At 57.9% G+C, this 111,736-nt stretch carries 112 protein-coding genes and 7 pseudogenes (2 of these 119 only partly in view); 63 read left to right on the top strand and 56 right to left on the bottom strand.

Annotation, left to right across the window (positions count from 1 at the left end; genetic code table 11):
- The 13 genes and pseudogenes from fdxB to ACZ9IU_RS31285 all read left to right on the top strand — a co-directional run.
- A protein-coding gene (gene fdxB / locus ACZ9IU_RS31345) for a ferredoxin III, nif-specific (protein ID WP_080719415.1) crosses the window boundary here: on the top strand, positions 1-40 show its 3' end. 290 nt of this gene lie to the left of the window's left edge; only the last 40 of its 330 coding nucleotides appear in the window; the start codon falls outside the window, past its left edge; the stop codon is at positions 38-40.
- A gap of 287 nt (positions 41-327) precedes the next feature.
- Complete coding sequence (locus tag ACZ9IU_RS31340; protein ID WP_040125990.1) at positions 328-1,215, top strand: electron transfer flavoprotein subunit beta/FixA family protein; 888 nt, start codon at positions 328-330, stop codon at positions 1,213-1,215.
- Between the two features lie 67 nt (positions 1,216-1,282).
- Positions 1,283-2,362: an electron transfer flavoprotein subunit alpha/FixB family protein gene (locus ACZ9IU_RS31335; protein ID WP_046636076.1), complete on the top strand. Its 1,080-nt coding sequence runs from the start codon at positions 1,283-1,285 to the stop codon at positions 2,360-2,362.
- The gene (locus ACZ9IU_RS31330; protein WP_040125991.1) at positions 2,355-3,662 is read left to right on the top strand and encodes an NAD(P)-binding protein; all 1,308 of its coding nucleotides are present in this window, start codon (positions 2,355-2,357) and stop codon (positions 3,660-3,662) included. Before ACZ9IU_RS31335 ends, ACZ9IU_RS31330 begins: the two co-directional genes overlap by 8 nt.
- Positions 3,663-3,674: 12 nt before the next feature.
- Positions 3,675-3,971: a ferredoxin family protein gene (locus tag ACZ9IU_RS31325; protein ID WP_040125992.1), complete on the top strand. Its 297-nt coding sequence runs from the start codon at positions 3,675-3,677 to the stop codon at positions 3,969-3,971.
- 157 nt (positions 3,972-4,128) lie between these two features.
- Positions 4,129-5,754 carry a nif-specific transcriptional activator NifA gene (gene nifA / locus ACZ9IU_RS31320; protein ID WP_040125993.1) on the top strand — a complete coding sequence of 542 codons (1,626 nt, stop codon included), beginning with the start codon at positions 4,129-4,131 and terminating at the stop codon, positions 5,752-5,754.
- A gap of 166 nt (positions 5,755-5,920) precedes the next feature.
- Positions 5,921-6,166 carry a thioredoxin family protein gene (locus ACZ9IU_RS31315; RefSeq protein ID WP_157885372.1) on the top strand — a complete coding sequence of 82 codons (246 nt, stop codon included), beginning with the start codon at positions 5,921-5,923 and terminating at the stop codon, positions 6,164-6,166.
- Between the two features lie 191 nt (positions 6,167-6,357).
- A complete protein-coding gene (gene nifB, locus ACZ9IU_RS31310; protein ID WP_080719416.1) occupies positions 6,358-7,881 on the top strand; it encodes a nitrogenase cofactor biosynthesis protein NifB in 1,524 nt (507 codons plus the stop codon).
- Positions 7,863-8,054 carry a 4Fe-4S dicluster domain-containing protein gene (locus ACZ9IU_RS31305; RefSeq protein WP_080719417.1) on the top strand — a complete coding sequence of 64 codons (192 nt, stop codon included), beginning with the start codon at positions 7,863-7,865 and terminating at the stop codon, positions 8,052-8,054. Before nifB ends, ACZ9IU_RS31305 begins: the two co-directional genes overlap by 19 nt.
- 285 nt (positions 8,055-8,339) lie before the next feature.
- On the top strand, positions 8,340-8,576 hold the full coding sequence (gene nifT, locus ACZ9IU_RS31300; protein ID WP_040125995.1) for a putative nitrogen fixation protein NifT: 237 nt from the start codon (positions 8,340-8,342) through the stop codon (positions 8,574-8,576).
- Between the two features lie 297 nt (positions 8,577-8,873).
- Complete coding sequence (locus ACZ9IU_RS31295; RefSeq protein WP_040125996.1) at positions 8,874-10,073, top strand: IS256 family transposase; 1,200 nt, start codon at positions 8,874-8,876, stop codon at positions 10,071-10,073.
- Positions 10,074-11,135: 1,062 nt separating this feature from the next.
- Positions 11,136-12,848, top strand: coding sequence for a nodulation protein NodU (gene nodU, locus ACZ9IU_RS31290; protein WP_040125997.1), 1,713 nt, complete (start codon positions 11,136-11,138; stop codon positions 12,846-12,848).
- Between the two features lie 73 nt (positions 12,849-12,921).
- Positions 12,922-13,703: pseudogene (locus ACZ9IU_RS31285) on the top strand (IS5 family transposase).
- A 61-nt stretch (positions 13,704-13,764) separates the two neighbouring features.
- Here the strand turns inward: ACZ9IU_RS31285 and ACZ9IU_RS31280 are convergent.
- Positions 13,765-14,126, bottom strand: a pseudogene (locus ACZ9IU_RS31280) (transposase); the annotation flags it as partial.
- 48 nt (positions 14,127-14,174) lie between these two features.
- Positions 14,175-14,798, bottom strand: a complete 624-nt coding sequence (locus tag ACZ9IU_RS31275; RefSeq protein ID WP_244447637.1) for a reverse transcriptase domain-containing protein — start codon at positions 14,796-14,798, stop codon at positions 14,175-14,177.
- Between the two features lies 1 nt (position 14,799).
- Here ACZ9IU_RS31275 and ACZ9IU_RS31270 point away from each other — a divergent pair.
- Positions 14,800-15,222 (top strand): annotated as a pseudogene (locus ACZ9IU_RS31270) (IS66 family transposase); the annotation flags it as partial.
- A gap of 76 nt (positions 15,223-15,298) precedes the next feature.
- Here ACZ9IU_RS31270 and ACZ9IU_RS31265 read toward each other — a convergent pair.
- The 9 genes and pseudogenes from ACZ9IU_RS31265 to ACZ9IU_RS31225 all read right to left on the bottom strand — a co-directional run.
- A pseudogene (locus ACZ9IU_RS31265) lies at positions 15,299-15,499 on the bottom strand (IS5/IS1182 family transposase); the annotation flags it as partial.
- Positions 15,500-15,656: 157 nt separating this feature from the next.
- Positions 15,657-16,655: a hypothetical protein gene (locus ACZ9IU_RS31260; protein WP_080719425.1), complete on the bottom strand. Its 999-nt coding sequence runs from the start codon at positions 16,653-16,655 to the stop codon at positions 15,657-15,659.
- A 153-nt stretch (positions 16,656-16,808) separates the two neighbouring features.
- Positions 16,809-17,789, bottom strand: coding sequence for a LysR family transcriptional regulator (locus ACZ9IU_RS31255; protein ID WP_046635028.1), 981 nt, complete (start codon positions 17,787-17,789; stop codon positions 16,809-16,811).
- A gap of 530 nt (positions 17,790-18,319) precedes the next feature.
- The gene (locus ACZ9IU_RS31250; RefSeq protein WP_040126001.1) at positions 18,320-18,802 is read right to left on the bottom strand and encodes a MaoC family dehydratase; all 483 of its coding nucleotides are present in this window, start codon (positions 18,800-18,802) and stop codon (positions 18,320-18,322) included.
- Positions 18,803-19,786: 984 nt separating this feature from the next.
- A complete protein-coding gene (locus ACZ9IU_RS31245) occupies positions 19,787-21,097 on the bottom strand; it encodes an HlyD family type I secretion periplasmic adaptor subunit (protein ID WP_040126081.1) in 1,311 nt (436 codons plus the stop codon).
- Between the two features lie 35 nt (positions 21,098-21,132).
- Positions 21,133-22,834: pseudogene (locus tag ACZ9IU_RS31240) on the bottom strand (type I secretion system permease/ATPase).
- A 293-nt stretch (positions 22,835-23,127) separates the two neighbouring features.
- On the bottom strand, positions 23,128-23,934 hold the full coding sequence (locus tag ACZ9IU_RS31235) for a calcium-binding protein (protein ID WP_040126002.1): 807 nt from the start codon (positions 23,932-23,934) through the stop codon (positions 23,128-23,130).
- Positions 23,935-24,287: 353 nt separating this feature from the next.
- Entirely contained in the window at positions 24,288-25,592 is a 1,305-nt protein-coding gene (locus tag ACZ9IU_RS31230) for a dicarboxylate/amino acid:cation symporter (RefSeq protein ID WP_040126003.1), read from the bottom strand.
- Positions 25,589-26,206, bottom strand: a complete 618-nt coding sequence (locus ACZ9IU_RS31225) for a nitrogen fixation protein NifQ (protein ID WP_080719419.1) — start codon at positions 26,204-26,206, stop codon at positions 25,589-25,591. Before ACZ9IU_RS31225 ends, ACZ9IU_RS31230 begins: the two co-directional genes overlap by 4 nt.
- A 678-nt stretch (positions 26,207-26,884) precedes the next feature.
- On the opposite strand from ACZ9IU_RS31225, the gene ACZ9IU_RS31220 reads away from it, so the two are divergent.
- The 4 genes from ACZ9IU_RS31220 (at position 26,885) to ACZ9IU_RS31205 (ending at position 30,392) form a co-directional block, all read left to right on the top strand.
- Complete coding sequence (locus tag ACZ9IU_RS31220; protein ID WP_244447638.1) at positions 26,885-27,154, top strand: hypothetical protein; 270 nt, start codon at positions 26,885-26,887, stop codon at positions 27,152-27,154.
- Between the two features lie 145 nt (positions 27,155-27,299).
- Complete coding sequence (locus ACZ9IU_RS31215; protein ID WP_080955890.1) at positions 27,300-27,536, top strand: IS3 family transposase; 237 nt, start codon at positions 27,300-27,302, stop codon at positions 27,534-27,536.
- A complete protein-coding gene (locus tag ACZ9IU_RS31210) occupies positions 27,445-27,762 on the top strand; it encodes a DDE-type integrase/transposase/recombinase (protein ID WP_370650472.1) in 318 nt (105 codons plus the stop codon). The genes ACZ9IU_RS31215 and ACZ9IU_RS31210 overlap by 92 nt, the downstream gene beginning before the upstream one ends.
- 710 nt (positions 27,763-28,472) lie before the next feature.
- Positions 28,473-30,392 carry an acyltransferase family protein gene (locus ACZ9IU_RS31205; protein ID WP_040126004.1) on the top strand — a complete coding sequence of 640 codons (1,920 nt, stop codon included), beginning with the start codon at positions 28,473-28,475 and terminating at the stop codon, positions 30,390-30,392.
- Positions 30,393-30,700: 308 nt separating this feature from the next.
- Here ACZ9IU_RS31205 and ACZ9IU_RS31200 read toward each other — a convergent pair.
- A pseudogene (locus tag ACZ9IU_RS31200) lies at positions 30,701-31,017 on the bottom strand (IS91 family transposase); the annotation flags it as partial.
- Positions 31,018-31,084: 67 nt separating this feature from the next.
- Here ACZ9IU_RS31200 and ACZ9IU_RS31195 point away from each other — a divergent pair.
- Both ACZ9IU_RS31195 and ACZ9IU_RS31190 read left to right on the top strand, forming a co-directional pair.
- A pseudogene (locus ACZ9IU_RS31195) lies at positions 31,085-31,417 on the top strand (transposase); the annotation flags it as partial.
- Between the two features lie 799 nt (positions 31,418-32,216).
- Positions 32,217-32,768 (top strand): hypothetical protein, encoded by a 552-nt coding sequence (locus ACZ9IU_RS31190; RefSeq protein WP_040126007.1) that lies wholly within the window; start codon positions 32,217-32,219, stop codon positions 32,766-32,768.
- 10 nt (positions 32,769-32,778) lie between these two features.
- Here the strand turns inward: ACZ9IU_RS31190 and ACZ9IU_RS31185 are convergent, their stop codons facing one another.
- On the bottom strand, positions 32,779-33,129 hold the full coding sequence (locus ACZ9IU_RS31185) for a EutQ-related cupin domain-containing protein (protein WP_040126008.1): 351 nt from the start codon (positions 33,127-33,129) through the stop codon (positions 32,779-32,781).
- A 279-nt stretch (positions 33,130-33,408) separates the two neighbouring features.
- On the opposite strand from ACZ9IU_RS31185, the gene ACZ9IU_RS31180 reads away from it, so the two are divergent.
- Positions 33,409-33,921: a YidB family protein gene (locus tag ACZ9IU_RS31180; protein WP_051900761.1), complete on the top strand. Its 513-nt coding sequence runs from the start codon at positions 33,409-33,411 to the stop codon at positions 33,919-33,921.
- Between the two features lie 66 nt (positions 33,922-33,987).
- Here the strand turns inward: ACZ9IU_RS31180 and ACZ9IU_RS31175 are convergent, their stop codons facing one another.
- Positions 33,988-35,202: an MFS transporter gene (locus ACZ9IU_RS31175; RefSeq protein WP_051900763.1), complete on the bottom strand. Its 1,215-nt coding sequence runs from the start codon at positions 35,200-35,202 to the stop codon at positions 33,988-33,990.
- A 101-nt stretch (positions 35,203-35,303) separates the two neighbouring features.
- Between ACZ9IU_RS31175 and ACZ9IU_RS31170 the strand changes: the two genes are divergently transcribed.
- The 4 genes from ACZ9IU_RS31170 (at position 35,304) to ACZ9IU_RS31155 (ending at position 39,531) form a co-directional block, all read left to right on the top strand.
- Positions 35,304-35,771, top strand: a complete 468-nt coding sequence (locus ACZ9IU_RS31170; RefSeq protein ID WP_040126010.1) for a winged helix-turn-helix transcriptional regulator — start codon at positions 35,304-35,306, stop codon at positions 35,769-35,771.
- A 637-nt stretch (positions 35,772-36,408) separates the two neighbouring features.
- A complete protein-coding gene (locus ACZ9IU_RS31165; protein ID WP_051900766.1) occupies positions 36,409-37,683 on the top strand; it encodes an aminotransferase class I/II-fold pyridoxal phosphate-dependent enzyme in 1,275 nt (424 codons plus the stop codon).
- Positions 37,677-39,020, top strand: coding sequence for an aspartate aminotransferase family protein (locus ACZ9IU_RS31160; protein ID WP_051900768.1), 1,344 nt, complete (start codon positions 37,677-37,679; stop codon positions 39,018-39,020). Before ACZ9IU_RS31165 ends, ACZ9IU_RS31160 begins: the two co-directional genes overlap by 7 nt.
- Positions 39,010-39,531, top strand: a complete 522-nt coding sequence (locus tag ACZ9IU_RS31155) for a GNAT family N-acetyltransferase (protein ID WP_040126011.1) — start codon at positions 39,010-39,012, stop codon at positions 39,529-39,531. The genes ACZ9IU_RS31160 and ACZ9IU_RS31155 overlap by 11 nt, the downstream gene beginning before the upstream one ends.
- 615 nt (positions 39,532-40,146) lie before the next feature.
- Here the strand turns inward: ACZ9IU_RS31155 and ACZ9IU_RS31150 are convergent.
- The 8 genes from ACZ9IU_RS31150 to ACZ9IU_RS31115 all read right to left on the bottom strand — a co-directional run bounded on the left by ACZ9IU_RS31150 (position 40,147) and on the right by ACZ9IU_RS31115 (position 50,909).
- Positions 40,147-40,545 carry a Rap1a family protein gene (locus tag ACZ9IU_RS31150; RefSeq protein ID WP_157885376.1) on the bottom strand — a complete coding sequence of 133 codons (399 nt, stop codon included), beginning with the start codon at positions 40,543-40,545 and terminating at the stop codon, positions 40,147-40,149.
- A 1,394-nt stretch (positions 40,546-41,939) separates the two neighbouring features.
- The gene (locus tag ACZ9IU_RS31145; protein WP_040126013.1) at positions 41,940-42,617 is read right to left on the bottom strand and encodes a hypothetical protein; all 678 of its coding nucleotides are present in this window, start codon (positions 42,615-42,617) and stop codon (positions 41,940-41,942) included.
- Position 42,618: 1 nt separating this feature from the next.
- Positions 42,619-44,178: a hypothetical protein gene (locus ACZ9IU_RS31140; RefSeq protein ID WP_157885377.1), complete on the bottom strand. Its 1,560-nt coding sequence runs from the start codon at positions 44,176-44,178 to the stop codon at positions 42,619-42,621.
- 1,187 nt (positions 44,179-45,365) lie between these two features.
- Positions 45,366-46,877, bottom strand: a complete 1,512-nt coding sequence (locus ACZ9IU_RS31135) for a M81 family metallopeptidase (protein ID WP_040126015.1) — start codon at positions 46,875-46,877, stop codon at positions 45,366-45,368.
- Between the two features lie 34 nt (positions 46,878-46,911).
- Complete coding sequence (locus tag ACZ9IU_RS31130) at positions 46,912-47,982, bottom strand: ABC transporter substrate-binding protein (RefSeq protein ID WP_498957862.1); 1,071 nt, start codon at positions 47,980-47,982, stop codon at positions 46,912-46,914.
- A 17-nt stretch (positions 47,983-47,999) separates the two neighbouring features.
- Complete coding sequence (locus ACZ9IU_RS31125) at positions 48,000-48,800, bottom strand: ABC transporter permease (RefSeq protein ID WP_051900788.1); 801 nt, start codon at positions 48,798-48,800, stop codon at positions 48,000-48,002.
- A 76-nt stretch (positions 48,801-48,876) separates the two neighbouring features.
- The gene (locus tag ACZ9IU_RS31120) at positions 48,877-49,785 is read right to left on the bottom strand and encodes an ABC transporter permease (RefSeq protein WP_051900771.1); all 909 of its coding nucleotides are present in this window, start codon (positions 49,783-49,785) and stop codon (positions 48,877-48,879) included.
- Positions 49,782-50,909: an ABC transporter ATP-binding protein gene (locus ACZ9IU_RS31115; protein WP_498957865.1), complete on the bottom strand. Its 1,128-nt coding sequence runs from the start codon at positions 50,907-50,909 to the stop codon at positions 49,782-49,784. Before ACZ9IU_RS31115 ends, ACZ9IU_RS31120 begins: the two co-directional genes overlap by 4 nt.
- A gap of 94 nt (positions 50,910-51,003) precedes the next feature.
- Between ACZ9IU_RS31115 and ACZ9IU_RS31110 the strand changes: the two genes are divergently transcribed.
- The 4 genes from ACZ9IU_RS31110 (at position 51,004) to fabG (ending at position 55,772) form a co-directional block, all read left to right on the top strand.
- Positions 51,004-51,861, top strand: coding sequence for a GntR family transcriptional regulator (locus ACZ9IU_RS31110; protein WP_498957861.1), 858 nt, complete (start codon positions 51,004-51,006; stop codon positions 51,859-51,861).
- 89 nt (positions 51,862-51,950) lie between these two features.
- Positions 51,951-53,285, top strand: coding sequence for an aspartate aminotransferase family protein (locus ACZ9IU_RS31105; RefSeq protein WP_498957860.1), 1,335 nt, complete (start codon positions 51,951-51,953; stop codon positions 53,283-53,285).
- On the top strand, positions 53,275-54,981 hold the full coding sequence (locus tag ACZ9IU_RS31100) for an acetolactate synthase catalytic subunit (RefSeq protein WP_040126018.1): 1,707 nt from the start codon (positions 53,275-53,277) through the stop codon (positions 54,979-54,981). Before ACZ9IU_RS31105 ends, ACZ9IU_RS31100 begins: the two co-directional genes overlap by 11 nt.
- Positions 54,981-55,772, top strand: a complete 792-nt coding sequence (gene fabG, locus ACZ9IU_RS31095; protein ID WP_040126019.1) for a 3-oxoacyl-ACP reductase FabG — start codon at positions 54,981-54,983, stop codon at positions 55,770-55,772. The genes ACZ9IU_RS31100 and fabG overlap by 1 nt, the downstream gene beginning before the upstream one ends.
- A gap of 3 nt (positions 55,773-55,775) precedes the next feature.
- Here fabG and ACZ9IU_RS31090 read toward each other — a convergent pair whose 3' ends face one another.
- Both ACZ9IU_RS31090 and ACZ9IU_RS31085 read right to left on the bottom strand, forming a co-directional pair.
- Positions 55,776-56,483 (bottom strand): GntR family transcriptional regulator, encoded by a 708-nt coding sequence (locus ACZ9IU_RS31090; RefSeq protein ID WP_040126020.1) that lies wholly within the window; start codon positions 56,481-56,483, stop codon positions 55,776-55,778.
- A 478-nt stretch (positions 56,484-56,961) separates the two neighbouring features.
- Entirely contained in the window at positions 56,962-57,138 is a 177-nt protein-coding gene (locus ACZ9IU_RS31085) for a hypothetical protein (RefSeq protein WP_173426787.1), read from the bottom strand.
- 450 nt (positions 57,139-57,588) lie between these two features.
- On the opposite strand from ACZ9IU_RS31085, the gene ACZ9IU_RS31080 reads away from it, so the two are divergent.
- From ACZ9IU_RS31080 to ACZ9IU_RS31065, 4 genes are all read left to right on the top strand, one after another.
- The gene (locus ACZ9IU_RS31080; RefSeq protein WP_040126021.1) at positions 57,589-57,900 is read left to right on the top strand and encodes a DUF736 domain-containing protein; all 312 of its coding nucleotides are present in this window, start codon (positions 57,589-57,591) and stop codon (positions 57,898-57,900) included.
- A 379-nt stretch (positions 57,901-58,279) separates the two neighbouring features.
- Entirely contained in the window at positions 58,280-58,516 is a 237-nt protein-coding gene (locus ACZ9IU_RS31075) for a hypothetical protein (protein ID WP_040126090.1), read from the top strand.
- Between the two features lie 86 nt (positions 58,517-58,602).
- Positions 58,603-58,971, top strand: a complete 369-nt coding sequence (locus ACZ9IU_RS31070) for a hypothetical protein (RefSeq protein WP_040126022.1) — start codon at positions 58,603-58,605, stop codon at positions 58,969-58,971.
- 306 nt (positions 58,972-59,277) lie between these two features.
- A complete protein-coding gene (locus tag ACZ9IU_RS31065) occupies positions 59,278-59,556 on the top strand; it encodes a hypothetical protein (protein WP_040126023.1) in 279 nt (92 codons plus the stop codon).
- Between the two features lie 86 nt (positions 59,557-59,642).
- On the opposite strand, the gene ACZ9IU_RS31060 is transcribed toward ACZ9IU_RS31065, so the two are convergent.
- Complete coding sequence (locus tag ACZ9IU_RS31060) at positions 59,643-59,873, bottom strand: hypothetical protein (RefSeq protein ID WP_157885379.1); 231 nt, start codon at positions 59,871-59,873, stop codon at positions 59,643-59,645.
- Positions 59,874-60,623: 750 nt separating this feature from the next.
- Between ACZ9IU_RS31060 and ACZ9IU_RS31055 the strand changes: the two genes are divergently transcribed.
- From ACZ9IU_RS31055 to ACZ9IU_RS31040, 4 genes are all read left to right on the top strand, one after another.
- Positions 60,624-61,109 carry a hypothetical protein gene (locus tag ACZ9IU_RS31055; protein ID WP_040126025.1) on the top strand — a complete coding sequence of 162 codons (486 nt, stop codon included), beginning with the start codon at positions 60,624-60,626 and terminating at the stop codon, positions 61,107-61,109.
- Between the two features lie 268 nt (positions 61,110-61,377).
- Complete coding sequence (locus ACZ9IU_RS31050; protein WP_040126026.1) at positions 61,378-61,590, top strand: hypothetical protein; 213 nt, start codon at positions 61,378-61,380, stop codon at positions 61,588-61,590.
- Between the two features lie 147 nt (positions 61,591-61,737).
- Entirely contained in the window at positions 61,738-61,938 is a 201-nt protein-coding gene (locus ACZ9IU_RS31045; RefSeq protein WP_040126027.1) for a hypothetical protein, read from the top strand.
- A gap of 12 nt (positions 61,939-61,950) precedes the next feature.
- Complete coding sequence (locus ACZ9IU_RS31040) at positions 61,951-62,625, top strand: SOS response-associated peptidase (RefSeq protein ID WP_040126028.1); 675 nt, start codon at positions 61,951-61,953, stop codon at positions 62,623-62,625.
- A 758-nt stretch (positions 62,626-63,383) separates the two neighbouring features.
- Here ACZ9IU_RS31040 and ACZ9IU_RS31035 read toward each other — a convergent pair.
- A complete protein-coding gene (locus ACZ9IU_RS31035) occupies positions 63,384-63,638 on the bottom strand; it encodes a Y4lK-related protein (RefSeq protein WP_040126029.1) in 255 nt (84 codons plus the stop codon).
- Positions 63,639-63,767: 129 nt separating this feature from the next.
- On the opposite strand from ACZ9IU_RS31035, the gene ACZ9IU_RS31030 reads away from it, so the two are divergent.
- Genes ACZ9IU_RS31030 through ACZ9IU_RS31020 form a run of 3 tightly spaced genes read left to right on the top strand, consistent with a single transcriptional unit; the run spans position 63,768 to position 64,494 of the window.
- The gene (locus tag ACZ9IU_RS31030) at positions 63,768-63,986 is read left to right on the top strand and encodes a hypothetical protein (protein WP_080719422.1); all 219 of its coding nucleotides are present in this window, start codon (positions 63,768-63,770) and stop codon (positions 63,984-63,986) included.
- Positions 63,983-64,180, top strand: a complete 198-nt coding sequence (locus ACZ9IU_RS31025; protein ID WP_040126030.1) for a hypothetical protein — start codon at positions 63,983-63,985, stop codon at positions 64,178-64,180. Before ACZ9IU_RS31030 ends, ACZ9IU_RS31025 begins: the two co-directional genes overlap by 4 nt.
- A complete protein-coding gene (locus ACZ9IU_RS31020) occupies positions 64,177-64,494 on the top strand; it encodes a hypothetical protein (RefSeq protein WP_040126031.1) in 318 nt (105 codons plus the stop codon). Before ACZ9IU_RS31025 ends, ACZ9IU_RS31020 begins: the two co-directional genes overlap by 4 nt.
- A gap of 626 nt (positions 64,495-65,120) precedes the next feature.
- Here the strand turns inward: ACZ9IU_RS31020 and ACZ9IU_RS31015 are convergent.
- Positions 65,121-65,567: a hypothetical protein gene (locus ACZ9IU_RS31015; protein ID WP_040126032.1), complete on the bottom strand. Its 447-nt coding sequence runs from the start codon at positions 65,565-65,567 to the stop codon at positions 65,121-65,123.
- Between the two features lie 221 nt (positions 65,568-65,788).
- Between ACZ9IU_RS31015 and ACZ9IU_RS31010 the strand changes: the two genes are divergently transcribed.
- The gene (locus tag ACZ9IU_RS31010) at positions 65,789-66,100 is read left to right on the top strand and encodes a hypothetical protein (RefSeq protein ID WP_040126033.1); all 312 of its coding nucleotides are present in this window, start codon (positions 65,789-65,791) and stop codon (positions 66,098-66,100) included.
- Positions 66,101-66,288: 188 nt separating this feature from the next.
- On the top strand, positions 66,289-66,495 hold the full coding sequence (locus ACZ9IU_RS31005) for a hypothetical protein (protein WP_040126034.1): 207 nt from the start codon (positions 66,289-66,291) through the stop codon (positions 66,493-66,495).
- 1,435 nt (positions 66,496-67,930) lie between these two features.
- Here the strand turns inward: ACZ9IU_RS31005 and ACZ9IU_RS31000 are convergent.
- Entirely contained in the window at positions 67,931-68,227 is a 297-nt protein-coding gene (locus ACZ9IU_RS31000) for a WGR domain-containing protein (RefSeq protein WP_040126036.1), read from the bottom strand.
- Positions 68,228-68,900: 673 nt separating this feature from the next.
- Between ACZ9IU_RS31000 and ACZ9IU_RS30995 the strand changes: the two genes are divergently transcribed.
- The 3 genes from ACZ9IU_RS30995 (at position 68,901) to ACZ9IU_RS30985 (ending at position 70,417) form a co-directional block, all read left to right on the top strand.
- Positions 68,901-69,749 carry a DUF932 domain-containing protein gene (locus tag ACZ9IU_RS30995; protein WP_040126037.1) on the top strand — a complete coding sequence of 283 codons (849 nt, stop codon included), beginning with the start codon at positions 68,901-68,903 and terminating at the stop codon, positions 69,747-69,749.
- Positions 69,750-69,819: 70 nt separating this feature from the next.
- Entirely contained in the window at positions 69,820-70,119 is a 300-nt protein-coding gene (locus tag ACZ9IU_RS30990; protein ID WP_040126038.1) for a hypothetical protein, read from the top strand.
- Positions 70,120-70,156: 37 nt separating this feature from the next.
- The gene (locus ACZ9IU_RS30985) at positions 70,157-70,417 is read left to right on the top strand and encodes a hypothetical protein (RefSeq protein ID WP_051900781.1); all 261 of its coding nucleotides are present in this window, start codon (positions 70,157-70,159) and stop codon (positions 70,415-70,417) included.
- A 472-nt stretch (positions 70,418-70,889) separates the two neighbouring features.
- On the opposite strand, the gene ACZ9IU_RS30980 is transcribed toward ACZ9IU_RS30985, so the two are convergent.
- The 3 genes from ACZ9IU_RS30980 to ACZ9IU_RS30970 are packed head-to-tail and all read right to left on the bottom strand — an operon-like array spanning position 70,890 to position 72,231.
- Positions 70,890-71,513, bottom strand: a complete 624-nt coding sequence (locus ACZ9IU_RS30980) for an ATP-dependent Clp protease proteolytic subunit (protein ID WP_040126040.1) — start codon at positions 71,511-71,513, stop codon at positions 70,890-70,892.
- Between the two features lie 47 nt (positions 71,514-71,560).
- A complete protein-coding gene (locus tag ACZ9IU_RS30975) occupies positions 71,561-71,920 on the bottom strand; it encodes an SRPBCC family protein (protein ID WP_040126041.1) in 360 nt (119 codons plus the stop codon).
- Positions 71,917-72,231 carry an ArsR/SmtB family transcription factor gene (locus ACZ9IU_RS30970; RefSeq protein ID WP_040126042.1) on the bottom strand — a complete coding sequence of 105 codons (315 nt, stop codon included), beginning with the start codon at positions 72,229-72,231 and terminating at the stop codon, positions 71,917-71,919. Before ACZ9IU_RS30970 ends, ACZ9IU_RS30975 begins: the two co-directional genes overlap by 4 nt.
- A 289-nt stretch (positions 72,232-72,520) precedes the next feature.
- Between ACZ9IU_RS30970 and ACZ9IU_RS30965 the strand changes: the two genes are divergently transcribed.
- Positions 72,521-72,808: a hypothetical protein gene (locus tag ACZ9IU_RS30965; RefSeq protein ID WP_157885381.1), complete on the top strand. Its 288-nt coding sequence runs from the start codon at positions 72,521-72,523 to the stop codon at positions 72,806-72,808.
- A 302-nt stretch (positions 72,809-73,110) separates the two neighbouring features.
- Here the strand turns inward: ACZ9IU_RS30965 and traG are convergent, their stop codons facing one another.
- From traG to traC, 3 genes are read right to left on the bottom strand one after another with little or no spacing between them, the layout of a single operon-like run.
- On the bottom strand, positions 73,111-75,081 hold the full coding sequence (traG, locus tag ACZ9IU_RS30960) for a Ti-type conjugative transfer system protein TraG (RefSeq protein WP_040126044.1): 1,971 nt from the start codon (positions 75,079-75,081) through the stop codon (positions 73,111-73,113).
- Positions 75,068-75,283 (bottom strand): type IV conjugative transfer system coupling protein TraD, encoded by a 216-nt coding sequence (traD, locus tag ACZ9IU_RS30955; RefSeq protein WP_040126045.1) that lies wholly within the window; start codon positions 75,281-75,283, stop codon positions 75,068-75,070. The genes traG and traD overlap by 14 nt, the downstream gene beginning before the upstream one ends.
- A 4-nt stretch (positions 75,284-75,287) precedes the next feature.
- Positions 75,288-75,581 carry a conjugal transfer protein TraC gene (gene traC / locus ACZ9IU_RS30950; RefSeq protein ID WP_040126046.1) on the bottom strand — a complete coding sequence of 98 codons (294 nt, stop codon included), beginning with the start codon at positions 75,579-75,581 and terminating at the stop codon, positions 75,288-75,290.
- Between the two features lie 252 nt (positions 75,582-75,833).
- On the opposite strand from traC, the gene traA reads away from it, so the two are divergent.
- From traA to ACZ9IU_RS30930, 4 genes are read left to right on the top strand one after another with little or no spacing between them, the layout of a single operon-like run.
- Entirely contained in the window at positions 75,834-79,160 is a 3,327-nt protein-coding gene (gene traA / locus ACZ9IU_RS30945) for a Ti-type conjugative transfer relaxase TraA (RefSeq protein ID WP_040126092.1), read from the top strand.
- On the top strand, positions 79,157-79,720 hold the full coding sequence (traF, locus tag ACZ9IU_RS30940; protein ID WP_051900784.1) for a conjugative transfer signal peptidase TraF: 564 nt from the start codon (positions 79,157-79,159) through the stop codon (positions 79,718-79,720). The genes traA and traF overlap by 4 nt, the downstream gene beginning before the upstream one ends.
- Positions 79,710-80,876, top strand: coding sequence for a conjugal transfer protein TraB (locus tag ACZ9IU_RS30935; protein WP_040126047.1), 1,167 nt, complete (start codon positions 79,710-79,712; stop codon positions 80,874-80,876). Before traF ends, ACZ9IU_RS30935 begins: the two co-directional genes overlap by 11 nt.
- Positions 80,877-80,892: 16 nt before the next feature.
- Positions 80,893-81,513: a TraH family protein gene (locus ACZ9IU_RS30930; protein ID WP_040126048.1), complete on the top strand. Its 621-nt coding sequence runs from the start codon at positions 80,893-80,895 to the stop codon at positions 81,511-81,513.
- Positions 81,514-81,586: 73 nt separating this feature from the next.
- Here the strand turns inward: ACZ9IU_RS30930 and ACZ9IU_RS30925 are convergent, their stop codons facing one another.
- The 4 genes from ACZ9IU_RS30925 to ACZ9IU_RS30910 all read right to left on the bottom strand — a co-directional run bounded on the left by ACZ9IU_RS30925 (position 81,587) and on the right by ACZ9IU_RS30910 (position 83,744).
- The gene (locus ACZ9IU_RS30925) at positions 81,587-81,961 is read right to left on the bottom strand and encodes a DUF4087 domain-containing protein (RefSeq protein ID WP_040126049.1); all 375 of its coding nucleotides are present in this window, start codon (positions 81,959-81,961) and stop codon (positions 81,587-81,589) included.
- A 412-nt stretch (positions 81,962-82,373) separates the two neighbouring features.
- Complete coding sequence (locus tag ACZ9IU_RS30920; protein ID WP_040126050.1) at positions 82,374-82,748, bottom strand: DUF5615 family PIN-like protein; 375 nt, start codon at positions 82,746-82,748, stop codon at positions 82,374-82,376.
- The gene (locus ACZ9IU_RS30915; RefSeq protein WP_040126051.1) at positions 82,745-83,377 is read right to left on the bottom strand and encodes a DUF433 domain-containing protein; all 633 of its coding nucleotides are present in this window, start codon (positions 83,375-83,377) and stop codon (positions 82,745-82,747) included. The genes ACZ9IU_RS30920 and ACZ9IU_RS30915 overlap by 4 nt, the downstream gene beginning before the upstream one ends.
- 118 nt (positions 83,378-83,495) lie before the next feature.
- Positions 83,496-83,744 carry a helix-turn-helix domain-containing protein gene (locus ACZ9IU_RS30910; protein WP_040126052.1) on the bottom strand — a complete coding sequence of 83 codons (249 nt, stop codon included), beginning with the start codon at positions 83,742-83,744 and terminating at the stop codon, positions 83,496-83,498.
- Positions 83,745-84,002: 258 nt separating this feature from the next.
- Here ACZ9IU_RS30910 and ACZ9IU_RS30905 point away from each other — a divergent pair, with 258 nt between their 5' ends.
- Positions 84,003-84,293 (top strand): transcriptional repressor TraM, encoded by a 291-nt coding sequence (locus ACZ9IU_RS30905; RefSeq protein WP_040126053.1) that lies wholly within the window; start codon positions 84,003-84,005, stop codon positions 84,291-84,293.
- A 3-nt stretch (positions 84,294-84,296) separates the two neighbouring features.
- On the opposite strand, the gene ACZ9IU_RS30900 is transcribed toward ACZ9IU_RS30905, so the two are convergent.
- The 13 genes from ACZ9IU_RS30900 to traI all read right to left on the bottom strand — a co-directional run bounded on the left by ACZ9IU_RS30900 (position 84,297) and on the right by traI (position 95,337).
- Entirely contained in the window at positions 84,297-85,001 is a 705-nt protein-coding gene (locus ACZ9IU_RS30900; RefSeq protein WP_040126094.1) for an autoinducer binding domain-containing protein, read from the bottom strand.
- Between the two features lie 184 nt (positions 85,002-85,185).
- Positions 85,186-86,484, bottom strand: coding sequence for an IncP-type conjugal transfer protein TrbI (trbI, locus tag ACZ9IU_RS30895; protein ID WP_040126054.1), 1,299 nt, complete (start codon positions 86,482-86,484; stop codon positions 85,186-85,188).
- 11 nt (positions 86,485-86,495) lie between these two features.
- The gene (gene trbH, locus ACZ9IU_RS30890; protein ID WP_040126055.1) at positions 86,496-86,936 is read right to left on the bottom strand and encodes a conjugal transfer protein TrbH; all 441 of its coding nucleotides are present in this window, start codon (positions 86,934-86,936) and stop codon (positions 86,496-86,498) included.
- 3 nt (positions 86,937-86,939) lie between these two features.
- Positions 86,940-87,755: a P-type conjugative transfer protein TrbG gene (trbG, locus tag ACZ9IU_RS30885; RefSeq protein WP_040126056.1), complete on the bottom strand. Its 816-nt coding sequence runs from the start codon at positions 87,753-87,755 to the stop codon at positions 86,940-86,942.
- A gap of 15 nt (positions 87,756-87,770) precedes the next feature.
- Complete coding sequence (locus ACZ9IU_RS30880) at positions 87,771-88,433, bottom strand: conjugal transfer protein TrbF (protein WP_040126057.1); 663 nt, start codon at positions 88,431-88,433, stop codon at positions 87,771-87,773.
- Between the two features lie 20 nt (positions 88,434-88,453).
- Complete coding sequence (gene trbL / locus ACZ9IU_RS30875; RefSeq protein WP_040126058.1) at positions 88,454-89,641, bottom strand: P-type conjugative transfer protein TrbL; 1,188 nt, start codon at positions 89,639-89,641, stop codon at positions 88,454-88,456.
- Between the two features lie 4 nt (positions 89,642-89,645).
- Positions 89,646-89,822, bottom strand: a complete 177-nt coding sequence (gene trbK / locus ACZ9IU_RS30870) for an entry exclusion protein TrbK (protein ID WP_040126059.1) — start codon at positions 89,820-89,822, stop codon at positions 89,646-89,648.
- Positions 89,816-90,622: a P-type conjugative transfer protein TrbJ gene (gene trbJ, locus ACZ9IU_RS30865; RefSeq protein WP_040126060.1), complete on the bottom strand. Its 807-nt coding sequence runs from the start codon at positions 90,620-90,622 to the stop codon at positions 89,816-89,818. Before trbJ ends, trbK begins: the two co-directional genes overlap by 7 nt.
- Positions 90,600-93,050, bottom strand: coding sequence for a conjugal transfer protein TrbE (locus ACZ9IU_RS30860; protein WP_040126061.1), 2,451 nt, complete (start codon positions 93,048-93,050; stop codon positions 90,600-90,602). Before ACZ9IU_RS30860 ends, trbJ begins: the two co-directional genes overlap by 23 nt.
- A gap of 10 nt (positions 93,051-93,060) precedes the next feature.
- Positions 93,061-93,360: a conjugal transfer protein TrbD gene (locus tag ACZ9IU_RS30855; protein WP_040126062.1), complete on the bottom strand. Its 300-nt coding sequence runs from the start codon at positions 93,358-93,360 to the stop codon at positions 93,061-93,063.
- The gene (locus tag ACZ9IU_RS30850) at positions 93,353-93,736 is read right to left on the bottom strand and encodes a TrbC/VirB2 family protein (RefSeq protein ID WP_040126063.1); all 384 of its coding nucleotides are present in this window, start codon (positions 93,734-93,736) and stop codon (positions 93,353-93,355) included. Before ACZ9IU_RS30850 ends, ACZ9IU_RS30855 begins: the two co-directional genes overlap by 8 nt.
- Positions 93,726-94,703, bottom strand: a complete 978-nt coding sequence (gene trbB / locus ACZ9IU_RS30845) for a P-type conjugative transfer ATPase TrbB (RefSeq protein ID WP_040126064.1) — start codon at positions 94,701-94,703, stop codon at positions 93,726-93,728. The genes ACZ9IU_RS30850 and trbB overlap by 11 nt, the downstream gene beginning before the upstream one ends.
- A gap of 10 nt (positions 94,704-94,713) precedes the next feature.
- Positions 94,714-95,337, bottom strand: a complete 624-nt coding sequence (gene traI, locus ACZ9IU_RS30840) for an acyl-homoserine-lactone synthase (RefSeq protein ID WP_040126065.1) — start codon at positions 95,335-95,337, stop codon at positions 94,714-94,716.
- Positions 95,338-95,713: 376 nt separating this feature from the next.
- Here traI and repA point away from each other — a divergent pair, with 376 nt between their 5' ends.
- The 3 genes from repA to repC all read left to right on the top strand — a co-directional run bounded on the left by repA (position 95,714) and on the right by repC (position 99,373).
- Positions 95,714-96,937: a plasmid partitioning protein RepA gene (gene repA / locus ACZ9IU_RS30835; protein WP_040126066.1), complete on the top strand. Its 1,224-nt coding sequence runs from the start codon at positions 95,714-95,716 to the stop codon at positions 96,935-96,937.
- The gene (gene repB, locus ACZ9IU_RS30830; protein WP_040125934.1) at positions 96,934-97,968 is read left to right on the top strand and encodes a plasmid partitioning protein RepB; all 1,035 of its coding nucleotides are present in this window, start codon (positions 96,934-96,936) and stop codon (positions 97,966-97,968) included. The genes repA and repB overlap by 4 nt, the downstream gene beginning before the upstream one ends.
- A 190-nt stretch (positions 97,969-98,158) precedes the next feature.
- A complete protein-coding gene (repC, locus tag ACZ9IU_RS30825; RefSeq protein WP_040125935.1) occupies positions 98,159-99,373 on the top strand; it encodes a plasmid replication protein RepC in 1,215 nt (404 codons plus the stop codon).
- A gap of 286 nt (positions 99,374-99,659) precedes the next feature.
- Here the strand turns inward: repC and ACZ9IU_RS30820 are convergent, their stop codons facing one another.
- Positions 99,660-100,019 carry an HIT domain-containing protein gene (locus ACZ9IU_RS30820; protein WP_065814827.1) on the bottom strand — a complete coding sequence of 120 codons (360 nt, stop codon included), beginning with the start codon at positions 100,017-100,019 and terminating at the stop codon, positions 99,660-99,662.
- A gap of 41 nt (positions 100,020-100,060) precedes the next feature.
- Here ACZ9IU_RS30820 and ACZ9IU_RS30815 point away from each other — a divergent pair, with 41 nt between their 5' ends.
- Positions 100,061-100,867 carry a sulfite exporter TauE/SafE family protein gene (locus ACZ9IU_RS30815; RefSeq protein WP_040125936.1) on the top strand — a complete coding sequence of 269 codons (807 nt, stop codon included), beginning with the start codon at positions 100,061-100,063 and terminating at the stop codon, positions 100,865-100,867.
- A gap of 19 nt (positions 100,868-100,886) precedes the next feature.
- Here the strand turns inward: ACZ9IU_RS30815 and ACZ9IU_RS30810 are convergent, their stop codons facing one another.
- Positions 100,887-101,804, bottom strand: coding sequence for a recombinase family protein (locus ACZ9IU_RS30810; RefSeq protein ID WP_040125937.1), 918 nt, complete (start codon positions 101,802-101,804; stop codon positions 100,887-100,889).
- A gap of 151 nt (positions 101,805-101,955) precedes the next feature.
- Between ACZ9IU_RS30810 and ACZ9IU_RS30805 the strand changes: the two genes are divergently transcribed.
- Together ACZ9IU_RS30805 and ACZ9IU_RS30800 are read left to right on the top strand one after the other, a co-directional pair.
- On the top strand, positions 101,956-102,198 hold the full coding sequence (locus ACZ9IU_RS30805; RefSeq protein ID WP_040126068.1) for a type II toxin-antitoxin system Phd/YefM family antitoxin: 243 nt from the start codon (positions 101,956-101,958) through the stop codon (positions 102,196-102,198).
- Positions 102,198-102,632 carry a type II toxin-antitoxin system VapC family toxin gene (locus tag ACZ9IU_RS30800; protein WP_040125938.1) on the top strand — a complete coding sequence of 145 codons (435 nt, stop codon included), beginning with the start codon at positions 102,198-102,200 and terminating at the stop codon, positions 102,630-102,632. Before ACZ9IU_RS30805 ends, ACZ9IU_RS30800 begins: the two co-directional genes overlap by 1 nt.
- 88 nt (positions 102,633-102,720) lie before the next feature.
- Here ACZ9IU_RS30800 and ACZ9IU_RS30795 read toward each other — a convergent pair whose 3' ends face one another.
- Entirely contained in the window at positions 102,721-103,869 is a 1,149-nt protein-coding gene (locus ACZ9IU_RS30795; RefSeq protein ID WP_040125939.1) for a site-specific integrase, read from the bottom strand.
- A gap of 188 nt (positions 103,870-104,057) precedes the next feature.
- On the opposite strand from ACZ9IU_RS30795, the gene ACZ9IU_RS30790 reads away from it, so the two are divergent.
- Positions 104,058-105,188, top strand: coding sequence for an RHE_PE00001 family protein (locus ACZ9IU_RS30790; RefSeq protein ID WP_040125940.1), 1,131 nt, complete (start codon positions 104,058-104,060; stop codon positions 105,186-105,188).
- A gap of 146 nt (positions 105,189-105,334) precedes the next feature.
- Here ACZ9IU_RS30790 and ACZ9IU_RS30785 read toward each other — a convergent pair whose 3' ends face one another.
- Together ACZ9IU_RS30785 and ACZ9IU_RS30780 are read right to left on the bottom strand one after the other, a co-directional pair.
- On the bottom strand, positions 105,335-106,483 hold the full coding sequence (locus ACZ9IU_RS30785; protein ID WP_051900752.1) for an ImmA/IrrE family metallo-endopeptidase: 1,149 nt from the start codon (positions 106,481-106,483) through the stop codon (positions 105,335-105,337).
- Positions 106,480-106,776, bottom strand: coding sequence for a hypothetical protein (locus ACZ9IU_RS30780; RefSeq protein ID WP_040125941.1), 297 nt, complete (start codon positions 106,774-106,776; stop codon positions 106,480-106,482). The genes ACZ9IU_RS30785 and ACZ9IU_RS30780 overlap by 4 nt, the downstream gene beginning before the upstream one ends.
- 267 nt (positions 106,777-107,043) lie before the next feature.
- Between ACZ9IU_RS30780 and ACZ9IU_RS30775 the strand changes: the two genes are divergently transcribed.
- The 5 genes from ACZ9IU_RS30775 to ACZ9IU_RS30755 all read left to right on the top strand — a co-directional run.
- Positions 107,044-107,724, top strand: coding sequence for a multiubiquitin domain-containing protein (locus ACZ9IU_RS30775; RefSeq protein ID WP_498957859.1), 681 nt, complete (start codon positions 107,044-107,046; stop codon positions 107,722-107,724).
- Entirely contained in the window at positions 107,699-108,907 is a 1,209-nt protein-coding gene (locus ACZ9IU_RS30770) for a ThiF family adenylyltransferase (protein WP_040125942.1), read from the top strand. The genes ACZ9IU_RS30775 and ACZ9IU_RS30770 overlap by 26 nt, the downstream gene beginning before the upstream one ends.
- Positions 108,897-109,295: a ubiquitination-like system serine protease family protein gene (locus ACZ9IU_RS30765; RefSeq protein WP_040125943.1), complete on the top strand. Its 399-nt coding sequence runs from the start codon at positions 108,897-108,899 to the stop codon at positions 109,293-109,295. Before ACZ9IU_RS30770 ends, ACZ9IU_RS30765 begins: the two co-directional genes overlap by 11 nt.
- Before the next feature lie 316 nt (positions 109,296-109,611).
- Positions 109,612-110,700: an AAA family ATPase gene (locus ACZ9IU_RS30760; protein WP_051900754.1), complete on the top strand. Its 1,089-nt coding sequence runs from the start codon at positions 109,612-109,614 to the stop codon at positions 110,698-110,700.
- Positions 110,588-111,736, top strand: partial view of a S8 family peptidase gene (locus tag ACZ9IU_RS30755; protein WP_498957858.1) — the 5' portion only. Its footprint extends 1,383 nt past the window's final position; 1,149 of the gene's 2,532 nt are visible here — the first part of the coding sequence; the start codon lies at positions 110,588-110,590; its stop codon lies beyond the right edge, outside the window. The genes ACZ9IU_RS30760 and ACZ9IU_RS30755 overlap by 113 nt, the downstream gene beginning before the upstream one ends.

Genomic DNA, 111,736 nt, shown 5'->3' with positions numbered 1-111,736 from the left:
TGTGAGGGCTGACCTATTGCCGAGTGAACCTCATAAATAATCCTCTCTGCGGGTATTTCATATTCGTTGCACCGATCACTTCAAAGATCTTCTGTGGAACATCTCTTACGAAGGACGTGCAAAGCGAGGGCGCCCATGCTCTTCGATGTGAGTTCAGACAGAGATGTCGCGACGCCCGCGCCGTGCGCAACCCGACAACGAATGCCATCCGCATAACTGAGGGCAGTGGGGGCCATAATGACACCTGTAAAACGTGCATTTGTGGGACGCTGCATCTAGAAGGTGTGCCCAGAAGACCCGCCGTGACGGAGCTTGGAGAAGCCTATCATGCACATCGTAGTCTGTATCAAGCAGGTGCCGGACTCTAGCCAGATCCGCGTCCACCCGGTGACGAATACAATCATGCGCCAAGGCGTGCCAACCATAATTAACCCGTACGACCTCTTTGCACTTGAGGAGGCGCTCAGGTTGCGCGACCGCTTTGCACTTGAGGAGAAGCGCTGGTTGCGCAACCCCAGTCGTGGAAAGGTAACCGTCGTCACCATGGGGCCGCCGATGGCAGCGCAAGCGCTGCGCAAAGCGCTTACATATGGGGCAGACCGGGCGGTACTTGTAACAGATCGCCGTTTCGCAGGTTCCGATACGCTAGCAACCTCATTTGCTCTTGCCTGCGCTATCGCAAAGATCGGCGAACGCTTCGGTCCTCCCGATATTATCTTCACGGGCAAACAAACGATCGACGGCGATACCGCCCAAGTCGGACCGGGAATTGCCAAGCGCCTGAATATCCAGCAACTGACCTATATCAAAAAGGTCACCCGTATCGATCATTTGCGGCGCTCAGTTGACGTAGAGAGATGTTTGGAGGGCGGGACACAGTTTATCGAGAGTAAGATGCCGTGCCTCGTTACCATGGCCGACGGCCTCAACACCATTCGCCGCGGCTCTATCGAGGACTCCTTGCGTGCCGCACGTTGTTCAATCCTGACGTGGGGTGTAGCAGATCTCGGCGTTAGGGAAGTGGATAAATTCGGCTTGAAAGGATCGCCGACTGTCGTGAAGCGGGTATTTGCTCCTACGCCGAGGGCGCAAAAATCCGTGCAACTCGAGACTGCTAGCAAGACCGTAGGTCATGTCGCTGACGAGCTTGTCGCCTGGATATCCAGCCATCAACCGAAGTTGGCAGATATGCCATTATCCAAATCAGGTGCGTAAGCAGAAAGGGCCAATTGTGGTCACTCAAGATAAGGGGACGCTGTCTCCCGCTGCCAGCCGTGGTGGGATGATGATGAAGTTGCCAACACAGTTCCAGGATCATCGGCATGTCTGGGTTTACATTGAACTGGAGGAAAGCCAGGTCAATCCCGTCTCCATCGAATTACTCGGCGAAGGCCGCAAACTCGCTGACAAACTAGGTGCTCAACTCGCCGGTGTCGTCATGGGTCCGCCGAAAGGCGGAGGCGGTGGCCCTGCCCTCGAAGAGGCCTTTGCCTATGGCGCCGATCTTGTCTACCTGGTTGAGTCCCAATTGCTGACCAATTATAGAAACGAGCCCTATACCAAGGCGCTGACAGACCTCGTCACCATACATAAACCCGAAATTCTACTTCTCGGCGCAACCACGCTTGGCCGCGACCTCGCAGGTTCGGTGGCAACAAGCTTGAAAACGGGCCTCACTGCCGATTGCACTGAACTGAACATCGATTCCGACGGGTCTCTCGCCGCGACGCGCCCAACCTTCGGCGGTTCGCTATTGTGTACGATCTACACGCTCAACTCTCGCCCACAGATGGCAACCGTGCGTCCTCGAGTGATGTCAATGCCTGAGCGACAAACCAAGCCAGTCGGGCGTATTATTCGGCATGAGCTTACGATGGTCGAGGAGGAGATTGCTACCAAAGTCATCGGTTTCCTCGCCGATAATCGATCCGACCGTCCGGATCTCGCCAAAGCTGACGTCGTGGTTGGATGTGGACTGGGGATCGGCGCGGCAATCAACCTGAAGCATGTGGGCGCCCTCGCAAGAACAATCGGTGGGGAGATGGGTTGTACACGTCCATTGGTCCAAAAGGGTTGGGCGTCGTCGTTTAGGCAGATTGGCCAAACGGGTGTGACGATCCGACCGAAACTGTACATAGCCGCCGGAATATCAGGCGCGGTCCAGCACCGTGTCGGCGCCGAGGGCGCCGATTTGATCATCGCGATTAACAATGATCCGCACGCGCCGATCTTTGATTTCGCCCATGTTGGGGTGGTGGCTGATGCACATCGGCTTTTGCCGGCACTGACAAAGGCGTTCTCTAGGCTAATGCCCTTCCGAGAGCGTCAACTTTGTGAACTGAGGGTGAAGGCCTATGAGTAGGGAGCGTTTTGATGCCATCGTCGTAGGAGCCGGCATGTCCGGTAACGCGGCTGCTTACACAATGGCTAGCCGGGGTTTGAAGGTGCTACAGTTGGAGCGAGGAGAGTATCCAGGTTCCAAGAACGTCCAAGGGGCCATATTGTACGCCAACATGCTGGAGGGGATCGTTCCGAATTTTCGCGATGACGCGCCTCTTGAACGACATCTGGTCGAGCAGCGACTGTGGATTATGGACGACACCTCGCACAGTGGGATGCACTATCGGTCACATGACTTCAATGAGCAAAGAGCAAACCGCTACACCATCGTCCGCGTTCAGTTCGACAAGTGGTTCGCGGGCAAAGTGCGTGAGGCCGGCGGAACAATCCTATGTGAGACAACAGCAACGAAACTTGCTCGCGATGGCAGTGGCAACGTCATCGGCGTCCACACTGATAGGGCGGGGCGGCCAATTCTTGCGGATGTCGTGGTTCTCGCTGAAGGCGTGAATGGGGTGCTTGGAACGCGGATGGGTTTGCGCGACGTGCCGAAGTCGCAAAACGTGGCTCTTGCCGTCAAGGAAATGCACTTCTTGCCGGAGCACGTGATCGCGGAGCGCTTCGGGCTGACGGGAGACCAGGGCTGCGTCATCGAAGCACTTGGAACAATCTCGCGGGGCGTGGCCGGCCTAGGCTTCCTTTATACGAATCGAGATTCAGTCTCCCTGGGAATCGGTTGCCTCGTCTCCGGGTTGGCTGAAAGTATGGAAAGTCCCCACACCCTTCTCAACGGCTTCAAGTGCCATCCTTCCATCAAGCCGCTGCTGGCAGGTTCAGAAGTAAAGGAATATGCCGCCCATCTCATTCCGGAGGGAGGATTCAGAGCAATCCCCGAGCTGCATGGTGAAGGCTGGGTTGTTGTAGGCGATGCGGCACAGCTGAACAACGCGGTCCATAGGGAGGGCTCAAACCTGGCCATGACGTCTGGCCAAATCGCGGGGGAGGCAATTTGTACAATAAAGAACCAAGGGAGGCCTATGACTAAGGATAATCTTTCCTTGTATAAGAGTATGTTGGACAAGTCATTTGTTATGAGAGATCTAATCAAGCACAAAGATGTGCCCGCCCTCTTGCATACCAATAGCCAAAGTTTGTTTTCAACCTATCCAAAGCTGATATCGCAGGCAGCGCAGGGCTTTGTTCGAGTTGACGGTTCGACAAAAATTGAAAAAGAAAAGGCAGCGATCGACGCCTTCATCAAGGCGCGGTCCCGTTGGGGCCTTGTAAGCGACGCCGTCCGCATCGCCCGTGCCTGGCGCTGAAGGAGAGTTGAAATGAGCGAAAGCAGCTTCGAGCCCATCGAGGAAAAGCTCTATCGGAACCGCTATCTCGTCGATGCCGGCCGGCCGCACATAAGAGTGCGCAGGCACCTCTCTCCAAGCGCTAGTCTGCGTGCCTTGACTAAGATCTGTCCAGCGAACTGCTACAGTTTTGACGACGCAGGGCAGGTTAAAGTTGTTACAGACGGCTGCTTGGAATGCGGCACATGCAGAGTGTTATGCGAAGCCAGCGGTGAGATCGACTGGAATTACCCCAGGGGAGGGTTTGGGATCCTTTTCAAGTTCGGATGAGGTCTAGCGAAAAATTCGACCTTTCTAAACCGTAATTTGCAGTACCTGTGGATGCGATTATAATTCACCGGAGACGTGAGCAAAGCAATCCACGTTTAAGCGCAACCGAATTCCGGGCGCACAAAATCGCAATTACCTTTATTTCACGGAGCAGGACTTGACCGAATCCCCGGGAAAGAACGAGTTCGGCCGGGATAAGCGGCTGATCGGAATCTATCGAATTTCTAACGAGTTGGTGGCATCCACTCGTTTGGAGGTTAGACTTGACAGTGTGCTGGATATTATGTGTTCCGTTCTCCCGTGTCGGGAGAGCGCTATACAGATCCCCGCCACCAACGGAGAGGTAGGAATATCCGCAAGTTCGAAGGCTGGTCGCGGTATACCATCCATAACTTCACGGTTTGTGGCTCCGCCAACGGTTAAAAGGATTATTGATACCGGTCGGCCGTCAGTCGTGGAGGCTAAGGAAAAGGCGAGGCTATTCAAAACCTCGCTCCTACAATCCCCCGACAGCGCCACCACCTTTATCGGCGTCCCAGTTAAAATCGAGAACAAGGTCATTGCAGCGCTGTGGGTTGATCTGGTCAACGACGGGCTAATAAGCTATAATTACCAAGAGGAATTGGCGTTCCTAACAGCAGTCGCCAATGTGGTGGGGACACTCCACCGGCTCCGATCCGGGGTCAGCAGCATCGAGCGGACAACTGCTGAGAATCAGAAAGCGGGGGGAGAGAGAGTATATGCCTCTCCCACGCATCAGAAACTTGACTGGATCGTTGGAGAAAGCGTGGCGCTAAGGGAGGTCCTTGAGACCGTCAGAAAAATTGCGCCTACCAATTCGGCGGTGTTGCTGAGGGGTGAGAGCGGTACCGGCAAAGAGGTATTCGCAAAAGCGATCCACGCGCTGTCGCCGCGTCACAAGAAACCGTTCGTGGCAGTGAATTGCGCCGCCTTGTCGACTGGTCTTCTAGAGTCGGAGCTATTCGGACACGAAAAAGGTGCCTTCACCGGAGCTGTGTCCGAGCGGGCAGGCCGTTTCGAATTAGCCGACGGCGGGACCTTGCTGCTAGATGAGATTGGTGAAACAGGGCTCGATTTTCAGTCAAAACTATTGCGGGTATTGCAGGAAGGTGAATTCGAGAGGATGGGCGGAGTAAAGACGCGAAAGGTCAACGTTCGCCTGATATGCGCCACCAACAAAAACCTTGAGACAGCTGTGATGAACGGCGACTTCAGATCCGACCTCTATTACCGGATTAATGTGGTATCTATTGCCCTGCCGCCGCTTCGGGACCGCTCCGGCGATATCACCAGCCTGGCGAATCATTTTCTTGAGAAGTTCAACAAGGAGAACGATAACAACCGAAAATTTAATCCGGATGCACTCGATCTGTTGTCGAAATGCGCCTTCCCGGGCAACGTGCGAGAACTGGAAAACTGCGTTCGACGTACGGCGACCCTTGCAATGGAAAACAAGATCATGCCATCGGATTTCGCTTGTGCAAAGGATCAATGTTTTTCCAGCCGACTTTGGAAAGGTGTGGCCCCTCCGAGCCACTTTGATATCACCGATCCTCCTCATGGCAGATTGATGTCCACTTCTGACCGAGCCGCATTTAAATCACCGCTAGAAAAAAATCGTATCGTTGAATCTGAGCTGCTGATGACAGCATTGAAAACGGCAGGTGGCAATCAGGCGAAGGCGGCTCGGATACTCGGTAAAACAGCCAGGCAGATATCTTATGCCGTCCGCCAGCACGGTGTAAAGTTGAATGAATTGTGACGGAATTGCCTGAAGGGTGTCGGCGCCCGTTTAGTCTCCCAAGCCATTTCCCGCTAGCATTGATCCTTCATCCTCTTTGTCCCTCCTCAGCAAAAACTCACCCTAAAGGGTGATCGTATGGCACCCGATTTTTGCGCCTGCAGATACGTGGCGAAAGGACAGTTATATGACAATCGGTAAGGCCAGGAACGCAGATGACTTGGCAGATGGCGTTCTCAATTCTCCCAACACTGTGCTTGTGTTGTTCACTTCTCTCAAGTGTCGCTTGACGAGCGTAGTTGCCCGTCTAATCGAACCCATATCGGAGGAATTTGCCGATAAGATGACGGTCGTCGCACTGGACATTGACGAAAATCCAGAACTGGCAAATCGTTTCCGGGTATGCGACGCCGATGTTCGCCATCTTCAATGAAGGCAAAGTCGTCGGTATCAGCTGCCGCGCTTGTGCCCGCGTCCTCTTAAAAGACGTGTCTAAAATAAAACGCATCATCCTCTCGGGGAACCGTGCGTCTTCGAGCTCAGGTTGTTCCCACAATCCAAATGGCCCGTCGCCCAAGCAGGATCGCGTTTACCTTCAGCTATTGTGGGCCTGTCAACGGAGAAATGATGACACCAGCTAAAATGAATGAAGGGCCTAACAAGACCGTCTACACGCCCGCCTGCGTAAACTTATATGCTGGTGCTTCTGGACAATCCCATACCTATGGGCGCTCGGCACCAGATGGTGCAGATCCGGCGGTTTGGAAACGAGTGGACGATCATCCCTGCTTCTCAGAAGACGCGCATTCCTATTTTGCTCGAATGCACGTTGCGGTTGCTCCGGCATGCAACATCCAATGCAACTACTGCAACCGAAAATATGACTGCGCTAACGAAAGCCGACCTGGCGTTACCTCTGAAAGGTTAAACCCTGACCAGGCTCTGCGAAAGGTAATGACAGTAGCCAGCGCATTGCCGCAGCTCTCTGTCCTTGGTATCGCCGGGCCTGGCGACGCTTGTTATGATTGGAACAGGACAAAAACAACATTGGAACTGGTCGCGAAGGAAATCCCCGACATCAAGTTTTGCGTGTCGACCAATGGACTTGCGCTGCCTGACCATGTCGAAGAGCTCGCTGAGTTGAATGTTGATCACGTGACCATTACGATCAACATGGTCGATCCAAATGTCGGTGCGAAGATTTACCCATGGATATTTTTCAAGGATCGCCGCCTCACGGGTATTGAAGCTGCCAGTACCCTTCACGAGCGTCAGATGCTGGGCTTGGAGATGCTGACTGAGCGAGGCATCCTCACTAAAATCAATTCAATACTAATTCCGGGGGTCAACGACGAGCATTTGATCGAAGTGAACAGATCAGTCAGAGATCGTGGGGCATTCATCCACAACGTAACGCCCCTTATTTCAGATCACTCTCACGGAACTTATTATGGACTCACTGGCCAGCGTGGGCCAACCGCTCTCGAACTAAGCCTACTCCAGGATCGGATAAAGGGTCGAGGGACGCTTATGCGGCACTGCCGGCAATGTCGCGCAGATGCGGTCGGCCTGCTCGGCGTTGATCTCGCTCGGGAATTTACGACCGGTGAGCTCCCCCTTGCGCCGGCCTATGATCCGGCAAAGCGCCTTGCCTACCGCGAGTTCGTTGAACGTGCGCGCTGTGAACGTCTGGCGTCTAGAAAAGAAGCACTCAAAGTTGTCAGATCCGTTGTGTCCGATCGATCGCTTCTTGTTGCGGTGACGACCAAGGGCGGTGGCCGCATAAACGAGCACTTCGGCCACGGAAGCGAATTCCAGATTTACGAAGTCTCGCCGTCGGGGATTAGCCGAGCAGGCCATCGCAAGGTCGAGCAATTCTGTCTCGGCGGCTGGTGTGACAACGCTGCCTTCAACAGCACGGTTGTTGCGCTAAATGGCGTAGACCTATTGCTGTGCGCCAAGATCGGAGACACCCCAAAGAAGAGGTTGGCGGACGCTGGTGTGCGAGCGACAGAGGCTTATGCCTATGACTATATCGAAGCCGCAATCGGCGCGTTCTACGCCGCCGAATTTGAGAATAAAACGGCGGTAGCGAAATCCCATCTTGCCAATATGACCAGGAGCTTAAAGTGGCCTTCAAGATCGTAACATCCCAATGCAGCCAATGCGGCGCCTGTGAATTTGTGTGCCCCTCAGGGGCAGTCGCCTTGAAGGGCGAACACTACGTCATCGATCCGCGAAAATGCACCGAGTGCGAAGGGTTCGGAACTCAGCAATGTGCCGCAGCGTGCCCAATGGAGAAGACGTGTGTCCCCGCCTAACCGCTACGTAACGATTACTGCAGCTATCGGCTGCCAAGGGTGCTTTCTGTGTGCTGGAGGATATTCCGAGGCGGCTGCAAGCGGGACATGAGATAATTAGCACCCGCCGATCGTCTGAAGAAGCAGTAGGGGTCTCTGCACGTATCGCCAACGCTCGGTACAAACGAAGGACATCCCTTTCTCTTCGCAGCAGATGACTTGGTAGCGATGCCGTGTGCATGTGCATTTGGTATGCAGCCACTGCCTTCACGAAGAACATTCTGTCTCAAGGAAGGAGTCAGCCAGATGAAAGTGACGATTCGCCGAACTTGCAACAGGCTCTCGGCTTATATGCCAAAGCTTGATCTCGAGGAACCGATACTCACGATGGAGAGTGAAAAAATGTGGGGCGGTATCGTGTTGCTAGCTAGTGGGATGCGACTAGCCCTTCCCGACCTTCCGCAAGACACGCGCCTCCCGGTTACAGTCGAGGCTCCAAGGTACCGGATGGAGGAGCAGAGCGTGTTCCAGCAGCGAACGTAAATGCAACCCGTTGAGGTTCCCGAATACCGTTACAGGGTCCTCAACGGAAGAGGCTCCGGGAGCCGTGTAGCAGGATAGGGTGGTCATCGGCGTTGTCCGGTAAACTCGAGTCGTTCAACCGTAGCCGGTTGGAAGGACGACCGATTACCGCTCTCATGAAGGTTTTCTGGCGCTTACTGCGCGCCTTGCGAAGCTGGTCAAGATCGTGTCCCAGCGAGTGGTGTAGCTGGGTTTCATAGCCATCGGTGATTTCCGGTAGGGTCGGGTTGCTTAGAGCCAACCTGAAGGACACCACCGATGACCGACGATATGATGAACCTGCGCTCGCTTGTTGAGAAGAGCGCTGATGCGGATTTGCTGCGCGAGATGATCGGCTTTGCCGCCGAAAAGTTGATGGCATTAGAAGTGGGCGCTGCTACGGGTGCTGGCTATGGTGAGAAGACCGCGCTTCGTCTTGCCCAGCGCAACGGCTATCGCGACCGCGATTGGGAAACACGTGCTGGAACGGTGGAGCTGCGGATTCCAAAGCTGCGAACAGGCAGCTATTTCCCGAGCTTCCTAGAGCCACGCCGCATGGCGGAAAAGGCTCTGACTGCCGTCATACAGGAGGCTTATATCCAGGGCATCTCGACGCGTTCGGTCGATGACCTTATCAAAGCCATGGGCATGTCGGGCATCTCGAAAAGCCAGGTCTCCAGGCTTTGCGAGGAGATCGACGTCAAGGTCAAAGCCTTCCTCGACCGACCCATCGAGGGCGAATGGCCGTACGTCTGGATCGATGCCACCTATCTGAAGGTGAGACGTGGTGGCCGCATCGTGTCGGTCGCGGCGATCATCGCTGTCGGCGTCAATGCCGATGGACGTCGAGAGGTGCTTGGGCTGGAGATCGGTACGTCCGAAGCCGAGCCGATTTGGACGGAATTCCTTCGCAAACTGACCCGCCGAGGTTTGAGAGGCGTCAAACTCGTCGTTTCCGATGCCCATGAGAGCATCAAGACCGCCGTCAGCAAGGTGCTCAATGCGACGTGGCAACGATGCCGGGTTCACTTCATGAGGAACGCCCTGGCGCATGCTGGAAAGAGCGGGCGGCGTGTCGTTTCTGCCTTCATCGCCACGGCATTTGCCCAGGAGACGCCGGAGGCAGCGAGCATCCAGTGGCGCAGCGTTGCTGATCAGATCCGGCCGAAAGTGCCGAAGCTTGCTCATCTCATGGACGAGTCCGAAAGCGAAGTGCTCGCCTATATGACCTTTCCTAAGCAGCATTGGGCTAAACTTCACAGCACCAATCCCATCGAGCGGCTCAACGGTGAGATCAAACGACGAACTGAGGTCGTTGGCATCTTTCCCAACGATGATGCGATCATCCGGCTCGTCGGCGCGCTCCTGCTCGAACAGAACGATGAGTGGGCCGTCCAACGTGCCCGATACATGACGCTGGAAACCATCGGACAAATGAGCGATGATCCTCTCATCAGCCTACCAGCAGTGGCGCGCTGATACTCCCTCCGGCCAAGCCCGGAATACGCCGTGGATGTCAGTAGCTACACCACGAGATGGGACACGATCGGTCAACGGGGTCCGACGCATTCTTGATATGTTGATCGTACGCGCGTTGCCGGCTTAGCCCGACCGGCTGAGAAATGGCCTTTCGTGACATGGATGTATCGCTGTCGTTCGGTGCCATTGTCTCGGCGTTGATGCTGGCGCGGGCTCTTATCGTCTTTCATGTCTGCGCCTGGCGTCGGCGTGTCCGCGCGGCGCCATCGCAATCATTGATGTTCAAAATATTGTTCAAGCATTGTTTAACCCGGCCACTTTGCGTCACGTCAACATGATGTGACCGGCCAAACAAAGGAGATCCGGGGGCGCGTATCGAGGCGGAGCGCCGACCTTTTCGACATCGCATTTACGAGGGGCCGCATCAATGTTGGCCCGAATCTGCCGGGTCTCTTCATTGAAGGCAGGTGGTTGAGAACTACCCGCTAAGGCGGCTCAAACGGAATGATGAGCAGGAACAGCTCTGACGTCGAAGTGAAGCAATAGCCTTGACCAAGATGCGAGGTCACTGTTGACAAACGCAATCAGATGTTCCCTGTCAGCGTGAAAGATACACGGAGCGGGCATCGATCTGATCGTTCTGGCATGTATTCGCGGCGTGGATGTCTTATATCCAACCAATCGATTTTACCAACCTCTCTGACTAAGGCATAGCAAAGACAACCCAAAAAAGCGTTGCTCGAGCGGGACTGTTTGTAATTCTGCCACCGACCTCCTAACGCCACTATCAAAGCCTGTGAATATCGGAGATTCCATAATTGCTAGGCAACCATGTTGCCAATCGAAGAACCCACGAGTGCGGGTAAAGTGCAAACTCGCTAACCCATTAAACTATTGCATCGAAACAGTCGCTGGCAGCAGTGATCGCCATCAGACCTGATAGCGATCACTAGAGCGCCTTCATGCTCGGCCGCAACTAAAGTCAATGCCGAGGTCGCTTTGCGCCACAGGATCTCACCTTCAAGGCGCGCAAATGACCTCCAACATCAGTATGGAGCTTTTATGCGCATTTGTGGCATCAAACTGACACATGACGGAGGAGTTGCCCTGCTGGAGGACGGCAGGCTGATTTTTTCCATTGAACAGGAGAAGTTGGGAAACAACCCCCGGTTCCAGCACATCAATGATCTCGACGCGGTCGTCGCCGCGTTGGGGGAATATGGTCTGGATCCAACACATGTGGACCGGTTCGTTATAGACGGCTGGGACGGTGAGACTGTTTCCGAGTTCGAGGTGCTTAGTGACGGGCAGCCCGTCAGTCTAGTTGGGGCGCCATATGTAGAAAGGGGAGCTACGAGCCCCCTGGCAGCTTACCATGGCTCAGGACTTATGCTCGGCGGCATTAATTTTGCCTACGAAAGTTATCCGCATGTTACTGGCCACGTTGCATCTGCTTACTGCACCAGCCCATTCGCAGCGGCCAAAGAGCCCGCATTCTGCTTGGTGTGGGATGGCTGCATTTTTCCACGGCTCTACTATGTCGAGCCGCGCGGGATTCATTTTATCAAGTGTCTGTTCCCAATCATTGGTCATACCTATGCTATCGCGGGCCAACATTTTGGGCCCTATAGGCAGACTAAGAGAGACGGATGGAACCTGGATATCGCGGGAAAGATGATGGCCTACATCGCTCTCGGTACAGCTCGCGAGGAAATTCTAAAAGTATTTCGTGAACTCTACGAGGAGCGTTTCGCCGGCGCTGGTGCCGTTGCTTGCAGTTATAGACAAAACAGCCAAAGTGAAGACTCACTATTAGAAGCTGTGCACGATTTCTTCGACGAAAGTGCTCGGCGGCTGGGAGCGGCGAAACCTGAAGACATACTTGCTTCATTTCATATTTTCCTTGAGCGGCTGCTTGTCGAGGAGGCCACTGCAGCCCTGCGTGATCTCTCAATGCCGCTCCCACGAAACCTATGTATCGCGGGTGGATGTGGCCTGAATATCAAATGGAACAGTGCGCTCCGCGCTGATGGTCTTTTCGACGCAGTTTGGGTACCACCCTTTCCCAACGATAGTGGATCGGCGATAGGTGCCGCTTGCTGCGCGCTGGCTGCCGAAGAAGGCTTCGTGGCCATTGAATGGTCAGTATATAGCGGCCCCAACATTACCTTGGGGGACATCCCCGATGGGTGGCAAAGCGCTCCTTGCACTTTAACACAGCTAGCGCAGCTACTCGCCGACGACAAACCTGTGGTATTTCTTACCGGTCGTGCTGAACTTGGCCCTCGCGCCTTAGGTGGGCGAAGCATCTTGGCCGCAGCGACGTCAAAGGAAGCTAAGGACTACCTCAATCAAGTGAAATTGCGAGAATACTTTCGACCAGTAGCACCAATCTGTTTGGAAGATCGTGCCCCAGGCATATTCGATCCAGGGACTCCGGATCCTTATATGCTATTCGACCATCGGACCCGGTCCGCATGGATCGATCAAATTCCAGCGGTGATACACATCGATGAGACCGCTCGGCTTCAGACGATCCCGAGGAATTCTGACCACAAGGTGGCTCAGCTATTGGTAGAGTACGAGAAGCTGACGGGCATTCCGCTGCTTTGTAACACAAGCGCCAATTTAAATGGGCACGGCTTCTTTCCGGATGCTGCGGCAGCCTGCCTCTGGGGACGCATTGATCAGGTGTGGTGCGACGGACTACTTCTGACAAAGACCAAACCAGCCGCCGTCTTTGCTGCAAGTCAGCCGACCCTCCCGCCATTCTAACTAGGCCCTGTTGACAAAGTGCCTTTTCAAATCAGGTAGGGTCTGATTCAAGGCTGCTTTTTAGGAGGCAGCAATGGCACGTGGAGACCTAACCGACGCAGAATGGCGGATCGTGGAACCACTTCTTCCTGCGGAGCGTGGCCGTAAATCGCGACCCTCGCACGATAATCGTCAGTTCATGAACGGCATGTTGCATGTCCTTCGGGTCGGCTGCCCGTGGCGTGACATGCATGAGCGATATGGAAAGTGGAATTCAGTCTACGTCCGGTTCCGTCGCTGGGCTGAGCAAGGGGTATGGGATGCACTTTTGGAAACGCTTGTCGAGCTTGGCCTTACAGATGATTGGCAGCACATGCTGGACAGCACCACAGTCCGAGGCCATTCACAGGCAGCGGGCGCTAAAAGGGGACTCATAAGGAGGCTTTTGGTCGATCACGCGGCGGCTTTACGACAAAAATCCACGCCCGAGCAGACGGTCAGGGCCGCCCTCTTGGCTTTGTCCTGACGGGTGGCGAAGCCTCTGACTATCTGGCCGTTCCAGATCTTCTCGCAATGCCGGTAAACAAGCCCCGTCGTCTACTCGCCGACAAGGGATATGATGCCGACAGCATCCGCCAGGAACTTCTCTTCCACGGCACACGCCCGGTTATTCCGCCACGAGCAAGTAGAAAGAACCCACCGAATTGCGATTATCATGCCTATAAGGATCGCAATCGCATCGAGCGGATGTTCAACCGGATCAAACAGTTCCGCCGCATCGCTACGCGCTACGACAAGACCAAAACATCATTCGCGGCATTCCTGGCGATCGCCGCAGCGAAGATTTGGCTGCCCCACTTTGTCAACATGACCTAGATCGGTCCGGTGTAAGATGATAGCCAAGAATTGGTGGAGCAGTCGAGTATCGCGTCGCCATTCCCGTATAGCCTCCATCGGGAAAGACTTGAAGCAGCCATGGCCATCGGTTGTGAATGGACTTCAGAAGATCGGGAGCCTAGTTGCGATCCTAGATATCGGCGCCGTGCACCATGAGACCGACCATCCGCCGGAGCGTATCGACAATGATATGACGACTGCGTCCTTGCCCCGAATACCACCGCTTTCACTGGCCCTGTCGGTTTGGCCGTCGATGGCACCAAGCGTTGGCGAAGCTTCCATGCCCTCCCACTCCCTCGACTCCATCATGAGGCTATGGTTGATCCGTGATCAAAGACCCATGGCCCGCCATTCATGCTGCGCCGTCGGACGGGGCGGAAAGTGCTCGGGCAGGTCCCGGTAGGGACGATGGTTATCCATCGCCCCCCGGCCAGATCCGTACGTGCGGCACTACCGCATACGGCTCCTATCGGATGTTGTGACGGTGAACCGAGCATCTGGATGCGGGTGCAACAAACGACATGGCGGCAGGTATTTGCGAAGCAGCCTTTGGAAACGATCCCAAGACAGCCGGTTTCGTTGGCTTCGACGCATCAAAGCGTGTCGCCAAGCTCGACCAACTTCCCAGCGGAGCCCTCCCAATCGTCTTAGATTGTCTGGCACCGCATGGTAGTTCAAATACCCCTGTAACACTTGCCGTCGCCATCTACCTACTACTGCGATCGGTTCATGGCGTCTTCGCATTAGCGTTTCCCGAATTGCCATCAGCGTCGTGCGCATGCGCTTCTTGATTGTCAGACGGACAATCTTGAAGCCCCCATCATTGCGCCGCCTACCACAGCAGTGTGTGAATCCCAGAAAGTCGAAGGTCTCTGGCTTGCGGATACCACGCTCCCGGCAGTTTCGCGCAGCATACCGCCCAAAGCGTATTAGCCGCGTCTTTTCCGGGTGTAGTTGCAAGCCAAAATGAGCGAGACGCTCCCGCAATGCTTGCAGGAAGCGCTGCGCCTCTCCTTCGTACTGGAACCCAATCACGCTGTCGTCGGCATAACGTACATCGCAGGTCGACCGCATTCACCGCTTCCGGCAACAGCACAGCTTGCCTGTCCTGAACGCCCTAAAGGTGTGGCTCGACGCCATCGCGCCGAAGGTCGTGCCGGACACCAGGCTCGGCGAAGCCGTGTCCTACACCCTGAACCAATGGGATTATCTGACACGTTACACAAGCGATGGCAGAATGCCGGTCGATAACAACATTCTGGAACGCGACATCAGAGTTTTTGCAACCGGCAGAAAATCGTGGCTGTTCAGCGACACCGCTGACGGAGCCAAGGCCAGCGCAGTGATCTACAGTTTGATGCTGACCTGCCGCGCCTGTGGCGTCGACCCGCTAACCTGGCTGCACCACGTGCTCACTGAGTTGCCGCAGCGTAAAGAAGCGGCCGATATCGGCGACCTGCTGCCGTTCAACTTCTCCAAAACCTCTGCGGCCCAATAAAGCCGGATACCGTTAAAGAGGCGGGGCCGGTCCAGCGATACCGCGCTCGTCAATGCGTATGGAAAATCGCGCTTACCTCCGGCAGCGTCCGCCACAGACAACCTGTCGAGGCGATATACAGAAGGCGTTCACAACCTCGCCCAAGTCGGTTTTGCACCGCCGGCCAAACTCCCTGGCGCAGTCATGAACTCCACAGCAAAATCCATTCGCAATCCGTAACGTCGCTTGCACATCGCAGCGTCCGCCGGACATAATCCCGCCGGGTGGTTTCAGCCAGGCGATCGTGATCTCCATCAAATCTTCGTAATTTCCGAAGGAATCACAACTGGCTAAAAGCACACATCTTTTTTAGGCAGCCTCTAAGAGGCACTTGATCGCAAAATTCTTGCTTTTGTAGCGTTTTCCTCAACCTCAGCTCCTCTCGAAGCAAGGGCCTACAGAATCGTGGTATTGAAGATCGCCGCATGGCTGGCATAGTAGACCACGATGGTTGCCACGAGCGCCGCACAGAGCGCCGCCGGACTGAGCCATGGAACGCGCAGATCCACCGTCTTAGGCCGGTCATCTGCGAAAATCGTGATGAGCACGACGATGATCACGGAGTGGCCGACTATATCCACTTTGCCGAACTCGGCGCAGGCGCTGACGAACATTGCAAGTAGAACGACCGCGGAAAGGCGTCGAACCAGAGGCGTCCACAATAGGGCAAACGCGAGTGTGAACTCGATCATGCCCGCGGCCCGCATGTAAGACTCGCTGTTTATGCCAAGCGCGATATTGGGATGCGCGGCCAGGAGCGGAAAGCTCCAGTCAGGATAAGCCCACTTCTCAACGGAGGCCCACATCAACGTGGCAGCGGTCGAATATCGCAGGATGTCTAACGGTAGGACGCCCAACAACCTTTTTTGCAACCCGGTAAGGGCGAGATAGGCCGAAAGCCCCAGGAAGATCGAATAGTCCGCCATATGAAATACACCGTAGTCCCGTACGGCCAGGCCGAAAAGCGCGACGACACCTACGGCGGATAAAGGTGTCGTGCTGGCTGACAGCAGCCCAGCCGCGATTGTCAGCTGCAAGGGCCCCACAACGGCGGACGTGGTTTTCAGTTCGGGCGTCAGTAGGATCCCTCCGGTCGTAGAGAGCGATACGAAGAAAAACCCACAACCAGTGCGGATTACCGCCTCAGCATGTCGCCCCAGGCCAAACGCAAAGCGCCCGAGCAGCCGTGATATTGGTTCACCCAGAGCAGTCTGCTCAACCAGACAGCCAGAGAAAAAGCAGAGTATGGCAACGACAAGAAGGAAACCGAAATCCTGACATAGCACTTCTCCGAGGCCGCGTGGTTGGGCAGCAGTGTCGTAGACAGAGAACCATTTGACGTGCGCACCGGCGGAGCCCGTGCCTAGCATCCAAAAGGAGGCGACCAGTACCATTGGTTTGAACAGGAGCCTTCCTTGAGAGGTCCAATGGAAACCCGGTTTTCGCAACATGGGCATCGCGAAGATCCTCCCCGGTTTGTGGTGAGTTAACGCGGCTGGCCATGTTTCAGGCACCAATCGGATGTGTGGTGTCCGTGCAGATGCCACCTACCGGACATCGCCCCCTCGCTTCCGTGTGCGAGAACATTCTGCGCTTCGAAAAGGCTCGATGGCATCCATGTAATCCATACTCGACGCCTCCTGTAACAATATTTCTCGCATCCAAATGCTGGCCGCGTCTGCGTTATGAAGCGCGGGCCACTGGACTATCTCGTTAAAAGAAAGGGCGGAGAATGGATGCTTGACGATTCTTAATGGTATAGCATGTTCCAACTTCTTCACCAATCGCAAGGGCAGAGTCGCTATCCGGTTAGTACCCGATAGCAGGGGAGGGATTGACACGAAGCTAGGCACAACGAGCTCAACACGCATTTTAAAGCCGTGTTGACTCGACAACCATTGCTCAAGAGAAGGCCCTTTTGTGCTTCCAAACTTTGCCACGATATGTCCCAGCGAAAAATACTTCTCTAACGACAGTTGTTTCGTTAACAGGCTATTCCTCGGGCAGCCTACGCATACGAGCGTCTCCCCAAAGAGTTTGCGTTTGGGGTGCTCACTAGACATGAAAAGGTCGGGAAGGATAATAAAGTCGGCACTTCCTCGGCGTAGAAGCTCACTAGGTTCGTCATCAAGTGGCAGGAGCTCGAAACTGACCCCTGGCGCCTCTCGGGCTACACGCTCCGCGACCTTACCAAAAAATACAAGGGTCATAGAGTCCGAAAGAACGAACCTGAAACAGCGACCCGACTTCGCTGGGCAAAACGGGTCTGCGGAAATGATGGAAAACTGTATGTTGAGCAGGGAATCGCGCACCGCGACGGCGAGTGCGTCCGCACGCGGGGTGGTTAAGAAACTGCGCCCCCGCATAATAAAAAGCTCGTCGCCAAAATAGAGCCGGAGGCGGGCGATCGCAGCACTCATGGCGGGCTGGCTGAGGTTGATGCTCCGAGCAGCCGCTGTGACACTTCTCTCAGTCATCACGGCGTCGAACGCGACCAAAAGATTTAGATCAAGTCCCTTAAACCGCATAACCTATTGAACCCAGTTCGCCGGCCCTCAAGCCCCAGGGATACGGTCCGTAAGCGCAGATCGTAGGCGGATTCGTGACATGGTCAGGGTGTGATCTTGGATCGCCTCTGCCGGGATATCGTCCGTTAGGGGAGGCAACTGACGCGGCGTAGTACCAATCAAGAAATGATGAAAGCCGCCAACATAAGCTATCTAGTTGCATTTGAAGATGCATCCTATTTTATCCCTGAATACTCCCAATTAGGAGATGGTGGGGGTCTCATGGAAGGGCGCCGAGCCTTGTGAAGTGACGCATGGTCTGCTCTAGACAAAACAATAGATACGGGCAGAGAGATTACCTCCTGTCGGTAAATTGGGAGAGGTAGACTGCATCCCGACATGGCGATGTGACGAGAAACAGACGCGACACTTTGCCTCTTCGGCCGGCCGGACTAATCCTCGTTCAAGGGAGATTTTGAGGTGAGGCGGAACATCTCGAGCGGCCTGATGAGCAGCAGGAGCGCACGACAGAACCGATCCACGGGTGATCGTCAGATGTCCTTTGGCCGGTCCTTTGGATTGAACTGGACCATGGTTATCCAGTTGGCGGTGAGTGCCGGTTTGCTTTCGTGTTCTAGCTCGACAGTCACCTGGTAAGTCGTCATCAGAATACTGGCGCCGCGAAACCGGCCATTCAACAGCAAGAAGCGGCCCCGTACGCGACTGCCGGTCTTGACAGGCAACAGGAAGCGGACGCGATCGAAACCGTAGTTCAGGGTTATTGTTTGTTCCCGAATGTTCGGTAGGCCATTGAAGGTCATCGCTGGCAGAAGCGACAGTGTTAAGAAACCATGCGCGATCGTTCCTCCGAATGGGCCTTCCATCGCTGCGCGGTCAGGATCCACGTGGATAAACTGATGGTCATGTGTCGCATCGGCAAATAGGTTGATCATCGTTTGATCGACCGTCATCCAATCCGAAATGCTAAGTTCCTGACCAACCATGCCTGGTACGTCAGCAAGAGATATTGTCATTCACGTGACCTCAGTTACTGTGAGTTTGGTAATGTCTCGTGGACCAGGCCGTCATCGACCGCGTGCCGTTCACGCCATTCGTGCCCGCGAGCCGTAGTCGTTGTATTGCGGCCCTGCCCGCACATTGTCCTCTCCATACAAACTGCCAGCGTCAGCTTCGACGATCGCGCGCACAGTCATTCACTTTTGAACTCGGCATGCCTTACCAGTGTATGACGAGTTTGGTAAAATTGATTGTGAGGATGACACCAATTCACGCTATGGATATGGATGCAAAGATTGCTGCGCGCTGGCTCCGAATTTTTCAACGAGCAACATCCCTGGCTATTGTCTAGAAACAGAATTCCTGGCGTCTCGGCGTCGGGATAACGTGGCAACTTGCCAAAGCATGATGAACTTGAGGGACGAATCTCAACGCCGATCAAACCGTCTGACGGGGTGCGCCTTTGATCGCGCAAAATCGATTAGGCGATCGGCATCGCGGAACTCATCGTGGCCAGCGGTCGATGACCGCGCTAACAGGCCGGACATATGACCGCACCGTCCAATAGAGATTCATGCAACAAAAACCGTGCTAACTGCGCCGTTCCACGCATGCGTCGGAGCCCGAATTAAACGGCGAAAGTCCCACGCCGAAACATACCCGGAAAAGCTTGACACCTCGCCTGAATGAACGGGCAACAATCATTGCCTGTAGACCCCAGTAAACAGGGGGTGAGAACAACTTGGAAACCCGGCGCGCGATTTTCTCGGAACAAAGGGGCCGCTTCATCGGAATCGGCAGCCACGTCAGGCGCACAGAAAAGCGGCAGGTACTGCATTTCCCAGAAGGGTTAAACGCCGCCATGCTGCGGATCCAAGTAGATCGGGGTTGCGGTGCCAATTACGCTGGATGAGGGCGGAATCTCACCAGCGACGTGCCCCAGTCGATGAGAGCTCCGAATTCCACCAGGACAAAGTTCGCAAGCGCGGCTTTGAGGGCTATTATTCTTCTCGGAAAGCTCGCGCCACTTGATCCGCTAGTGGTTTAACGAGATATGCCAGCGCGGTCCGCTCGCTCGTCTGAATAAACGCCTCGACGGGCATCCCTGGGACGGGCGTGAGCTTTCCGACGCGCGCCCATTCTTCTTGCGGAATGTGAACCCGCAAGGTGTAGTAGCCTTGGCCGGTTCTTTGGTCGGTTGTGAGATCGGCCGCTATATCCGTAACGCGGCCATTCATCTGAGGCGTTGTGTTTTGGCTAAATGCTGAGAAACGGAGCCTGACATCCTGCCCCACGGCAACTTGGTCGATATCTTGGGGTGCAAGCTTGAGTTCTGCGGTGAAAGCATCGCTGCTTGGGACGATTTGCATGATCGTTTCGCCAGGCGTCACTACGGCGCCAACAGCGTGCACCGTCAGTTGGTGGACGGTTCCTGCCTGGGGAGCGCGGATATCTACATGCTGCAGCTCATCTCTTGCGGCTACCATGCGTTCGGAATATTCGCCGACCTCACTCTCTGCCTGACGCAGTTGATCCGAAATTTCAGTTCTCTGATCATCGTCGATCTGAATGATTTGAAGTTTTGTTTCTGCCATCTTTTCAGTTATCTCAGCGGTTGATGCAATGAGACTCCCGAGGTCTCCAGTGAGATCCGCCGCGTCGCGCTGCAAAGCGTAGACCCGGGTCGCAGGTATGACGCCTCGTTCGAACAGCGATTGTAGACTCGCCAGTTCCTTTTTGACGAGGGAGACGGCACCGCGTTTTCCATCCTGTTGGGCCGACAATCCTTCTGCCTGCTTCGAGAGCTGGTTTAACCGTTCGATCAGTTGTGCCTTTCGTCCTGCCCTCGACGCACGGCGATCATTGAACAGTCGCTGTTCCCCCTCGATGATTTTGGCTACTTCAACGTTCCCTTGATGACTGAAGAAGGATTTAGGAAAATCGATCACCTCTTTTGAGTCGCGTTCTGCCAAGAGGCGCGCTATTCGCGCCGAAAGCTCTTTCAGCCGCTTGCAAATGACCGCCAGATTCGCTCGATGCTGGATATCGTTCAAATGGACGAGCAACTGTCCGGCGAGGACACGGTCTCCGTTCTTGACGAACACATCACTGACAGTACCACCGCTTTGGTGCCTGATTGTCTTCACATAGCTATCAACAACGAGCGTGCCCGAAGCAATGACGGCTCCGCGCAGGTGAACGGTTGCTGCAAGCCCCCCCAAGACCCCAAACAGCAGGAATATTGTAGCAAAGGCAACCAAAGTGAGGCGGCGGATTGAGCGCTCGGCTACAGGAGCGTAGTCTTGAACCATCGCGCCATTATTTTGACTGATAGAAGCATCGTTCGTCATGACTGCGTCGTCCTTCGCAGCACCTCATCTTTCCAGCCAAATGACCTTGTGTGACCGTCCTCGAGCACAAGCACTTTGTCGACTGCTTCAAGTGCACTGGGGCGATGGGCGATAACGACTGCTATGCCTCCCCTCGATCGAATCCCCATAATCGCGCGCGACAGTGCTTTGTCGCCGTCTGCATCAAGATTAGAATTGGGTTCATCGAGCACAACCAAAAAAGGGTCGCCATAGAGCGCCCTCGCCAGCCCGATTCGCTGTCGTTGCCCCCGCAGATAGGACGGAGCCCTGCTCTCCGATTCTTGTGTTGAAGCCGTCTTTGAATTGAACAACCATGTCATAGACGCCAGCCGCCTTCGCCGCGTGAATGATTTTTTCTGATGAGGCGTCCGGGTCATGGCGAGCTATGTTGTCTGCGATCGTCCCTCCGAAGAGAGCAACATCTTGTGAGAGGTATCCAATATAGGTGCCAAGCAACTGGGGACCCCATTGGGAGACTGCGGCGCCATCCAAGCGTACGGTGCCGGCGACCGGTTGCCACAGCCCCACCAATCCTCGACCAAGAGAGGATTTACCTGAGGCGCTGGGACCGATCACGCCCAGTGCCTGTCCCGAACGAAGCTCAAATGCAATGCCGCGGACGATAGTGTTTCGCGCGCCGGGCGCCGCGAGGTGTAGATTTTCGACAGTGAGAACCTCGGTAGGTCGTCCCAATACCACCTCCTTCCTTGTCGGAGGAATGACATCGGCGAGTCGGATAAGACGTGACCAACTTTCCCGGGCTCTAGCAAATCCCTTCCATTGGCCAATCGCCAGTTCGACTGGCGCCAGGGCGCGGCTCATCAAAATAGAACTGGCGATCATTGTGCCCCCCGTCGCTTCCTGCCGGATGACCAAACTTGCACCGACTCCAAGCATTATGGATTGGAGCATCATACGTAAAATCCGGGACAAGGTTGCCAAAGAGATAGTTGCAGAAATTGAACTAAAATGATTATCAAGATAACGGCGGTTTACGTCAGCCCATTTTCGGCCAAGCAGATGGCCAAACCCCATTGCCAAGACTGCCTCCGAATTCCGCCTGCAAGACTGGGCGAGAGCAAGCCGTTCTGTCGAGACCTCGGCGGCCTCTTTTGCAGGCTGACGCGATTTGTGCTCGGCCAGAATGGTCAGCGCGACCAGGGTGACCGCTCCCGCAAGAGCAGTAACTCCTATCCAGACGTGAAACAAAAAGCAAAGTCCAAGGTAGAACGGCATCCAGGGAATATCGAACAAAGCTGTCGGGCCAAGACCGGACAGGAAACCTCTAACCGTGTCCAGGTCGCGCACAGACTGAAGGCCGTCGTCCGGCGTCTGCATGTGGTTGGATTGGATGAAAAGCGATTGGTAGACCACCCTTCCGAACCGCTCATCAACGGACATGCCGACTCGCATGAGCAGTTGCGACCGGATGAATTCAAGTATTCCCTGAAAGACGTACAAGGTCGCTGCGATTACCCCGAGGCCAACGAGGGTCGGGAGGCTATGGGCCGGAATTACCCGATCATAAACTTGCAGCATGAAGAATGAGCCCGTCATCGCAAGCACGTTGATCGCGGCGCTAGTCGCAGCAATGCCGGGAAAAGCATTTTTCAGCGACAATAGGATTGTCACGAAAAACAACTGTGGTCGATTTGGGTTGCTGTGAGACAAAATCATAGAGTATTCCTGCGTCTGTAACGCTCAAGCCGTGCGGAATAGTGTCACCATCGCGACTTCATCTAGCGACTTATCTCTTATGTTTGGTGCTTGGCTCGTCTCAGGGACGACCAGTTGAGAATGGGAAACCGATATGTGCTGGCTGCCCCGCTGCGCATTCCCAGTTTCGGATACGCCCAGTGCCTCTCATTTCAGAGGGAGGCACCGGGTTACGTTGTGTGTCGAAGTTACGACACCAGACTGTGTTGACTGACCTCAACTCCCAGCTGGAAGTATTCCACGAATTCTTCAGGTCAGATGAAGGCGAAGTTCGACGCCGTCATGGTGGCAAGGTCCGCCAGGGTTAGATGGTTCAGCTCCGCGAAGCTGTCAGCGTGGTTTGCGGAGTCGACGTAAGCCACCATCGCGACGGTGGTCCAGGAGTCATGGTACACGATGATGTCGCCAGCGTTCTCGCCGGAAATCGCTTTGGCGGCTGCGGAAGCAGACGCGTAAGTTTGGTCGGTGAGCACCACCACATGCTGGCCCTTTGCGTGCGCCGCTGCGCCGCTATAGAAGGTGTCCACAAACGAACCCGGCACTCCGCTGGAGTGGTCGACAAAGTTTGCGCCGGGTTGATCTCCGCCCAAGCCTTTTGCATCAAAGGTAAATCGGTCCTGCTTGGGGTCGAAATCGTCAACGATGGCGTAGCTCCTGTCGCCCCCGATCATCGGGTCGTGGAAAGAAAACACAAACGCGTCGGCGTCGGCTCCACCCTTCATAAGATCAATGCCATCCCCTGCGATGAGAGTGTCCTTTCCCGGGCCACCTCCGAGTACGTCGTACCCCTCAAGCCCTTTAGGAATGTTGCGCGGCGCGTTCGGCGCGTCGCTGTACAGGAGATCATCTCCCTCCTGACCATAAAGGGTGTCGGAACCCTCGCCGCCCCAGACAATGTCGTGACCCTCACCGGCGAAAACCAGGTCATGCCCTTTGCCGCCGTCGATCCAGTCATCACCGTTGCGAGCTTGGATCCAATCTCCTTCGCCGCGGCCATTGATTATATCGTTGCCGTCTGTACCGCTGATGTTATTGCCACGATGATCGCCGTCTATTTTCATCACATGTACTCCATAAGAGGCAGCTCCGATGCTGCCTGCCCCTTATGTCGTCCGAAATGGTTCCTGGGAAATCGATTGATGTGATCGCATGCATAGACGCTGCAAATGCCGCGCCGCCGGTTTAGGCCTCGAAGCTCCAGGAGATTGTAACAGGACATGGCGAGGCGCGCATTCGTTCGACGCAGGTGGGAGCGCTCCACACGTTGCTTGATACAGCCTCCTTTTGACATGATAGCCGCTCCACCTGAGTTGAAAGCTATTGGAACGTGAGCGGACTCAACCACTCAGTCGATTTGTGCCTTTTCGTATTCACCGTTGGCGCACGAAAACCTCACTTGAGTTTGAACATCTTGTTATTGGATTTCGTCCACCGCTGGTTCCCTGGCCAGCGCAGCGGTCATCCGGTCCCGATCGAGATCTCCCTCCCAATTAGCGACGACGAGCGTCGCTATTGCATTGCCGATTAGATTGGTGATTGCCCGGCTTTCCGACATAAAACGGTCGATTCCGAGGATCAGCGCCATACCGGCGACCGGCACCGAGGGCACCGCGGAAAGCGTCGCTGCAAGCGTTATAAAGCCGGCACCTGTGATGCCGGCCGAACCCTTTGAACTCAGCATGGCAACCAATAGAAGCAGGATTTGATCCGCCAGCGTGAGCGGCGTGTCCGTTGCTTGGGCGATGAAAAGTGAAGCCAACGTCATGTAGATGTTTGTGCCGTCGAGATTGAAAGAATATCCGGTCGGGACAACGAGTCCAACGACCGACCGCTTGCAGCCCGCCCGCTCCATCTTCGCCATTAAGCCCGGCAGAGCCGCTTCCGACGAGGATGTCCCCAGGACGAGCAAGATCTCCTCCTTGATGTAAGCGATCAAAGCGATGATCGAGAATCCATTGCATCGCGCGACAGTCCCGAGCACGACGAGGATAAAGAGGAGCGACGTGAGGTAAAAAGTGCCGATCAGCATTACCAGGTTAATAAGGGAGGCAATGCCATATTTACCAATGGTGAATGCCATCGCGCCGAAAGCTCCTACCGGAGCAGCTTTCATCAGCACGGCCGTAAGCTTGAAGATCGGTTCCGTAAGTGCATTCAGGAACCTGACCACCGGTTGACCATGATCGCCGACCATTGCGATTGCTATTCCAAAAAGTACCGAGATGAACAGCACCTGAAGGATATTGCCATCCGCGAAGGCGCCGACGATGGTGTTTGGAATGATGTTCATAAGAAAGCTCACCGCAGTCGTCCCGTGAGCGTTTGCCGCGTAGCCGGCGACGGCTTTTGGATCAAGTGTCGCGGGATTGATGTGCATCCCAGCGCCCGGCTGAAGGAGATTGGCGACCATAAGGCCAACAGCGAGTGCCAAGGTCGAAAACACAGTGAAATAGAGAATCGCCTTTCCGGCAACACGTCCAACTTTCCTCAGGTCAGCCATTCCGGCAATGCCGGTTGTAACCGTCAAGAATATGACCGGCGCAATAATCATACTGACGAGCTTGATGAATGCATCCCCTAGTGGTTTCAAAGAAGCACCGAGGTCAGGATAAAAATTGCCTACCAGAATGCCAGCGACGATTGCAGTGAGAACCTGCACGTATAGATGACGGTAAAACGGCACCTTACGAGGGGTCTCTGCGGCTTGATTCGCAATCATTGTCGGTCCTCTTTATAGCTTCCAAAGCGTTCTCTACGCCGTTGACGTGGCAACCGGCTGGGACTGCGCTCACCGACCGGTTTTTTGCAGGTTTTTCGCCTTCTTCTGGTCCGAAGCAGGTCTGGCGCTCCATGCGCTGTCGGCAACTTTGTGCAACCCATAGAGATATGGCCATCAGCCTCGCAGAGTTTGCGGGAAAGGTATTTCTTCCACCCGCAGGCTATTGGTGTTGCCCGCCGCAAGTGCTGGAACATGCTTCCTAGCAAATGACTGAGCTCAGACCGATCGTACAGACCTACCGCCCGCCAAAGATGGTCTTGACCCATAGTCGGACCAGCGAGCGTTTCGGCAAAGAAGGCTCTCATTGCATTATCTCGTCGCGCATGCGCGGGGAGCAGACCGAGTAGAACTTCTTCCTCCGCCCTCGATTCAGCGGCTTGCAGGTTTGGCACTGCGAAGGATTGTAAAACGGCGGCGGGGGCGGAGAGGCAAAGGGCGTCGTCTAACTCGGTTGCGGAAATTCCTTTCGAGCTACTTACAGTCATAGATCTGGCAGCGCCTTTTTTTAGTACATGTAGAAGGCCGCTCGTTGATAGATGACAATCGAAAGCCATCTCGCAATTCACAGCGGCTCGAGATCCATCGATTGCGACGATTACCGTTGGCCGCCCCCGATCGACTATTCGTCACCGACCTTACCCAACTTGTGCAAATCGTGAGACTGTGCTTCTGAGCTTGCATCCTGCGACCCATGATTTTCCGTGTTGCGGCACCAAGCATTGGCTGCCTGGTAATTGGCAATCAAGAATCATGCCAATTTGGATTTGGCTTCGCATCTCCCGGATTTGGGCTCTTTGTTCGGTGAAGCATGCAGACGTGCATGAGGGGTGTGTCGGGAAATCGACGGACATAGCGCCGAATGTCGCAAAGCCGTTGGCAAACGCTCCGGCGTGTCCCGCTCTCGAAATGTTCTTGAGCAGCAGGATTTCGCTTGGGTGGACTTGCCATCGTTGCCATGATAACGCCACTTTATCGCGTGGCCACTGATGGTGAACAGCAACTTCCTTATCGCCTATGCAGTCGCTGGTGGACCTCAAGGCTGAGCTGAATCCAACCGATGGACCAACTCTTAACGAGCATACCGCATCGCCATGAAGCGTGTACGACAACGCGCATGACTTTTGTCTGTTCATTTGCACTGAGAGCTGACCCGGGGTTGGAGTGACCCCCTCGGGCTGGGCCACGGGGTACGAAAAAACACACGCTCTGTGGGCCTCAATCGGAGAAGGCTCATGAAGTCCCGAGGACCATATCGACGGCATTCGACGCCGTTCAAGCTGCAGCTTTGCCAGGATATTCGAAACGGTGTCATTGGACGGTGCGACACGCAACGCACTTACGGCGTTTCGGCCAACCTTATCCAGTTGTGGTTGACGCAGTTTGACGGCGGCGAACTGAGCGATGAAGAGGCAGAGGCGAGCGACATCGCCGAATATGAGGCGCAGATCGCGGCGCCGAACGCAAAGTCGGCCAGCTCACGATGGAGTTGGACCTGGTTTTAAAACCACTCCGCAGCAGCCGATCGCCGGCAGCAACGAGAACTCCTCCATCGTCACCGGCCCGCGGCCTGCCCCGTCTGACGGGGTTGCAAGAAGATCGACCTCCCGAGATGCAGCTACTACTAATGCTCCGCAGCAAGGGCCTTGAATCGAGGACGTTCAGGACGAATTTCCCTGCTACGGCTATCGCCGCGTGACGCACGAGCTTCACCGACGGGGGCACCTCGTCAATCACAAGCGCGTGGCTCGTGTCATGCGGGCCAATGGATTGGGCATCAAACCTCGAAACCGCTATGTTCGAACGACGGACGGTGGCCACGATTCACCGATCTACCCGAAACTCTACGGCAACCCCGGCGAGGCCCAACATGGTCTGGGTGGCTGAGTTTTCCTATATCCGCATCGCCGCGAGCTTCTGCTATCTCGCTGTTATTCTCGATGCCTGCAGTCGGAAAGTCGTCGGCCGTGGTCTGTCAAAGCGACTGGACACGCCGTTAGCGCTGGCGTCGTTGCATTCAGCGATCGAAAATAGGAGGCCTCCGCCGGGCTGCATTCACTGCGCGGGACCGCGGATGCCAATACGCAAGCGAAACCTACCGACAGGCGCTTGATGCGGCCGGTCTGATAGGCTCCATGAGCGCCGTCGGAACCCATATCACAATGCGCAGGCGGAGAGCTTTATGAAGACATTCAAGGTGGAGGATATCTACCCCGCAGGCTACGAGACCTTTGCAGACGTGGCCGAGCGGTTGCCGAGGTTCATCGAGGAGGTCTACAATTACACAAGCGGCTGCACTCGGCCCGTGGCTACAGATCGCCAGCAGAATTTGAAACCCAACTCGCCCACTGGCTGGCTTGGTTTGAAGCGCCTCGCTGGTCCAGCCCGAGGGGTTCACTCCAACCCCGGGTCAGCTCTCAGTGCAAATCAACAGCGTGATGAAGCCTTACGGCGACATGAGCGTGGCGAGCGCACTAGGCGAGGTTGCGCCTGCTTGCGTCACCATAAGTTTCTACCCTCCGTCAAAGCATCGAGCCAACGGCGTCTGCAAGCAATCCATAACATGGATGTATCGCATTCACACAATCGATTTTACGAATTGCCGGGCATGCTCCATTAGAAGAACAACAATCGACTGAAAGCAAGTACGCCGGCACCTGCTGCCGACGATCTTCTTAGTTATGGGCGAGTGCGGCAAATCGGCCGAAATCGATCCAGCGAATGAAAGCACCTTTCACATCGTCGCTGCGGATTCCTGCGGCTGACCAAGGTGCCTAAGGTCTTAGTTCATCCAGTTAAGCCGGGAATTTCATCAGGTCTTCTATGCCGCGCGACTTTCGAGCCGATGTCCATGCCTTGCGGGGTCTAGCTGCCCTGCTGGTTGTCTTTTATCATACCCAAGTCGCGTCGTTTGGTTATCTCGGCGTTGATATTTTCTTCGTAATTTCGGGCTTTCTGATCACCGGCCTCATCGCGACCGAGCTTGAGCAGGCACGGTTCAGCTTTTGGGAATTCTATTATCGTCGTGCGAAGCGTCTGTTGCCCGCCGCCTATGTGGTCATTGCGCTCACGACGATCGCTGCACCCTTCTTCCTGTCAGATATGGGCCTACGGGACTTCCGAACTCAGGTCCTCGGGGCGCTCACATTCACCAGCAACATCGTTCTCTGGACTCAGGCGGACTATTTCGGCGGATCCGCCGAAACGAAGCCTCTCCTGCATTTCTGGTCGCTCGCTGTCGAAGAACAGTGTTATCTGCTGCTTCCTGCTTTCTTGGCCTTGTCTCCCAAGAGATGGTGGCTCACAATGGTTGGTTCACTTCTGGTTGCCAGTCTGGCACTGTGTCTCTACGTGGCCTTTCGTGACCCATCCGCAGCATTTTATCTTTTGCCGACCCGCTTTTGGGAAATAGCGATTGGTTCGCTCGGGGCATTGCTTCCCGCCAGCGCTCGCGTGACTGCCAAGTTTGCGGCGCTGCGCCTCCCGGCGCTCGTGCTTATCCTCCTTATTCCCTTTGGACCTTCTGGTTTGCAGAACCCGATCGTGAATGCCGCTTTGGTCTGCTTGGCAACCCTGATCCTCCTGCTGTCGCCCAACAAGGATAATGTGGCAGTTCGAAGCATGGCAAGGATTGGGGATATCTCGTACTCGCTCTATCTGATCCATTGGCCGGTGCTTGTATATGTGCGGGCTGCCTGGCTGGAAGAGCCTCCTTCGCTTGCGATCTATGCGGCAGTTGCCTTCTCAGTTGTAGCGAGCTTGGTACTTCACCGTTTCGTGGAAAAGCCGTTCCAGCGGGGATTCGTCACATCTCGTGGACGGATGGCCTCAGGACTCGTTGCCGCAACGGTTCTTCTCGGCTTCGCACTGTCAGTCGACATTGGCGCAGCCGAAAGTAAGGGTGGCTTTTCCGAGAGCCGACGGATCAATTACGGCCTGGCAAGGGAATGTGATCGCACATCTGGATCGCGGCCTCAGGGCATTCTGGAGGCCTGCCAGACGACAGACAGGCCCGAATTGCTGGTCTGGGGCGATTCATTTGCCATGGCACTGGTTCCCGGCTTGGCCAAAACGGTCGGAGAGGCCGGCCTGGCTCAGCTCACAATGAGCGGATGCTCCCCCGCCATCGGCGTTGCTGCCATCTCCAAGCGCGCAGTGTCTCTCTCCTTTGGTGAGGACTGTATCCGCTTCAATGACAGTGTTTTGAATACCCTGAAAAATCGGCCGGAGATAAGGACCGTCGTCATTTCGAGTCCATTTGACGCCCCTGACTCCAAAGACTTCATGCTGCTTAAAAGACGTGACGGGACATTCACGGAAGTTGAAACGTCGGTAGATGAAGCGATTGAGGGTATCAAGTCTCTCGTCGAGGCAGTTCGCGCTTTGGGTAGGCGAGTGGTCATAGTTGCTCCCCCGCCAGTCGCAGGCTTCGATATCGGCGATTGCCTTGAGCGAAAGGTGAGTGGAGGTCTTATGCTCGGGCGGCACAGTGATTGCAAAATCGATGTCATCGATTACCGCCGGATGCGATCCCGCACTCTCGATCTCTTAAACCAGGTCGCCGTGAAAGCTGACGTCGAGGTTGTCTCTTACCACGACTTTCTCTGCGACGACACAAAATGCAGAACTGAGATCGATGGTAAATTCCTCTACCGGGACAGCGGCCACCTTTCCTACCAGGGATCAGAGATCATCGCTCGAAAGACAGGACTTGTTGAGAGGCTGATCAGGGCTGCTCGTTAGAGCATTTTCGAGATAGACTCTGTTTCAAGACGAATTTTCTAGGCGGAGTGAACCGCGAGCACTTTCGCGTAGCCTGCAATGAAAAGCGCACGAGGATTTCGGACGCCCGCCGCGCCGACCTGAATGTGTTTCGGCGTGGAATATTGGCTCTGACGCACATTTGGTGCAATTCTCTCATGACGCGCCGATCAGGCGGGCTTGAAGAAGATCAAGCTTTCCGCGACCGTACATCTGGCGCTTCACCAGTTTAAGCTTGGTGATCTGCCCCTCGGTTTGTCCGTTGGACCACGGTGAGACGATCGCTGCCCGGCGATCTGCTGCGGGAGGGTGAAGACCACGTGGAAATAGCCGACAGGCAGAAGATCGGCCTGTCGGGCAACAAGCCAGTCACGGCTCGCTTGTCCCTGACACTTTGGGCAATGCCGGTTGCGACAGAATTATAGGCGATGCGGAACGCTGCGCAGTCCTGACATTGCTGGACATGCCCGCCCAGGCGAGCGGTCCGGCACATCTCGACCGCACTCATGACCCGGCGTTCGACACGCCCGAGATGGGTGTCATGGGTTTGACGATATCTTTCCCCGTGGCGGCGAAAAATATCCGCCACCTCCAGTCCCGCCGCCATGGCGAAGCTTACTCAGCTTGGCGGCACCACCTCCAGCGTCAGCCGGTCGAGCGGGCTGGTCGTGCTGCGGATCAGGATTACTCGGCGTTGGGCCAAGCGCGGCTCAAGGCCGACAGCACCGCATGATCAGCGAACCCGTTCCGCCTACATATTTGGTGCCATCTGTCCGAAGAAGGGCAAGGCGGCGGCTCTCGTCATGCCGTGGTGTGACACTCATGCGATGAACCAGCATCTCATCGAAATCTCCCGAAACGTCGCCGACGATGCCCCCGCCATCCTCATCATGGACCAGGCAGGTTGGCACATGTCAAACAACTTGGCCGTTCCAGCCAACATCACCATCCTGCCCCTACCTGCCAAATCGCCAGAACTTAACCCTGTCGAAAACATCTGGCAGTTCTGATCAATGAGGGTTGGTATAAGTCACCTCCATCCGAGATCGCCGAGGCCTACGAGGCGATTGGAATCTAGAATACTCCGGTTCCATAAGATATCTTACCTGATTTTGCACAGCTGACGATGTATCGTTGGCTATGTAATACGCGTCCACCTCTAATTTCTTTGCTGATAACCTTGCCACAGCCCAACGGCCAAAACCAATGTGCTGGCTCGCCGGTGGCTCCCTGGTGTCCGCTCTAAACGCGACGCCGCTTATTTCTCGGCTCCGCCCGGCTTTGAAAACTGCACGCCAGCGCCGCCCCCGTTTTCGGAGATAAATTCCACTCCGGCATTCTCGAATGCGATACGTATCACTTCTAGCGTCGAGGCATGGCTGGACCGGCCTGCTGTCCTTTCCATCACAGCCTGTGAAGAATGCGGTCCATTCACCGGGGACGCTGGCGCCGTGAATAAGGCAGATCGGTCTAGGCCGACCCTCCCGTCCCATTCCAACGCCACTGTCTTCGACATCGTTGCTTTATCTGCCGGAACCTCTGCCGATGATCGCAGTTCTTCATCTCGCCAAATGATGGAGTTTCCATGGACATCTCTAGCACCCGCAGCATCTTATCGGACAGACCCGCGCAGGCCGCCGGGAGCCTCCTGAACGCCCGACTGTCAAAAGGTTACAGCGTGAGCGAACTCGCTATCGCGACCGGCCTGACCGAGACCGAGATCAGGCTCGCGGAAGACGGGCGAATGCAGAACCCGGACTACATCCGCCGTATCAAATCGGCGCTCGCGTAGAGCGCGGAATATCAATGGACGACTTTCGTTCGGAATTTTTCGATACGATCCAGGACCTCTGCGATGTCGCGGAAGGTGCCACGCAGTTTGACCGAGCTGTATGGAAAGCCGAGTACCTCACCCGATCTGGCCACTGGTACAATTACTATGGGATCGTCAGAGGCGGGAAGGCAGCGTCGATCGGTCACGACTACGATTGTCGTACGGGCATTTCGCATGACGCCGACGCTCACACTTTCGTATTCACGCTCCTCGACTTCGCGACCAATGACGCGATTGCCTCGTATTGCGGCGGACGCTATGCCGCGACGGACATTATGGAGGAGGTTGAGACCTCGGGACTGCGGTCGTCGGAGGTTCTCCGGATCGGCGTCGAGGTGCGCGAGCGGTTGGCATGTGGTCGCGCCGTGATGACGGTGACTGATTTCGCGTTCGTCGGTCTGCTCCAGGATATACGGGAAGATCTCAAGCCGCGGTGCCTTTCATTGCGGGAACAGGTTTCGCCGAAATGGTGCCGGGGGCGGCGCTTCATCGGAAGCGCTCCTCAGTTCGTCGGCAGTGGCTGAGACGATAGTTCTAGTCGTGAACTTCCGCCCAGTGGGGATATGTCACATAGGCCGTGAGCGCTCCCTCCCCCTCCGTCGTAATCGTCACCGCCTCCCCCTTGGGCATGTAGACGATCTCGCCCGGACCCGCCGTGACGGTGCCAGCTCCCGTCGAGACCGCTAGCCGTCCTTCCAGAACGATCATGACGTCATCGACTGCTATGGTTTCTGTGAGGGTCTGACCCGGTGCGTACCGGCCGTACCCGATGGTGATCGGCCCGCCGTTCTTCTCGTCGACCAGGTTTCCAACGAGTATATCGGCATCCTGTCCCGGGGACCTGACCAGGTTCGCGTCCGCGACATTGAATTTCTGGACTTTCATCGCTTTCTCCCGTTTTTCGACGGAGGTAGCGCGGCTGCCGAGGATGCCAAGACCGACTACGGCACGGAGACACGCATGTCGCCGAACGGGTTCCTTGTTCCAACACCTGCCAGAGACGTCTCATAGGGATCGGGGTAACGAGGACCATCCACGGCCTCTACAAGACGATCGACGACGTCATGTAACCCTCGAGCGAGATGGTTTCTGGTTCATCAGGATGCCTCATGCGGAACCACAGCCAAGATCGCTCGTTTATCGCCGAGATCAAGGAGACCAGACATGCCCAGCGGCCCACTCAAAGCGCTTCTCGCCGTCCTCGCGGTCGCGGGATATCAGAACCGCGACCGGATCGCCGAAATCCTAAAAGGCGTAACCGAGCGCCAACGGACGTCGCCGGGTGGAGCGACACAGGGAAGCGCGTCGAATGCAGCCCCCGGATCGGATGCCGGTATCGACGACATTCTTAACAGGTTGCGGACAGGCGGACTTGGAAGCTTGGTCAGTGGTGGCAGCATCGGGTCGATACTGAACAGCGGCTTGAGCGACCTGCTAGACCAATTCCGTGAGGCCGGGCAGGAGAAGAAAGCTGAGTCATGGGTCAAGCCCGGGGCGAACGATCCGATCAATAACAGCGAGCTCGCTTCAGCGCTGGGACCAGATGTCCTGCGAGACATAGCTGCGCGAACCGGCATGTCAGAAGAGGAAATCCTAAAGCGCCTCTCCGAGAACCTGCCCAATGCAGTCGACGGCCTTACACCGGATGGAACGGTTCCGCCTGCATCCGCCACTTGACCCTGACGTAGGTTCAGCAAAACAGTCTTGTCGGCGACTTCCTCAAGAGGCAGGCGCGAGTACAGCTTATCGATCGGCACTAGCTGTCAGCCGCGTGGCGACCCCCAATGCGAGCGCACAGAGGCTGAAGGTTCCTCCCATCAAGCAGACTCCCGGCCAGCCGAGCCAGCCGTAGGCGGACGTTCCCGTGATCGCCCCAATGGCGCTGCCGACAGAGTAGAACATCATATAGCCGCCGATCAGCTGACCGCTGCGTTGTGGATCCAGAGCCACGACGACGCTGAGATTGGTGACGTGGACGGCTTGGACTGCCAGGTCGAGCAACAACACGCCTGCCAGCATCAGCGGAATGGAAAACGGAAGGAAGGCGATCAGCCCCCAGGATGCCAGCAAGAGCACCAGAGAGACCCCCGTCGTCCATTTGCCATGGCCGCGATCAGCAAGTCTTCCGGCATAGTTCGCGGCAATCGCTCCAGCCAGTCCGACGAGACCGAATAGACCAATCCTGGTATGCGAATAGGAAAACGGCGAAGCGCTGAGCGGCAGGACCAAGGCTGTCCAGAACGTGCTGAAGGACGCGAAGATGATGAGCGCGAGGCCCCCTCTAAGAAGCAGGACCGGTTCGCGCAGGAACGTGCGTGGGATAGAGATAAGCGCATCGACATAAGTCCCGGAACCTGGCCCTGCGGAATGCTTGGGCAGCACCGAATTCAGGACTCCGACCATGACGACCATGGATAGCGCAGAGGCCATATACACCGCCCGCCATCCGCCGACATCAGCAACCACACCGGCTACCGAACGCGCAGCCAGGATGCCGGTGACGACGCCGCTGGTGACCATGCCGACGACCCTGCCCCGCTGGGCCGCCGTAGCCAGGGCCGCCGCATGGGCGACAAGTATCTGCACCAGGACCGCCAGCAGCCCCACAACGGCCATGCCGAGGAGAAGGATCATTTTCGACCCTGCAGTCGCCACGACCACGAGAGCGATAGCCGCCAGCAGTCCTTGGACCTTGACGAGACTTCGCCGATCCACAAGGTCGCTGATCGGCACGATGAAGATCAAGCCCAACCCATAGCCGACCTGGGTCAGCGTCACGATGAGACCGATGGCGGCTGGCGAAATGGCAAGGTCCTTCGCCATGAGGTCAAGCAATGGCTGGGCATAATACACGTTGGCCACGCTGAGGCCCGCCGCCGCCGCCATGACGAGTGACTGTAATCCCGACAAGCCGTCTCTTTGCGTCTCTTGAGTAAAACGGGTTGACCTGGCATCCATTGGGTTCCTCGTGTTCTCGTTCCAATTCCTTGTTGAGACCACTTGGCTTGGTTTGATTCTAGTTCTAAGTTAGAACCAGTTTGAGCCGAGGGAGATCACCGATGGTGAAACGTGTCAGCCAGTGGAATGCTGGATGCCCGGTAGCCCGTTCGCTGGATGTAATCGGCGACTGGTGGTCCCTGCTGATAATCCGGGACGCCTTTGACGGCTCGCGCCGGTTCGGCGAGTTTCAGTCAGGACTGGGCATAGGCAAAGCGGTGCTGGCGACCCGATTGCGCGACCTCGTGGAACGAGGGATTTTCGAAACCGCGCCAGCCTCAGACGGGACCGCCTATCGGGAATACATTCTTACGGCGAAAGGGCGCGGCTTGTTCCCGGTGATCGTAGCGCTCCGTCAATGGGGTGAGGACCACCTGTTCGCTCCCGGCGAAAAGCGGTCTTTACTCGTGGACAGGGAGAAAGGCGCACCGATCGCACAGCTTGAAGTTCGATCGAGGGATGGTCGCTCTCTTGCTTGGTTCGACACTCAGGTGCTGGCGGAAAGCAGTTGTTTGCCGGGAAGCCGATGATCGCCTACAGCGCTATCCTGTCACGACGACTTTCGACCAAAACGGACGTCGAGATTCGCGTTGGGGAACGGCTGCGTTGGGCCTCCTTGTCAGCCATAGATGCAGATGATGCATCTCCCTCGCACGAAAGTCCCGCTCCCGGAAGACTGTGGTTTCATGTGGGCCTACTCCGGTCGGGAGATCGACCGTCTTTTGCCGAACGCGGACCAGGATGAAATGCGACGGTAAGCAAGGGCCGCGCTGGCGGTAAGCCGGAGGGAATGGAAGACGGCGGACAAGCGTGTTGGATATACGAAGGCGAAAAAAGCCGAGGAGTAAATGGCAGATGTCGAGGAGGCGTTGGCAAAGGAATTGTGGAGCGCGGCGCCTCGATCTGTCGCCGGCGTCGTGGTGAAGCTGCATTCCCTCTTGGAAATGGAGGATCCACACTCTGCCCTACAGGAAGCGCCGTGGCCGGAGCTTCGGACGATCCTAGCCGATCTTGTGCGAATTTGCGCAGGTCCGAATGCGATCTAAGCGGGGCCGACCAACTCACAAACGAGCGCTCAATCCTGTCGATATATCGCCTCTACATCGTTGATATCGTTTGCAATATTTCCGTCTCGCGCCCATTCTGCCTTGATATTGGGAGGGTGCCATGACGAAAGACAGTCGGACCTCTGCAGTCAAACCGCGATCGATGCGGAATACCCAACGTATGATCGAACGCGCCGACCCCATCTTCGCTCTTGCGTTTGATGCAGGTGTGATGGGACTGAGCGCGAAGTCGGTTGAACGACGCCTCGTTCATGTTAGGGACCGCCAGAACGGCACCCGCGAAGTCGTCGACTTCGTCCGCTGTTCCTACCTCGGTCTCGACAATCACCCAGCCATCATCGCAGGGGCCATCGAAGCGATCGCGGATTATGGCTCCCTGCACTGGTCCTGCGCACGCACACGCCTCAATTTCGGGCTGCTCGTGGACCTTGAGGAGAACCTGTCCGATCTGTTTCAGGCGCATGTCATCACGTTCTCGACAGTGCTTGCCGCCAATCTGAGTGCCATGCCGATCCTGGCTTCCGGTTACCTGACCGGAGGTAAGAAACCGCTTGTCGTCTTCGACCGGCTGGTCCACGCGACGCTGGCGGTCCACAAGCCGCTCGTCGCTGCCGAGACCACGGTGCTCACCATCGATCACAATGATGTCGATATGCTCGAGCAGATCTGTCGGGCAAACCCAATCGTGGCCTTTGTCTGCGATGGTCTCTATTCCATGGGCGGTGCAGCCCCGATCGATGAACTGCTCAGGCTGCAACGGCAATACGGATTATTCCTCTACATCGATGACGCCCACGGCATATCGCTTTTCGGTTTCCGAGGGGAAGGCTATGCCCGATCGTCCATCGGCGAGGAGTTCGGGGATCGCACCATCATCGCCGCGTCGCTTGGCAAGGGTTTTGGCGCCTCAGGCGCGCTGCTCATGCTCGGGTCGCAACGCCAGGAAGACCTCTTTCGGCGGTTCGCGCTGGCATTCGCCTTTTCGGTTTCTATCAATCTTGCCGGCATCGGCGGCGCGATCGCATCGGCCAATCTTCACCGCACCCAGGAGCTCCTCGATCGCCAGATCGCATTGGGAGAGCGGATCAAACAGTTCGATGCCATGATCGAAACCGAGCAGACCTCCCTGCCCTTTCCGATCCGCACCATCATGCTCGGAGACGAGCGTGCGGCTATTTCAGCGGCGCGCCAGTTGCTCGACCGCGGCCTCTATACGTCCGCGATCTTTTTTCCGACGGTGGCCCAGGGAAGAGCGGGTTTGCGCGTTTGCCCGACGGCCAGTCATCTGGTCGAAGAAGTCGACTGGTTAGGCCGCGAACTGAGGTCCATTATCGACGGACCTGCGGCCGACGGATCGGGGCCGCGGCCATGCTGATCACCGACGTCTCCGCGGCAGCAAATCGGCGGGCGCGACGCGTCATGCCCATGGGAAACACAAGAAGCTCAGCATTTGCCACGCCATATCCTATCTATCTTGCATCAGGTGAGGGAGCCTATGTCACGGACGTGGATGGCAACCGCTATCTCGACTTTCAGAACAACTTCACCGCGCTGATCCACGGTTATGGTCATGCCGACGTCACAAGCGCATTGCTGGCGCAATTGATGAAGGGCTTGAGCTTTGCGAACCCAACATTCCCCGAGATCGAACTCGCGGAGCTTCTCTGCGACCGGGTAGCGCATTTCGAGCAAGTGCGCTTCACCAACACCGGTTCCGAAGCGGTGATGATGGCCATCAAGGCTGCAAGGGCTTTGACCGGCCGGACGCTGGTGGCAAAATGCGAGGGCGCCTATCACGGGAACTACGACGCAGTCGAGATCAACGTCACCGCGCCGCCAACCCGCTGGACCGATGGCTGTGTGGGCTACAGCCTTGAGCACGACGGATTAACCGCTTCGGTCGCGCGGCATACGGTCGTGATCCCCTTCAACGACATTGAAAACAGCGATCGCATCCTCTCCGCTGCCGGATGCGATCTCGCTGCCGTGCTGATCGACCCCCTGCCCTCTCGTGCCGGCCTCGTTCAGATCACTCCGGAATATCTCGCCTATCTGAGACGATGGACGTCAGCCCGATCCGCTCTTCTAATCTCCGACGAGGTGTTGAGCTTCAGGCTCGGCTACACCGGGGCCTTCGGCGAAAGCTCGATCAAGCCCGATATAACCGCCTTCGGCAAAATCATCGGCGGTGGTCTTCCCATCGGTGCGGTCGCGGGCGGCAGCGATGTGATGAACGTCTTTGCGCCATTGGCCAAACGACCGCATGTCGCGCATTCAGGCACATTCACAGCCAATCCGATGACCATGGTGGCGGGCCTGGCTGCGATGGCCGCGATGACGAAGGACGAGTTTCGGCGCATCACTCAACTCGGTGACGATGCGCGACGCGTGCTCGCCGATGCGTTTCGAAGCGCGGGCGTGACCGGGGCGGTCACCGGCACCGGATCGCTGTTTCGCATCTTCATCGGTGCAGGCAAGATCTCAAGTTATACCGAGGCCCATCTCGCCTCGCACCATTCAGCTACGCTCGGCGACGTTATCAGGCACATGCGCGATCGCGGCGTTCTCATTTCGCAAGTCGGCCTCGGGGCGATTTCAACTCCGATGACGTCGACGGACATCGGCAAGCTGGCGGCAGTCTTTGAAGACGCCCTGCGCGCGGCGGCCTGGAGAGCCCATGCGAGAAAAGAGGTCGCAGCCGATGAACCTTGAGACCGAACGGCTGTTCATGCGGCCGGTGACCGCCCGCGACGGCGACGCGCTGCACCGCCTCCATACCGATCCGCTTGTCGTCGAACTTATCATGCAGGGCAAACCGCTGACGCGGGCCGAATCCGATGCTCGTCTTTCTCTCTATCTCAATGAGTGGGATCGCTATGGCTATGGCTTCTGGATGGTCTATCTCCGTGAAGCGAACGGTGACCTGACCTTCGTTGGTCGCGCGGGACTGCGCCGATATGACGAAAATGATGTCGAGGTTGGTGTCTGCCTGTTCGGGTCTTGCTCGGGCAAGGGGATCGCCGGAGAAAGTCTTGAAGCTGCGATCAAGTTCGGTTTTCGACGCCTTCCTGTGCGCCGGCTGGTTTGCGTCGTCAGGCCGACGAACATCCGGTCTCAGAAGGCCATGCTGCGGCTGGGATTTTCGTTCACCGGCATGACCGAACATCTCGGGACGTTCTTTCGCTTCTATGAGATGCAACGACCGGGCAAATTTGCACTGTGAGGCTCGGGAGTTCGGATCTGATAACGCCACCAGATTTTCCGGGAGGTTCCGGATCGCTCCACGCTACTAAATCCGCTCATAAGACTCTTGTGTGCGGAGCTCCGACGGCCAGAATATAGACCGTAGCCCCGATAGGCCGTTGAAACGTTCCTTTTTTCATCCGGTCGCCTTCTCGGCGTAATAGGTGGGACTGCGCGAATGCAATCCTTGGCTCTACCCGCTGGAAATATATCTCTGTGTACTTGGGTAGATATGGAGGGTCGATTGCGGTCTTGATGTGCGTGTTGAGCCGTCGGAAAAAAATTCCACGGTAGGAGCGCGCGATCCAACTCTGTTGTGACCGTTGGCAATTGCGTCGTTCAGATAGGCAGGCGGATCGACGGCTTTGAACTTGCACGTTTCGATCAGCGGAGCATAGTCGCCCGCTTAGACGGCGAGTACGATCACCAGGCGATAAGGCATCTTCTCGTTGCTAGCACACGTGCCGCTTAGCCGTTCTCTTTGCTCTCGATCCGCAACTTATGACAAGCAGAGATTCACTTAGAAATCCGGGGTTGGTAGCAACGCAGTGGAAGCTTTGCCGTCCTTGCAACATTTTTTTAGATGAGTGACATCTCATTTAACGCGGCAGGGGTATTTTTCCATAAGTGCGGAAAGCATGTGCATTGGCATAAGGTCGGACGCATCCGTCGCGAACATATCGTTTTTCGCGATGTAAGCTTTTAGGGTCTCAATATATTCATCCGTCGAGATCGCATGCCCACGGGGCGGGCAGAAGAACGCTTGATTCCGATCAACGACAAGTCTCGAATTTGCTCGGCTTAAGGTGAGGCCAGCGACCCGAGCGATCAATCTGACCCCGCGATCATCTGACTCCCGCAGGAAATCCGCGACAGTCTCTTCTGCCACAACCATGCTTGTTCCGGAAAGCCAGAGCAATAGGACGGCAGCGAAGGGCCAAACTCTGATGCGCATTGCTTCTGATCCCCATTTTGTAATAATCGTAGATGACATTATATTACTTTCCAAGCTGCCGGGCGGCTAGGAATAACGTGAAATTCGAGAGACCGCAGATTGTCCCCGAAATTTTGCTTGAGCCTTTCATGCCTGTGCTGGCTGTGGGGTCGGAACGGGGGGCAGTTTATATCTGTTGACCAAAATTGTTTTGCTAACTTATGTTGCCGGAGGGTGTTACCAGGGGAAAATGAATCTCGCGTTTTTGTAGCTTGCGCCTATCTATTACTTGCACATATTTCATGTGCGGGCGCTCCGGATTGATCAGCCCCAAAATATTCTTATGGTTCGGAGGGGGATTGTGGACGGATGAGCTACGACAACGTCACTTCAATATGTGCGAATAGCGATACGCCGCTGCCCGGCGTTATCTGCAACGTTTCCGCCTTGATTCTTTTGCTGGGGAGCTGAGAGTTATCGAATGACATCCGCTAAAGCGATTATGTCGAGTTTCCTGATTGCCGTCTCAATATTGCCGACTTATGCGCAAGACGACGTCATTCGCACCGAGGACGACAAACAAAAACCCATACAGGTTCGGTGCCCAGCTAAAAATAACGGCGCTCTTGTTTTGGATAGTCGCACTAAGAGTGGAACACTAGGGCGGCTGACGGTATATTATACGGGTGATGCCGCAACTAGTATGACTTATCATAAAACTGATAATAGCGGTAAGTGGCAGATGTTGGCTTCGATAGATTACTCAGTCAAAAACACACCCGAAGACGTAGTCACAGGTAATAAAGGTCTCAAGCTGAGTGAGGCGATTAGAGTCAAATATTGTAATGGTAACCAAGCAACGCGACGGAGATTCGATGATTTCCTACAGCGAAATCGACGTGCCACCTCAGACTGAAATAATTCGTGTATCCTCGATCATCCCATTTGTAAACGCTAGGTATTCGGTCGATCTTGAACTTGAGTGTGCTTGCTGGGGGAGAGAATGACGAGAGCTGTATGCATCAAATGCGGGGAAACGAAATGGGGATGCTGGACTGCTTGTGACGCATGCGGACACGCCCCACACGGAGAGACCGAACTGGCCGACTCCCTTTGTTTATCGGATCAGATGCTTGATGATGAGGAAGACCTTGTCGCGGTCGCGGAGTACGTCAAGGAGAACGGAGCTGTCCCGGTTTTCCCAGCCGCTTTCCGACATGCGCTCGCGACAGTGCGCAAGAGCGAAGCGGGCTTAACAAAACGTGGCCTACTGCCTGCTGATCCAATGAGTTTTACCAGCACGATCCTTCGGCATGAGATAGCGACTACAGAGGGGTGAGGGTCAAAGATCAACGAGCCCCATCGCAAGAAAATAAACGGCCATCATCATTGGCCGGTCGCGTTTCGCTATGTCAATGAAACATGCAGCCTCTAGTGGTTCGGGCGCCGGTCGTTCAGTAAGGGCAGATTTGCGACTGCCCTCCTCTAAAAAGAGTGGTGGATTTAATCGAGGGGACGGTAAACGCGGGAGCGGTCACTGACTTGCTTTCCCCGCCCTCGATGCTGCCCACATCGATGCGCGCCCTGCGGGCGGTATTCGCGGCGTCGACGATTTCGGCTGAGATCCGGAAAGACTCCGGGCAGGAGTTGGATATGGTATATCGCGCTCCCGCGGGAATGACCGACACGCACGAACAGTCGGCAGCGGACGGCGGGGGCGCTAATGCTTTGTTGAGATAGGCCGAGATGAACTCCCTACATCCCCGAAGTTGATTCATGGCTCGCGGATTGTGCTGCTGTGCCTCAATGATGGCCTCCACCGGTTCAAGGCCTTGCTGAAGGCCGCGCGCATAGGTCTGCCTTGCGCCGGCATCCCGAAACACCCAGTCAATGCTCTCCCGGACCTCGCTGGTATCGCACGCGTGGGCGGTGCCCGGTGTGGAGCAACCGCGCATCTCGGCACGACGCCGGCATTCGGCAGCCTTCGTCAGGTCGCCACCCATGCAGGCGGCAGTCATCTGGATCAGTTTGTCACTACAGGTCATGGCCGAGGCGGCAACTCCCGGAAAAACCGACGACAAGCAGATGCCTGTTGCGACGGCGACCAACAACGTGATGGGACGATAAGACATTTCAGCAACCCAGACTGATCATCGCATTGCGGTTGACGTCCATGCATGCCTTGAAGCTGCCCGCCTGCCCGGAGGATCCTCCCCCGATATTGCGCCAACTTCGTTCACATGTCGCATAGGCAGATCTGAAATGAGCACATTTGCCCCCGCCGCCACTGCCGCTGCCTCCGCTGGATCCCACACTCGATCCGGCACCGCTGATCGTGGCCCCGATATTGGCACCGATTAACGCGCCCTCCGCGATACTACCCGCCGCGCCGAGAAGGTCATCGAAGAGGCTTCCGCCGTCATCGCTCTGAGCGGCAGGAGCCGAAGGCTGCCTGCGGCTCTGTTCGTATTGCCGGTATTTCGTTTCCCGGCCGCCATATTCCGCATCATCTCGTGCTTCCTTTGCCCATTGGCTGAGCTCATCGCCCAGCGCGAACAAAGCGCACCTGCTGGCATTTTTCTTCTTGCATGCTTCCTGGACCGCCGACCTCGCCGCGGTCAACGTTGCCTGCCGCCATTGGGAGGAGCAATAGACCTGCTTGCCAACCTCGTAGACGGCCATGGCCTTGTTGGCCCGCTGCCCATGGAAGTTTAGCTTGTTCCAGCTAGCGGCGCAGGCATCGTACAGGCGGTCGCGCTCGCTCAAGGCCGGTGTCGTCGCCAGCGGCATTTCCCACTCGCTTTTGATATAGAACGCGTGAGTGAAGTTGCCCTGCACGGGTTCCGCCTGAAAATGCTTGTAGAAGGCCTGCAACCAGTCGACTTTCGCAGCATGGGGATATTGGAAGATGAACCTCAGGTAGTTTCCGTCACAGCAACCGGCTGTGGCAAATTCAACCCGTCGATGCGAACCATCCGGGGACTGGGCGGTTACATAGGCCGTGTTCTTTCCGACTTCCGACTTGATGATCTGGAACTCCTTATCCCCGCCCTCGGCGAGGTCGTTGCCAGGATATTCGCCTTTGATCGTGTTCAGCAGATCTTCGGCGGTGGTCGATAAGTCCACCTGAATTCTGATGTATTGCTCGCCGTCGCGGAAAATCAGAACGTCGTCCTCGCTTTCCTGCTTTTGAAAGCGCAGTGGAATTTTCGTGATCTCATAGGTCTCTTCGTACCGGTCGAGCGACCAGGTGATAAAGTCCTCCTCCGGCGCCTTGCTGGCCGCAACCTGCGCCGACCCGCTATCGGTCCAGGCAACAGAAAGGAAATTCTTGCCCAGTGCGAGATACGCGTCATTTGGGATCGAAGGACCTTGAAAACCACTTTTGAATTCGCCGATGTCCTTGGCTCGATAGGGCCCCAGAACGACCGCGAACCAGCCATTCTCGGAATTCATTATCTTGACCTGGTGGCCCACATAGGTTTTCGCGATCTCGATCGCTTCGCTGATATCGGCCCGGCTCGCCAGCACCACCCATTTGCGCCCATCCGACAAAGTCTGGCTGCTTGCCGCCGAAGATGTTTGCGGGTTCAATGTGGAAATACACAAGGCTGCGCTGAGAACGATTGTGCGAATTAGTCGGGCAGCGTTGAAAACTGGCCGAAAAAATTGTCGTTGCCCGACGATGATCATGCATTTCCCCCTTTATGCGCCACAAAACAAGGAAACACGTCCGCTTAAACTACATGAGTAGTCCGCCCCCGGTTGCATTGTCGTGGCTATTCTCTGTACGGCCCCAACCTAATGAACAATAATAATACGCTTACGTCAAATGTGCTTTTCTCTTCCCAACAGGCGCGACGACGCCATGTATTGGTGCCAATAATTGCTAAGTCGTATTGTCTGGATTAGTCTATCGGGCTTTCGCCTCTATCGGTTTACTGAAGGTAAAAAAATGAATCGCGCTATTTGTATCAAATGCGGTGGCGCCGAGCACGGATGTTGGACCCTCTGCGAAAGATGCCGACATCAGCCATTCGGTATTTCAGAAGTAGCGAATTCGCTCTTTTTATTTGATCACCAGATGACGATTGAAGGCCTTGATGAGATCGGCAGGTACATCTCTGAGAATGGACGCCCTCCGGCATTCACCGGCGAAGCGGAAGCCGCATTTGGGTCTGCGAGACTCATCCAACAAGAGCTTGGAGTGGAACGTGCGGCTGCGGCTGCGGTGCCGCGGGCATATCCTGCCCCCGTTGCTCATCAGAGCTCGCATGGGACAAACCGCCGGACTATTCAAAGCTCTTTCGTTCCGCGAGCCATCTTCCCGGTAAGAAGGCCAATTGATCTCTATCGAGCGATAGTATCGCCCCGTGACACCTGACCAGCTCGAACGACGAGCCTCCGCCGTCTACGGAACGAACTGGCAATCAGCCCTCGCGAGGCGTGTTGGCGTGGATGCCCGATCCGTTCGCCATTGGAAAGCTAGCGACCGGCGTATCCGTGACTGGCTGGAATGGGCGATTGGAATTCTTGAACGCCACGGAGACGAGCGGTAGGACCGAGGTCTCAGCTGGGGGGTGAGAAGCCTTCCTATTTCCGGCTCAACACGGGAGGAGAAAATATCGGATGAAACCAGAAGCTGCCGCACGTACTCTGTGTTTGGGGAGCAAATGACGAATGCACCTATCTTGATTGTTTTGGCTTTGCCTTGCTCGTCGCCGTGGGACTACTTGTCTTTGTCGAGAGTAAGAGACCTCCGCCGCCGATTTGACGTCGCTAGATAAACTTCTTCCGTTCCGCCCTCGCGGCTCATGGGGATGGCGTTCCGAAGCGCCCCCATAGCCACGGTCGGCTGATCCTCGAGAGAAACCTGCTGATCATCGCGATATAGATCTGCCCCCAAAAGCTTTTGTCTCGATGGCTTTGAGGTCGATGTCATGCTCCGGCCAAAAGCGTGACTTGTCGTAACGGAAGATCCCCTTCCGGTAGTAGCCGACGCCGGGCGTCGATACGAGGAGCGGTGTCGCGATCCCCTTGAAATTCATCGCGAAGTGATAACCCGACTTCACCACCACGAAATCGACGGACTTCAGATCAATTCCCTGGCTGGTGAACACGGCAGGGTCGTGACTGAAGCCGGGTTTGCTGGTGAGAAGCACAAACACCCGTTCCTCGACCAGAACGACAGCTGCCGCACCGAGGGAGCTTGCCTCCCCGCCATGGAACGGTCCGGCGAGCGTATATGCGCCGTCGCTCAGGTGGATCACTTTCCCGGTGATCCTGCGTGACGATAGTCCCGGCGAAATCTGTCCGCCGACGTCGAGCGTGACCGTGGCGCCCAATCCAGCATCCTGTGCGTGTTTTACGCTGACGGCATCGGTGATGGTCAAGGCAGCTCGCAGCTCGGCGAAATGGTCCAGCACCTCCGCCAGCAAAACGGTGCTGTCACCGGGCGCGCCGGCCAGGATCCGGTCGCCCATATCGGCCATGACATACGGGCGGTTGGCTGGTTGCGACCGCACGATCTCGAAGGCGTCCTGTATCTCGAAAAGATCATCGACGAATCGTTCCCGGTTGTCCCAGAACGCCCATGCGAGGTCCTTGGCCACCTGCGAAGCGAGCGAAACGATTCCGTCGGTCATGACCGTTACCACCTGCCCGATATTGTAGTCGTCCGCGTAGCGGAAGACGTTGTAGATGGAGATATCGACAATGCCACTTGTTCCGGCTGCAAGCTCTCGAGCCCTGTCGTGAATCTCGCCAAGCGGACCACTCGCCGTTTCGCCGGCGCCTGGCAGGATCATCGGCACCCGGGCACTGATCACGACCGGTCGCAAGTCGCCCCTCAAAACCTGCAGGGTCAGTTCCGCGGCTCGCATGCCGCATTCGACGACGTCAGAATGCGGATTCTCCTTACATGCAATGCAGATGTCGGTGTTTTCCAGCATCGAGTCGGTCAGGTGCGCGTGCAGGTCGAGACCGATTCCGATTGCCACGAACGGGCCGACATGTCGCCTGAGATACGCCAGCAGATCTCCTTCCAGGTCGGCGATTTCGGTCGAAGCCGCCGCGCCGTGCAGATCAAGGATGATTGCATCAGGGCGCGACGCCTCGATCCGCTCGACCAGCTCCTTGCGGATCGCTTGGTAGAACTCGTGGTCGACGAGACCGCTTGGCGGGCCTGAAACGGAGATCAGCGGCAGGATCTCGACGTTCGCTTGCCTGAGGTACCGGATGATGCCTCCCAATGTCGAGCCGGCACATTCAAACACCGCTTCGCCCCGTTGTATCTCGAACTGGTCGGCGGTGGCCGGTTGCGGATTGAGACGATTGGACTCGTGATATAGACGGCCGACGGCAATCCGTGGCCTCTGGCTGGGCACGTTCATATTTCCAGGCTTTCTGTTCTGTTGAGGGGTTAGATTAGCGCTGGTTCCACTCGTTCCAGCGTTCAAGCAGCATCTGGTTGTTGGCGTTTATCCAGGCAGCGTCCGGCCGGATGAGCTTCTCGAACACGTCCGGCGAGGTCGGCGCGGCCGCTTGCGCTTCCGCATTCATCGCCCTCGCCGCCGAGTATCGGGCCGGCGTGCAGGTCAGTGCTTCACAGACCCTCGCTTGCGCTTGCGGATGCGCGAGGAAATATTCCAGGAACCTGATCGCGTTGGCGCGATGCGGCGCCTTCTTGATCAACGCCCAGCGGTCCCCGACAAGAAACGCCTGATCCTGGCTCCAGGCGAGCGGCTGGCCCTCCTTCTTCAACGCGGACGCACGTGTCTGCCAGATCTCGCCCGCAACATACTCTCCGTTACGAAAACCCTGAGTGCTCTGATCGCCTGTCTTCCACCACAGGCTGATATGCGGCCGGATCGTGTCGAGGTTCGCAAGTGCGCGATCGACGTCGAGAGGGAACAGCACGTCAGGCTGTACGCCGTCCGCAAGGAGTGCTGCCGCCATGACCCGCCATGGGTCATTGAAATTCGGCATCGAACGTGGCCCGGGGAATTTCTTCACGTCGAAGAAGTCCGCCCAAGTCTTGAGGCCGGGTGCTGGAAACGACCTGGTATTGTAGGCCAGAAGTGTTGTGCCATAGGCGGAGAGCACGCCGGAGGACGCGCAGGCGCCCGGAAGCAGATCCTTGTCGCCCTGATAGGCACGGCAGAACTCGGTCATGTCCTCGTTCATCGATTTGTGAAGCTCCGAGGCCGCCTGGATCTCGCCGGCCTGATAGAGGTCCCATTCGACATTGCCCGTTTGTGCCATCGCCTTGATGCGGGCGACATTCTCGGCGCCCGTGCCGGATACCGTGATCACCTGGATCCCGGTCTCCTTGGTGAAGGGGTCGAAGAAATGGGTCCGCATTTCCTGTTCCAGGGTCCCGCCTGTCGTCGCGATGACGAGCTTTTCCTGGGCAGACGCCGAAACCGATCCCGAAACAGCGAAAACGACTGCGGTGATCAGGCCTGCATTCGTGCGCCTCTTCAAAAAACTACGCATTCTCTGCTGTCCTCCCATCAATTCCGGCTCGTGGCCTTATGGTGTTTCTGGAATAGCGTGAGGCCGCCCATGACCAGCAGCGAGACGAGCACCATGATCGTCGAGACTGCCGCCACGACCGGCGTCAGATTGAAGTCAATGTCCTCGAACATCTTGCGGGTGATGGTCTTGCCTTCGATCCCGGAGAGAAAAAAAGCGACCGTCGCCTCGTCGAACGATGCGAGGAAGGCAAACACCGCACCGCTCGAGACGCCCGGCGCGATCCCGGGTAGCACGACGCTGAAAAATGCCCTCGACCGGCCGGCGCCACAGTTCAACGCGGCGAGTTCCAGCGTCGTGTCGAAGCGTTGAAGAGAGGCCGTGACCGTCAGAACGACATAGGGGACGGCGAGCATCGTGTGAGCGATTAGAAACCCGACGAAGTTGCCCGACAGTTTCAGCGGCGCGAAGGCCACGAACACCGACACTGCAATGACGATATGCGGAACGATCATCGGGCTGATCGTCACCGCCTGAAGAACGGCCTTTCCTGGCAGATCGCCACGGACAAGGGCAATCGCCGCAAGCGTGCCGATGATCGTCGCCGTGGCTGTGGTCGCCAACGCAATCTTGAGACTGAATAACGTCGCGGTGATCCAATCGGGATCGGTCAGATATCGCACGTACCATTTGAAGGTGATGCCTTTCGGTGGAAACTCGAGGTAGTCCGCCGATCCAAGCGACATGGGGATCACCAGCACGGTCGGAAGAATCAGAAAGAACAGCAGCGCCCCCAGACCAACCGTCATCGCTGCCCCGTAGATGTGACCCAGTCCCATTGCCCGATGACGGGCAGATTTCGCGCGGCGCTCTTCGATCTCAGCGGCTTCGCGCTCGGCGAGTGCATAGTCCATGTCAGGAGACACCGGCGAATCCTCGATTGAGAGACAGAGTTTTGCGAAAGGCGACGACGAAGGTGAGCGTTGCGGCGAGAAGCACCGTCGAGAGTGCGCCCGCGAAAGCCCAGTCGAGCGTCTCGGTGGTTTGCTGCCCGATGAGCGTCGCCATCAGCATCGTGCGTGGCCCCCCGACCAGGGCCGGCGTCACATAGAAACCGAGTGCCAAAATGAAGGTCATCAGACAGCCCGCAAAAACACCCGGCAGGCTCAGCGGCAGCATGACCCGCCAGAAGACACTTAGGCCCCCTGCCCCAAGGTTTCTCGCGGCCTGGCCAAGTTCATTCGGGACGGCGCGCACGGCCGCGAAGATCGGCAGTATCGTATAAGGCAGGAGCACATGGGTCATCGCCATGATAACCGCCCCTTCCGTGTAGATCAGGCGCAAAGGCTCGGTGATCCAGCCCAGGTCCAGAAGGAGCTCATTCACAACACCCTTGCGCTGCAACAGCACAATCCACGCGTAGGACCTCACCAATGTCGAGGTCCAGAGCGGGATGAGCACGCATACCGTGGTCAGGGCCGCCCACCTGCGTGGCAGTTTCGCCATCGCAAATGCGATCGGATAGCCGATAATGAGGCTCGCAATCGTCACCGCAAACGCGATCTCGAACGTCCGCAGCAAAACCGTCAGATAAAGCGGTGAGCGAATGAGCCGTCGGAACTGCTCAAGTCCGAACTCGGGTGCGAAGAAACTCCCGAGCAGCAGCTTGCCGACGGGATAGAGGAAGCCGAAACCCATCAACAGCACGAGCGGAGCGATGAGTATCAGGGAGAGTGTTTTCGAATAGCGGCGTGCAGAGCCGGTCCGGGGCCTGCGCTTGATCCGTTGGGTCGACGGGGCATCGATGGAAGCGGTAGCGGTCATTGAACAGGCCCCGCAAGCTCCGGAAACAGCCTTACGGCAGAGGGCGCGATTGCGAGGTCGACCTTCTCGCCCCGCACGAATGTCGCCTGTCCGATGAGCGAGGGAACCAGGACCTGAACCGGCGCCTCCCCCTGCCCCTCGATCTGGACGAGGATCACATGCGCCTGGCCAAGGAAGATGACCGCGTCGACCGTCCCTCGCAGCACGACACCGCTCTGGTGACCAGGTTCGAAACGTTGCCTGATGGTGATATCTTCGGGCCTGACCGCGACGCGGACCCGCCCGCCCGCCCGGTATTTTTCTGCCTCTCCATTCAAGACCAGATCGGACGGGAGAGTGGCATGCCCCGATATTCGCACTCGAAAAGTGCCATGGTCGCTTCCGACAAACTCCCCCTTCAGGAAGTTCATCTTGCCGACGAATTCGGCGACAAAGGATGTGGCCGGTCTTTGATAGAGGTCGAGTGGCGATCCGACCTGTACCAGTCGGCCCTCCGACATCACCGCGATCCGATCGGACATGGTCAGGGCTTCTTCCTGGTCATGGGTGACGTAGACCACCGTGACGCCGACCCGGTTTTGAATTCGCTTGATCTCGATCTGCATGGTTTCGCGAAGTTTCTTGTCGAGCGCACTGAGCGGTTCATCCATCAGCAGGACCGGCGGCTCGGCGATCAGTGCGCGGGCGACGGCGACCCGTTGCTGCTGCCCACCCGACAGTTGCTGCGGATAGCGGCCTTCAAAGCCGGTCAACTGGACAAGACCCATCATGTCGGATACCCGACGATTGATCTCTTTGGTTGCAACGCTTCGCATTCTCAGTGGAAAAGCGATGTTCTGCTCTACAGTCATGTGAGGGAAAAGCGCATATTTCTGGAACACCATGCCAACGGCGCGCCGGTTGGGAGCCAAATACGTAATGTCTCGAGACCCAACACGAATCTGTCCGGAATTCGGGAACTCAAACCCCGCGATCATCATCAGCAAGGTCGTCTTGCCAGATCCGGATGGCCCCAGCAGCGACAGAAATTCGCCCGCCTTCACGGAGAGAGAAACATCCGAAACGACAGATTTGTCGCCGAATTGCTTTTCGATCCCCAGTATATCGATAGGTTCTCCGTTCAATGTCGGTTTTCCTCCACAAGATTGAGCGAGTTCTCGGCAATGACAGAGCCACACGTTCCGAAAACAAAACGGCCGATGATCGCAAGAAGACGCAATGTGTCCGCGCTCCCGCAGCCGGACGTGCCGTCGGCGGGTTGGTTTTATTCCCCTGCGCACGTTCGACGTGCTTGTTCGTTTGTCAGATGTAACGTCTATACATTTGGGATTTTTTTGTTGCAACAAAATTGTGGTGGTGGAGAAAAAAACTTTGGCAGGACCTTCAATGGAAGAGTCTGATGGACTGGTCGGCGGCTCGAGCAAGGTGATGGGCCTTGGTGATCGTGCTTACGCGGATCTGAAGGAAAAGCTTGTGCGCGGGGCCTATCCGCCGGGCCATAAAATCACCGTCCGGGCGGTCGCCGAGGAACTCGGCTACGGCACGACGCCGGCGCGCGATGCGCTCAACCGCCTGGTTGCCGAGCGTGCACTGGTCTTTTCCGGTCCGAAGACAGTCGTCATCCCGACGCTGTCGCTCGCGGAGCTATATGAAGTGACCCAAATGCGCCTACGCCTCGAGGGATTGGCCGCGGAAAGGGGTGCGATTGGCGCCGGAGCGGCTGACATCGCTCGATTGGAGGTCTTTCAGGGCGAGATCGATGCCGCGCTGGCGGAAGGGCGGTATGCGGATGCGCTCTGGAGCAACAAGGAGTTTCACTTCCATATCTATGGTCGCGCCAACATGCCGATGCTGCTTGCAACCATCGAGACGCTCTGGCTTCGCGTCGGCGCGGCATTCAACGATCTCTATCCGGAATTCGCGATCTCGAAGTACGGAATTCAGAACCATCGTGCTGCGCTGGAAGGGTTCCGTCATCAGGATCCTCAGGAGGTCAAGGCCGCGATCGAGACCGATATTCGAGACGGATACCGCCGCCTGCGCCAGGCATTGAGCGACCGCGCTCCAAAAAAATAGAACTTTGCCTCCGAATTTTGTTGCAACAAAAATAGAATCCTGTTTCTTTTGTTGCATCAAAGCGGCAAGCCTGCCGCCCGGAGGTCAACATGCAACTGGCAATACCAAGGCCGGGCGGCTCGCCCGGAGAAATTTCTGCGCAACTCGCACAAAGGGCCACACGGGTCTTCCCGGGAGGCATCACACGCAACACGGTGGATCGGGATCCCGGCCTTTACTACATCGGCTGGGGCCAGGGCGCCCATCTGCATGACGTCGACGGCCTGCAATTCCTCGATCTCAACAATAATTTCACGACGCTGATCCACGGGCATGGGTTCGAACCTGTCGTCGATGCCGTGACCAGGATCTTGCGGGATGGGACCTGCTATTCGAACCCAACAGTCCATGAGATCGCATTGGCGGAGCTTTTGTGCGATCGCGTGCCAGCGGTGGAGCAGGTCCGCTTCGTCAATACCGGCACCGAGGCCGTGATGTTTGCGATCAAGGCGGCTCGCGCCCTGACGAGCCGGCCAGGTGTTGCCAAGATCGAAGGCGCCTATCACGGCGCCTATGACTGGGCGGAAGTCGGCCAGATGGGAAGCCCGATCACCTGGGGCCCCCCGGACAATCCTTGCCCGGTCCCTGCCTATAACGGCCAGCCAAGCGTGGTCTTGGATGACGTTGTCGTTCTGCGGTTCAACGACATCGAGGCCGCCGTTAGCCGGATCAAGGCGAACGCATCGAGGCTTGCATGTATCCTCATCGATCCCATGCCGAGCCGAGCCGGGCTCATGGCGCCGGACCCGGCCTTTCTGGAGGCCGTGACGCGGGTGGCGAGGGAAAACGGGATATTGATTGTTGCCGACGAGGTCCTGAACCTCAGGCAGGGTTATGAAGGCGCATCCGCCCGGTTCGGTCTTGATCCTGACCTTGTCGCGATGGGGAAGATCATCGGCGGCGGATTTCCGATCGGTGCGATCGGCGGAAAACGAGGCTCTATGGCGGTGTTCGGGACCGCACTCCTGTCGCAGGGAGGAACCTTTTCCGCAAACCCGGTCTCCATGGTCGCTGGCCTTGAGGCGATGCGGGCGATGACCAGAGACAATTTCAATCGTCTTGAAACGCTTGGCGAGGGTCTGCGGGCGAGGCTGCAAGCTTCGATCAAGAACGCCGGGGCGCCGTTCAGCGTGTCCGGCTCCGCCTCGCTTTTCCGCATCCACCCGAAAACGGCGGCTCCTTCCGAGTATCGAGAGGCGTTCCTCAGTTCACAGGAAAACCGGGCGATGACCAGGCTCGACTATTTCATGAAGGACCATGGCGTGCTGATGCCGAAAGGTGCCGCCTCGTCCCTCTCCACTGCGATGAACACAAGCGACGTCGATCTCGTCGCGGACACATTCGAAAAGTTTCTCGACACCCAGGATTTTCAACATGACGAGTGAGTTTGAGACTGTCGCACAGCGCGCAGCGCTGGCGCTGCGCCGCCATGACGTTGAGGTCATCTTTGGCCAGAGCCTCCCTTCGGCGGTGATCCTCGCCGCAGAAGCGCTTGGCATCCGTCAGATTTCCTACCGCCAGGAAAACATGGGCGGTGCCATGGCCGACGGTTACGCCCGCATGTCCGGACGTGTGGCCGTCGTCGCCGCGCAGAACGGACCGGCCGCGACCTTGCTGGTACCGCCGCTTGCCGAAGCGCTAAAGGCTAGCATTCCAATCGTGGCCCTTGTTCAGGAAGTGGAGCGGGACCAGGCAGACCGCAACGCGTTCCAGGAGCTCGACCATATCGCTCTTTTCCAATCATGCTCGAAATTCGTCCGGCGCGTCGTGACCGAGGACCGCATCGACGACTATATCGACATGGCCTTCACGGCGGCAGCGTCAGGTCGTCCAGGGCCTGCGGTGCTGCTCCTCCCGGCCGACCTGTTGCGGCAGGGGGCGGCAGCGCCACTGGTTCGACGAAGCGCAAATCTCGGATATTGGCCGCTGGACAAATTTCGACCGTCGGATGAGCAGATCATCGACCTCGCCGAACGAATTGCCAGGGCAGAAGCCCCTTTGGTCATCGCGGGCGGTGGCGTTCATGCGGCCGATGGACCGCATGCCCTGGCGCACCTGCAGGACCTCGCCTCGTTGCCCGTCTTTACAACCAATATGGGGAAGGGCGCGGTAGACGAGTTCCATCCCCTGTCCGCGGGGCCGATGACGCTGATGGGACCCCTGTCGCTAGGTGCACGGACACGTCGGCTCCTCGAGGAGGCGGACCTTATCGTCATGGTCGCGACCCGCAGCAACCAGAATGGTACCGACAGCTGGCGCTTGATCCCGCCGACTGCGACTATCGTTCACATCGACATTGATCCGGTCGAGATCGGCAGGAACTACGAGGCCATCCGACTGGTCGGTAGTGCGGCCGAAACGCTGAAATCGCTTTGCATCGCCTTGAAGAAGGTCGATCTCTCAACCCGTAGAAAAAACAGGCGCGGACTGGAAGCCGCCATCGCAGAAGCCTGGTCGGCCTTTGCTCGGGACCGTCTCTCGCTGGTGGAGCAGAACGGGCGACCGCTCCGGCCTGAAGCGGTGATGAAGGAACTGCAAGAACGAATGACCGCGCAGACAATCGTGGTCGCAGACGCGAGCTATTCATCAATGTGGATCGTCGGGCAATTGCGATCGCTGCGAGCCGGCATGCGCTTCCTTGCGCCGCGTGGCCTTGCCGGCCTCGGCTGGGGTCTGCCCCTCGCACTCGGTGCAAAAGCCGCAAGGCCTGGGCAGCGCGTTATCGCGGTCGTCGGCGATGGTGGGTTCGCCCACAGCTGGGCCGAACTCGAGACACTGGTGCGCTCAAGGTTGCCCGTCACCATCCTTCTTCTGAACAACGGGATACTTGGGTTTCAGAAGCACGCCGAAACTGTGAAATTCGGAGAATATACCAGCGCCATCCACTTTCACGACGTTGACCACGTCAAGATTGCCGAGGCATGCGGCTGCCCGGCCGTGAGTGCACACTCGATCGCGGATGTGTCCGCGGCGCTGGACAGGGCGTTCGAGACGGATGGGCCTCTGCTGGTCGAAATCATGACAGACCCAGATGCTTTCCCGGCGCTGTCGCTGTTTGCCGGACTTGAGGTGGCCGCGTGATGGCGACGCCTGTCTCGCCATTTGCCCCTGTCTCGCAGATTGCCATTGTCACCGGCGGAACATCGGGCATTGGGCTCGCCTGCGTCCGGAGGCTGTTGTCGTCAGGCTATCGGGTCGCCCTGTTCAGCCAGCAGAGCTATCGCGTGGACGAAGCAAAAGCCCTGCTCACGAGCTATTTCGACAGGGACAATGTCATCGCTGAAACGGTCGACATACGTAACGTCGGTGCAATTGCCCGGTTCGTTCGAATGGTGATAGACCGCTGGGGCACGCCCTCGGTGCTGATCTGCAGCGCAGCATACTCTCCAAAACGCAACGGCGCTCCGGCGCGGTTCGATGCGATTGCCCTTGAGGAATGGAACGACGTTCTGTCCGTCAATTTGACAGGGGCCATGGTGTGCTGCCAAACGGTTGTTCCGGCCATGGCATCACAGGGTTTTGGCCGCATCGTCTTCATCGGGTCGGTCGCAGCACGCACCATGCCGCGGATCGCCGGCGCAAGTTATGTCGCCTCGAAGGCGGGACTTGCTGGGCTGGCGCGCACGCTGGTCAACGAATATGCAGGTCGCGGCGTGACAGTGAATACGATTGCCCCCGGCCGGATCCTGACAGAGATGACCATGCCCAGCGACTCACCTGCAAATCGGGCAGCGCTTGCACGGATTCCCGCTGGTCGGCTCGGCCAACCTGACGATGTCGCGGCAGCCGTCGAATTCCTAACATCCGCATCGGCGGGCTTCATCAACGGCGCCATCCTGGACGTGAACGGCGGCGAGTTCCTGCCGACATAAGCATCAAAGGAGGTCCTCAACAGCTGTCCGACTCGAGTTCGCACGGTTGTTGAGATCCCGAACGAGGCCTGGAAGCGCGCCAATGATAAGGCGCGTGTGCCGTTCGGCTATGCGAACGGCATGATCACGGCGACTGTCGCGCAAAACTGCCGCAAGTTCATCAAGTAGCGAAACCGCTTCACGAATTGCCGAGTTGGACATCAGCCCGTATTGGCGAATGGGTCCGGTGCGCGCACTGAAAGCGGCCGTGTTGCGAACAACCCTTCGATTCCCAGAGAGTCCCGCGATTGTCCGATATATTCCCTCGACGTGAGCGCTTATCTCCGCCGCCTGCAGCTCTTCTATCACCGGCCCACCGTCCCAGAGTTTTCCTGGGCCGACTGCCGACTTCTCCAGGACGCCGCTCCCCCTCGCCTCGATCGCATATTTCATCATGACCATTGCGAATTCGTAGTCGGCGGTGAGTTCCTCAGAACTCAGGAACAGCGTGTGATAGCCCCGCCCTCTGATGAATCCGACTACCTCCTCATTCGCAAGCCGGATGAGCGCTTCTCGCACCGGCGTGGTGCTGATTTTTAATCTCGCCGCAACAAGTCGGATGTTGAGAAAGGAACCTGGGGGCGAGCGGTAGTGATTGAGCGCGGCTCGGATCCTGGCATAGGCTTCGGATACTTTATCTTGCGACGAGCTCTTATAGAAATCCTGCGCCAAGTCGAGCTAATCCATTCTTGCGGTCTCGCTCAAGCCCTCCGACCGAATTCGCAAAAAACCGTATCCCGTGGCGAAGGGCTGGCCTGTTTTCAGCTCCAATTATATCGAGTTCCGAGCGACCTTCACTTGTAGGATTCGACAAGCGCCAGGCCGTCATTTTCCAGTCGACTGCCGGAAATCAAAAGCCTTGGCCGCTGGAGAAGGAATGACCTTTTATCACGAGACCCTTCATCTTGGACGCGACCTCAGCCGATATGCCGACCGCAAGGCACTGATCGCCGTGCTCGAAAACCGCACCCATTGACCTCCGAGTCGCGTCAAGAGCTGGAGCCCCGGCCGAACCAAACCTGCTGGCTGAAAACTATCCGGCGACATTTGGGCCAATTTTCAAGCTACGGCGCAGGCACCAGTGTGCTGTCAGCTTCCCGCAGGGTCTCCAGGCATTCAGGCCGAACAGCGAGAGGCTGCGTAGGTCACGTCAAAGCCGGTCGTTGTCACCCGCGACGGCCGATGGCTGTTGCGGCGCGCTCTCGTTCAGCGTGTGCTGATCTGGCGTGAGGTCCAGCTTCCCCCAGATTGATGTCTTCCGATCGGTCTGTTTGAGCTTCCGGGCATGCTTGATTTCGACGATAAACGGCTTTGTCTGCTGACGCATAAATCCTCCAGGCGACGAATCGCAGCTCGACAATATCGCGTTGATGTGAGGAGGCAACTGCCTCTGCATTCGCGTTCGTCGCGTCCGAAGCGGACAGGTGATTTAGAGACCGAACAACGGGATCGCTGGCAGACGTTCCGGCACGGCAATGCGCTGATGAGGCGCCGTGTGCTAACCCCTCCAACCGCTGTAATCGGCCACATCTCCGCGGGCTCGATGAGGCATGTCTGATCGGAGACCGGCTTCGCCTCGATCGTTCTCCCGCAACGGCCGTCCCCAGCTTTCTTCCCCTGCGAACTGCGTTCGCATTCCTCGCGGGGCAACAAAGCCGCCTCCGGCCGCCCTCTACTTCGTTTCGGCCCCAAGGTGCGGTCCGATCGTCGCCGATCCTTGCGACAGCCATCGAGGCCGCGAAGGGCGCGGCTCGAAACATCCGAAAGGAACTTGGACATGGCTACCATCGGCACGTTTACCGCAAACGAAAACGGCTTCACCGGCTCGATCCGCACCCTCGCACTCAACGTCAAGGCCCGCATCGCCCGCGTCGACAACCCCTCCGAAAAGGGTCCGCACTTCCGCATCTACGCCGGTAACGTTGAGCTGGGCGCGGCCTGGCAGAAGCGCTCCAACGAGAGCGACCGCGACTACCTGTCCGTCAAGCTGGACGATCCGAGCTTCTCTGCCCCGATCTATGCCAAGCTCACCGAGCTCGAAGACGAGGACGGCTACCAGCTGATCTGGTCCCGCCCCAACCGGGACTGACAATCCCACCAAGGCCCCGCCACATAAGGCGGGGCCAGACCCGCGAATGGCATCGGCCGGAGACCTGTCGCGGCATCCAGGTGAGGCAAACTGCGGAACAAGTGCCAAAAAGCCATAGTTTAAGGTGGTCTATCTCGTCTGAATCGGCCGCAATCTGCGGGCCGTCGGTGGATGGGCCCAACACCACCCAGGACGGCCCGGAGGCGGTAACCCGCTCTACTGAAGCTCTCGCGCCGCACCTTCCAGCGTACCTGTTGAGTCGCGAGGGCATACCCCCGTCCCCTCTCGCGAAGCCCCTTTCGCGAACTGACTCAATCTACCTCATCTTAAGCAGGTGCCTTCGCTTGCCAACGGCGTCCGTGACTCTATCTCCCTCCCGATGATCGACGTTCCTGCCCCCACCGTCGCGGCCGGCGACGAGAACCGCCACCTGTTCTGTCAGATGGCGATCGAGATCCCGCTGCAGGATCTGATCCAGGCCGCAGTGAAGGCCGGATGGGACGAGCCCGAGGTGCTGACGGCGATCATTGAGGTGGCTGACAACCTCATGTTGGCGCATGGCTCGAACGCGGAGCTGCATGCTCTCCGGAAGGCGCTCAAACGGAAGCTGGAATAAACTTCCTAGACGGGAAGAACCGAGGAACGAACCGATCTGGTGCGGCTGCCTCAGCCTGTTCGATGTATAACAGAAGGTAGCCGAAATTGAAGCTCGTTACCGCCGTGGTCAGCCTCTCGCTTTCATTTGCGATTTCAGCCCCAGCCAAGTCCCAGCGCCTCGAGCCTGGGGGTTTCAGCCAGCAATGTGAGGCTGAACGTATGCTGCTAGAAACCTGGCGGCAAAAAGGCGTGGTTTATATCGTCGGCTACAAAGATTCAGGCGGCGTCATGTTCGTTCACACCAATGCCTGGCGTCGTATAACGAGCCACCTACAGTCGCGTCTGGCGCTCGCGGCCTACTGCCCCATCGGGTCAAAATTCGGGAGCGGACGATTGGACATCGGGGGGCGCATTGGGCCAGTCTTCGGTGCAGTAGTCGATGGGCGTTGGCAGAAACGCAAGGAGACACATTGAGCGCTTACGGCGCAGGCTGGGCCATGGGTGTCAGCGCCTTCCATCAGCCAGACGGGACTAACCTCAAAGAGAAGCCCGCCGAAGCGGGCTGAGTTAAGGGACATTTTTGGCGGAGTAGTCTGGAACGCAGCGGAACGGTGAAGTGGTGATGGATGGAAACGGCCGCTACGTCTGTTTTTCAAACCTCGCCGGAAGAAAAACGTTCCCGTGCCTCGTGCCTATATCGTCGTCGCCCCCCGATTTTGGGAGTTCTTCCGTCGCCGTGCGTGGCTATACCTATAAGGGTGTTTCGCCGAGGGAGACGGAATGGAGTTGGTTGTATTTGGGTATCAGATCGTGCCTGGCCGCGACGAGCCGCTGGCCTTCGCGGCTTCCCTTGAGGAATGCCAACGCGAAGCCGTGGCGGAGCGTGAAGAGCTTCGGCGGAATGACCCAGATCTCGAAATGCTGGGGGCGATGGCGATCTACCGGCTTACCTTGGCCTGGCCTGATACCGATAGGTTGATTGCCGTGCTGAACGAGAAGACCTCGCTGCTTGACGCCATTGTTGTCGATCGCAAGCTTGTGGGTCTTGTGGCTGACTAATTCAATGTTCTGGGGCGGCTGCTTGTAAGGATCGGATGCGTCAGGCGCACCGTTGCCCCTCTCGGAGCTTCTGTGTCTCGGCTTCCCTATTGGTGCAGGTGGTACGACTGTCGGTCGGCCGCCGTCTCAGCCGACATGTTAGCCAAGATGATGACGTACTCATCGGCGGCGTCGGCGAGGATCAGTGCGATTTCCTGCCGGCTGAGCCCTTCCTGCTGAAGGTGCTCGATCATCTCCAGCATCGCGGCTTCGACCCTGAAGCGGTGCGCAGGCGGAGGTTCGTATGGTTCATCGGGTGTCTGAGTTCGCATATCCATGATCTGTTTCCCCATGTCAGGGGAGCATTGCACACCGGCGGCGGTCTGCAAGCAGATGCTTAACTAACGGTTAACGCGACCGCTCGGCTACTGCCCAAGTGAGACCGGCTCGAGCCATACCTGGATCGGGCATTTTCGGAGACCGGTGAGGAGGAGACCTCGTGGAGTGGGTCACTGGTGAACGCGGATGCTGACGGGGAACAGGCATAGGGAGACGCGCTGAAATCACCATCCACGTTCCATCCTTTAACAAGAGCAGTTCACAGAAGTTTCGGGCGCCTGGCAATTTTGTTGAAGATAGTCCGACCGCAAGGGTGCGGCTATGTGTCTAAGATCCGATAGTTGGCCCAGACGCTTCGAGATATCTCAACTTCGGTCGCCCATTCGGCGTCGGAGTCGTCGAGCAGAGTTAGAAACCCAATGTTGCTCTCGATGTCGTCCGGCGATCTATACCCTTGCTCGCACTCCTCGCAATGTCCGTAGACATCACCGGTTTCGATCTCTCGAAACAAAAAGAGCCGGCCGTTGTGACAATTCGGGCATTTGCCAGCGTGAAATTGCATCATGGCGCCTCGGAAGGTTGTCGCGAGCGCTTTCTCATGTCCGCATTCCATCAGCAAATTCTATCAAAAAGAATCCCTGTTGACTCATCCCCCAATGAGAACATAATTAGAACATCCGGCCGCCCGGTGTGGTGGCTATCCACATATTATCCACAGCTTGGGCACGCTTCGGCGTGAAGGACTAGCCATGCCTGAAACAATCGCACGCGCCCCAACCGACGAGCCCGTAGGCGGGCTCGAATACATGTGGGCGTTCGTTCGGCGAATTGATGATCCCAGCAAGGAGCTTCTGGCAGGGCTGGTAGAGCGGCGCGACCAATCGTTTGAGTATTTCCGGGCCGATATTTATGGCACCGACCCTGAAAGCGAGTGGCCTACAATGTCCTGGCTCGAGGTGGGGTTCAGTAAATCGACGGGTGACTACCGCATCCTCTGGAAAAGCGGAATGGAGCCAACTCCGGAACTTCCGGACAATCTGCTCACCGATTGGGGCAACGGTACCGGCCCAGAAGATGCGCTGGAGCAGCTCACACAACAGATGAAGGAGGAAGGTCGGCCGCTGCTGGGAGTATGCACTGTCGAGCGCGTTCGCGACGGCGTGCGCGGTTATCGGGATGCTCCCAGGATCATCGGCTTCGACTTCAATCCGGGCCTACGCAAGGACCCTAAATGATAGAGTTCAAGCCAAACCGAGCGGCCAGCTCTCCCAGCGAACCGGCGCGATCCGCACTGCCAAATTCTGCGGTCGAAGTTGAACCCGTACCCGATGTAATCTCGGTTGAAGCGGACGGTAACGCTTGTTCCATTCCCGCACCCCTGGAGCTTTCCTCCGACCTGCCGCCGAGGAAACCGGCGAAGCGCCGTCCCGCTGCACTCAAGAAACCGCGCGCTATCGAACGGCTCGATGCCGACACAGCTCCCCTTATGCTCAATCTGGACCCATGACGATCATGCTGCCCGAACCACAGACGCAATCCGAGATCGACATCCAATGGGAAGTCGAGGCAGTGCTCGCCTGGCACGATGAGGACGCCAAAGCGGCAATCGCGACATTGCTGGAGGATAACAGGCATTTGCGAAAGCAATTGGCGTTGGCGGAGTTCGCGGGGAGCCGAGGTTTCGCCCGGGGCTGGCGGCCGCGTTATGAGCGGTGATTCGTGCCCAGCGTAGAATACAAAGGCGGCGGCCATCCCTATTCTGAAGCCAAGATACCCCGGTTGCTCGGCGCCCACCAGAACGGGCAGTTCGTCAAGGTGACCTGCAAATGGTGTCGTCCCCAGATTACAAGAAATTATCGTCCCATGGACATCGCCCAGCTTGTCGGCGACCGCCACGTGATGGAACTTCAACATCGCTTCCGTTGCGAAAAATGCAGAAGGAACGATTATATGGAAGTGTCCTTCGAAATGGTCATTGGCGATAGGATCAAGGGATTTCCTGTTCGGGAACTCGTCGAGATCAGGACCGTGAAGCGGCCGGTTTGGCGCGATATCAAATTGTAACGGTGAGAGCGGATGTGCAACCTCTACAACGTCACCACGAGCCGCGAGGCTGTCCTTCAGTTTACCAAGTCCTTTCGCGATAAGGCTGGTTGGAACCAGCCCTCGCTCGATGTCTATCCTGGCTACCAGGCGCCGGTCGTGCGCGTCGGAGAGGACGGGCAGCGGGAAATCGCCAGCCTAACATGGGGGATGCCATCGCCGCCGGCCTTCGTGAAAAACTACGACCCCGGCGTCACCAACATCCGCAACGTCAGCTCGCCGCACTGGAGACGCTGGCTCGGCCCGACCAGCCGCTGCGTGGTTCCGTTCACGTCTTTCGCGGAACCGGACCCTGCCAGGAAGGTCATGGGCGGCCGCGTGCCGAACGCCTGGTTCGCCGGCAGCGAGGATCGCCCCTTGATGTTCTTCGCCGGTTTCTGGACGCCGTGGCGGGGTATTCGCAAGGTTCGAGACGGGGAGCGGGAATATGAGCTGTTCGGCTTCCTGACAACGGAGCCCAACGAGATCGTTTCTCCGATCCACCAGAAGGCAATGCCGGCTATCCTCACCACTCCGGAAGAGGTCGACCTATGGCTCACGGCGCCATGGGAGGAGGCCAAGCATCTGCAGCGGCCGCTACCGGGGAACATGTTGGTTATCGTGGAGCCGCCAACCAGTCCGATTGAAGAGGTCCCGACTTTGCTATGACTGACGATTGGACTCACACGATCTAGCCGCTCCCGTGCAGATCAATGGAAGTGGGAAGCCCGCGTCAATCCCCGGAACCGCGGGCTTTCGCAGCCGGGGCTCTTCTCTGCCCGGCCTATTCCCGAACTTTAAGCCAATGGCGCAGAAGGGATCAATTCACTCAAAGGGCTTATTGAGGTGGGTAAGCTGAAGTCGCGACGTCAAGAAGACTTCCCTTCAGTTCACCGGATAGAGCAGCACTCGAAACCTTCCACCGACGCTAGAAAATGCACGGGCTCAGAAACTGCGCCGTAGGGACAGTAACCAGCATCTCCTCGATGGTTCGTGAGTTGGGTGCCCTTCCAGCCAGAGCGCCGCGATATCGGAACAAAGTCAACAACCCGGAGTTATCTGCCCAGCAAGGGGATCAATCATGGGCACATATGTTCTAGTTTTCCTGGTTTTCGCTGGCATCTTTGCGCTGGCCACCGTCATTGCTTATCTCACCTGTCCGCCACTTCCTGACGACTGAGGAGCACTAGAGGCTCACGGAACAAATTAACCTCTGTCGCATTCTAGGGATGTCGCGAGGGCAAAGTCCCCGTCCCTCATTAGATTGTTCGTCGCCCCACGAACAGCTCTCGCGACACCCTCACTCCAGATGCGCCAATCCGCCACATTCCATCAGCTTGCACTCATGGATGCCGCCCGCCATATCGATGCCGCGGGCGCATCGCCGGATACTCTCCTATCCGCGTGCCCGTCGCCCGGCACAGGGATCAAGCACGGTCTGTGTCGGGCTCCTCTGGGATCTCCACCACACGTCCGAGCTGGTGAAGGTAGGCGATGATCTCATCCTTGAGATGGTCTCTTTCGCCGAATGCCGAAGAGACAAGCTCGATCCGGCGGTAAGCTTCTCTGTCCGTGGGATCGACTGGTTCAACGACAACATATCCAGTTGTCCCAATCGCCTGGACGTTGCTCCCGGCCTCGATCATGGTAGCCACGAAGGCTTCTATTTCTTCTTTGGTCATGCTGGCAGTTGAGCATATCGTGGCTCCGGCGCAACCCTCAGATCTGAGAGGCACTCGCGCAGCCGATTTGCTACTCACGATCTACTGCTGCACCTTGACTCCCGTAAGGAGGGTGAGAATGGTAGTTTCATGAGTCCTGACCGCGTCAATGAATGCCTGCGCCATATCCGCTGGACGCCAATCAACCTGGCGTCGGCCTTGCAATGTGATCTTTCATGGATTGAAGCGCTGGAAACGGGAAACGAAGAGGTGCCCGCTGGCCTTGCAGCTTGGCTGGAAACGCTCGCACAGGAACATGAAGCTCTCCCACCACCAACCACCTACCGGCGCCAGGGGGCAAGACTTTGACGACGACGGCCGGATCACGCTTCGATATCCGCAAAGACAGCGACTCGACGTGGGAGATATTCGACACTACCACCGGCCGGACCGTGTTCATCGGCGGAAAACCGTATTTCGACCTTCCGCAAGACAGTGCCGACACCTTGGCCGACTTCATGAACTCGGTGGGCATGGTTCCCGACACGGACACACTGCATTGAGCTCGACGACCGATTTCATCGCGGAACTAGTCCGGGCCGCCAATGAGGTTGAGAAGCTACAGGGGGAAGAAGCTCGCCGCCTGCTCAACCGCGCGATAACGACGATCCGCGACATGCGGGAGACAATCGGGATACCAGGCGGCCATACCGCGGCCGACGCCGTTATCGACCTGCAGACGGCAGCCGTGGCCTTGGGCAATCGATCCCATGAACAGATCAAGACGGCATTGCTCGATGCCGCCAGCATGATCCGCGACCTGCATATTGTGCTGGATACGGGGACAGAGATCCAGATCGACCGGAAAAGCCCCTGACCTATGTTGGGAGGCCGGAGGGTGCCGTCTGTTTCCTCTATCGTTACGCCACCTCTGACTTAGCGCTCCGCCCCTCCAAAATTTGATTGCTCAAGCGCCGCGCAAGTTTCCCTCGCCAAATAAGCTCTGGCTAAATTAGGGAGGCGCCGATGACTTATGAATGGGATGCGGAACGTTTTCTTATGGTTCGTTCGAAAAAGAGGAACGCCTGCGTCAGCCTGATCGCCATAGCTACAATACTCGTTTACAGGGCGCTGATTTGAGCGGGAGCAGCGCGATCTTTGAGCCGGCACAAGGAACCGTTCAGCACTCGAACGGTTAGAACATCATCAGGAGGCCGGGAAAGCTCACATCGCCAAGGACATCTGGGGCGACCAAGAACTTTCCCGGGAGAACGGACGCAGTGCGACCGCGCTCTACTCCCGACATGGGGCCCTGCCAGTTTGTCCTGCTGGTGGGGCTTTTTCGTGCTTGCTCCCCGTCCGTCGCTTTGCGCTTGTCGATCTGGCCAGGGCAAGTGGCGATAGCCGGCCGGAACGAAAATAGCCCCGCAGTCGGTGAAGGCTACGGGGCTACAGGTCCGCTGTGGATCGCAGACGGAATATGCTCACGAACTCAAGGGGTGGTCAATGCGGCGGCCGGTCCTGCTGTGGTGCCTCCATGCGTTGCAATATCTCCTCCACGACCTGAATGTCCGTGGCCTGCTTATTGAAGCCGGTCTGGAGGTCCTTGATGAAAGACATGATGCTGACGGCAGACTGTTCGGCAACGGTCACGCGATAGGTGAGGTTGTCGATCTTTCGGTCAACGTCATCCCCGCGGACTTCTTCAGCGCGAAGACGTTCATTGAAGCTGGCTTCCCGAGCTCTCGTCTCAGCAAGACGCTCCTTGTGGTAATCCTCATGTGACAGGCGCCATTTCATGAGATCTTCGATATCCCGTGTCGTGTTGGCCCAAATATAAACACCGCCGGCCAACATGCCGACGAGCGTCAGCAGGTTCAGGATCGTGTTGAGGTTCCACTCCAGCCTCGGTGATCTCCTCGGAAGCTGCATGCCATCAATCCCTGTCATCAGCCGTGCTGCCCTTTCATATGCTCATGCGTAAAATGCCCTTCAGTAGTGTCGAGGGGCAGAGATTTGCCGCGCGCTTTGCCGGCGAGAAGGTGTTTCGCGAGGGTCCTTCACGGTCGTGGGGGAAATGACGTTTCCAAGCTCGCATTTATCTTGGAACGAAATTCTCCGACTGAGGTTGGGGAGCATTGGCAGAGTCGCCAACAATCAGGAGGAAATCCATGCTGAAGATTATTTCGGTTTCGCTCGTGTCTATTGGTCTCGCTACCGGTATCGCTTTTGCTCAATCGGCATCGAACCCAAGTTCGAGCAATCAGCAAAACCAGTCCACCGATTCTGGAAAGCCCGATCCTGGTCCGATGCACCCGCCGCAGAAGATGGACAATACTGTCACCAATTCGACGCGCACCAATTGCGCTCCCAATCTGGCAACAAAGGGCTCCGTAACGACGCCGAACAAGGAGGGCCAGGCTTCGACAGCTGTTGAAGGCGCCGCTGGCACCAACACCAATGGTCAGTCTTCAGACTGCTGAACCTCCATCAAATGTCTCAAAAGGCCGGCCATGTGTCGGCCTTTTTGTTGGAACGAATTCAACGGGACACGGCGACAGGGTCGGCCTTCAAGGCCAGTCTGCTTATCGGTTGTGCCCGCCTGGGTTAGTGGAAAGCCGGCAGGGGGCGGGACTGGAAAGAGTCAACAACAACCGCCATAATTGCTCGCATGAACATAGAACTCTCCGCACTTGAAGAACGCGCCGAAGCGCAAGAACACATGGCCGAAGCGCTCCGCATCCTGAACGCCGCCATTCGACGAACCCACAGAGCCGGCCTCTCAGTCCGGGTCGAAGTCCTGACCATGTACTCCCGGGAGGGAACCCTGCCGCAATTGGAGCTGGGCACCCTGGACCGGCAACGCGGGGCGATCTAACTATCCGCGGGTGACTGAGCGGAATTAAGGTTACCTTGTAACCTCACTCCGCAGATCACGTTGCCGCTTTTTGCCAAGGCGATAAAACGCCCTCGTTTGGGGGCTTATCATGTCAAGACGTAGAGCAAACTCGGTCCGCAGCTTTAGAGTTTCCTATCGCGCCCGATTGAGGAACCCTGTCAGAAATGCTCCGGAGCCACGGAGAGTAGTCCTCCTTGTCCTGCATGTTGGACGCGTCGGCGAAGCTTATGTTCTGCCCAACGCTGCCCCAGAAGGGGACGCAGGGATGTGGACATTGACCGCTAATCACCAACACTCCACACAGGTCATCGGAGACCCAGCCTCTCTTTGATAGAACTGGCTACCGCAGTGGCCCCTCTGGCCATACCCCCCTGCGGGAGAGGCCTGGCACGGTATTTCTGCCGCTGCGGGCCTCGCTGAGATCCGAGATCGACTTACCGATCCTTCGGTCGTGGGTGGCGACTGGCTGGGAGCACCGACAGCGATTCGTTGAAGACATCGCAACAACGGGTAGCCGCGCGGGACAGTTGGCCCTTCGACGCAGTGACCTGTTGGGCGCCGCTCTCGTGCATCAGTCTCGCGAGATAATGCGCGATGTGGGAAGTTCAACCCAGCCCCGGCGCCAACTTGTCGAGCGCGACGAGGACACAGTTCATATTGCCGTCGTTGACTCGCGATTCTGCGGCCGCGCGGAGGGGTGTTTCAAGATTGGACACCCGGTGATGAGCACGGATGCGTTCGTTAACGACGCCGGCACTTAGTCAGAACATTCGACCTTGACCCGTGTTGATCCCTCAGCCTGAAGGAGGTCGCAATGAAACACCTTTCGACAACCGTGGCTGTGGCAGCGCTCGCTCGCGGCGCTTGCTTTCGTCGGGCTGCAGTTCATCGCTTTTTCTGACGACATGTCGTCCACAGCAACGCGGCTACTTCAAGTGGCGTAACCTGAATGGGGGATGTGCTATGTCAGGTTATCTGCGATGTTCCCGCCGCCAAGAGACTGTCGAGGGCTTGAACGGGAAAAACGGGCGAGCCCTCTTCTTGAACCTGTTGTGCTGCGTCGGGTTGAGGGCCTGCACCCTGGCGGACCAGTGCGGGCCCTTTTGGCCAAGCGCTAAGTGCCACATCCTCTTACCAGCATCAGGTTATTCCCTCCTCGATCTTTACCATCTTCTAAATAGCGACTCGACTCCGTGGCTACCCAGTGGTTCACTTTGGGGCAGTGGGTGCGTGAGGCGGGTTGATGGCTTATGAGTGGGACGCGCGGCGAGCACGACGTGCCAATGCGATCAAGATGATTTCGGCTCTGCTGCTCGGCGCGGTAGTTGCGGGTATACCTGCCTGGATTGTTGCCAAAGCTCTAGATCTTTGAGTAGTCAGCGGCTGAGGCCTATTTTCGGAATCAGCTTCGCAACTACGCCAGTGTCGTTGGCGGTCGGTAGCCGCGAGAACGTTTTTGTTTCACCAGTTCTAGGAACCGTTGAACTGCTTCCTCCTCTCGCTCGAACACGTGCTGCTTCTCTTGTCCATGCTTACCGATCCGTCCCCAACGCCGGGTGAGGCAGGCCTCTCCGAACAATGTCTGTCCGATCTGCATGGCGTAGTACCGCGCCATGTTTTTCGCAGGATCCGAACGTTCGATATAAAGCTGGTAGGGTTGCGCGATCATGCCGGCATCATCGTCACACGCGATCGGGGCGTCCAACGACATATGTGAATCGATTGGAGGCGGTCGATTCATTTCCGTGATCAATGAGTTTGGTCGAGGCGATGGCTAAGTGATTTCGCCACTATCCAATACTCTTCGTTTTGCCTCAACCTATTGTACCGGGACCATCTTGGTAGAGCGTCGCGCCGGCCCGAAGTGTGGCCGGCGACATGGCGCGCGGGAGCATTTTGGGGGTGTCATGGGAAGCGGCCTTTCCCCCCGAATGTCTGTCGCAAAGATCGTTCGCGCTGTTCAGGCCATTCGCGCGTTGAGCGGAGCGCGCTCTATGCCGCGGGCACGGAGCCGGCCTGCGCCCGTCTCCGCCGATTCCGGAAACGATCGCTTGTCCAATCGGGTGGCTGCGCACCCGACTCGGAGGCCCGTTCCGGACCGCATGTTTGTTTCCGCCCCCATGACAGCAGTGCCCGAGCCGGTCAAGCGGCCCGTGAAGCCGGCACATCTTCCGCACCAGTCCGGCCTTTGGCCGGACCCGTGAAGATCCCCCGCCTTCCGCACCACGCCGCTTGACAGTCCCGTTCGCCGCCGCGGGGCGGGCTTTCGCCCTCCCCCCTCTGTCCGGGGGAATGTCAGAGGCCATTCCCCGGAAAGATCGGGAAGGCTTCGCCCGAGGGGCTTGCCCCCTTTGGGATAGCAACGGAAACCTTGGAGACAGACAATGAGCATTTACACCGAGACCGCACGTTTCGACACTGGCCGCGCGCTGACCGAAACCGAGATGCGCCGTGTGGCGCCGTCGATCTTCGCCGTGACCGCCCATGAGAGCCGGTCCGAGCGTTTCAAACCCATCCCGACCATCGAGGTGCTTCGCGGCCTAATGAACGAAGGCTTCATGCCGGTCGGCGCCAAGCAGTCGCGAAGCCGGGCGGAAGGCAAGGCGGATTTTACCAAGCATCTTATTCGCATGCGCCGCATCGACGACGGAAGGATTTACAATGTCGGCGACACTGTTTGCGAAATCTTGCTCAAGAATGCCAATGACGGAACCAGCGCCTACGAACTCATGGCCGGGCTTTTCCGAGTCCGTTGCCTCAATTCCTTGGTTACGCAGACCGGCACCATCGATGCCATCAAGGTTCGCCATTCCGGCGATGTGCAGCACAAGGTCATCGAAGGCACGTATCGTGTTCTCGGTGAGGCCGAACGCACCCTTGCTGCCCCGCAGGACTGGTCGACCTTGCAGCTGAACCATGAGGAAGCCGGTATTCTCGCGGACGCCGCCCATGTTTTGCGCTTCGGAGACAACGATGGCGAAACGGCCACACCGATCAAGGCGCAGCAGTTGCTTGTGCCCCGTCGCCACAACGACCGTGCCAACGATCTCTGGACCGTCTGGAATGTGGTTCAGGAGAACGCGATCAAAGGGGGGCTGAGGGGTGTTGGCCGCGATGATCTCGGCAGGCCTCGGCGTGTGAAGTCCCGCCCGGTGAACGGCATCGATCAGGATATCAAGCTCAACAAGGCCCTTTGGTTGCTCGGCGAACGCATGGCCGCGCTGAAATCGTGACCGGGATCGCGGGAGCGCCGTCGGCATTGGCGGCGCTCTTACCCACCACTACCATATCGGAGGATATACCATGAAGCCCGCATATCCCATCGTCATCTCCAATTTGCGCGAGATCACCGGCCATGTTCGTCCCATGGCGTTGGCCAATGCAATTCACGCTCGCGTCTCCTCATCGTGGGGCGGCACGTTTTTCATCACCTTAAACAACATTCGCGACTGCATTGAAGCTGGTGACCGATGGTTTGAGGAGGAGGTTCCGGAAGGGTTCCGGGTTTCAACCGATAGCGGCTTTTCCTGCATCGTTCGGGATCGCCTTGGCTTTTGTTCAGTCCCCCGCACGAGCGAACATTCCGGGAGGGATCAGAAATGACGAAACTTTGCACTCTCACAAGGAACATGCTGCCCTTTTGGCTTACGCCTTCGAACGCGGCCGATGCTGGAAGGCCAAGCTGCGCGACAACCGGATGAGTGCCGACTCGACCGGCATCTTGCAGGCGTTGCGCAATTCCTATGGTCCGAGCTGGCTGGCCTCCTATTCCATCGCCAAACAGCTGCGATCATCGGCAGACGTTGCCCGCATGATCACCGTGGCTGCCGATAATGGCGACATCTACGAAGCGACGAAAGAGTGGATCAACGAACCGTGGACGATCAATTATCCCGAATGATTGGATCGCTTTTCGGGATCGGAAACGGAGTTGCGGGCGCATATCCGGCGACTGATCTCCAGGGGACCGGCGGCGAAGATCGCGCCGTAACCCGATCGTGCCAAAGGGACGCCTGATCGCAGCGGTCGGGCGTCTCTTCCATGTTCTATGGTACGACGAGACCGGGAGGGTGCTCGGCGGCTGCCTTTCCCGAGCCGCTATCCAAGCGGCGCGGGCTAGGAGCGAAGGAAGGGACGAGGGGTGCCCCTGGCGCCCCACCCCTCGGAGCTCCCCGCCCTCCCGTGAAAAACGGAACGCGAAGAGCGGGGGCAGTCGGTCCCGCTTCCCCTTCGGGCCACTCTGTTGAAGCTCCTGCGGCTGCCCTTTGGCCCGCTCTTCGCGCGTCGAGAATTCCCGAAATCCCGGACTGCGTCCGGCGCTATGCTGATTTCTCCGATGCTCTTCATTGTTTCCGGCTCGCGCCGGGCTCGCTTTACGTTGTGCCTGCATGGTCGGTGGCGTCTTCCCGAACCTGCAGAATACGGTCGACAAGGCCCCACTCCACTGCCTCTTCCGCTGTCATGAAGCGGTCGCGGTCCATCGCGCGCTCGAATTCGTCATAGGAGCGGCCGCAATGCTCGGCATACAGCCGTGTCATGCGGTGTTTCGTTCGCCTCATTTCCTCGGCATGGATGAACACGTCCGATGCCTGTCCCTGAAAGCCGCCTAGAGGCTGGTGAATATGGATGCTGGCGTTTGGAAGCGCAGTGCGCTCGCCCGGCTCGCCTGACATCAACAGGAACGAGCCCATCGAGCGGGCGGTTCCCATGCAGAGCGTGTGCACCGGTGCGCGAATGTAACGCATGGTATCGTACATCGCGAGACCGCTGGTCACGACGCCACCTGGCGAATTGATATAGAGATGGATCGGTCTCTTGGGGTTTTCAGCCTCAAGAAACAGCAATTGTGCGCAAACGAGCGCCGATACGGTGTCGTTTACCTCGCCGTTGAGGAAGATGATCCTCTCGCGAAGCAGACGGGAGTAGATGTCGAAGGATCGCTCCCCTCTCGAGGATTGTTCTACGACCATGGGGACGAGCTGCAGTGCTTCGCGCATTGGCGAACTCCAATCGTTTGAGACTATGACGGGTAAGGCCGGCCGCGTCAGGCGGCGAGCATGAGGGGCGGGCTGTTGGCGTTGGCCACGGATCTCGACAGCCGCTCGACGGTGGCGCCGGTCAGTTCATGGATGATCCGCAGGCTCGTTCCACCCGCTGCATTCGGGGCGATCGTGAAGGTGACGAAGCTTTCGAGGAATGGCGGGGCGTCGTCGCGCAGCCTGTAGCGAACCCGCTCGCCGGGTGTCACGGAAACCGATTCCGGCTCGGCGAGCATGTCCTTCGGCAGCCATTTCTCCCGAAACTCCGCGATGCTGATTGCGCGCCAGACCTTTTCGGGCGGTGCATCCAGATCATAGCGCTGTTCGAACCCGCTTTCCTGCACCTCGGTCATTTGGTCGTTCATTGATCCATATCCTTCAGCAAGAGCTTGAGAGCGTCGATGCGATCCGGCCAGTAGGCGCGGTATTTGGCCAGCCATTGAGCGATCAGGGCGAGCCCATCCGGATCGACCTCGTAATTCACGAAACGGCCCTCCCGCTGTTCCCGCACCAGCCTGGCAGCGCGCAACACGGCGAGATGTTGGGACATGGCCGGTTGGCTGATATCCATGCCCTGGCGGAGCGCGCTGGCGTTCAAGCTGCCGGTTGCCAGCTTCTCGAAGATCGTGCGGCGGGTCGGGTCGGCGAGCGCGCGAAAAATGTCGTGTTCTATCATGCATATCACATAAGCACAGACTTATGTGATTCGCAAGTCTGCTTCGCGAACGGGCCGGAACTTCGTGGTGGCGAGATTCTCTCCGTCCCGCCTCGCCTGTGGTGCTGATCTTGGCGCGGCCAATCTTTCACGTAGCCGAGGCGCGATCGGCGGCCAAAGTCTGCGCGCAGCGCTGTCCATTTCGTTTTCCGACCGCAGCGGGCCGCAGGCGCGCGGTAGCCAAGCGGAGGAAACCCGCGCTCCCATATAGCGCCGTAGGGTTTTCCGGAGCTTGGTGGGAAACGACCGCGTGGATGGTGCACCGATGCCGGATCATTGGAGGTTTTTTCCGAATGTGATGCTGGAGCCTGACCTCAAGGCAATGCGACATGCAATCGCCCTCAACGACGGAGCTGATGAAGTCGAAGAAGAGTTGCTCGCGTGGATCATCTTCCGCTACTACAAACGTGGCCCAAAGGACCCGGAGCATCTAGCAGGCATTGCCAACTTTCTCGCCAGCTCCAACATATTCAACAGCCCGCCAGCCCGAGCTAAAGTTGCGGCGGATGCGTGTCATGGAGCATCTCCCGGCGTCTAAGCGCAGCGGTGCGAGCAGTGCAGAGGTGTTTCTTTCATCTCGATTACTTGAGAGATTGCATCGGGCACCCGGACGGATCGGAACTTCCCGATCTTGAGGCTGTGAAGACCAGGACCAGACAGGGCATCGTGACTTGGAAGCCGATCGTCTCCGGACACGCCGAGAGTACACGCTCTGGAGCGTGCGGATTTCGGATGATGCAGCGATATACTGGCCGAGGGTCTTGGTTCCGGAAGCCATCAATGAAGTGTTCCGTTCAAGATACTCCTGTCGCCGATCTCTGATAATCACGTGTTTTTGGATCAGGATTGCTCCATTGCACTGCGGGCCGGATTGGATCGGGCAGGCTTTGGCGCATCCCCGATCGTGTGAAACCTGTTCGTGCCGACGCATGCCTTCATGTCGTCGCGCCGGAACCAGATAGCTCGTCCGCATCTGAGCGGCGCGTTTCCTGCGGTGAAGACGATCTGTTCGTCGGCCCGCATGCGCAGAACTTCATGGGGCTGGATAAGGGGTCTGGCAGCCAGCTGCTTCGAGCGCGTTCGCGACGATCCCCTCGCTTGGAAACTGCGGCTCACCTGGTCGATTTCGACCGTTGTCATGCCGCAGCGTCGGGAGATGTAATCGGCCGTTTCCGGATCGTTGATCGCGGCGAACGAAATCCAGCTGGCACTCTCGAACCATTTGCTTGCCGCGTCGCGACCGCCATAGGTTTCACGCATCTGGCCGATCGACTGATAGATCATCGTCAGCGTGATGCCGTATTTGCGTCCGGCGTCACGCGCGGTCTCGATGATCCGCATGTAACCGAGGCGGGCGGCCTCATCGAGCAGAAACAGCGCGCGCCCCTTTATCTGGCCGTCGCGATTGTAGATCGCATTCAGAAATGAGCCGATGATGACCCGCGCAAGACCCGAATGGGTCTCCAACGTCTTGAGGTCGATGTTGATGAAGACGTCGGTGTTTCCCGCCGCGATGTCGCTGGTCGAGAATTTCCTTCCCGACACGAGGGCGGCATAGTTCGGATAGGAAAGCCAGTGTGTCTCCTTGACCGCATTGGCATAGACCCCAGAGAAGGTTTCGGGCGTCATGTTGACGAAGGCCGCGACGTTCTCCTTCACGAAATCCGAGCCCGAATTGTCGTAGATGTCCTGCAGCCGCTTGCGCAGTGTCGGCTCCGGCTCCGAGAGATTCATGCGCACCTGCCGAAGCGTCTGTTCCATTTCATCCGTGTGACCGGACAGGCAGACATCAGCGATGAGTGCCGTCAGCAGCTGGAGCGCCGATGCGCGAAAGAAGTCATCGCGGACACCGCGCGCACCGCCGCTATCGCTCATGATCCATGAGGCGACCGAGGCAATATCCTCTTCCTTGGTTCCGCCGAAACGTCCGACCCAGTCCAGGACATTGAAGCCGATGTCCGGCTTCCTCGAATCGAGTACGAACACGTCCCTTCCCGCTCCGCCGCGATGCGCGGAAACCATCGGTGCGACCTCATTCGATGGATCCAGCACGATCAGCGTGCCGCCCCATTTGAGTGCCGTTGGGATCGTCACTGACGTCGTCTTGAAACCGCCGGAGCCGGCAAAGACAATCCCGTGCGACGAGCCGAACGTGCCATCGAAGCATAGCAACGGCGACTTGCCGCCGGCGCCCCAGGTCTCAGCGCTGTCGGCTCGAAACGCTCGGGCGCCGACATTGTCTTTGTCGACCCGATAGCGCTCACCGATGACGATGCCACCAGCATCGGGAAACAACTTTGCCGCCTCTGTGAGCTTCATCCAATCCGCTTCGCCATGGAGCGCCCGCTTGCCTTGAACGCGTTTCGGCTCGGCCCTTGCGAATGCCGCATTGCCGATGAGCGCGACGCGGAGTGCGAAGCAGGCACATAATAGCGCCGCAGTCGCTCCGATCGACGTTGCCGTATCGAGAAAGGCCAAGACCGTCTTGTCGGCGGGTACCGTTTTCATGAAAGAGGAAAGCCGCGCTGTTTCGCGGACTGCTGCGACCAGGATCGTCCCACTCGATCCCGCGACGACGCCCCAACCTGCCTGCTTGATATTGATCGAACCGGCATTCGCAAACAGCAACAGAACTCCAATCGCCGCACCGGCGATATAGGGCAATGCGATGCCCGCGCGCCCCCATGCCAGTCGCGCGGCCTCGGTCTTGCCGAAACCGGAAAGCCACTGCTCGACCCCGGTCATCCCGATGACGACCAGGATCATCAACGCCGTTGGTACGACGACGAGCGCAATCCTATTGATCGTCATTGCCGAAGGCCTCCACGCCGATTCCCGTGAGCCTGCAGCGCTCGCCGTCGTCGCCCTTGATCCGATGGGCGACATCGACAAGCGCGCCCAGCAACAGCGCTCGCTTCTCGTAGCGCAGACCGGCCTTGACGATCAGGCCGCCGAGCTCGATCTTTTCGCGCGTGTCCTTCTTGCGGGCGTCGGATGTCATCGTTCTCGCCATGCGCTCAAGCCTCGCCAGCACTGCCCGCGCCCGCGCCAGATGTGACCGGCGCGGTTTGCTGCGAGACGACGGCTGCCCCTCCCCTTTCTTTTCCGTTAGAAGCCCCCTGCCGTCCGCGAAACCGCTTCGCCACTTCCTCAAACGCTGCCTGAAGTTCCGCCTCGTCGATTTCGATCTCGCCAAGGCCGGCCTTGAGCGCGATCCGGCCGATGCGTTCCGCTTCCCTGGTCTCTGCGATCTTGAGCTGTTCCTGCAGTTTGGCGATTTCGTCGCGGATTTTCGAGGATGGCTTCTTCATGTCCGATCGTCTCCTGGGTGAGAAAGCATGTCTTTCGAACCCAGTTTTTCGGATGAGAGCGCGGAACGCACTACTGTGAATCCTACAATCGCCAAGGGCGATGCTTTCGGGAATGATCCCGGCCGTTCCGAAGGAGCGGCTTCCAAGGGCGCAATTATACGTCGCTGATACGACGTGTTGCTGAGAGAGCCTGGTAAGCCTCCGCTCCCGACGAACCCATTGATTTCGTTCGCAACGGGAAAGAACTTCGCCGTGGCCGTCCCTCACTTTTCCGTCAGCGTCGTCGCCCGTGGCTCAGGCCGCAGCGCCGTCCTGTCGGCGGCCTACCGGCACTGCGCCAAGATGGACTTTGAACGGGAAGCCCGGACGATCGACTACACGCAAAAGCAGGGGCTCCTGCATGAGGAGATCGTGATCCCCGCCGACGCGCCGGAATGGCTACGCTCGATGATAGCTGATCGTTCGGTCGCCGGCGCATCCGAGGCCTTCTGGAACAAGGTGGAGGGTTTCGAGAAACGATCCGACGCGCAACTCGCCAAGGACGTCACCATAGCCCTGCCACTCGAGCTGACGGCCGAGCAGAACATCGCGCTCATGCGCGACTTTGTGGCGAGCCACATCACCTCGAAGGGTATGGTCGCGGACTGGGTCTATCACGACGCCCCCGGCAATCCTCACGTCCACCTCATGACCACATTGCGCCCGCTGACCGAAGACGGTTTCGGTTCGAAGAAGGTCGCGGTGCTTGGCCCGGATGGCAAGCCAATCCGAAATGACGCCGGCAAGATCGTCTATGAGCTTTGGGCCGGTAGCACTGAGGATTTCATTGCGTTTCGCGACGGCTGGTTTGCTTGCCAGAACAAACATCTGGCGCTTGCCGGCCTCGATATCCGCATCGATGGCCGTTCCTTCGAAAAGCAGGGTATCGACCTCGAGCCAACCATTCACCTCGGCGTCGGCGCCAAAGCCATCGAGCGCAAGGCCGAGCAATCCGACCACAAGTCGGAGGCGTCGGCTCCCAAACTCGAACGCATCGAGCTTCTGGAGCAGCGCCGCAGCGAGAACGCCCGCCGCATCCAGCGCCGTCCGGAGATCGTGCTTGACCTGATCACGCGGGAGAAGAGCGTCTTCGACGAACGCGATGTTGCGAAGGTGTTGTATCGCTATATCGACGATGTCGCTCTGTTCCAAAGTCTGATGGTCCGCATTCTTCAAAGTCCGGAAGCGCTCCGTCTCGAACGCGAGCGGATCAACTTTGCGACAGGTATTCGCACACCCGCGAAGTACACCACGCGCGCGATGATCCGGCTTGAAGCCGAGATGGCCAACCGAGCGATCTGGCTTGCGGGCCGCACCTCTCATGGCGTCCGTGAGGCGATGCTGCGGGCGACCTTTGCGCGCCATGTCCGGCTGTCGGATGAGCAGCGAACGGCAATCGAGCATGTCGCTGCGGCCACGCGGATCGCCGCCGTCATCGGCCGCGCGGGCGCCGGCAAGACCACGATGATGAAGGCTGCGCGCGAGGCGTGGGAAGCGGCCGGCTATCGTGTCGTCGGCGGCGCCTTGGCGGGCAAAGCGGCCGAGGGATTGGAGAAGGAAGCGGGCATCGGCTCCCGCACACTGTCGTCGTGGGAGCTTCGCTGGAACCAAGGTCGCAACAAGCTCGACCACAAGACGGTGTTCGTGCTGGACGAGGCCGGCATGGTGTCGTCACGGCAGATGGCGCTGTTGGTCGAAGCAGTCACCAAGGCCGGCGCCAAACTCGTCCTTGTCGGCGATCCGGAACAGCTTCAACCGATCGAGGCCGGCGCTGCGTTCCGCGCCATTGCCGATCGCATCGGCTATACAGAACTTGAGACAATCTATCGTCAGCGCCAGCAATGGATGCGCGATGCCTCGCTCGATCTCGCTCGTGGCAATATCCGCAGGGCTGTCGACGCCTACACCGCCCATGGTCGAATGATTGGTTTGAGACTGAAGGACGACGCGGTCGAGAGCCTGATCGCAGCGTGGGACCGCGACTACGATCCTTCGAAGACCAGCCTGATCCTCGCACACCTTCGCCGCGACGTCCGAATGCTCAACGATATGGCGCGCGCCAAGCTGGTCGAACGCGGCGTCGTCGCAGAAGGATCACCGTTCAAGACCGAGGACGGAACCCGCATGTTCGCCACCGGCGACCAGATCGTGTTCCTCAAGAACGAGGGCAGCCTTGGCGTCAAGAACGGCATGTTCGCAAAGGTCATCGAGGCAGCACCTGGGCGGTTGGTGGCAGAGATTGGCGAAGGGGAACATCGCCGCTTGGTCACGATCGAGCAGCGCTTCTATAACAGCCTCGATCACGGCTATGCGACAACGATCCACAAGAGCCAGGGCGCGACGGTCGACCGGGTGAAGGTGCTTGCTTCCCTCTCGTTGGACCGGCATCTCACCTATGTGGCTATGACGCGCCATCGTGAGGATCTCGCCGTCTACTACGGCAGTCGTTCGTTCGCCAAATCCGGCGGCCTCATCCAGATCCTGTCGCGCCGTAACGCCCAGGAAACGACCCTCGATTACGAGAAGGCGTCGTTCTATCGCCAGGCGCTGCGCTTCGCGGAAGCGCGGGGCCTTCATCTAGTCAACGTCGCCCGCACGATCGCACACGATCGTCTCCAATGGGCCGTCCGGCAAAAACAGAAACTCGCCGATCTCGGCGCCCGTCTTGCCGCCATCGGCAAAGCGATCGGGCTGGCCCGCGGCAGCAATAAACAAACCGCCCCGAACACGATCAAGGAGGCCAAGCCCATGGTGTCAGGTATCACCACCTTCCCGAAATCGCTCGACCAGGCTGTCGAAGACAAGCTCGGCGCCGATCCCGCGCTCAAGAAGCAATGGGAGGACGTCTCGACCCGCTTCCATCTCGTCTACGCGCAGCCGGAAGCCGCCTTCAAGGCGATCAATGTCGATAGCATGTTGAAGGACCAATCGGTCGCGCAGTCCACCTTGGCAAGGGTTGCCGGCGAGCCAGAGAGCTTCGGTGCGCTCAAGGGCAAGACCGGTCTTCTCGCCAGCCGTGCCGACAGGCAGGATCGGGAAAAAGCCATTGCCAATGTGCCGGCGCTTGCCCGAAATCTCGAACGCTATCTTCGAGAGAGGGCCGAGGCCGAGTTCAAACATGAGACGGAGGAGCGCGCAGTCCGGCTCAAGGTTTCCGTCGACATCCCAGCGCTCTCTCCAGCCGCCAAGCAAACGCTCGAACGCGTGCGCGATGCGATCGATCGCAACGATCTCCCGGCTGGCCTCGAATATGCGCTGGCCGACAAGATGGTGAAGGCTGAACTCGAAGGTTTCGCCAAGGCGGTTTCCGAACGTTTCGGGGAACGGACCTTCCTGCCTTTGGCTGCGAAAGACACGAGTGGCAAGACGTTCGAGACCGTCACAGCAGGCATGACGGCTGGCCAGAAGGCGGAGGTCCAGTCTGCGTGGAATTCCATGCGAACGGTCCAGCAGCTTGCCGCCTATGAACGAACGACCGAAGCGCTCAAGCAGGCCGAGACGCTGCGGCAAACCAAGAGCCAAGGGCTCTCGCTGAAATGACCGGGGTTGCAATCCGTCGGTCGATGACGACGCAGCAACGACGAGCCATTGTGGTTCTGTCGATGGCGGCGTTGGCCGCCATCCTGCTGGTGGTGATTGCCGTCACCGGTGGCTACCGCATCAATCTGACACCGAGCGAGCCATTCGGCCTGTGGCGCATTATCCCGCTTCACCGTCCGGCAGCAGTCGATGACCTCCTGTTCATCTGCCCCCCGGAAACGGCGGCGATGCGGGCAGCGAGGGCACGAGGCTATCTCCGTTCTGGTTCCTGCCCGGGGGGCGTCGCACCGTTGATAAAGACCGTGATCGCCGTTGCAGGACAGCATGTCGAAATCAGCGCCAGCGTGAGCGTGAATGGGCGGATGGTTTCCTCTTCCAGTCTCGCACTACGAGATGGAAAAGGCCGGCCGTTGACGCCCTTTCCGGGCGGCATCGTACCGCCGGGATATGTCTTCCTGCATTCCGCATTCCCCGGCTCCTATGACTCCCGATATTTTGGCCCGGTGCCGATCTCCGGCATTCTCGGGCTGGCGCAGGAGGTATTCACCTATGTGCCGTGATTACCTTCGGCCGGCGCTGCCGATTTTCGCTTCGATCGCAATCGGCGTGGTGGGCTGGAGCGGCCATGTGTTGCTTCTACCCGTCGCGCTGGGGTTTCCTGTTCTTTGGTCGATCGCGCGAACGAGATCAGTGGCGGCACTTGTCTCCGCCGGATATTTCCTGGCCGCATCACGTGGTCTGCCGCGAGGCGTTGCCGCCTTTTACTCGTCGGATATCTGGCCGGGCCTGTTGCTCTGGTTGTGTGCGTCTATGAGTTTCGTTGCCGTCCATTCCGTCCTCTGGACGAAGAACCCGAACGTCCGTCCGTTTCGTTATCTCCTCGCAGCCATCATTATGTCGATCCCGCCGTTCGGCATCACGGGCTGGGCGCATCCAGTCACGGCTGCGGGAGTTCTGTTTCCGGGATGGGGATGGTGGGGACTCTGGCTTATGACAGCTGGCCTTGCGGGCCTCGTAACCCGTATTTGGCCAGCTGTCGCCATCACCTTGATAGGCCTTTGGCTGTGGTCCGCCGCATCGTGGACCGAGCCGGGTCTATCCAATGGCTGGCGCGGTGTCGACCTCGAATTGGGCGCTTCGCTCGGTCGGGACGCCGGTCTTCACCGCCAGCGTGACCTGATCGCAACGGTGCGTGGCGCCGCCAGCGATGGCGCCGGCTTTGTGGTGCTGCCGGAAACCGCGCTCGGTTTCTGGACACCGACCGTGGCGCGGCTTTGGACGAGCGCGTCCGCCGATATCGATGCGACGGCCATCGCCGGCGCCACGGTGCTCGATGCCACCGGCTACGACAATGTCCTCGTCGCGATCGACAGGACGGGCGGAAGCAGCATCCTTTATCGCGAACGCATGCCGGTTCCCGGCTCGATGTGGCAGCCGTGGCGTTTCTTGTTCGGGGAGAGTGGCGGCGCCAGGGCGGATTTCTTCGCGAACCCGGTCGTTTCTGTCGGTGCCGGCCGGGCAGCGCCGCTGATCTGCTACGAGCAACTGATCGTCTGGCCCGTCCTCCAGTCCATGCTGCACGATCCTGACTTCATCATTGCCGTCGGAAACGGCTGGTGGACCGATGGGACGTCGATCGTCGCCATCCAGCGCGCCGCTACCACCGCCTGGGCGAGGCTCTTCGCAAAACCGCTTGTTACCGCCTTCAACACCTGAGCGCCAAGGAGGCCCCATGCTCGACGCTGCCCTGATCAAAGAATGTGCCGACCCCTCCCTCAAGCCCGCGATCGTCGAGCAGTTCGTGGCGGCGGCGGGCTCGGATGATCCCCTCACCGTCACCGTCAAATCGGGTGGCCGATTGATCCTCGTGCCGCAACCCAGAACGGCGGACGAGGCAATGGCGATCGTGCGCCAATATGCTGGTCAGGCGGTTGTCCGCGTTGGGCTGACCCAGTTTCCCGCAGGCGTTGGCGTCAAGGAAGCGACCGATTTGAAGCCCGATTTGGTCGACCCCTGCCAGAACCTTCGCAAAGGCACGGCGATGTTCGCCAAGGTCCTCAGGATCGTTGCGAAATGGTATGGCAACCCCAAGAGCAAGGACGTCTTCCCGCAGATTTTCGAGGATGCGATTTACGCATGGAAGACCGGTGAGTTCGAGGGCGTGAGCGTGTTTCAGGCGGAGGACCCTGGCGAGTCACCGACCAATCGAGAGGAACCGCGGGCCGATAAATCGGAGGCGGACACAGTCGCTGCCGGGGCTCCGCTGCAGACTGAGGCAGAACCTTCGGGCGAAAATAAAATTGGCACTGCGGGGATCCGGGTCGATCTATCTCGCATTGGCGGCCAGCAATAGCGTTCAATTCGTCTTTTCCCGTGACGCCTGTTCGGTCGAGCGAGGACTTAAATTTAGTGAACGGCGGAGCTGCCTAGTTGTCATTTTGAAGGAAATACTGGACAGCGGGGTCATCTCGGCATTTCGCTAGCGGTAGCTGCTTGACCGAATAGATGCGGGAAATGATGTGTTCAGTGGTGCTGGTATCGATGTCGACGTTCAAGCAGGCACAGGCATAACCGTGAATCGCAAAAGTGCGGACGTATTCGCCGGTCGTCAGGTCAGGAATCTTATCCATGCCTTGGGCGGCATGGCCGTCACCTCCGCGGAACATTATCTCCCACCCACCTTGTGCGTCGTAAAGCTCCCACTTAGCCGTGGCCGGATTGCTAAGCCAGCCGCAGCGCCTTTCGCCGTGCGCTGCGGTGGTCGCAGTCAATAGGACGAAGGTGGCGAGCATGATCTTCATAACAGGTCCAAACGTAAGGAAGCGGCGCACCGTCAGTATCGGCGGGAATGTTTCAGGCGGATGTCGGCAACTGACATCGAGCGGAACAGCAGCCTACCTGGAAATCAATCGGGTTGGCCACCCATCTAGCGCGAGCCAAAAAGCAGGAAAACAGTGTATTTCCGATGCTTAAAATTAGTTTGACCCAGATGCATAATGTTTGAGCTTGTTGCGGAGGCCAGCCAGTACGAAAATGTGCCCTCACGAGGGTTCAGCTCGGTTGGGTCAACGCGCTACCAAAGGTCTTCAAGGATGCGACGGTCTGCGCATGTCGCAGCAAAGCAAAGAGGAAGAGGGGCGTTGGAGGCAGCGCAGGACGTTGGGCACGCGGGGATTCTGATCAATCTGTCCCGGCATTGGCTGGAATTGAACTTCACTCTGGCAGTGCATAGCGTGTCAGCAGAGCCTCGCCCTCTTCGATGGCGATCTCGATCACCTCGTTCACCAGATCCGGAGAACCGGCGAGTTCGTGCAGAACGAGCGTGAACAATTCCCGCTGCTGCACCGGCAGAACCTGCGGAACGATGATTACCAGGCCCGCATGCAGATCCTCTCTCGCATAGAGTTTCCTGAAGTCACGAGCATTGTTCGTCACGAAGGTGAAATCTTCCGCGACGATCCGAGGCATCAGATCCCAATCGGTCTCGCCGCTCAGGCCCAGCCAATTGACGTGAAAGCAATCGTGGCCGTGGTTTTGAGCCACGGCCACGAGCGATGTGTGCAGGCATTCATCGATCAGAAACTTCACGAAGCCGTGCCCGAAGGGTTATCGGTCTCGGCCTTTCCAAAAGGCAAGCGCTTCACCGACTTTACCTTCAGTCCCTGCTCCGACAACTTTCGTGGCCGCCCACGGGCAGGATGAGCCGCTACCCAAATTTCGGCGAGGTCCACCATGCGCGCAGTGAGAGCGGGATAGCCCTCAACGATCTCGTCCGTGGCAGCGCCTTGCAATTTCATCGCAGCGATTGTCCGGACTGGAACGCGCGTGCCTTTGAAGACCGGCTCACCGCCAACCACGCCTTTCACGCTGTGGATGATCTTGTCCGCTTCTCTGAGCGCCTCGCCACGCGCGGCCAAGCGCTCCCTCGCTCTCGCGACGTCGACGATCAGATAGTCGTCCGCTCTGACCGTGTCGGCTTCAGGATTTTCGTCGATGGCAGCAAAGAGGCGTTTCCGGCGTTCGGCGGAAAGGATCGTACCGACGCCGAACCAGAGCTTAAGCCGCAGCAGATCATCGTCGGTGATAGCACGGTTTCGGTGGCTGGTAGAGGGTCTTCCAATGATTCGTTTGTCGATGGCGTTGTGTACCGACTTAATGCCGATCTCACTCACGGCAGCCGCCTCAGTGGGTGTATATTCGCGAAGTGCTGCAGCCATAATTATTCTCCTTAAAAAGAATATATATAATGCGCGGGCAATTCGCAATGTGCTGGCACAAATGAATTCTCGTCATTGCCGGCCGGGCATGAGGCCGGCAGTCCGCAAGACAACTCTCTTAGTCGTCAAGCTCGGCGGTTGGCATCTGTGGCTCCTTCGGAGGCCGCTTCAGCAACTCACACGCTTCGATGCCCAAGACTGTCGCCAAACGGTCGACGACATCGATGCTTGCATTGTAAACGCTGCGCTCCAGCGAACTGATGTAGGTGCGATCGATGTCCGCGCGATGCGCGAGCTCCTCCTGGGACAAGCCTTTAGCCTGCCGTGCTGCTCGCAAATTTCGCGCGAATACCTCTCGGATCTCCATGATCGAGAGAACAGCGCCTTGATGAGTATCCTACCACGGAGTATTCTCTACAATCTCGAGGTCATTCGAGCCAATTGCGAGGCAACTTCCCGAGGTCAGAGCACCTCCTGCGCGTTGGCGTGAGAGTTGCGGGAGGAAGCTACACAGGATCCAGTTGCCCGTTGGATGGATGACGTTCAGCGGATGTTGTAGTGCCACTGGGGCGAGATGGTACCGCCGCAAGCTTGCGCCCCGGCAGCAGAGGATAGGGAGAAGCGGATGAACGATACCGGCTCATCTAGGTACAGTTCGATGCAACAGTCAGAATTAGAAGTGCTGGCGGTCGCTGCAATCCGCGAGCACCGCCATCTTATGGCCGCCGATGAAGTTGTGTATGAGGAATGGACCCGCGCGAGCGACGATCCGTCGGTTTCCGCCGCCGTACTCAAGAGCCTGCAGGATGAGTATGTTGCGCGTCAGAAGAAATCGGAGGCCCAGCAGGAGGCGCTGTCGAAAATCATCGATGCCCTTGGCTACGTCCCTGTAGTTGCTCCAGATGGCGAAGAATGACTCTCATACCAACCCGCGGTCCTTTGCGATTGCGACAAGTTGCGGAACGGTCGCCGCTTCGAGTTTTCTGCGTGCTTTGTCCAGGTAGTGCTGCACTGTCCTCGGATTGATCCCAGTCAACATTGCGATCTCTGGAGCATGTTTGCCTTTCGTCGCCCACATCAGGCACACTGCTTCTCTTGAAGAAAGCAACCGTTTCGGAGCGACGATCGTCGTCGCAGCGATGATTTTCAGGCGGTAGTGGATTGCCAGAACGGCCTGGATCGCTTTTTGGGCATCCTGCAGCTTTGAAACATCAGCCGCCTGCGCTGAAGATGCGAACGTGAGCATCATGGTCGAGCCAAAGCTTCCTTCGACGGGAATCGTAACTCCGCTCCGAATACCGTAACCGATTGCCTGCTCCCGAAAGCACTTGAGTTGGGAGGATCTACGAGCGGGCCAGTTGTCGGCGGTCCAGGAAAACATCTCCATGCGACGTTTGGCTTCCGTGACGACGGGGTCGATGCGGGAATAGTGGCTTTCGAGATAAACGCCCTGCCATTCCTCCGGGTAGGAGTTGAATGTTCGGACTTCCAGTCCCTCAGTCTGCAGGTAAGCAAAACGTTCAAAGCCACATGCGTGGGAAAATGTCTTGAGAGCACTTTTGATCATACGTTCATCGTGTGCGGCATCTGTCATATCGATGAGAGAGCGAAGGTCACCGTCCACTGACATTTCTCCTATTGCCTAGCTGCATGTCCTCTTTCGTTGCAGATCGTAAATCTACTCTCCTTTTCCGAGTGTTCAAGGCCCCGCATGCCGAAAACATGATACTTAAACATAATTTTGCGTGCGGGTGCGACCCACCTGCCGGAGCGCGAAGAAATGGCCGGATCTTAGACTCTGACGCGGTCTAGCGGACGCCATAAACGGACGGAAAAATGATGTCCTGATCGACCAGGACATTGAATTTGTAGCCGGGACGGATGCGGATCGTCGGCTGCACGTTCAGATTCTTCGAGATGGTCTGTTCGGCAACGCGACCAAAGCTCTCGGCAAAATTCCGGCGTGCTGCATCTGAGGCGGTATCCTGATTTGCCCGCGTCGAACTCTCGGGCATAGACATATCGATCCCTGTTCCGATGATTGCCACCAGGGCCGCCGACCCGAAGGTTCTCCAGAAGTGGCGGTCGACCTTGTCCTGGAAGCCCCCATATCCTTCTGCGTCCGTGCCGGCCATGCCGCCGATCTGCAGCGTAGACCCGCTAGGAAAAATGAGGTCGGTCCAGACGACAAGAACCCGTTCCTGGCCAAATGAGACCTTGGAATCGTAGCGACCGAATAACTTCGAACCCTGCGGGATGAGAAGGCGGTATCCCGTCGCGCTATCGTAGACGTTCTGGCTGACCTGGGCGGTGATGCGCCCTGGCAGGTCGGAATTCAGACCAGTAATCAACGTCGCCGGGATGACCGAACCGCGCTTCAATTCGTTGGGTGACATCTGCGGCACGACCTGGTTCGGCAGGTAGCCCAGATCCTTGATGTCCTGATTGAAGAAATCCTCTTTCGACGGCTGCCCGTTCTGATCGACGGTTTGCCCCATCAGGCCGGATTTTAGGGCGGCGGCATAGAGGTCTGATGCGCTGTCTTCTGCGACGTTTGTCGGCTGTCGACTCGTGTCTTTCGTAAAGTTTGCCGCCTTCTCGACGTCGGAGACGTCTACCTTCAGCGGAGAGTCGAGCGCCGTGGCACGAGCCTGGAGACGCGCCATGCGTTGGCGCTGAGCCTCGCGCATATATTGTTCATCCTGCTCCCGCTTCAGGCGCGCCTTCCACTCTTCTTCGGATTCGAGCCTTTGTCGGCGGTCTTGTCGATCTGTCGGTTGGCGCTCGACGACGGTTTCCTGCTTTTCCTTTTTCTCCACCACAACAGGGGTCGGCTGAAACACCTCCTGCTTATCCGGCTCACCGATAATGCCGTCCGTTATACCCCGCTTAAGCTGGTCGCCGAAACTGGTCGCAGGATTGTTGGAAGCACCCTCGATGTCGCCACGATTGAAGGACAGCCCGCGCAGCGACAGACCAACCACCACGACGCCGACAAACAGCACGATGACAATGATGGCGACGATGATCGGCAGGCGGTTGAGCCGGCGCATGCCATTCTGATCGTCGGCTTGGCCGGAGGTGCTAAGCTGGAGCGACTGGACCATGTTAACCTCCGTCAGTTGCGCTGTATGATCGAAAGCGGACTGGCCGGCGCGGCGCCGGCCGCCGTCGGCGTGTATGCGCGGCCAAGAGCAATGGATGGCGTCGAGAGCCGCGCCAACACCTGTCCGTCGAAGCCGTCGATCGCATAGGCAAGCTCGACCGGCTTGACGTCTTTGGCGACCTTACCGTCCGTGACCACCGTGTATCCCCACCCCTTCAACGCCGCCTCGAGGGCGGCCGCGAACTCCGACGTGTCCTTCTCCAATTTGATCGTCGTCGTAGCGCTGGCCGGGCCGATCTGTTCAGCCAGGCGGCTTGCCATGTCGCCGGCGATGGCGCTCGCGGCGGGTCCGGTGACGGCAACGGGGGTGGAACTGGTGGTCAGGGCGTCGTCGGCCGTTTGGCAGCTGGAGAGCAGCGCAGCCACGACGAAATGTGCGAGAAGCTTCCGCATAGTTCAGCCTCCCCGCCGGATGGTAATCTTCTGTTGCCGCCAACCGACGCCGGAAACGAGGATCGCCTTGTCGATCGCATAGTCGACCGTCATAACGTCGTTCTTCATCCGGTAATTGACGATGCGGTTCTGGCCACCGGAAACGACGAAGAGCACTGGTGCATCCTGACCGGAGATCGACTTCGGAAACTGGATGTAGGTCTTCACCCCGTCCGAATAGACCCGCTTCGGTTTCCACGATGCGCCGCCGCTCACCGAGTAGGAGAAGTTCAGCTTGTCCGGCGCAGTGCCCGGAATGCCGCCCGTTTCGAGACGGGAATTGATGTCGGCGAGTTTGGTGGAAACATCTTCTGGATACTCGAACCCGACACGCGCCATGTACTGGCTCGGATGGGATTTGAGCTGAATATGATAGGTGCGCCGGGAGGTCGTCACGACCATCGAGGTGAGAAGGCCTGGCTCCGACGGTTTGACGATGAGATGGATCGCCTGTCCGCCTGTCGCCCCCGAGGTGGCAGGTTCCACCTTCCACCGCACGGTATCGCCGACAAGCACGTCTCGAACGATCTCCCCACCCTGAAGTTCGATGTCGCAGACCTGTAGTGGAGAGCAGATAACGGACGGCTGGGTCTCGCCAAACAGAAAGATGACCTTTCCGTCCGGACCTGTCGTGACCAGTCCAGGCGTGCCCCGCCACTTTCTGGAGAGATTTGTTCCTTTCACTTCGTTGCTCGTCATGTTCTGCGCTTGCGCGCCCGCCGCAAGGACGAGTCCGGCCGTGCAGCCGACGGCCGCTAATAGTAGTCGTGTTCTGTGCATCGAAATCCCCTGCCCTTAAAGCTGTGCCGTCCAGTCGAAATCCCGGACATAAAGGCCGATCGGATTGAGGCGGATCGTCGCCTCATCCTGTGGCGCGGTGAGCGTCACAGTCGCGATCCCGCGGAATCGCCGCGTGCCGATCTCCTTGCCCTTTCGGTCCCGCTCGTATTCCGTCCAGTCGATCTGATAGGTCTGATTGGAAAGCGCGACGATGTTGTTGACCTCAATGGCAACTGTCGAAGCTTTCGCCTTCTCGAATGGAGAATTGCCTCGGAACCAGGCGTTGACCTTCTCCGTCGATGGATCGGACGTGCGCAGAAGGGCGTAGGTGCGGTCGATATATTGCTTCTGCACCACCGCATCCGGCGTGATCGAGCGAAAGCTTGTGACGAAGTTACCGAGTGTGGCGCGCACCACGCGGACATCGGCATACTCGATCTGCTCCGGAAAGCCTGCCGTGACCGCGGTTCCGAGCTTGTCGACCTCGACGATGTAAGGCACGAGTCTCACTTGCGTGCTCAGATACATCGCATAGCTGAAGCCGATCACCGCCATGGCCAGCCCAAGGACTCCGACGATGCGCCATGCGGCCGCCGCCTTGACATAGGAGCCATAGCGTTCACTCCATTCCTGGCGGGCGGCAAGATACGGGTTTTCCGGGGCGCGGTTTGCGGCCATTTGTTCTTCCCTTGTTTCGATTATGGTTTGTCGTTGCGTTCGGGAAGAGGTTTCGGTCCGCTGTGACCGCCACGCTGTTCATCGAGCTTCGCATTGGCCAACCCGAGAATGGACCCCGCATAGGCGCCGGGAGAACCGATCGCTTTTTCCTTCGCGGCTGATCCCGCAGCCTGTGCGCCGGAAGTAAAGCTCGCGCCCATGCCGCGCAGAGCAGCACCAGCGACCGATGAGCCACCAGCGCGTGCCGCTTGTGCCGCCGCAAAACCCGCGCCCGCCGCGCCAGCGGCGAGGAAGCCGGCACCCGCAGCGAAAGACGCCGCCTGGCCGCCGTGGCGGATCGCTTCCATTCCTCCGGACACCGATGCGCCCTGCACAACGCCCTGCATAATGTTCGGGACGTACATGGCGATAATGAAAACGACGACGGCGATTCCAGCGATGGCGAGAGCGGTCTGAAACTGGTCGCCGATATCGGGCTGATTGGCGAGGCCGATCAGCACTTCGGAGCCGATGCGGGAGATCATGACAAGTGCCATGAGCTTCATTCCGACGGAGAAAGCATAGACCAGGTAGCGGACCGCAAAATCCTTGGTGAAGGATGATCCACCAAGGCCAAGCATAATCATGCCGGCAAGCAGGCCGATATACATCTCAACCATCACCGACACGAAAATCGCGGCGACAAGCGAAAACGAGATGACCGTCACGACCATCGCGAACGCGGCTGAGATTGCCAGCGCATTGTCCTCGAAAAGACCGAACTGTACCTTCTCCGACATTTTCGTTGCCACTGTGAGACCGGCGTTGAATACGTCAGCTGGTGACGCCGTCCCTCCCCCTGCGCCGATCTGGAACAGACTGTCTACAACCGCCTTGGCGAAGGTTGGTCCCTGCGCCAGCACGAACGCGAAGAAGCCCACGAACATGATCCGCCGTACCAGTTCGGCGAACCAGCTGTCCAGCGAGGCTGACTGGATCGCGAGCCAGACGGCCGCGATGCCGATCTCGATCGTTGCGAGGATCCAGAACAGAGATCTCGCAGCATCCATGACGGTAGTTTCCCACCCCTTCGCTGCAGTCGTGATCTGGCTCTGGAGCGACGTCAATACTGACCCTTCCTGCGCAAGAGCCGGCTGGGCCGCGACCGCCGTAAAGGCGGCAAAGAGCATGGCGGCCCGTAGCTGATGAAGTGTCGTCGTAGCGGTCATCCTGTCACCATTCGACTTTCATCTTTTCGCCACCGGATGTGGGGTGGTCGTTCGACGAGCCGAAGAACTTCGCCCTGCGTTCCTGAGCTTCCTGCTTTTCGGAGATCAAAAACCAGATACCAGTGCTTGCCGCGGCCAGGATCGCTGCGATCACGATGAGGAGTGTTTTCGTTCTCACCATTCCACCTTCATCTTCTCGCCGCCTGAGGTGGAGGGAGCCGTCGCACCGAAGAATTTTTCCCGCCTCGCCTGTGCCAGATCCTTGTCGGTCTGTTCGGTTTGCAGCCGGGTTCCCATCATCGTCATCTGCTGCGAGACGAGTCCGCGAAGCTTCTGCATCTGCGCAACCTGCTGAGCGGCGATCTCGTGGCCAACCTGCAAAGCCTTCATCTGTCCATCTGCCGTTTCGGACATCGAACGCAGCGAGGACATGGTATCTTCCTCGCTATCGAATTGGTCGGCCGTGAGGCTCGCTGCCTTCAGCGAGCTGGCGATGGTATCGCGGTTGGTGTCCGACCAGGACTGGTAGGTCGAGGAGAACGTTGCGTTATCAGGCAAATTCGTCTTCAGGTCAGCGTAGCTTTGGAAGCGCTGCTGAAGAACATCGTCGGCGTTGCCCATGGAAAATGAGATGCTTTGACCCTGCTCGACGATACTGCGCAACCGGTTGAGATCGCTTTCGACCTGCCCCCAGACATGCTCAGGAAGCTGCGCTGTGTTTTGCAGCATGTTCTCGTAGATTTTCAGCTGGTTCTGGATCTGCTCGGCCAGCTGGCTGATCTGGGTCAACTGATTGTCGACCTGGATGCCGGAGCTTTTCATGAGGTCCACAAGCTGCGCGTTGTTGGCGAGCTGCGTCCATTCCGTCGCGGCGCCGGTGGCTGAACCGGCTTGCACCGAACCTTGATTGACGATCGTGAAGGCGGCGGCCGCCGCGAAGATAGCGAACCATTTAGTCCTACTTGAGTAACGATGCGGCATCGTGAACTCCTCTCGTTTCAAGCCAACGGATCGGCCATTCGTGGCCATGTTCGGATTTCAGTATGCGGATGCGTTTGAGGTCCTCTTTGCCCGACGCGCCGACAAAGCTCAGCGCGACAGGCCCAAGCGACATGTTGAAGAGCCGCCGGCCTTCTGGCGTGGCGACGTAGTATTCGCGCTTCGGAATGGCGGTTGCGACGATCTCGATCTGCCGCTCGTTGAAGCCGATGCGCTCGTAAAATTCTCGTGTCCCAGACTCGCGGGCGGCGCCGTTCGGGAGGCAAATCTTGGTCGGGCAGGATTCCTTCAGGACGTCGATAATCCCGGACCGCTCGGCGTCTGAGATCGATTGGGTCGCAAGGACCACCGCGCAATTCGCCTTTCGCAGCACCTTGAGCCACTCGCGAATCTTGTCGCGGAATACAGGATGGCCGAGCATCAGCCACGCCTCGTCGAGCACGATCAGACTAGGGGACCCATCCAAACGCTTCTCGATCCTGCGGAACAGGTAGGTCAGCACCGGCACGAGATTGCGCTCGCCCATATTCATCAGCTGCTCGATCTCGAAGGTCTGGAAGGCGCCGAGCGTGAGGCCATCTTCTTCCGCATCGAGGAGTTGGCCCATCGGGCCATCGACGGTGTAGTGGTGCAATGCGTCCTTGATTTCGCGCAGCTGCACGCCGCTGACGAAATCCGAGAGCGAGCGACCTGATGCACTCGCCATCAGTCCGACCTGCCGAGAGATTGCGTTACGATGATCGGGGGTGATGGTGACGCCCTGCAGACCGACCAGCATCTCGATCCATTCCGTCGCCCAAGCCCGGTCGGCATCACTTTTGAGTTCGGAGAGCGGGCAGAAGGCCAATGCCCTCCCCTCTTCCGCAATGTCACCGCCGATCTCATAGTGATCGCCCCCGGCAGCGAGCGTCAGGGGTAGAAGTGAACTGCCTTTGTCAAAAGCGAAGATCTGCGCATGTTCGTAGCGGCGAAACTGTGCAGCGATCAGGGCGAGCAACGTCGACTTGCCGGAACCGGTCGGCCCGAAGATCAGCGCGTGTCCGACATCGTCGACGTGCAGGTTCAGACGGAACGCAGTCGAGCCGCTCGCAACCTGCATCAAAGGTGGGGAATTCGGTGGGTAAAATGGGCATGGCGCAACCGGGCTTCCGGACCAGACCGAGTTCAGCGGGATCAAGTCGGCGAGATTGCTGGTGTTGATCAGCGGCTCACGGATGTTGCAATACCAGTTGCCCGGCAAGCTGCCGAGATAGGCGTCGGTGGCGTTGAGCGTTTCGATCCGCGCCCCGAAACCTTCCGCCTGGATCACCCGCCGGATCGCTTCGGCCTTCTCCTGGAGTGCTTCGCGGTCGCTATCGAATAGCAAGACCACCGGTGTGTAATAGCCATAGGCAACCAGCTGCGACGAGGCCTGCGCGATCGCATCCTCGGTCTCGGCCACCATCGTCATCGCGTCTTGGTCGACGGATCGACTTTGTGTCTGGAATATCTGGTCGAGGAACGGTCGGACCTTCTGCCGCCATTTCTTGCGTGTGCGTTCGAGCTTCTGTCGAGCTTCCTCGGCATCGAGAAAAATGAAACGTGACGACCACCGATAGGTCAGAGGCATCAGGTCAAGGCTGTTCAGAATGCCCGGCCAGCTTTCGGCCGGCAGGCCGTCGATCGCGACGACGCCGAGGAAACGGTTTTCGACCTTTGGCGTCAGTCCGTGCTCAAGCTCCGCGGTGGCGATCCAGTCGAGATACATCGGAACATCGGGAAGCCGGATTGGATGGCTTTCCCCGGTGGTGCAGAACCGCGCGAACTGCAGAAGCTCGTCGTATCGGGCAATTCGCTCCCCTCCCCTTTCGACCGTTTCGCGGGTTTCCATTCGCCGGATCGAAAGAGTGTTGGCAAAATACTGCTCAAGCTCTCGCACCGCGTTCTTGAACACGAAGAGCACCGTGTCCGCGTAGGATTTTTTCCGGCTTTCCTCATCTGAATAGATGTATTTGCTGAGAGCAGTCTTCTTGGACTCGAGGGGCCGGTAGGTCAGGATCAGCGCATGCTTGCTCTCGAAATGTCCCTGCTCGCGCGCGAAATGCGCCCGACGCTCGGCATCGATTGCGCGGGTCACCGGGTCGGGGAAATGGCATCGATCTTCTGATGGATAGTCGACTGTCGGAATACGGATGGCCTCGACTTGGATCATCCAGCCGCTTCCAAGCCGCGACAGAACGGCATTGATCTGCCTCGATAGCTCGTTGCGCTCAAGGTCGGTCGCGCTTTCGGAATCCGGGCCGGCAAAATACCAGCCGGCCATCAGGCTTCCGTCCTTCAAGAGGAGAACACCGTTGTCGACCAGGCCGGCATAAGGAACGAGATCGGCGAAGGACGGACCGGTCACCCGGAAGCGTTTGAGAGCTACCATGGCCACCTCCTCAGTACCGTCGCCACGGCGAAGTGGTTGCCTTGTAGATGGGCTTGTAGGAAATGTGCCTGATATAAACCTGCCGCATCAGCGGGTCGGACTTCGCCATCACCCTGAGCAGCCCGACGATCACGACCCAGACAGCGACGCCGAAGAGCGCCGAATAGGCCGTCAGCACGACGAAGATCAGGATCACGGCTGCAAGACCGGTGATCAGGACCAGTTCCCGGTCGGCGCCCATGAGTAGGTTCGGGCGAGAGAGCGCGCGATGGATGCGGTTACGCCGCAGGCCAGACAGGGACTCAGCCATGAACTCCCTCTCCTCCTCTGTTCGAACCAATTGACGTGATCTGCTCGTCGGTCAGCCCGATCGAAGCGCCGGTCGCACCGAACAGGCCGACAATGTTGGTGGCGCCGAGCAGGATGCCGGCGACAAGAACGACGTACACAAGTCGCCGCGCGAAATCGTTGAGCTCGCCGCCGAAGATGAGCATGCCGCCGGCGATGGCCACGGCTGCAAGCGCGATCGCACCCGCGACCGGGCCGGTTATTGATTCCTGAATCTGCTGCAGTGGCCCTTCCCATGGGAGGCTGCCGCCGGAGCTCGCAAGCGCTGGTGCGACCGAGGCAAGAATGATTGGCGCCGCCACGAGCGCAGCAGCGATGAGGGTATGCTTACGCGACATGGCGCGCCTCCTGTTCTTCGGTGAGCTGATCGGATTCAATCTCGTACTGTCCGTTGATGAACCGCTCGACTTGAATGATGTCGCGAACAAGCCGCCCACGTGGCGTCCGCTCGATCGAGATGACCAGGTCGACGGCCTCTCCGATCACCTCGTGCATCGGCTGCTGGCTGGCTTCGGCGGTCAGCTGTTCGAGCCGACGCAGCGCCGACATGGCGGTGTTCGAGTGGATGGTCGCCACCCCGCCCGGGTGGCCGGTGTTCCAGGCCTTGAGCAACGTCAGGGCCGCGCCGTCGCGAACTTCGCCAACGACGATCCTGTCGGGGCGCAGCCGCATCGTGCTCTTGAGGAGCCGCGCCATGTCGATCGTATCGCTGGTATGCAGGAGAACGGCGTTCTCGGTTGCGCATTGGACTTCCGCAGTATCCTCAAGGATGACGAGGCGATCCTCGGGCGCAGACCTGACGATCTCGTGGATCACAGCGTTCGCAAGGGTCGTCTTGCCCGAGCCCGTTCCCCCGGAAATGATGATGTTCAGCCTCGCGGAAATGGCACTGCGGATCGTGGCGGCTTGGTATTCTGTCATGACCCCGGTGCGGACATAATCTTCGAGCGGAATGAGGCGTGACGCGCGGCGCCGAATGGTAAAGGCAGGCTTGGCGACGATTGGGGGCAACAGACCCTCGAAGCGGTGGCCACCGATTGGCAGCTCGCCGGAGATGATTGGCTGTTCCGTGTCCACTTCGGATTGAAGCGCATGCGCCACTGTCCCGATGACCATCTCCGCGGCAGCAGACGACATCTCGCCAGCGGGCACAACGCCATGACCAAGTCGTTCAATGAACAGCTTTCCGTCCGGATTGAGCATGATCTCGACGACACTCGCGTCGTCCAGGGCAACGCAGAGCAGATCGCCGAGTGCCTCCTGAAGTTTGCGGACAAGACGGGGGTGAGAGCGAAGCTGGTTCACGGATTTCTCCTTACGCTGCCTGGCTGAGAGGGGTGAGTTCAGAACGGTAATTGGAGGGCCGGAGCCGAAGGAACGTCTCCGCATTGGCGGGCAGCGTGCCCGCCACGGCCATCGTCACGCCGATCTTCTTCGGCTCGCCCAAACGCTGCAGCGGCCATCCGACGCGGGCGAGGATGCGCTCGAAGCGGAGATCGGTTACAGTGACAATCTCGGTGTAGCCATTCGCCAGGCACCATTCGATGATGCCTGCGAACATTGTGAGCGTTGCCTCGTGGACCGAGCCGTCGCCCCTCCCCTCCGCAAGGGCCGTGTCGACGCAGAAGCGGGAACTCTCGATCATCGCGGCATGACCGTTGAGTTGGCCGTCGGGGAGAAGTGACGGGAAAACGTCCGCCACCATTGTCGGGCCAAGCGTAGGAAGGAGCCTCGCGCATCCCGCCAGTTGGCCGGTCTCTGCGATCGCGAGAACGTAGGTCGGCCGAAGCGCGTCGAAACCATCCGACTCACTCCCCGCCGTTACGTCGACTTCCCAACCCAGGCGATCAGAAAAGACCCGCGCACGAAGCTGGTAGTGTGTGTGGAGGAGGTGCGCCTCTTGGATTGTCCGGGGCGTTGAGAAGGCGAGAACCTGCATGATATTCTCCGTCGTTGTTGGTCCGCGGGAAATCAGCACAGATCGAAATTTGGGGGCAGTTGTAGGATTCAACATGCGCGACGCGAGGTGAGTCGCAGTTCCGTGAGGGGTGTGGCGCTACAAGGACCCCTAATCCCCTCGCTGTTACACTGTTCGGATTTGTAGGATTCACAGGAGAACAATCCAGGATCAAGGAGCCGGACTTCTGAGGTTAACTCGCGGAATGGAAAAGCAAAAATCCGAAGAGCTTCGCATAGATTGTTCCTTGCCTTTAACCTTTTGTTAACCCTAAACTTCTGGACCAGTTCGGAGAATCGTGTTCTATCTTTGGCGGGCAATGGCCGGTAAACCGGTGGAAAGCCGCCAAGAGGGACAGATGGCGATAGCAAACCGAGTAGAAGCAGTTGTTGGCTCGAAGGAAGATGCCGGCAGCAAAATCATGCGGCATGCCGGGCTTCTGTCCGGGCAATTGCAGCAGCTCAGAACTCGTATGTATCCCCCAAAATCGGAAAAGACCCTGCGACCCTTTCTGACCAACGAAGTGTCTAAGCTGACGTCCATACCCGATTCCACCCTGAAGCTCATGTCCACCGAAGGACGTGGACCGGTTCCCAGCAGGCTGGAAAATAACCATCGCGTCTACACGCTGGCCCAGATCAATGAGTTGCGTGAATTGTTCGCGATGCAGAAACCTGCTGACGCCTTGCGGTTCCTCCCTCGCCGTCGTGCCGGCGAGCACCTCCAGGTTCTGGCAATAGCCAACTTTAAAGGCGGCAGTGCGAAGACGACAACCTGCGTCCACCTTGCTCACTATCTAGCCCTTCACGGGTATCGCGTTCTCGCATTGGACCTGGACCCGCAAGCATCCTTATCTGCTCTGTTCGGTGCTCAGCCAGAAGTTGACGTTGGCTCGAATGAAACGATCTATGCCGCTTTGCGTTACGACGACGCCGAACGTCGTCCAATTCGCGATATAATTCGCAAGACGTATTTCGATGGCATCGACCTCATTCCTGGCAACCTCGAAGTCATGGAGTATGAGCACGAAACGCCACGAATCCTGGCGAACAAGTCCAGCTCTGGCGCAATCTTCTTCGAGCGACTGAAACTCGCACTTTCGGAAGTCGAGGCGGACTATGACGTCGTGCTTCTTGACACTCCGCCGTCGCTCGGCTTTCTGACGTTGAGCGCGATATACGCAGCGACCAGCATGATCATTACGGTCCACCCGGCCATGCTGGACGTCGCGTCAATGAGCCAGTTCCTTCTCATGATGGGGGATCTGATTAGTGTTCTGAACGAGAGCGGTGCTCAGTTGGACCAGGACTTCATTCGGTATCTGGTCACACGACACGACCCCAATGACGCGCCACAGTCGCAAGTCGTTGCGATGCTTCGGCACCTGTTCGGCTCCGATGTATTATTGCCCACCGCCATCGAAAGTACCGCTGTTGAGGCAGCCGGCTTGGCGAAACGTTCGGTGTACGAGCTCGAATTGGGGCAGATCGGGCGCGATACTCACAAGCGTGCCCGCGAGGCGGTAGACGCTGTGAACGAGGCAATTGTTCGCCTCGTCAATGACAGTTGGGGGCGGACATGAGCAAATCCCCTCGCAAGTCGATTGTCGCCAGCTTCGGGTTGCTTTCCGCGGAGCTGGAGAGTGATCAGGCCGCGGATCAACAGCAGCCGTCGCAGGCTCCTGATCCGGTTCCCGGGAATCGTGTCGGTGCAGGTGTGATCGGTGCCGCTCACCGAGCGATCGACGATATCCGAACAGAGCGAGATCGCTTGAAGGCTATCGTTGAGTCGGGTGGTGGTGCGGTTCGCGAGTTGGATCCGTCGCTCATCGACCCCTCCCCTTACCCGGATAGACTGCCGGACGATGACACAACGAGCTTCGAGGCGTTCAAGCGGTCGATCGAGACTGAGGGGCAAAAAGTTCCCGTTCAAGTCCGCAAACACCCCTCTTCGCCAGGCCGCTACCAGATAGTCTACGGTCATCGACGCTGGCTCGCTGCCATGCAGCTCGACAGGCCTGTTCGCGCTCTCGAAGTCGAGATTTCTGACCTCGACCTCGTTCTTGCACAAGGCATCGAGAACGCCGGCCGCCAAGACCTCACCTGGATTGAGCGCGCGTTATTTGCATCGCGCATGGATGATGCGGGTATCAAGCCTCGGCACATTTACGCGGCGCTGTCGATCGAAGACGCGGAACTGGCACGGATGCGGAATGTCTACAGGATCATTCCCACGGATATCATCGAAGCCATTGGGAGGGCTCCGAAGATCGGGCGGCCACGCTGGCTCGATCTTGCCAAGACAGTTGCGGGCAATGCGGGAACGCTTGATACCCTGCGCGCTGCGCTGGATAGAAAAGGCGATGTTGAGACATCCGATCAAAGGTTTCAGCGTGCGTTGAACGCCATCAAGCCAGCATCGACGGATCGTCGGGCGCCAAGTCCGATCACAGACAAGAGCGGAACAAAGCTCGGCGCTTTGTTGATGTCGTCGAAAGAGGTTCGAATTTCGGCCGAGGGCTCACTCGGGGTCGAGTTTTTGAAGTTTGTTGAGGCGGAGCTTCCAGCGCTCACGGAGCGCTTTGCCCGCCTGCGAGAAAACGAGAAACCCTGACAGCTGTCAGGGTTTGGAGGTGAAGAAAGGAAGAACTGCAAAAGAAAAAGGCCCCCTAAACGTTGCCGTCGTGGAAGCCTCTCTCAATGTGTGACAACTAGAGAATCGCATTTCCCCGAATCCCAGTCAAGAGTCTTTGGCACCGTAATTTGGTGAGCAGGTTTCTTTTGCCTTTTTGAAGGTGAAGAAAATGCAGATTGGTAGTGTGACGACGCCCTTCGGGCGGCGGCCGATGACGCTTGCCCTAGTGAGGCGGCAAATCGAGGCGAGTTCGATCAAGCCAGGCAAGACGGCGGATAAATGGAAGGTGTTTCGGGATGCTTCCGAAGCAAGGGAGTTGCTTGGGCTGCAGGATCGCAGCCTAGCCGTTTTGGACGCGCTCCTGAGCTTCTATCCTGACAACGAATTGCGCCAAGATGCGCAACTCATCGTTTTTCCGTCCAACGCGCAACTAACACTTCGGGCGCACGGTATCGCCGGCGCTACGCTTCGCAGACATCTGGCCCTGCTCATTGAGGCAGGACTGATCGTGCGGAGGGACAGCGCGAACGGAAAGCGTTACGCCCGGAAGGACAAGGCCGGCGCGATCGATAGCGCATTCGGCTTTGACCTGTCACCGTTGCTCCTTCGAGTGGATGAGCTCGCCATGATGGCGCAGCAGGTCGTTGCCGATCGTTTTGCACTCCGGCGGGCGAAAGAAAATTTGACGATATGCAGGCGCGACGTTCGAAAGCTCATTTCTGCCGCGATCGAGGAAGGTGCATCGGGCAACTGGGAAAACATCGAAGCGATGTATATCAGTCTCGTAAGCAGGATTCCGCGCTCTCCAACGCTTAGTGACGTGAATTCAATCCTGGATGAGATGGAGCTCCTGCAGCAGGAGATTATCAACATCCTGGAAATGCAGCAAAAAGACGAAAAAAATAGCACCAATGCTGCTCACAATGAGCGTCACATACAGAATTCAAAACCCGAATCTATCCATGAACTTGAACCTAGCTCTCGAAACGAGCAGGGCGCAAAGACAGTGGACGATTGTCGGCCGCAGCGTGAGCCGGTCCGGAATTTTCCGCTTGGGATGGTGATGCGGGCTTGCCCCGAGATCGCGATGTATGGGCCTGGTGGTACGATCGGAAGTTGGCGCGAAATGATGGGTGCAGCGGTGGTCGTTCGGTCGATGCTGGGCGTCAGCCCCTCGGCCTATCAAGAGGCCTGCGAGGTGATGGGGCCAGAGAATGCGGCTGCGGCTATGGCTTGCATTCTTGAGCGGACTGGGCACATCAACTCGCCGGGGGGATATCTCCGAGACCTGACACGCAAGGCGGCACGGGGCGAATTTTCATTGGGGCCGGTTCTTATGGCGCTCCTGAGAGCTCATGGACAAGGCGATAGGGCGGTCGGCTAGAGCTGCTTCGGTAATGCAAAACCCTGACAGCTGTCAGGGTTTTGCATTACCTCCGGAACAACGAAACGTCGCGCAGCGTCTCATCGGGAGTGACGGCTATGGCAAACGCCAGGGCCAAATCATGGCGGCGAGGATGTCCTGTCTGCTTTGGCGCCGTTCGTCCTCGCACTGGTGAGGCGAACATTGGCATCCCTGCATCACTCCTCGTCACAGCTCTGCTTAGCTGTTGCGCGATCGTGATGTTCGGACTCATCCTGCTCGATGCAGCGGGCAGCTCACGCGGCACTTATCTCAGGATAAAATCCCGCAAGCCGCGTTCGGCCGGCACCTCGCCGGCAAATCGGCAAATGACGTGCATGTGGGCGTGGAAGACATGCTGGCCGCCGGCAACACCAACATTCCAGCCGATCGTAAAGTCTTCCGGTTCGTGCTGCGCCAGCCAAGTACGCGGTTGATCGAGCATTTCGCCGAGGTCGGCCCATTCCTCAGCTTTCAATTCGAACGGACTTTCGACGTGGCGCCTCGCCACTACCAGCACTGCCGGATGGTTCGGATGCGGCTTGTCCACCATGTAATGAGAAGCGTTGGCGGCAACGGGCTCGCCATCGTGATCATACCACTTGCAGCTCGTTGGGTTTGTCAGCATAAGTCCAACTCAATCCGGATATCTAAAGGAATATATCGGCCATGGCCGGCCCTGCCAACACGACACTGACGCGCAGCAACCCCACCGCCTTCCTTGGCGGGGCGGCCATCGGAGCGCTCGGCGGCCTGATCGGTCTCGGCGGAGCGGAATTTCGCCTGCCTCTGTTGATCAGCCTGTTCGGCTTTCCAGGTTTGGAAGCGGTAATCCTAAACAAGACGATGAGTCTGGTTGTCGTCGCGACTGCACTGCCGTTTCGCGCGGCAGCCGTACCCTTCGCCGACGTGTTGGCGCACTGGCCGATTATCGTCAATCTGCTCGCCGGCAGCCTGGTTGGCGCTTGGTTTGGGGCAGGGTGGGCCACCCGCCTGCGCTCAGAAACTCTGTACCGCGTGATCGCGATCATGCTGGTCGTGATTGCCGTTGTGCTGATGGTCGGCCACGAGGCCTCGGCCGGCCAGCCGCTGGTCACCGGCACTCTGCAGATCGCGGCGGGTATCGTTGCCGGCTTCATTATCGGAATTGTAGCGGCCCTCTTGGGCGTCGCCGGCGGCGAGCTACTGATCCCGACGCTAGTTCTCCTATTCGGCGCTGATATTAAGCTGGCCGGAAGCCTGTCGCTTGCGGTGAGCCTCCCGACAATGCTGGTTGGGTTTGCACGCTATAGTCAGGACCAGAGTTTTTCGGCCATCCGACGCAACTGGACCTTTGTGCTCGTGATGGCCGCCGGCTCGATCGTCGGCACATTCGTCGGCGGGAAGCTTCTGGGCATCATTCCCAGCTACGTGCTGCTACCGCTTCTAGCGGTCATACTCCTGCTCTCGGCCGTGAAGGTCTGGCGGCATAAGTGATCCATCTGTCGTCGATCTGTCAGCGGCGGATAAGACCAAACCGATGGGCTTCGTCTAGCAGGTTTCGGACCGAGGAAGGCTGCCATTTCTTACCGCCCCGTGAAGGCCGTTCTCCCATCTGGTCCAATTGAGCGCCAATGTCGCGAAGCGATAGACCGGGGTCTGCAATCGCGATCGCCGCCACAAGCTTCATCAGGTGGTCTTCCGGCGCGCGGCGAGGGGACCGGGCAAGGAGCTCTTTTTCCGCAAGCTTTTCGCGGACCATGCGATGGACGGCACGGCGAAGGCGCTCAACCGTCCAGTCACGGCCGCTGCGATTGAGTACCCGAACCACATTGTCCCAGCTGTGCTGCGGCCGGAGTTGCCGCACCAGTGGCAACCACGTCTGCGCGGACGCAATGAGTTCACCGATATAGAGTTTCTGGCGTGCATGTGAGACCGCTTTGATTGCCTCCGGTCGCCGTTCTCGCAGGCCGGGATTCCCAGGAAGCTTGCCACGCGCCTTGGCCGCCTTGACGCCCGCTTTGGTGCGTTCGGCGATCAGCGCTCGCTCGAGCTGCGCGACCGCGCCGAGAACCTGGAGTGAAAACATACCCTGCGGCGTCGAGGTATCAATCGGATCCCGGATCGATCGAAAATGGACACCGCGCTCCTCCAGGTCTTCGATGACCTGCAGCAGGTGGCTCACCGATCGCGCAAGGCGATCCAGCCGGACAACGACAAGGACATCGCCGGCGGTGAGTTCGCCAAGTAGTCGCGTCAAAACCGGCCGTGCGCGAGATGCTCCAGAACCATGCTCTTGGAAAATCCGATCGCAACCAGCTGCGCGCAACTCGTCCATCTGGGCGTCGTGAAGCTGGTCCTCTGTCGAGACACGGGCGTAGCCGATGAGCCGCTTCGGAAGCTGGGGAACTTTAACTGTTTGCCTCTTTGCCATCCGGCTTTCAGCGGCCCGCTTTAGGGTGGTTTGTACAGGTAAAGCATGCGTGAGAAAACGACCGGATGTGGCCGTTTTTGGAAACTTCTAACTCTTGCCCAAATAACCTCTTCCTGTTATATGACTACTATAGTCACAGATGGAGCCCGATGTGAGAGAAATCCAGCTCAAGGATGCCAAGGCGACGTTTTCGGCGGTTATCGACCAGGCCATCCATGGCAATCCGGCCATCATCACTCGACACGGCAAAAAGGAAGCCGTAGTGCTTTCATTCGAGGAGTATGAAAAACTATCCCGCGTGCCAAGCTTTGGCCGTTTGTTGGCAGCGTTCCCCGGCGATGAGACTGATATCCCTGCTCGCAGCAGCAACCCGCCCCGAGACGTTGATCTCTGATGTTCCTGGTCGATACGAACGTCATATCCGCCCTCGCCCCGTCCAAACGGCAAAGTTCCGGCCAGCTGGTCGAATGGCTCGATAAGGCAAGTTCGCAATTGTTTTTGTCGGTCATTTCGGCCGCTGAGGTCAAATCCGGGATCGCCAAAGCCGAGCGGGATGGTGCGTCCACCAAGGCACAGCGGCTGAAAGATTGGTGGGAGAGCATCGAATATCTCTACGCGCAGAAGCTGTTACCGTTCGATCTCAGGTGCGCGCATGCCGCTGGCCGGATTCTTGATGACGCTCGCGCCCACCGGCCGGGTTTTGAAGACATTGCGATAGCCGCCACGGCTAAAGTACATGGGTTGACGGTCTTGACTCGCAATATGCGCCATTTCGGACCCTTGGGCGTTCGGGTAGTCGATCCGTTTGAGGCATTGCCGGAGTTGTAGGGGAGGGGGCTTTCTCGGGAAGTCCGGCAGTTCAAACGAGATTGGTCGGGAGACGACGACTTCTCAGTCGTACCGAGTTCATCCTGGTTTAAAGCAGCCGCGCCGCGCGACCACTGCGCCTGGTCGCGTTGTTATAGTAGCTTGATGCCTGTTGCACGGATCGGTGCCGAGACTGCTCCATAGCCTCGGGGAGGGGGATACCGCGGTTCGCCGCTTCGGTCAGGTATCCCGACCGCAAGCCGTGCGCAGAAAACTCCCCACTATCCAGCCCCGCCATCGTCGCTCGTTGTTTGATGATCGCATTGACCGACTGCGGATCGAGCGCGCGTCGAGAAACCGTCCCCCAGCGTCCGATCCCGCGAAACACGCTTCCACTCTCGATCTTGGCCACCGTCATCCAGGCATTCAGCGCCTCGACCGGCCGACCGGTCAGATAGACGACATCGTCCTGCTCGCCAGTACTGGTCTTGGTGCGACCGAGATGGATGGCAAGGGAGGGGAGGGGAGGGCCACTCTCGACCGGGATCGGCGGCTCGACGGTCAGCTGTTCGCGTCGCAGTCCGGCAATCTCGCTGCGCCGGCGGCCGCCGGACGCAAATGCGACCATCAGGATCGCCCGGTCGCGGAGGTCGCGGAGACTGTCGGTGGCGCAGGTCGCCAGCAGCTTTGCCAGCACATCGCCGGTGACCGCCTTGGCGCTCTTGCGGCGCCGCGCCCGGGGGACGGCGCGAACGGCGAGGCGAATCGCCGACTTGAGGGCAGGGGAGGCGAACGCGCCGTCGAGGCCGCGCCACCTAGTCAGCGTCGACCAATTCGCCAGCCGCCGGCGCACGGTCGCTGGCGCGTGGGGTCCGACGGATTTCAGAAACCCCTGGTGCCGAAGCTTTTCGTCGATATCGGCCGGCATGCCGTGATCCGGATCGGTCTCGCGGTGCTGCGGGTCCCAAAGGTGATGGGAGACAAACTTCAGCAGCAGCGCTTCGGGCGCCGGCCAGAGCAGCGACTGTCCGGTGGCGGCCAATCCCCAGGCTTCCAGATAGGCGAGATCCGAGGTCAGCGCCCGCAGCGTGTTGTCGCCCATACCCTGGTTGACGAGATGGCGCAGCGTCTCGACGTCGTGGTCGGTCAAGAGTTCGGCGAGCTCGTCGCGGCGCTCGATCGGCAAGACGGCGGCGATGGTGTCGAGCTCTTCGGCGCGGCGCTCCACCGCGGTGGCTGATTTCTTGGTTTTGGCCACGGTCGCTCCAAAATCGCGGGTTTCGTCGGCCGCTGGGACCGTGCTTTACCCGATTCTTTCTGATTTGCGGCTCCAGATCAACTATCATCGATAACCAGTACTTATCGATGGCCAGCGATGCGCTGGAGCATCATATCCAGTGGCGAACTGTAATGCCGAGATAGATTTCCTTTCACAAATCGTTTACCATGATTTCAATGGTTTACGATCTCGCGAAAATCAGCATGACAGCCCTGATGCGGCCGGTTTTCGACGCCGGTCTCGCGCTGACGCGTCTTGACGAGCGCATCGCCCGCTCAGCCGTCGGCGAGGGCTGGATCGAACGCGCCCATTTCACCGACGCCTGCGCCTCGCTGTGGATCGACGGCGAACTCGTCCACCTCGAAGACCTCGTCCTCCATGACAACACCCGGGATATTCGCACACCCACCCACGAACTGACCATCGCCCGCGACGTTTTGAGGACCCGCCGGCGCATCGCTGCTCAGTCTCCCGGCTGGGCGCTTTCGCCCGAGGGCGTTCGGACGGTGCGGAAAACCGCGGAGATCACACCGGTGGGCGCCGACGAGGGAGAGGTGGCGGGCGGCATTCGGCGCGCTGCCGTGAATGATCTAAAAGGGGAGGGGGAGGACATCGACGAAGCCGAAGGGCTTCCCGGCGTCGACTATGCCGCCATCGATGCGATCCTCGCGCGCTCTGACGCCGCGATCGAACGAGCAAAAAAGCCCGGCCGGGCTCCGGCCGATCCGCTGGTCTATGATCTCGACTGGGATGAGGATGCCCGGCTCGACGAATGGCGCGGCGTCCTGCGGCAGGCCCAACATTTGCCTGCAATGCTGCAGGCGATCATCGCCCTTGATGCCTGGAATGAGATTTCGGTCCTGCAGCACGCGCCCTGGCTTGGCCGGCTGTTCGCGGCGTCGATCGTGAGGGAGGCTGGCATCACCACCGGCGCCCATCTCGCCGCCATCAACCTCGGCCTGAAAACCATTCCCGTCGATCGCCGCCGTCATTGCGATCGGGAGACGCGGTTGCTCGCCATCGCCCAAGGACTTTTGGCGGCCGCCGAGATCGGCATGAAGGAACATGACCGGCTGACGCTTGCCCGGCAGATGATGGAACGCAAATTGTTGGGAAGACGAACGTCTTCGAAATTGCCGGAGCTGGTCGAGCTCGTCATGGCCAAGCCGCTGGTGTCGGCAGGGATGGTGGCCAAGACGCTCGACGTCACGCCGCAGGCGGCGCGGCGGATCGTTTTGGAGCTCGGCCTCAGGGAAATGACGGGGAGGGGGAGGTTTCGGGCGTGGGGGATAATTTAAAGCATTCGCCGGGATCAGTTGGCGCCTAGATCGCTCCCCTTTCCGTGTCTATTTTATCTCTGGTCACGGGGCCGTTGCGTGTCCGCAGGTAAGCCTGCGGACACCGAGAATAATCTCAAGATACGGCGCTGCCGCACCCTTCGGGATCATGATTTGAAAAGACGACGAGGCTCACCGCGCCCAAGGAGGCGTGAGAACTTTCTGTATTCAGAGTGTTCATACTGCCAACGGCCGGCAACGATTGCCTGATGAATTCCAGCTTCCTCTGCCAGTGCTTCTAGTTCATCTGTTTCCATGTCACTCGAGACATGCTTCTCCCAGATTTCCTTAGGAATAAGGGCGTTTCGAGCAAATTCGTCTGCTTCCGCCTCTATGCCTTCCGAGCTACCGACGTCGAGATCATCCAAGATCACCGGGTTTTCGCCACTTAAATGGCAAGCGACATGGGCGAATTCATGCATCATTGTAAACCAGAAGTTGTCGATGCGGTCATGCCGGAGGGTAAGCGCAATGATCGGGGCTCCATCACTGCGGCACATGGCAGCACCATCTAGATAAGTTCCAGGAAGGTGCTCAAGGATGACCAATACAATTCCCATCGCATTTAATTCATCAAAAATCGCGGTGGCCCAATCCGGGCGTGCACTTATTTTCGCGATGGAACGAGCCGCAGAAGTGTAGTTTACCTTAGTGGCCCTTTTCACTTTCACCGCATCTGCTTTCACCATCACGGCGCCGCACCAGGCTTCCAGCGCAGTGAAGTCGGTCTTGGCATTGGTTCGTGCCGTCCTGGATTTCCTTAGCATCGCTACTGCGGGTGCCGACGCGGTAGCTCGCGCCATGAATCCCCGTAGATCCTCGCTGACCGCCATGACGTCAAGCGACCTCAATCTCTCTACCACCGAGTTTGCGGCGCTCGAAGTCTTGCTGGCAGATTCGTGCTTGATGGTACCGATCAACGAGCTTGTCGGAATGTTGAGGTGGTAATTTAATGCGCGAATCTGATCTACAGTCAGCTGCCGTTGTCCGTTCAGGATCTCAGATACTCTCGACTTGCTACCAAGGTAAGGGATGAGATCACGCGGCTTCATGTCGCTCTGCGCCATGCGAAACCTGATAGCTTCGGCAGGCGACACATTGGCAATAGCGTGGTTGTTTCGCTCCCATTTCTCAATAAGAGCTTGTAGGATCTCTAGTTCGTCGACTGACTTCTGATCAGCGGCGGTCATGAGCTGACGTGCTCGCTCCAGCGCTTTTTCATAGTTTTCTTCGGTGCGAATAGGGCGAATTGTCATGCCGCTCTCGCGCTCTTTGTCCGGCGAGGCTGTACGGTGTCGCGTGCAACCGTTCGATCGATCAGGACCATGCCCACGTCAAACTTGATAAACATTTCAACCATGAAATTGTCGGTAAGTGGGATTCGCATCTGTGCACCTTTCGCGGTTGCCAATGGATAATGTTCGAGAAATTCGGCCTGGGATTCGAATTGCGCATCGGCCAATTCGGCGACGAAGGCGCCGATCTCTCCCGCAGATTCCGCATTTTCATCGATCAGAGCGCGGAGCTTAGAGGTTCCCATCAGTTTCATCGAAAACTACGCCGCTCCGGTTAACAATAAAATAGTTCCCATATGTGGAACTCTTATTGCCAAGCCTTCCGACTCATGCCATAAAGTAAGCGTTCCATTTCGTGGAACTATTATCACAGTCAGACGGTGGAGCCAACCTACTGCTTTGCAGAAAATGGGTCCGCGGAAATGAAACTTCCAAACTGGAACTGGGCCGAATTCGGTCTGATCCAGACAGAGTAGGCGCGCCGCACGATACCGCGGCTTCTCATGAAAGGAGAGATTGCCTTGCCCAGCGAGTACAAAGCCCAAATTGGTGGCGCGACATTCCAATTCACCGAACATTCCTTCGACGATCAGAAAGTAACCGGCGGCCAGATTGCCGAAGCAGTCAGGGCTCATCCCGTGACTGATTATTTGGTTCTTCAGCAGTTGCCCAATCTTGAATTGGAAGCTCTTCGCCCAAATGAGGTGGCCGACCTCACGAAGTCGATCAGGTTCTTCGTGATCAAGGGAGACGCCACGTACAACTTGGTCGTGGATGGACTGAGTATGGTATGGCCGGAGGCGTCGATCAGCGGCCACACGATTATACGGCTCATCATGCAGGAGGACGGCAGTCTGGAATTGCTTCTGAAGCGCGAGGACGAGCCGGATAAGATCATCGAGCCGACCGATCAGGTAAATATCGCGAAGAAGGGTGTCGAGGAATTCGCGACCCGCCTGCATGGTGGCCGCGTAATAATCATCGTTGAGGGGTCTCCGCACGAGTGGACCGAAAAGCGGATCTCATTCGACCAGGTGGTAAGCCTAGAGGTGCCTGATTACGCGCAGCACCCGGAGATCACCTATGCAGTTCGATACAAGGATGGCCCTCGCAACAAGCCAGAGGGCATTCTCGTCAAGGGATCTTCCGTCAAAGTTGTAAACAGGATGGTATTCTATGTTTCAGAAACTGGTCAGTCATAATCGCGATATCCAGCGCTTGGTCGAGAAGGGTTATGCTGTTGGTTTTGATAGCAACTATCTTATCATCCGCGATATTCCTTACCTCGACGCAGAGGGAAAGCTGCAGACTGGTGCAATCGTGACAACGCTTGTGTTCACGGATCAGCTTCATGTGAGCCAGCAGGATCATCAGGTGTTCTTTGCTGGAGCTCACCCCCACAACATAGATGGGTCGAAAATAACCAACCTAGGTGGCGGCGAGACGACTTTGGCACTTAGTTCTGCTGCTCGGGATGTGAGGGTCCAGCGCCAGTTTTCGAACAAGCCGTTCAAGAACGGTGTCTGGTCGACCTTTCAGGATTTTTTCGAGAAGGTCGAAAGTTACGTTCGCGTTATCTCTGGCCCTGCTATCGAACGTCACGTGGTGACGCCCTTGACTTTTCGGGTGGTTGAGTCTGGGCTCGAGGAGCCGGTGTTTAAAATTCGCGATACGCTGACGAGCAGGGCGGAAATCTCGGAGCTCTCGGCGAAGTTCAAAGACGATGTCATCGCGATCATCGGGCTCGGCGGTACCGGCGCTTATGTCTTGGACCTGATGGTCAAGACGCCGGTAAAAGAAGTTCGCGGCTTCGACGGCGATGATTATCATGTCCACAATGCCTTCCGTTCGCCCGGAAGCCTTCTTCCGGAGCAAGAGTTTGGGCGAAAAAAGTCGGACGTTTATCAGGAGCGGTACGAGTCTTTCCGGCATGGGCTTTTGCTTAAGCCGGAGGTGGTTACTGCGGAAAGCATAGATGACCTCCGTGGAATGACATTTGCGTTCGTCTGTGTGGATAAGGGATCTTCCAGAAAGGCGATCTTTGATGTTTTGATTGCTTTGAAAATCCCCTTCATTGACGTCGGCATGGGACCAAAGCGCCGAAATGGTTCGTTGAGCGGTATGCTTCGAGTAACCTACTACTCGGCTGAGAAGGCCATGAAAGTTATGGCGAAGGAGCTGTCAGAGCTGTCCGATCCGCAAGACAACATCTATCGGACCAATATCCAGATCGGCGAGCTAAACGCGCTCAATGCAGCTCTGGCGGTTGTAAAATATAAAAAAGTTCGGGGTTTTTACACTGACGAAAAGCCGGCCTATCACTTTCTGTTCGAGATTGCTGATATGAAAATCGCCTCACTGGACGAGGCCGACGATGAAGACTGATACTTTCAAGATTTGCCGCGTTGAATTTATGCCCAAGCAGTTGGCACCGGGAATCCTTTATGTGTCCGAAACCTACGGAACCGCGGCACATTTGTGCGCCTGCGGTTGTGGTGCAAAGATTCGCACGCCTCTCGCGCCGACGGAATGGGCGGTCAAAGATTGCATCGATGGGCCCAGCATGTGGCCATCAATCGGAAATTGGCAGCAAGCCTGCCAGAGCCATTACGTTATCGAAGACGGCCGCGTCGTCTGGTGTGGTCAGTGGACACCGGAAGAGGTGCTGGCAGGACGGCACCGCGAGCAGCGTCGGCGTCAAGCCTACTACGATAATAAAAAGAAGGGGTGGCTGGGCAATGTTTGGGCGTGGCTGAAGCGCCTTCTTGGCTAAAGGCGTATATGACAGATGAAGCGCCGGCGGCCATAGGCCGCTGGCCTTTGCGTAGATCGGAATTTCACCACCCTGAAAGCCTGATCAGCATGGTCAGAAGTGTCTTCGAGTGCGTATGCCCGCCAGGGTAGGTCGCTCGCGGCTCCAAGCGCGCCTTGCATAAATGAGATGCATAAGCTGCCCAGAACACAAATCCAGTGTATAGACCTGACAGACGGCTTGAGGGGGATGGGCAGGGGAAGACTTCTTAAACTAAGTGAGTTACGATTCGCGTTGCCGCGAGTTTACGTCCAGAACCTTCAGAAACGCGACCGACATGGCCCGAAGCGACCTTCTCATTTCCCTTGTACGCGCCGGTGCGTCCGGCGATCGGGCGATGCTGAAATCCGCAACCGAAGCGCTTGTCGCCGAAGAGCGGGCACAAAACCACAACATCGTCGCTGATCGACTCGAACGGGCTCTAGCTACGGTCGCCGTCACACCACCGGCCTTGACGGCTGCCTCGAGCCCTGCCGGGTCAGGCAAGGACACGATACTCGAACTTGAGCCACGGCTTCAACTCAACCAGCTGATGCTCCCGCTTCCGGTGGAGCAGGGCGGTCGCCAGCTCATCGAAGAACACACTCGTGCCGATGTCTTGCGCGCGCACGGCTACGAGCCGCGCCATCGGGTCCTGCTCTCAGGACCACCGGGCAACGGCAAGACCTCCTTTGCCGAGGCTGTCGCTGAGGCACTCGGGCTGCCGTTTTTTGTGGTCCGGTACGATGCCCTGATCGGAAGCTATCTGGGCGAGACCAATGCGCGTTTGCGCAAGCTCTTCGACTATGTCCGCACGCGACCGAGCGTGCTCTTCTTCGACGAGTTCGATTCCATCGGCAAGGAGCGTGGTGATACTCACGAGACCGGCGAAATCAAGCGCGTGGTCTCGTTCCTGCTTATGCAGCTCGACCAGCTGCCCAGCTACGTCGTCGTGATCGCCGCCACCAACCATGCCGAGTTGCTGGATCGGGCCGTCTGGCGGCGTTTCCAGATGCGATTGGCTTTCCCGGCCCCGGATCGGCAGAGGATCGGGGTCTTCCTCGACCGCGTCATCTCGCAATGGCCCGAGGCGCCCAAGGCTGCGGCGAAATCGATCGCCGCGAAATTGGGTACCGTAAGTTTTGCAGAGGCTTTGGATTTCTGCCAAAACGTGCGAAGACGACAGATATTGGGCTTGGGGGAGCTTTCCATCGACGATGCACTTCGTTCAGAACTGGACCTCTGGGCAACAAGAGTTAGTCCCGAGGTTTTGAATGGCGAGCGATCCGACCAAACCGATACTGAGGCTGCATCCGAGCGCCCCGCAGCCAAGAGCACCCGGCCGTCAAGCGGTCGTACGCGGCCCTCAACCAAACGCGACCGCTGACCAGAACCAGCGCTTTGGCCCGAAATTTCAGCGCCTGACAGACGTGCTGCAGCGCGACCCAGCAGGTCTAGCACTTCGCGCGGACCCTGCTGCGCTGGCGCCCGAGCGACTGCTAGTATTCGAAGTGAAGGGAAGTATTGCGACCTTTGCCCGGGCAATCAACAACGTGCCGGGCCTTGAACTTATCGACGAAGAGGAACTGCCGGACGATGAGGACAAGGCACCTGTCGCCTATCTGCTCGTGCCGGACTTGCGGGCGCTGCGGCAAATCGAATCGCTATGGCGCACGTGGGTGGCGGGCCGAGTGTTGCCACAAGGGTTTACTCCATGGCGGGACGTATTCGCCTGTCTTCGTGACCTTCGTGTTTGGGGTCCCGCCGACCGCGTCCAACCGTTGGATGCAGATGTCCTCGTTGAGGAGATCGAAGGTCGAGCGGATGACGAGCTCATTCCTCTTGAAATCGAACTCGTGTTCCGTGTTTCTGCCGAAGCGGGTACGATCAGTGAAGCGACGGTAACGGCCGCGATCGGGCAAAGCGGCGGTCGCGTGCTCAGTCGCTCTCGGCTCGATGACATTGCCTACCACGCTATCCTCGCCGAATTGCCTGTCGCAGCCGTTCGTATAGTGGCCGAGCGGGGTCCGGGCAGCCTGGCCGGCGTCGAGCCGATCATGCACATTCGCCCGCAAAGCGTGGTGACGGCGATTGACGCCAACGATCTTCTGCCGGCTGCCCCCGCCCCCGCACCGGGTCCTGTAACAGCAGACCCGATCCTTGCACTTCTTGACGGCGTTCCCGTCGCGGGGCACCCCCTGCTGCAAAACCATTTGAGCGTCGAAGATCATTTCGGGCTTGAGCCTGGCGCGCTCGTCGCTCAGCGCGTCCATGGGTCAGCCATGGCATCCCTCGTCGTTCATGGGGATCGCAACAGACCAGAACCACCGCTGCCACGCCAAGTGCATTGTATACCCGTGCTCGGCAACAATGATCGCTTTCCTTCGGACAGGCTGATCATCGATTTAATCTATCAAGCCGTC

The sequence above is a fragment of the Mesorhizobium sp. USDA 4132 genome (genome assembly GCF_056279545.1).
This window is presented reverse-complemented; position numbering and strand designations above follow the sequence as displayed.

What these genes read in the sequence shown, in the direction of transcription:
- ACZ9IU_RS31295 (WP_040125996.1), top strand. Translation starts at nt 8,874, where the DNA reads ATGACCGACGATATGATGAACCTGCGCTCGCTTGTTGAGAAGAGCGCT.
- ACZ9IU_RS30905 (WP_040126053.1), top strand. Translation starts at nt 84,003, where the DNA reads ATGAACGATACCGGCTCATCTAGGTACAGTTCGATGCAACAGTCAGAA.
- ACZ9IU_RS31235 (WP_040126002.1), bottom strand. Translation starts at nt 23,934, where the DNA reads ATGAAAATAGACGGCGATCATCGTGGCAATAACATCAGCGGTACAGAC.
- ACZ9IU_RS31005 (WP_040126034.1), top strand. Translation starts at nt 66,289, where the DNA reads ATGAACATAGAACTCTCCGCACTTGAAGAACGCGCCGAAGCGCAAGAA.
- ACZ9IU_RS31135 (WP_040126015.1), bottom strand. Translation starts at nt 46,877, where the DNA reads ATGAACGTGCCCAGCCAGAGGCCACGGATTGCCGTCGGCCGTCTATAT.
- ACZ9IU_RS30765 (WP_040125943.1), top strand. Translation starts at nt 108,897, where the DNA reads ATGAAGACTGATACTTTCAAGATTTGCCGCGTTGAATTTATGCCCAAG.
- ACZ9IU_RS31190 (WP_040126007.1), top strand. Translation starts at nt 32,217, where the DNA reads ATGGACGACTTTCGTTCGGAATTTTTCGATACGATCCAGGACCTCTGC.
- ACZ9IU_RS31110 (WP_498957861.1), top strand. Translation starts at nt 51,004, where the DNA reads ATGTGTCCGCGCTCCCGCAGCCGGACGTGCCGTCGGCGGGTTGGTTTT.
- nifT (WP_040125995.1), top strand. Translation starts at nt 8,340, where the DNA reads ATGAAAGTGACGATTCGCCGAACTTGCAACAGGCTCTCGGCTTATATG.
- ACZ9IU_RS30780 (WP_040125941.1), bottom strand. Translation starts at nt 106,776, where the DNA reads ATGAAACTGATGGGAACCTCTAAGCTCCGCGCTCTGATCGATGAAAAT.
- ACZ9IU_RS31125 (WP_051900788.1), bottom strand. Translation starts at nt 48,800, where the DNA reads ATGGGACTGGGTCACATCTACGGGGCAGCGATGACGGTTGGTCTGGGG.
- ACZ9IU_RS31170 (WP_040126010.1), top strand. Translation starts at nt 35,304, where the DNA reads ATGGTGAAACGTGTCAGCCAGTGGAATGCTGGATGCCCGGTAGCCCGT.
- ACZ9IU_RS30980 (WP_040126040.1), bottom strand. Translation starts at nt 71,513, where the DNA reads ATGCGCGAAGCACTGCAGCTCGTCCCCATGGTCGTAGAACAATCCTCG.
- trbH (WP_040126055.1), bottom strand. Translation starts at nt 86,936, where the DNA reads ATGCGGAAGCTTCTCGCACATTTCGTCGTGGCTGCGCTGCTCTCCAGC.
- ACZ9IU_RS31315 (WP_157885372.1), top strand. Translation starts at nt 5,921, where the DNA reads ATGACAATCGGTAAGGCCAGGAACGCAGATGACTTGGCAGATGGCGTT.
- ACZ9IU_RS30815 (WP_040125936.1), top strand. Translation starts at nt 100,061, where the DNA reads ATGGCCGGCCCTGCCAACACGACACTGACGCGCAGCAACCCCACCGCC.
- traD (WP_040126045.1), bottom strand. Translation starts at nt 75,283, where the DNA reads ATGGCGAGAACGATGACATCCGACGCCCGCAAGAAGGACACGCGCGAA.
- ACZ9IU_RS31055 (WP_040126025.1), top strand. Translation starts at nt 60,624, where the DNA reads ATGCCTGAAACAATCGCACGCGCCCCAACCGACGAGCCCGTAGGCGGG.
- ACZ9IU_RS31340 (WP_040125990.1), top strand. Translation starts at nt 328, where the DNA reads ATGCACATCGTAGTCTGTATCAAGCAGGTGCCGGACTCTAGCCAGATC.
- traC (WP_040126046.1), bottom strand. Translation starts at nt 75,581, where the DNA reads ATGAAGAAGCCATCCTCGAAAATCCGCGACGAAATCGCCAAACTGCAG.
- ACZ9IU_RS31145 (WP_040126013.1), bottom strand. Translation starts at nt 42,617, where the DNA reads ATGTCTTATCGTCCCATCACGTTGTTGGTCGCCGTCGCAACAGGCATC.
- ACZ9IU_RS31065 (WP_040126023.1), top strand. Translation starts at nt 59,278, where the DNA reads ATGGAGTTGGTTGTATTTGGGTATCAGATCGTGCCTGGCCGCGACGAG.
- ACZ9IU_RS30800 (WP_040125938.1), top strand. Translation starts at nt 102,198, where the DNA reads ATGTTCCTGGTCGATACGAACGTCATATCCGCCCTCGCCCCGTCCAAA.
- repB (WP_040125934.1), top strand. Translation starts at nt 96,934, where the DNA reads ATGAGCAAATCCCCTCGCAAGTCGATTGTCGCCAGCTTCGGGTTGCTT.
- ACZ9IU_RS31175 (WP_051900763.1), bottom strand. Translation starts at nt 35,202, where the DNA reads ATGGATGCCAGGTCAACCCGTTTTACTCAAGAGACGCAAAGAGACGGC.
- ACZ9IU_RS31325 (WP_040125992.1), top strand. Translation starts at nt 3,675, where the DNA reads ATGAGCGAAAGCAGCTTCGAGCCCATCGAGGAAAAGCTCTATCGGAAC.
- ACZ9IU_RS30860 (WP_040126061.1), bottom strand. Translation starts at nt 93,050, where the DNA reads ATGGTAGCTCTCAAACGCTTCCGGGTGACCGGTCCGTCCTTCGCCGAT.
- ACZ9IU_RS31185 (WP_040126008.1), bottom strand. Translation starts at nt 33,129, where the DNA reads ATGAAAGTCCAGAAATTCAATGTCGCGGACGCGAACCTGGTCAGGTCC.
- ACZ9IU_RS31330 (WP_040125991.1), top strand. Translation starts at nt 2,355, where the DNA reads ATGAGTAGGGAGCGTTTTGATGCCATCGTCGTAGGAGCCGGCATGTCC.
- ACZ9IU_RS31255 (WP_046635028.1), bottom strand. Translation starts at nt 17,789, where the DNA reads ATGCGGTTTAAGGGACTTGATCTAAATCTTTTGGTCGCGTTCGACGCC.
- ACZ9IU_RS30930 (WP_040126048.1), top strand. Translation starts at nt 80,893, where the DNA reads ATGCTCGACGCTGCCCTGATCAAAGAATGTGCCGACCCCTCCCTCAAG.
- ACZ9IU_RS31030 (WP_080719422.1), top strand. Translation starts at nt 63,768, where the DNA reads ATGAGTCCTGACCGCGTCAATGAATGCCTGCGCCATATCCGCTGGACG.
- ACZ9IU_RS31245 (WP_040126081.1), bottom strand. Translation starts at nt 21,097, where the DNA reads ATGGTTCAAGACTACGCTCCTGTAGCCGAGCGCTCAATCCGCCGCCTC.
- ACZ9IU_RS30760 (WP_051900754.1), top strand. Translation starts at nt 109,612, where the DNA reads ATGGCCCGAAGCGACCTTCTCATTTCCCTTGTACGCGCCGGTGCGTCC.
- ACZ9IU_RS30935 (WP_040126047.1), top strand. Translation starts at nt 79,710, where the DNA reads ATGTGCCGTGATTACCTTCGGCCGGCGCTGCCGATTTTCGCTTCGATC.
- ACZ9IU_RS31045 (WP_040126027.1), top strand. Translation starts at nt 61,738, where the DNA reads ATGGACATCGCCCAGCTTGTCGGCGACCGCCACGTGATGGAACTTCAA.
- ACZ9IU_RS30785 (WP_051900752.1), bottom strand. Translation starts at nt 106,483, where the DNA reads ATGACAATTCGCCCTATTCGCACCGAAGAAAACTATGAAAAAGCGCTG.
- ACZ9IU_RS30915 (WP_040126051.1), bottom strand. Translation starts at nt 83,377, where the DNA reads ATGGCTGCAGCACTTCGCGAATATACACCCACTGAGGCGGCTGCCGTG.
- ACZ9IU_RS31140 (WP_157885377.1), bottom strand. Translation starts at nt 44,178, where the DNA reads ATGATCATCGTCGGGCAACGACAATTTTTTCGGCCAGTTTTCAACGCT.
- ACZ9IU_RS31035 (WP_040126029.1), bottom strand. Translation starts at nt 63,638, where the DNA reads ATGACCAAAGAAGAAATAGAAGCCTTCGTGGCTACCATGATCGAGGCC.
- ACZ9IU_RS30855 (WP_040126062.1), bottom strand. Translation starts at nt 93,360, where the DNA reads ATGGCTGAGTCCCTGTCTGGCCTGCGGCGTAACCGCATCCATCGCGCG.
- ACZ9IU_RS30850 (WP_040126063.1), bottom strand. Translation starts at nt 93,736, where the DNA reads ATGTCGCGTAAGCATACCCTCATCGCTGCTGCGCTCGTGGCGGCGCCA.
- nodU (WP_040125997.1), top strand. Translation starts at nt 11,136, where the DNA reads ATGCGCATTTGTGGCATCAAACTGACACATGACGGAGGAGTTGCCCTG.
- ACZ9IU_RS31230 (WP_040126003.1), bottom strand. Translation starts at nt 25,592, where the DNA reads ATGATTGCGAATCAAGCCGCAGAGACCCCTCGTAAGGTGCCGTTTTAC.
- traI (WP_040126065.1), bottom strand. Translation starts at nt 95,337, where the DNA reads ATGCAGGTTCTCGCCTTCTCAACGCCCCGGACAATCCAAGAGGCGCAC.
- repC (WP_040125935.1), top strand. Translation starts at nt 98,159, where the DNA reads ATGCAGATTGGTAGTGTGACGACGCCCTTCGGGCGGCGGCCGATGACG.
- ACZ9IU_RS31100 (WP_040126018.1), top strand. Translation starts at nt 53,275, where the DNA reads ATGACGAGTGAGTTTGAGACTGTCGCACAGCGCGCAGCGCTGGCGCTG.
- repA (WP_040126066.1), top strand. Translation starts at nt 95,714, where the DNA reads ATGGCGATAGCAAACCGAGTAGAAGCAGTTGTTGGCTCGAAGGAAGAT.
- ACZ9IU_RS30990 (WP_040126038.1), top strand. Translation starts at nt 69,820, where the DNA reads ATGAAGCCCGCATATCCCATCGTCATCTCCAATTTGCGCGAGATCACC.
- ACZ9IU_RS31050 (WP_040126026.1), top strand. Translation starts at nt 61,378, where the DNA reads ATGACGATCATGCTGCCCGAACCACAGACGCAATCCGAGATCGACATC.
- ACZ9IU_RS31180 (WP_051900761.1), top strand. Translation starts at nt 33,409, where the DNA reads ATGCCCAGCGGCCCACTCAAAGCGCTTCTCGCCGTCCTCGCGGTCGCG.
- ACZ9IU_RS31075 (WP_040126090.1), top strand. Translation starts at nt 58,280, where the DNA reads ATGATCGACGTTCCTGCCCCCACCGTCGCGGCCGGCGACGAGAACCGC.
- ACZ9IU_RS31120 (WP_051900771.1), bottom strand. Translation starts at nt 49,785, where the DNA reads ATGACCGCTACCGCTTCCATCGATGCCCCGTCGACCCAACGGATCAAG.
- ACZ9IU_RS30880 (WP_040126057.1), bottom strand. Translation starts at nt 88,433, where the DNA reads ATGGCCGCAAACCGCGCCCCGGAAAACCCGTATCTTGCCGCCCGCCAG.
- ACZ9IU_RS31250 (WP_040126001.1), bottom strand. Translation starts at nt 18,802, where the DNA reads ATGACAATATCTCTTGCTGACGTACCAGGCATGGTTGGTCAGGAACTT.
- ACZ9IU_RS30995 (WP_040126037.1), top strand. Translation starts at nt 68,901, where the DNA reads ATGAGCATTTACACCGAGACCGCACGTTTCGACACTGGCCGCGCGCTG.
- ACZ9IU_RS31105 (WP_498957860.1), top strand. Translation starts at nt 51,951, where the DNA reads ATGCAACTGGCAATACCAAGGCCGGGCGGCTCGCCCGGAGAAATTTCT.
- ACZ9IU_RS31210 (WP_370650472.1), top strand. Translation starts at nt 27,445, where the DNA reads ATGTTCGAACGACGGACGGTGGCCACGATTCACCGATCTACCCGAAAC.
- ACZ9IU_RS31080 (WP_040126021.1), top strand. Translation starts at nt 57,589, where the DNA reads ATGGCTACCATCGGCACGTTTACCGCAAACGAAAACGGCTTCACCGGC.
- ACZ9IU_RS31335 (WP_046636076.1), top strand. Translation starts at nt 1,283, where the DNA reads ATGATGATGAAGTTGCCAACACAGTTCCAGGATCATCGGCATGTCTGG.
- ACZ9IU_RS31150 (WP_157885376.1), bottom strand. Translation starts at nt 40,545, where the DNA reads ATGTCATCTACGATTATTACAAAATGGGGATCAGAAGCAATGCGCATC.
- ACZ9IU_RS31040 (WP_040126028.1), top strand. Translation starts at nt 61,951, where the DNA reads ATGTGCAACCTCTACAACGTCACCACGAGCCGCGAGGCTGTCCTTCAG.
- ACZ9IU_RS31085 (WP_173426787.1), bottom strand. Translation starts at nt 57,138, where the DNA reads ATGCGTCAGCAGACAAAGCCGTTTATCGTCGAAATCAAGCATGCCCGG.
- trbI (WP_040126054.1), bottom strand. Translation starts at nt 86,484, where the DNA reads ATGGTCCAGTCGCTCCAGCTTAGCACCTCCGGCCAAGCCGACGATCAG.
- ACZ9IU_RS31225 (WP_080719419.1), bottom strand. Translation starts at nt 26,206, where the DNA reads ATGGCTTTCGATTGTCATCTATCAACGAGCGGCCTTCTACATGTACTA.
- ACZ9IU_RS30810 (WP_040125937.1), bottom strand. Translation starts at nt 101,804, where the DNA reads ATGGCAAAGAGGCAAACAGTTAAAGTTCCCCAGCTTCCGAAGCGGCTC.
- ACZ9IU_RS30790 (WP_040125940.1), top strand. Translation starts at nt 104,058, where the DNA reads ATGATTTCAATGGTTTACGATCTCGCGAAAATCAGCATGACAGCCCTG.
- ACZ9IU_RS30970 (WP_040126042.1), bottom strand. Translation starts at nt 72,231, where the DNA reads ATGATAGAACACGACATTTTTCGCGCGCTCGCCGACCCGACCCGCCGC.
- nifB (WP_080719416.1), top strand. Translation starts at nt 6,358, where the DNA reads ATGATGACACCAGCTAAAATGAATGAAGGGCCTAACAAGACCGTCTAC.
- ACZ9IU_RS31000 (WP_040126036.1), bottom strand. Translation starts at nt 68,227, where the DNA reads ATGTCGTTGGACGCCCCGATCGCGTGTGACGATGATGCCGGCATGATC.
- trbL (WP_040126058.1), bottom strand. Translation starts at nt 89,641, where the DNA reads ATGACCGCTACGACGACACTTCATCAGCTACGGGCCGCCATGCTCTTT.
- ACZ9IU_RS30770 (WP_040125942.1), top strand. Translation starts at nt 107,699, where the DNA reads ATGTTTCAGAAACTGGTCAGTCATAATCGCGATATCCAGCGCTTGGTC.
- trbK (WP_040126059.1), bottom strand. Translation starts at nt 89,822, where the DNA reads ATGGTGAGAACGAAAACACTCCTCATCGTGATCGCAGCGATCCTGGCC.
- ACZ9IU_RS31060 (WP_157885379.1), bottom strand. Translation starts at nt 59,873, where the DNA reads ATGGATATGCGAACTCAGACACCCGATGAACCATACGAACCTCCGCCT.
- ACZ9IU_RS30820 (WP_065814827.1), bottom strand. Translation starts at nt 100,019, where the DNA reads ATGCTGACAAACCCAACGAGCTGCAAGTGGTATGATCACGATGGCGAG.
- ACZ9IU_RS31155 (WP_040126011.1), top strand. Translation starts at nt 39,010, where the DNA reads ATGAACCTTGAGACCGAACGGCTGTTCATGCGGCCGGTGACCGCCCGC.
- ACZ9IU_RS31130 (WP_498957862.1), bottom strand. Translation starts at nt 47,982, where the DNA reads ATGCGTAGTTTTTTGAAGAGGCGCACGAATGCAGGCCTGATCACCGCA.
- ACZ9IU_RS31165 (WP_051900766.1), top strand. Translation starts at nt 36,409, where the DNA reads ATGACGAAAGACAGTCGGACCTCTGCAGTCAAACCGCGATCGATGCGG.
- ACZ9IU_RS30975 (WP_040126041.1), bottom strand. Translation starts at nt 71,920, where the DNA reads ATGAACGACCAAATGACCGAGGTGCAGGAAAGCGGGTTCGAACAGCGC.
- trbG (WP_040126056.1), bottom strand. Translation starts at nt 87,755, where the DNA reads ATGCACAGAACACGACTACTATTAGCGGCCGTCGGCTGCACGGCCGGA.
- trbJ (WP_040126060.1), bottom strand. Translation starts at nt 90,622, where the DNA reads ATGCCGCATCGTTACTCAAGTAGGACTAAATGGTTCGCTATCTTCGCG.
- ACZ9IU_RS31015 (WP_040126032.1), bottom strand. Translation starts at nt 65,567, where the DNA reads ATGACAGGGATTGATGGCATGCAGCTTCCGAGGAGATCACCGAGGCTG.
- traG (WP_040126044.1), bottom strand. Translation starts at nt 75,081, where the DNA reads ATGACGATCAATAGGATTGCGCTCGTCGTCGTACCAACGGCGTTGATG.
- ACZ9IU_RS31205 (WP_040126004.1), top strand. Translation starts at nt 28,473, where the DNA reads ATGCCGCGCGACTTTCGAGCCGATGTCCATGCCTTGCGGGGTCTAGCT.
- fabG (WP_040126019.1), top strand. Translation starts at nt 54,981, where the DNA reads ATGGCGACGCCTGTCTCGCCATTTGCCCCTGTCTCGCAGATTGCCATT.
- ACZ9IU_RS30910 (WP_040126052.1), bottom strand. Translation starts at nt 83,744, where the DNA reads ATGGAGATCCGAGAGGTATTCGCGCGAAATTTGCGAGCAGCACGGCAG.
- ACZ9IU_RS31010 (WP_040126033.1), top strand. Translation starts at nt 65,789, where the DNA reads ATGCTGAAGATTATTTCGGTTTCGCTCGTGTCTATTGGTCTCGCTACC.
- traF (WP_051900784.1), top strand. Translation starts at nt 79,157, where the DNA reads ATGACCGGGGTTGCAATCCGTCGGTCGATGACGACGCAGCAACGACGA.
- ACZ9IU_RS31260 (WP_080719425.1), bottom strand. Translation starts at nt 16,655, where the DNA reads ATGGTACTGGTCGCCTCCTTTTGGATGCTAGGCACGGGCTCCGCCGGT.
- ACZ9IU_RS31275 (WP_244447637.1), bottom strand. Translation starts at nt 14,798, where the DNA reads ATGCGGTCGACCTGCGATGTACGTTATGCCGACGACAGCGTGATTGGG.
- ACZ9IU_RS31220 (WP_244447638.1), top strand. Translation starts at nt 26,885, where the DNA reads ATGAAGTCCCGAGGACCATATCGACGGCATTCGACGCCGTTCAAGCTG.
- ACZ9IU_RS31160 (WP_051900768.1), top strand. Translation starts at nt 37,677, where the DNA reads ATGCTGATCACCGACGTCTCCGCGGCAGCAAATCGGCGGGCGCGACGC.
- ACZ9IU_RS30925 (WP_040126049.1), bottom strand. Translation starts at nt 81,961, where the DNA reads ATGAAGATCATGCTCGCCACCTTCGTCCTATTGACTGCGACCACCGCA.